At 71.6% G+C, this 114,921-nt stretch carries 101 protein-coding genes and 1 riboswitch (2 of these 102 only partly in view); of the genes, 61 read left to right on the top strand and 40 right to left on the bottom strand.

Going from position 1 to position 114,921, the window contains the following annotated elements; all coding sequences use genetic code 11:
• Both ACK1X7_RS13765 and ACK1X7_RS13760 read left to right on the top strand, forming a co-directional pair.
• Positions 1-1,435: the 3' portion of a TerD family protein gene (locus ACK1X7_RS13765; protein WP_390792975.1), read on the top strand. It extends 575 nt beyond the left edge of the window; 1,435 of the gene's 2,010 nt are visible here — the last part of the coding sequence; the start codon falls outside the window, past its left edge; its stop codon occupies positions 1,433-1,435.
• 222 nt (positions 1,436-1,657) lie between these two features.
• Positions 1,658-2,662, top strand: coding sequence for a TerC family protein (locus ACK1X7_RS13760; RefSeq protein ID WP_385142420.1), 1,005 nt, complete (start codon positions 1,658-1,660; stop codon positions 2,660-2,662).
• A 90-nt stretch (positions 2,663-2,752) separates the two neighbouring features.
• On the opposite strand, the gene ACK1X7_RS13755 is transcribed toward ACK1X7_RS13760, so the two are convergent.
• The 3 genes from ACK1X7_RS13755 to ACK1X7_RS13745 form a co-directional block, all read right to left on the bottom strand.
• Positions 2,753-4,063, bottom strand: a complete 1,311-nt coding sequence (locus ACK1X7_RS13755) for an MFS transporter (RefSeq protein ID WP_385142454.1) — start codon at positions 4,061-4,063, stop codon at positions 2,753-2,755.
• 112 nt (positions 4,064-4,175) lie between these two features.
• The gene (locus tag ACK1X7_RS13750; RefSeq protein WP_385142423.1) at positions 4,176-4,832 is read right to left on the bottom strand and encodes an MBL fold metallo-hydrolase; all 657 of its coding nucleotides are present in this window, start codon (positions 4,830-4,832) and stop codon (positions 4,176-4,178) included.
• A 4-nt stretch (positions 4,833-4,836) separates the two neighbouring features.
• Positions 4,837-5,568 carry a maleylpyruvate isomerase family mycothiol-dependent enzyme gene (locus ACK1X7_RS13745; protein WP_385142426.1) on the bottom strand — a complete coding sequence of 244 codons (732 nt, stop codon included), beginning with the start codon at positions 5,566-5,568 and terminating at the stop codon, positions 4,837-4,839.
• 230 nt (positions 5,569-5,798) lie between these two features.
• Here ACK1X7_RS13745 and uvrA point away from each other — a divergent pair, with 230 nt between their 5' ends.
• Positions 5,799-8,813, top strand: a complete 3,015-nt coding sequence (gene uvrA, locus ACK1X7_RS13740; RefSeq protein WP_390792977.1) for an excinuclease ABC subunit UvrA — start codon at positions 5,799-5,801, stop codon at positions 8,811-8,813.
• A gap of 82 nt (positions 8,814-8,895) precedes the next feature.
• Here uvrA and ACK1X7_RS13735 read toward each other — a convergent pair whose 3' ends face one another.
• Positions 8,896-9,846, bottom strand: a complete 951-nt coding sequence (locus ACK1X7_RS13735; RefSeq protein ID WP_413115128.1) for a carbohydrate kinase family protein — start codon at positions 9,844-9,846, stop codon at positions 8,896-8,898.
• Positions 9,843-10,937: a LacI family DNA-binding transcriptional regulator gene (locus tag ACK1X7_RS13730; protein WP_390792979.1), complete on the bottom strand. Its 1,095-nt coding sequence runs from the start codon at positions 10,935-10,937 to the stop codon at positions 9,843-9,845. The genes ACK1X7_RS13735 and ACK1X7_RS13730 overlap by 4 nt, the downstream gene beginning before the upstream one ends.
• A gap of 218 nt (positions 10,938-11,155) precedes the next feature.
• Between ACK1X7_RS13730 and ACK1X7_RS13725 the strand changes: the two genes are divergently transcribed.
• The 13 genes from ACK1X7_RS13725 (at position 11,156) to pgi (ending at position 27,209) form a co-directional block, all read left to right on the top strand.
• The gene (locus tag ACK1X7_RS13725; protein WP_385115790.1) at positions 11,156-11,581 is read left to right on the top strand and encodes a ubiquinol-cytochrome c reductase iron-sulfur subunit; all 426 of its coding nucleotides are present in this window, start codon (positions 11,156-11,158) and stop codon (positions 11,579-11,581) included.
• Between the two features lie 185 nt (positions 11,582-11,766).
• Positions 11,767-13,872: an excinuclease ABC subunit UvrC gene (uvrC, locus tag ACK1X7_RS13720; RefSeq protein ID WP_390792980.1), complete on the top strand. Its 2,106-nt coding sequence runs from the start codon at positions 11,767-11,769 to the stop codon at positions 13,870-13,872.
• Positions 13,869-14,804 (top strand): RNase adapter RapZ, encoded by a 936-nt coding sequence (rapZ, locus tag ACK1X7_RS13715; RefSeq protein WP_216340873.1) that lies wholly within the window; start codon positions 13,869-13,871, stop codon positions 14,802-14,804. The genes uvrC and rapZ overlap by 4 nt, the downstream gene beginning before the upstream one ends.
• Positions 14,801-15,820 carry a gluconeogenesis factor YvcK family protein gene (locus ACK1X7_RS13710; RefSeq protein ID WP_216340874.1) on the top strand — a complete coding sequence of 340 codons (1,020 nt, stop codon included), beginning with the start codon at positions 14,801-14,803 and terminating at the stop codon, positions 15,818-15,820. The genes rapZ and ACK1X7_RS13710 overlap by 4 nt, the downstream gene beginning before the upstream one ends.
• Positions 15,811-16,800 (top strand): DNA-binding protein WhiA, encoded by a 990-nt coding sequence (gene whiA, locus ACK1X7_RS13705; RefSeq protein WP_059144929.1) that lies wholly within the window; start codon positions 15,811-15,813, stop codon positions 16,798-16,800. The genes ACK1X7_RS13710 and whiA overlap by 10 nt, the downstream gene beginning before the upstream one ends.
• 206 nt (positions 16,801-17,006) lie before the next feature.
• Positions 17,007-19,973: a M14 family metallopeptidase gene (locus ACK1X7_RS13700; protein WP_398159300.1), complete on the top strand. Its 2,967-nt coding sequence runs from the start codon at positions 17,007-17,009 to the stop codon at positions 19,971-19,973.
• A 176-nt stretch (positions 19,974-20,149) separates the two neighbouring features.
• On the top strand, positions 20,150-21,154 hold the full coding sequence (gap, locus tag ACK1X7_RS13695) for a type I glyceraldehyde-3-phosphate dehydrogenase (protein ID WP_361507420.1): 1,005 nt from the start codon (positions 20,150-20,152) through the stop codon (positions 21,152-21,154).
• Positions 21,155-21,236: 82 nt separating this feature from the next.
• Positions 21,237-22,439, top strand: a complete 1,203-nt coding sequence (locus ACK1X7_RS13690) for a phosphoglycerate kinase (RefSeq protein ID WP_413115127.1) — start codon at positions 21,237-21,239, stop codon at positions 22,437-22,439.
• A 5-nt stretch (positions 22,440-22,444) separates the two neighbouring features.
• Positions 22,445-23,221 (top strand): triose-phosphate isomerase, encoded by a 777-nt coding sequence (gene tpiA, locus ACK1X7_RS13685; RefSeq protein WP_390792983.1) that lies wholly within the window; start codon positions 22,445-22,447, stop codon positions 23,219-23,221.
• Between the two features lie 113 nt (positions 23,222-23,334).
• Positions 23,335-23,562: a preprotein translocase subunit SecG gene (gene secG / locus ACK1X7_RS13680; RefSeq protein WP_014059875.1), complete on the top strand. Its 228-nt coding sequence runs from the start codon at positions 23,335-23,337 to the stop codon at positions 23,560-23,562.
• Between the two features lie 216 nt (positions 23,563-23,778).
• Positions 23,779-24,114, top strand: a complete 336-nt coding sequence (locus ACK1X7_RS13675; RefSeq protein ID WP_009718803.1) for an RNA polymerase-binding protein RbpA — start codon at positions 23,779-23,781, stop codon at positions 24,112-24,114.
• 152 nt (positions 24,115-24,266) lie between these two features.
• Positions 24,267-25,505 carry an MFS transporter gene (locus ACK1X7_RS13670; RefSeq protein ID WP_385148624.1) on the top strand — a complete coding sequence of 413 codons (1,239 nt, stop codon included), beginning with the start codon at positions 24,267-24,269 and terminating at the stop codon, positions 25,503-25,505.
• Between the two features lie 51 nt (positions 25,506-25,556).
• A complete protein-coding gene (pgi, locus tag ACK1X7_RS13665; protein WP_413116875.1) occupies positions 25,557-27,209 on the top strand; it encodes a glucose-6-phosphate isomerase in 1,653 nt (550 codons plus the stop codon).
• A 77-nt stretch (positions 27,210-27,286) separates the two neighbouring features.
• Here pgi and pgl read toward each other — a convergent pair whose 3' ends face one another.
• The 5 genes from pgl to tkt are packed head-to-tail and all read right to left on the bottom strand — an operon-like array spanning position 27,287 to position 33,984.
• Entirely contained in the window at positions 27,287-28,069 is a 783-nt protein-coding gene (pgl, locus tag ACK1X7_RS13660) for a 6-phosphogluconolactonase (RefSeq protein ID WP_413115126.1), read from the bottom strand.
• Positions 28,066-29,217, bottom strand: a complete 1,152-nt coding sequence (opcA, locus tag ACK1X7_RS13655; protein WP_216340881.1) for a glucose-6-phosphate dehydrogenase assembly protein OpcA — start codon at positions 29,215-29,217, stop codon at positions 28,066-28,068. Before opcA ends, pgl begins: the two co-directional genes overlap by 4 nt.
• Positions 29,214-30,737, bottom strand: a complete 1,524-nt coding sequence (gene zwf, locus ACK1X7_RS13650; protein ID WP_385148619.1) for a glucose-6-phosphate dehydrogenase — start codon at positions 30,735-30,737, stop codon at positions 29,214-29,216. The genes opcA and zwf overlap by 4 nt, the downstream gene beginning before the upstream one ends.
• Before the next feature lie 4 nt (positions 30,738-30,741).
• A complete protein-coding gene (gene tal / locus ACK1X7_RS13645; RefSeq protein WP_385148616.1) occupies positions 30,742-31,860 on the bottom strand; it encodes a transaldolase in 1,119 nt (372 codons plus the stop codon).
• A gap of 45 nt (positions 31,861-31,905) precedes the next feature.
• Entirely contained in the window at positions 31,906-33,984 is a 2,079-nt protein-coding gene (tkt, locus tag ACK1X7_RS13640) for a transketolase (RefSeq protein ID WP_385148613.1), read from the bottom strand.
• 383 nt (positions 33,985-34,367) lie between these two features.
• Between tkt and ACK1X7_RS13635 the strand changes: the two genes are divergently transcribed.
• From ACK1X7_RS13635 to ACK1X7_RS13625, 3 genes are all read left to right on the top strand, one after another.
• Positions 34,368-35,318, top strand: a complete 951-nt coding sequence (locus tag ACK1X7_RS13635) for a heme o synthase (RefSeq protein WP_385148610.1) — start codon at positions 34,368-34,370, stop codon at positions 35,316-35,318.
• A gap of 24 nt (positions 35,319-35,342) precedes the next feature.
• Positions 35,343-35,771 carry a hypothetical protein gene (locus ACK1X7_RS13630; RefSeq protein WP_413115125.1) on the top strand — a complete coding sequence of 143 codons (429 nt, stop codon included), beginning with the start codon at positions 35,343-35,345 and terminating at the stop codon, positions 35,769-35,771.
• 84 nt (positions 35,772-35,855) lie between these two features.
• On the top strand, positions 35,856-36,992 hold the full coding sequence (locus ACK1X7_RS13625; RefSeq protein WP_390792986.1) for an amidohydrolase: 1,137 nt from the start codon (positions 35,856-35,858) through the stop codon (positions 36,990-36,992).
• Here ACK1X7_RS13625 and ACK1X7_RS13620 read toward each other — a convergent pair.
• From ACK1X7_RS13620 to ACK1X7_RS13610, 3 genes are all read right to left on the bottom strand, one after another.
• Positions 36,962-37,954, bottom strand: a complete 993-nt coding sequence (locus ACK1X7_RS13620; protein WP_385148602.1) for a COX15/CtaA family protein — start codon at positions 37,952-37,954, stop codon at positions 36,962-36,964. The genes ACK1X7_RS13625 and ACK1X7_RS13620 overlap by 31 nt on opposite strands.
• Before the next feature lie 163 nt (positions 37,955-38,117).
• On the bottom strand, positions 38,118-38,891 hold the full coding sequence (locus ACK1X7_RS13615) for an ABC transporter permease (protein WP_385148599.1): 774 nt from the start codon (positions 38,889-38,891) through the stop codon (positions 38,118-38,120).
• Entirely contained in the window at positions 38,888-39,814 is a 927-nt protein-coding gene (locus ACK1X7_RS13610; protein WP_413115124.1) for an ABC transporter ATP-binding protein, read from the bottom strand. The genes ACK1X7_RS13615 and ACK1X7_RS13610 overlap by 4 nt, the downstream gene beginning before the upstream one ends.
• Positions 39,815-40,064: 250 nt before the next feature.
• On the opposite strand from ACK1X7_RS13610, the gene ACK1X7_RS13605 reads away from it, so the two are divergent.
• The 11 genes from ACK1X7_RS13605 to dapD all read left to right on the top strand — a co-directional run bounded on the left by ACK1X7_RS13605 (position 40,065) and on the right by dapD (position 48,771).
• Positions 40,065-40,865, top strand: a complete 801-nt coding sequence (locus ACK1X7_RS13605; protein ID WP_385148593.1) for a helix-turn-helix transcriptional regulator — start codon at positions 40,065-40,067, stop codon at positions 40,863-40,865.
• Entirely contained in the window at positions 40,862-42,283 is a 1,422-nt protein-coding gene (sufB, locus tag ACK1X7_RS13600; RefSeq protein WP_078640802.1) for a Fe-S cluster assembly protein SufB, read from the top strand. The genes ACK1X7_RS13605 and sufB overlap by 4 nt, the downstream gene beginning before the upstream one ends.
• Positions 42,284-42,375: 92 nt before the next feature.
• Positions 42,376-43,545, top strand: coding sequence for a Fe-S cluster assembly protein SufD (sufD, locus tag ACK1X7_RS13595; RefSeq protein ID WP_385148590.1), 1,170 nt, complete (start codon positions 42,376-42,378; stop codon positions 43,543-43,545).
• A complete protein-coding gene (locus tag ACK1X7_RS13590; protein ID WP_078640800.1) occupies positions 43,542-43,865 on the top strand; it encodes a bifunctional 3-phenylpropionate/cinnamic acid dioxygenase ferredoxin subunit in 324 nt (107 codons plus the stop codon). The genes sufD and ACK1X7_RS13590 overlap by 4 nt, the downstream gene beginning before the upstream one ends.
• A 7-nt stretch (positions 43,866-43,872) precedes the next feature.
• Positions 43,873-44,637 carry a Fe-S cluster assembly ATPase SufC gene (gene sufC / locus ACK1X7_RS13585; RefSeq protein WP_361498030.1) on the top strand — a complete coding sequence of 255 codons (765 nt, stop codon included), beginning with the start codon at positions 43,873-43,875 and terminating at the stop codon, positions 44,635-44,637.
• Positions 44,634-45,890 (top strand): cysteine desulfurase, encoded by a 1,257-nt coding sequence (locus tag ACK1X7_RS13580; RefSeq protein WP_385148587.1) that lies wholly within the window; start codon positions 44,634-44,636, stop codon positions 45,888-45,890. Before sufC ends, ACK1X7_RS13580 begins: the two co-directional genes overlap by 4 nt.
• A gap of 11 nt (positions 45,891-45,901) precedes the next feature.
• Entirely contained in the window at positions 45,902-46,366 is a 465-nt protein-coding gene (gene sufU / locus ACK1X7_RS13575) for a Fe-S cluster assembly sulfur transfer protein SufU (RefSeq protein ID WP_078640797.1), read from the top strand.
• Positions 46,363-46,698 carry a metal-sulfur cluster assembly factor gene (locus ACK1X7_RS13570; RefSeq protein ID WP_059144908.1) on the top strand — a complete coding sequence of 112 codons (336 nt, stop codon included), beginning with the start codon at positions 46,363-46,365 and terminating at the stop codon, positions 46,696-46,698. The genes sufU and ACK1X7_RS13570 overlap by 4 nt, the downstream gene beginning before the upstream one ends.
• 112 nt (positions 46,699-46,810) lie before the next feature.
• Positions 46,811-47,131, top strand: a complete 321-nt coding sequence (locus ACK1X7_RS13565) for a DMT family transporter (protein ID WP_014059853.1) — start codon at positions 46,811-46,813, stop codon at positions 47,129-47,131.
• Positions 47,131-47,700, top strand: a complete 570-nt coding sequence (locus tag ACK1X7_RS13560; protein WP_385148584.1) for a TetR/AcrR family transcriptional regulator — start codon at positions 47,131-47,133, stop codon at positions 47,698-47,700. The genes ACK1X7_RS13565 and ACK1X7_RS13560 overlap by 1 nt, the downstream gene beginning before the upstream one ends.
• 81 nt (positions 47,701-47,781) lie before the next feature.
• Positions 47,782-48,771: a 2,3,4,5-tetrahydropyridine-2,6-dicarboxylate N-succinyltransferase gene (gene dapD / locus ACK1X7_RS13555; RefSeq protein WP_361513250.1), complete on the top strand. Its 990-nt coding sequence runs from the start codon at positions 47,782-47,784 to the stop codon at positions 48,769-48,771.
• Positions 48,772-48,941: 170 nt separating this feature from the next.
• On the opposite strand, the gene ACK1X7_RS13550 is transcribed toward dapD, so the two are convergent.
• The gene (locus ACK1X7_RS13550; protein ID WP_385157919.1) at positions 48,942-50,768 is read right to left on the bottom strand and encodes an endonuclease/exonuclease/phosphatase family protein; all 1,827 of its coding nucleotides are present in this window, start codon (positions 50,766-50,768) and stop codon (positions 48,942-48,944) included.
• Positions 50,769-51,224: 456 nt separating this feature from the next.
• Between ACK1X7_RS13550 and ACK1X7_RS13545 the strand changes: the two genes are divergently transcribed.
• The 3 genes from ACK1X7_RS13545 to ACK1X7_RS13535 all read left to right on the top strand — a co-directional run bounded on the left by ACK1X7_RS13545 (position 51,225) and on the right by ACK1X7_RS13535 (position 56,355).
• Positions 51,225-52,757, top strand: coding sequence for a hypothetical protein (locus ACK1X7_RS13545; protein WP_390792988.1), 1,533 nt, complete (start codon positions 51,225-51,227; stop codon positions 52,755-52,757).
• 975 nt (positions 52,758-53,732) lie between these two features.
• Positions 53,733-55,190, top strand: a complete 1,458-nt coding sequence (locus tag ACK1X7_RS13540) for an alkaline phosphatase PhoX (protein ID WP_385158139.1) — start codon at positions 53,733-53,735, stop codon at positions 55,188-55,190.
• A gap of 64 nt (positions 55,191-55,254) precedes the next feature.
• Positions 55,255-56,355, top strand: coding sequence for an LLM class flavin-dependent oxidoreductase (locus ACK1X7_RS13535; protein ID WP_385158143.1), 1,101 nt, complete (start codon positions 55,255-55,257; stop codon positions 56,353-56,355).
• On the opposite strand, the gene ACK1X7_RS13530 is transcribed toward ACK1X7_RS13535, so the two are convergent.
• The gene (locus ACK1X7_RS13530; RefSeq protein ID WP_398159381.1) at positions 56,308-57,525 is read right to left on the bottom strand and encodes a TerD family protein; all 1,218 of its coding nucleotides are present in this window, start codon (positions 57,523-57,525) and stop codon (positions 56,308-56,310) included. The two genes, ACK1X7_RS13535 and ACK1X7_RS13530, sit on opposite strands and share 48 nt — an antisense overlap.
• Before the next feature lie 237 nt (positions 57,526-57,762).
• Here ACK1X7_RS13530 and ACK1X7_RS13525 point away from each other — a divergent pair, with 237 nt between their 5' ends.
• A complete protein-coding gene (locus tag ACK1X7_RS13525; protein ID WP_385158273.1) occupies positions 57,763-58,674 on the top strand; it encodes an NAD-dependent epimerase/dehydratase family protein in 912 nt (303 codons plus the stop codon).
• On the opposite strand, the gene ACK1X7_RS13520 is transcribed toward ACK1X7_RS13525, so the two are convergent.
• On the bottom strand, positions 58,612-59,550 hold the full coding sequence (locus ACK1X7_RS13520; RefSeq protein WP_413115123.1) for a DMT family transporter: 939 nt from the start codon (positions 59,548-59,550) through the stop codon (positions 58,612-58,614). The genes ACK1X7_RS13525 and ACK1X7_RS13520 overlap by 63 nt on opposite strands.
• Before the next feature lie 117 nt (positions 59,551-59,667).
• Between ACK1X7_RS13520 and ACK1X7_RS13515 the strand changes: the two genes are divergently transcribed.
• From ACK1X7_RS13515 to ACK1X7_RS13500, 4 genes are all read left to right on the top strand, one after another.
• The gene (locus ACK1X7_RS13515; protein ID WP_390792991.1) at positions 59,668-60,243 is read left to right on the top strand and encodes a TetR/AcrR family transcriptional regulator; all 576 of its coding nucleotides are present in this window, start codon (positions 59,668-59,670) and stop codon (positions 60,241-60,243) included.
• An 87-nt stretch (positions 60,244-60,330) separates the two neighbouring features.
• The gene (locus tag ACK1X7_RS13510) at positions 60,331-60,780 is read left to right on the top strand and encodes a MarR family winged helix-turn-helix transcriptional regulator (protein ID WP_385148140.1); all 450 of its coding nucleotides are present in this window, start codon (positions 60,331-60,333) and stop codon (positions 60,778-60,780) included.
• Entirely contained in the window at positions 60,777-62,207 is a 1,431-nt protein-coding gene (locus tag ACK1X7_RS13505) for an MFS transporter (RefSeq protein ID WP_385148143.1), read from the top strand. Before ACK1X7_RS13510 ends, ACK1X7_RS13505 begins: the two co-directional genes overlap by 4 nt.
• Positions 62,208-62,212: 5 nt before the next feature.
• Positions 62,213-62,764 carry a cysteine hydrolase family protein gene (locus ACK1X7_RS13500; protein WP_390792992.1) on the top strand — a complete coding sequence of 184 codons (552 nt, stop codon included), beginning with the start codon at positions 62,213-62,215 and terminating at the stop codon, positions 62,762-62,764.
• Between the two features lie 54 nt (positions 62,765-62,818).
• Here the strand turns inward: ACK1X7_RS13500 and ACK1X7_RS13495 are convergent, their stop codons facing one another.
• On the bottom strand, positions 62,819-63,961 hold the full coding sequence (locus ACK1X7_RS13495; protein WP_390792993.1) for an FAD-dependent oxidoreductase: 1,143 nt from the start codon (positions 63,959-63,961) through the stop codon (positions 62,819-62,821).
• Between the two features lie 133 nt (positions 63,962-64,094).
• Here ACK1X7_RS13495 and ACK1X7_RS13490 point away from each other — a divergent pair, with 133 nt between their 5' ends.
• Entirely contained in the window at positions 64,095-64,832 is a 738-nt protein-coding gene (locus ACK1X7_RS13490) for a TetR/AcrR family transcriptional regulator (protein WP_385148152.1), read from the top strand.
• Between the two features lie 68 nt (positions 64,833-64,900).
• Here ACK1X7_RS13490 and ACK1X7_RS13485 read toward each other — a convergent pair whose 3' ends face one another.
• Positions 64,901-65,710: an NAD-dependent epimerase/dehydratase family protein gene (locus tag ACK1X7_RS13485; protein ID WP_385148155.1), complete on the bottom strand. Its 810-nt coding sequence runs from the start codon at positions 65,708-65,710 to the stop codon at positions 64,901-64,903.
• A 292-nt stretch (positions 65,711-66,002) separates the two neighbouring features.
• On the opposite strand from ACK1X7_RS13485, the gene ACK1X7_RS13480 reads away from it, so the two are divergent.
• A complete protein-coding gene (locus ACK1X7_RS13480) occupies positions 66,003-66,956 on the top strand; it encodes a 5-dehydro-4-deoxyglucarate dehydratase (RefSeq protein ID WP_385148158.1) in 954 nt (317 codons plus the stop codon).
• On the top strand, positions 66,953-68,152 hold the full coding sequence (locus ACK1X7_RS13475) for a hypothetical protein (RefSeq protein ID WP_398159290.1): 1,200 nt from the start codon (positions 66,953-66,955) through the stop codon (positions 68,150-68,152). Before ACK1X7_RS13480 ends, ACK1X7_RS13475 begins: the two co-directional genes overlap by 4 nt.
• Positions 68,153-68,263: 111 nt before the next feature.
• Here ACK1X7_RS13475 and ACK1X7_RS13470 read toward each other — a convergent pair whose 3' ends face one another.
• The gene (locus tag ACK1X7_RS13470; protein WP_413115122.1) at positions 68,264-68,878 is read right to left on the bottom strand and encodes a kinase; all 615 of its coding nucleotides are present in this window, start codon (positions 68,876-68,878) and stop codon (positions 68,264-68,266) included.
• A 172-nt stretch (positions 68,879-69,050) separates the two neighbouring features.
• Here ACK1X7_RS13470 and ACK1X7_RS13465 point away from each other — a divergent pair, with 172 nt between their 5' ends.
• The 10 genes from ACK1X7_RS13465 to ACK1X7_RS13420 all read left to right on the top strand — a co-directional run bounded on the left by ACK1X7_RS13465 (position 69,051) and on the right by ACK1X7_RS13420 (position 80,429).
• Entirely contained in the window at positions 69,051-69,734 is a 684-nt protein-coding gene (locus ACK1X7_RS13465; protein WP_385148165.1) for a GntR family transcriptional regulator, read from the top strand.
• 79 nt (positions 69,735-69,813) lie between these two features.
• Complete coding sequence (locus tag ACK1X7_RS13460; RefSeq protein ID WP_385148169.1) at positions 69,814-70,716, top strand: dihydrodipicolinate synthase family protein; 903 nt, start codon at positions 69,814-69,816, stop codon at positions 70,714-70,716.
• A complete protein-coding gene (gene araD / locus ACK1X7_RS13455; RefSeq protein ID WP_390792996.1) occupies positions 70,713-72,452 on the top strand; it encodes an L-arabinonate dehydratase in 1,740 nt (579 codons plus the stop codon). The genes ACK1X7_RS13460 and araD overlap by 4 nt, the downstream gene beginning before the upstream one ends.
• Before the next feature lie 118 nt (positions 72,453-72,570).
• Entirely contained in the window at positions 72,571-73,497 is a 927-nt protein-coding gene (locus tag ACK1X7_RS13450; protein ID WP_385148175.1) for a carbohydrate ABC transporter permease, read from the top strand.
• Positions 73,494-74,393, top strand: coding sequence for a carbohydrate ABC transporter permease (locus ACK1X7_RS13445; protein WP_390792997.1), 900 nt, complete (start codon positions 73,494-73,496; stop codon positions 74,391-74,393). Before ACK1X7_RS13450 ends, ACK1X7_RS13445 begins: the two co-directional genes overlap by 4 nt.
• A 46-nt stretch (positions 74,394-74,439) precedes the next feature.
• The gene (locus ACK1X7_RS13440) at positions 74,440-75,654 is read left to right on the top strand and encodes a Gfo/Idh/MocA family protein (protein WP_385148181.1); all 1,215 of its coding nucleotides are present in this window, start codon (positions 74,440-74,442) and stop codon (positions 75,652-75,654) included.
• The gene (locus tag ACK1X7_RS13435) at positions 75,651-76,505 is read left to right on the top strand and encodes a PmoA family protein (protein ID WP_398159288.1); all 855 of its coding nucleotides are present in this window, start codon (positions 75,651-75,653) and stop codon (positions 76,503-76,505) included. Before ACK1X7_RS13440 ends, ACK1X7_RS13435 begins: the two co-directional genes overlap by 4 nt.
• Positions 76,506-76,672: 167 nt before the next feature.
• Positions 76,673-78,007, top strand: a complete 1,335-nt coding sequence (locus ACK1X7_RS13430; RefSeq protein ID WP_390793000.1) for an ABC transporter substrate-binding protein — start codon at positions 76,673-76,675, stop codon at positions 78,005-78,007.
• Positions 78,008-78,187: 180 nt separating this feature from the next.
• Positions 78,188-78,997, top strand: coding sequence for a polysaccharide deacetylase family protein (locus ACK1X7_RS13425; RefSeq protein WP_385148190.1), 810 nt, complete (start codon positions 78,188-78,190; stop codon positions 78,995-78,997).
• A gap of 211 nt (positions 78,998-79,208) precedes the next feature.
• Positions 79,209-80,429 carry a right-handed parallel beta-helix repeat-containing protein gene (locus tag ACK1X7_RS13420; RefSeq protein WP_385148193.1) on the top strand — a complete coding sequence of 407 codons (1,221 nt, stop codon included), beginning with the start codon at positions 79,209-79,211 and terminating at the stop codon, positions 80,427-80,429.
• 46 nt (positions 80,430-80,475) lie between these two features.
• Here the strand turns inward: ACK1X7_RS13420 and ACK1X7_RS13415 are convergent, their stop codons facing one another.
• The 4 genes from ACK1X7_RS13415 to ACK1X7_RS13400 all read right to left on the bottom strand — a co-directional run bounded on the left by ACK1X7_RS13415 (position 80,476) and on the right by ACK1X7_RS13400 (position 84,532).
• Complete coding sequence (locus tag ACK1X7_RS13415; RefSeq protein ID WP_385148196.1) at positions 80,476-81,456, bottom strand: aldo/keto reductase; 981 nt, start codon at positions 81,454-81,456, stop codon at positions 80,476-80,478.
• A 70-nt stretch (positions 81,457-81,526) separates the two neighbouring features.
• On the bottom strand, positions 81,527-82,228 hold the full coding sequence (locus tag ACK1X7_RS13410) for a response regulator transcription factor (RefSeq protein ID WP_385148199.1): 702 nt from the start codon (positions 82,226-82,228) through the stop codon (positions 81,527-81,529).
• On the bottom strand, positions 82,225-83,484 hold the full coding sequence (locus ACK1X7_RS13405; protein ID WP_385148202.1) for a sensor histidine kinase: 1,260 nt from the start codon (positions 83,482-83,484) through the stop codon (positions 82,225-82,227). The genes ACK1X7_RS13410 and ACK1X7_RS13405 overlap by 4 nt, the downstream gene beginning before the upstream one ends.
• A gap of 277 nt (positions 83,485-83,761) precedes the next feature.
• Complete coding sequence (locus ACK1X7_RS13400) at positions 83,762-84,532, bottom strand: IclR family transcriptional regulator (protein WP_014059811.1); 771 nt, start codon at positions 84,530-84,532, stop codon at positions 83,762-83,764.
• Between the two features lie 134 nt (positions 84,533-84,666).
• On the opposite strand from ACK1X7_RS13400, the gene ACK1X7_RS13395 reads away from it, so the two are divergent.
• Together ACK1X7_RS13395 and ACK1X7_RS13390 are read left to right on the top strand one after the other, a co-directional pair.
• The gene (locus ACK1X7_RS13395) at positions 84,667-86,202 is read left to right on the top strand and encodes an aldehyde dehydrogenase (NADP(+)) (protein ID WP_398159286.1); all 1,536 of its coding nucleotides are present in this window, start codon (positions 84,667-84,669) and stop codon (positions 86,200-86,202) included.
• Positions 86,203-86,438: 236 nt separating this feature from the next.
• Positions 86,439-87,485, top strand: coding sequence for an aminotransferase class V-fold PLP-dependent enzyme (locus ACK1X7_RS13390; RefSeq protein WP_390793037.1), 1,047 nt, complete (start codon positions 86,439-86,441; stop codon positions 87,483-87,485).
• Positions 87,486-87,610: 125 nt separating this feature from the next.
• Here ACK1X7_RS13390 and thpD read toward each other — a convergent pair whose 3' ends face one another.
• The 6 genes from thpD to ACK1X7_RS13360 form a co-directional block, all read right to left on the bottom strand.
• Positions 87,611-88,498, bottom strand: coding sequence for an ectoine hydroxylase (gene thpD / locus ACK1X7_RS13385; RefSeq protein WP_137965247.1), 888 nt, complete (start codon positions 88,496-88,498; stop codon positions 87,611-87,613).
• 4 nt (positions 88,499-88,502) lie between these two features.
• A complete protein-coding gene (locus ACK1X7_RS13380) occupies positions 88,503-88,907 on the bottom strand; it encodes an ectoine synthase (protein WP_361505265.1) in 405 nt (134 codons plus the stop codon).
• Positions 88,908-88,947: 40 nt separating this feature from the next.
• Positions 88,948-90,210, bottom strand: a complete 1,263-nt coding sequence (ectB, locus tag ACK1X7_RS13375; protein WP_385146176.1) for a diaminobutyrate--2-oxoglutarate transaminase — start codon at positions 90,208-90,210, stop codon at positions 88,948-88,950.
• Between the two features lie 65 nt (positions 90,211-90,275).
• Positions 90,276-90,836: a diaminobutyrate acetyltransferase gene (gene ectA, locus ACK1X7_RS13370; RefSeq protein WP_093460852.1), complete on the bottom strand. Its 561-nt coding sequence runs from the start codon at positions 90,834-90,836 to the stop codon at positions 90,276-90,278.
• 319 nt (positions 90,837-91,155) lie between these two features.
• On the bottom strand, positions 91,156-91,983 hold the full coding sequence (locus ACK1X7_RS13365; RefSeq protein WP_385146178.1) for a hypothetical protein: 828 nt from the start codon (positions 91,981-91,983) through the stop codon (positions 91,156-91,158).
• A complete protein-coding gene (locus ACK1X7_RS13360; protein ID WP_398159285.1) occupies positions 91,983-92,753 on the bottom strand; it encodes a SigE family RNA polymerase sigma factor in 771 nt (256 codons plus the stop codon). Before ACK1X7_RS13360 ends, ACK1X7_RS13365 begins: the two co-directional genes overlap by 1 nt.
• Before the next feature lie 136 nt (positions 92,754-92,889).
• Between ACK1X7_RS13360 and ACK1X7_RS13355 the strand changes: the two genes are divergently transcribed.
• Together ACK1X7_RS13355 and ACK1X7_RS13350 are read left to right on the top strand one after the other, a co-directional pair.
• Entirely contained in the window at positions 92,890-93,999 is a 1,110-nt protein-coding gene (locus ACK1X7_RS13355) for an amidohydrolase family protein (RefSeq protein ID WP_385146182.1), read from the top strand.
• 272 nt (positions 94,000-94,271) lie between these two features.
• Entirely contained in the window at positions 94,272-95,168 is an 897-nt protein-coding gene (locus tag ACK1X7_RS13350; RefSeq protein WP_385116360.1) for an SCO1860 family LAETG-anchored protein, read from the top strand.
• Positions 95,169-95,360: 192 nt separating this feature from the next.
• Here ACK1X7_RS13350 and cobC read toward each other — a convergent pair whose 3' ends face one another.
• The 10 genes from cobC to ACK1X7_RS13300 all read right to left on the bottom strand — a co-directional run bounded on the left by cobC (position 95,361) and on the right by ACK1X7_RS13300 (position 106,813).
• Positions 95,361-96,476, bottom strand: coding sequence for an Rv2231c family pyridoxal phosphate-dependent protein CobC (gene cobC / locus ACK1X7_RS13345; protein ID WP_390793006.1), 1,116 nt, complete (start codon positions 96,474-96,476; stop codon positions 95,361-95,363).
• Positions 96,466-97,302 carry a sirohydrochlorin chelatase gene (locus ACK1X7_RS13340; protein WP_385146186.1) on the bottom strand — a complete coding sequence of 279 codons (837 nt, stop codon included), beginning with the start codon at positions 97,300-97,302 and terminating at the stop codon, positions 96,466-96,468. Before ACK1X7_RS13340 ends, cobC begins: the two co-directional genes overlap by 11 nt.
• A 72-nt stretch (positions 97,303-97,374) precedes the next feature.
• Positions 97,375-97,797: a cobalamin biosynthesis protein gene (locus ACK1X7_RS13335; protein ID WP_385146188.1), complete on the bottom strand. Its 423-nt coding sequence runs from the start codon at positions 97,795-97,797 to the stop codon at positions 97,375-97,377.
• A gap of 97 nt (positions 97,798-97,894) precedes the next feature.
• Complete coding sequence (locus tag ACK1X7_RS13330; RefSeq protein ID WP_413115121.1) at positions 97,895-99,334, bottom strand: cobyrinate a,c-diamide synthase; 1,440 nt, start codon at positions 99,332-99,334, stop codon at positions 97,895-97,897.
• The gene (gene cobO, locus ACK1X7_RS13325) at positions 99,328-99,924 is read right to left on the bottom strand and encodes a cob(I)yrinic acid a,c-diamide adenosyltransferase (protein WP_014059794.1); all 597 of its coding nucleotides are present in this window, start codon (positions 99,922-99,924) and stop codon (positions 99,328-99,330) included. The genes ACK1X7_RS13330 and cobO overlap by 7 nt, the downstream gene beginning before the upstream one ends.
• Positions 99,924-102,056, bottom strand: coding sequence for a putative cobaltochelatase (locus ACK1X7_RS13320; protein WP_390793009.1), 2,133 nt, complete (start codon positions 102,054-102,056; stop codon positions 99,924-99,926). Before ACK1X7_RS13320 ends, cobO begins: the two co-directional genes overlap by 1 nt.
• A gap of 64 nt (positions 102,057-102,120) precedes the next feature.
• Positions 102,121-103,749: a cobyric acid synthase gene (locus ACK1X7_RS13315; RefSeq protein ID WP_390793010.1), complete on the bottom strand. Its 1,629-nt coding sequence runs from the start codon at positions 103,747-103,749 to the stop codon at positions 102,121-102,123.
• Positions 103,746-104,729 carry a cobalamin biosynthesis protein gene (locus tag ACK1X7_RS13310; RefSeq protein ID WP_385146196.1) on the bottom strand — a complete coding sequence of 328 codons (984 nt, stop codon included), beginning with the start codon at positions 104,727-104,729 and terminating at the stop codon, positions 103,746-103,748. The genes ACK1X7_RS13315 and ACK1X7_RS13310 overlap by 4 nt, the downstream gene beginning before the upstream one ends.
• Positions 104,730-104,893: 164 nt before the next feature.
• Positions 104,894-105,111, bottom strand: a riboswitch (cobalamin riboswitch).
• A gap of 138 nt (positions 105,112-105,249) precedes the next feature.
• Entirely contained in the window at positions 105,250-105,519 is a 270-nt protein-coding gene (locus tag ACK1X7_RS13305; protein ID WP_361512913.1) for a hypothetical protein, read from the bottom strand.
• 13 nt (positions 105,520-105,532) lie between these two features.
• Positions 105,533-106,813 (bottom strand): inorganic phosphate transporter, encoded by a 1,281-nt coding sequence (locus ACK1X7_RS13300; protein WP_385146198.1) that lies wholly within the window; start codon positions 106,811-106,813, stop codon positions 105,533-105,535.
• A gap of 360 nt (positions 106,814-107,173) precedes the next feature.
• Between ACK1X7_RS13300 and ACK1X7_RS13295 the strand changes: the two genes are divergently transcribed.
• The 6 genes from ACK1X7_RS13295 to ACK1X7_RS13270 all read left to right on the top strand — a co-directional run bounded on the left by ACK1X7_RS13295 (position 107,174) and on the right by ACK1X7_RS13270 (position 114,182).
• On the top strand, positions 107,174-107,860 hold the full coding sequence (locus tag ACK1X7_RS13295) for a class II aldolase/adducin family protein (RefSeq protein WP_385146200.1): 687 nt from the start codon (positions 107,174-107,176) through the stop codon (positions 107,858-107,860).
• A 186-nt stretch (positions 107,861-108,046) separates the two neighbouring features.
• Positions 108,047-109,174 carry an alpha/beta hydrolase gene (locus tag ACK1X7_RS13290; protein WP_413115120.1) on the top strand — a complete coding sequence of 376 codons (1,128 nt, stop codon included), beginning with the start codon at positions 108,047-108,049 and terminating at the stop codon, positions 109,172-109,174.
• A gap of 156 nt (positions 109,175-109,330) precedes the next feature.
• Positions 109,331-110,809: a hypothetical protein gene (locus tag ACK1X7_RS13285; protein ID WP_385146204.1), complete on the top strand. Its 1,479-nt coding sequence runs from the start codon at positions 109,331-109,333 to the stop codon at positions 110,807-110,809.
• Between the two features lie 232 nt (positions 110,810-111,041).
• Positions 111,042-112,640, top strand: coding sequence for an ABC-F family ATP-binding cassette domain-containing protein (locus tag ACK1X7_RS13280; protein ID WP_385146206.1), 1,599 nt, complete (start codon positions 111,042-111,044; stop codon positions 112,638-112,640).
• Positions 112,641-113,055: 415 nt separating this feature from the next.
• Positions 113,056-113,277, top strand: a complete 222-nt coding sequence (locus tag ACK1X7_RS13275) for a helix-turn-helix domain-containing protein (RefSeq protein WP_014059784.1) — start codon at positions 113,056-113,058, stop codon at positions 113,275-113,277.
• Positions 113,278-113,402: 125 nt separating this feature from the next.
• Positions 113,403-114,182 carry an enoyl-CoA hydratase/isomerase family protein gene (locus ACK1X7_RS13270; RefSeq protein WP_216341919.1) on the top strand — a complete coding sequence of 260 codons (780 nt, stop codon included), beginning with the start codon at positions 113,403-113,405 and terminating at the stop codon, positions 114,180-114,182.
• A 72-nt stretch (positions 114,183-114,254) separates the two neighbouring features.
• Here ACK1X7_RS13270 and ACK1X7_RS13265 read toward each other — a convergent pair whose 3' ends face one another.
• A protein-coding gene (locus ACK1X7_RS13265) for a SpoIIE family protein phosphatase (protein WP_385146208.1) crosses the window boundary here: on the bottom strand, positions 114,255-114,921 show its end. The gene runs 1,205 nt beyond the window's last position; only the last 667 of its 1,872 coding nucleotides appear in the window; the start codon falls outside the window, past its right edge; its stop codon occupies positions 114,255-114,257.

The following is a 114,921-nucleotide window of genomic DNA, read 5'->3' as shown; positions in this document are numbered from 1 at the left end:
GCCCCGCGCCGAGGGCGACGGCCGGGTGCGCACGGCCGCCGCGGGTGGCGCCGACCCGGCCCCGGTGGGCGCCGACCCGGCCCCTGCGAGCGGCGGCGCCGACCCGGCCCCCATGGCCGCCGACCCGGCCCCCGCCCAGTCGCAGACCCCGCCGCAGCAGCCACAGGGCACGCCCGCCGCCGGAGGGCCGGTCAACTACGAGCACCCGGGCCGCCGTAAGGCCGCGCCGCCCACGCCCGCCCCCACCGCGCCGCCCGCCGCCCCCGGACAGCCCGCCCAGCCGGTCGCGGGCGACGCCTCCGGCTGGACCATGGACGAGCGGCTCTACAACCAGGTCTGGGGGATGTTCGAGGACCTGGCCCGGACGGCCGCGGCCTACCGCAGCGCCGTGGACTTCGCCGAGTCCCGGATGGAGCAGGAGCTGGACCGGGTGCTCTCCGACCCGCGCACCCGGGTGGGCCCGGCCGCCGACTCCGCCCGTGCCGCGGCGCGCGCCAAGCACACCGACCTCGTCGAGCAGGCCCGCGCCGCCCTCGACCGCGATCTGGCGCAGCTCACCGCCGAGGCCGAGGTGGTGGAGCCCGCGCTGCCGCCCGCCTACGCGCGCTGGGACAGCCCGGTGTGGCAGGCGTACCAGGTGCCGATGGAGGTCCCGATGGCCCTGCGGGTGGGCGATCTGCACCTTCCGGAGCGCACCGACTTGCGCATCCCCATGCTGGTGCGGCTGCCGCTGGAGCGGGGGCTGTGGATCGACGCGGGGCGTTCGGGCGGGTTCGACGAGGGGCCGGCCGACTCCGGTGAGCTGCGCAGGCTGGCCGCGGTCGCGGCGGTCGCGATCGCCGCGCGGCTGCTGGCCGTCTATCCGGCGGGGGAGATCGCGGTGCATGTGATCGACCCGGCGGGTTCGGCCGCGGGCTCGTTCGCCCCGCTGGTGGGGTCGGGTGCGCTGGCCGAGCCGCCGGCCGCCGGGGCCCAGGGGGTCTCCACGGTGCTGGCCGCCCTGACCCGGCGCGTCGACCTGGTGCAGATGGCGGTCCGCAGCGGTGCCACGGACGCGCTGCCGCCCGATCTGGACACCGCCGAGCAGTTGCTGATCGTCCACGACTTCCCGCACGGCTTCGACGACCGGGCCGTCACCCAGTTGCGCTATCTGGCGGACGAGGGGCCCGCCGTGGGCGTGCATCTGATGATGGTCGCCGACCGTGAGGACGCGCGGGCCTACGGTCCGGTGCTGGACCCGCTGTGGCGGTCGTTGCTGCGGCTCACCCCGGTCGCCGACGACCACCTCGCCGACCCCTGGGTGGGCCATGCGTGGACGTACGAGCCGTCGATGGTGCCGCGGGGCAGCCGGGTGCTGGAGCAGGTGCTGGGGGAGGCGGGCCGGGCCGCGAAGGCTCTGAAGGCCGCCAGGGCCCGCCCGTCATATGGCAACTGACCTGGGCTTTTGTCCATCTCTTTACTCTTCCATGGGAATTCCTGTACTCTCGGATACGCGGAGGGGAGTACTCCTGTAGCGGTGTTCCCGTCACCACGGATTCCGTCCGGCCCCAGGAGGCCGGACGGAATCCCGGGGCGCCGGTCCGTGGCACGGTCCATGGGCGGAAGAGACCTCCGGCAGCGACGACGCTGAGACTGCCGTACGAATGCCGGAGGAACTGTGGACGTTTCCGTGACCATGTGGGGGCTGACGATCGTCGGCCTCTGCGCCCTCATCGCCGCCGACTTCTTCATAGGCGGCCGCAAGCCGCATGAGGTCTCCATCAAGGAGGCCGGGATCTGGACGGCCGTCTGGGTCGCCCTCGCCGCGCTCTTCGGGCTCGGGCTGCTGGTCTTCGCCGGCGGTCAGCCCTCCGGTGAGTTCTTCGCGGGCTTCATCACCGAGAAGTCGCTGAGCGTCGACAACCTCTTCGTCTTCGTCCTGATCATGGCGAAGTTCTCCGTGCCGACGATCTACCAGCAGCGTGTGCTCATGGTGGGCGTGCTCATCGCCCTTGTGCTGCGCGCGGTCTTCATCGCCGCCGGTGCCGCGATCGTCTCGACCTTCTCCTGGGTCTTCTTCATCTTCGGCGCCTTCCTCATCTGGACGGCCTGGAAGCTCGTCCAGGAGGCCCGGGCCGGTGAGGAGGAAGAGGAGTTCGAGGAGAACCGGCTGCTCAAGGCGGTCGAGAAGCGATTCCCGTCCACCGACCAGTACCACGGCACCAAGCTGTTCATCATGGAGAACGGCAAGCGGCTGATGACCCCGATGCTGATCGTCATGCTGGCGATCGGCACCACGGACGTCCTGTTCGCGCTGGACTCGATACCCGCGATCTTCGGCCTCACCCAGGACCCGTACATCGTCTTCACCGCCAACGCCTTCGCGCTGATGGGTCTGCGCCAGCTCTACTTCCTCATCGGCGGCCTGCTGAAGAAGCTGGTCCACCTCTCGTACGGGCTGTCGATCATCCTCGGCTTCATCGGCGTCAAGCTGGTGCTGCACGCGCTGCACGAGGCCGGGGTGCATGTCCCGGAGATCAGCATCCCGGTCTCGCTCGGGGTCATCTGCGCGGTGCTCGCCGTCACGACGGTCACCAGTCTCTACGCCTCGAAGAAACAGGCCCTGGCGGAGGCGGGGAGCGGGGAGGGTCGGGCCCGGGACAAGGACAGCGTCGACGTCTGACGGCGTCTTCCGCGGCGTCACCGCCCTGACACGCCCGACGGCGTCAGAAGGCGTACGGCGACTGTCCGCGTCCCGGATCCGGGAGACGGCTCACACGGCCGCCTCCCCGGCCTCCAGAGGCCGTACGGCCGATCGTCCACCATCCGGACGGTCGGCCGTCGGCCGTGTCTCCGGCAGCACGGCGAAGCAGCCCAGGCTCAGCAGCGCGGCGGCGGTCAGATACGCGGCGACGCCCCAGGGCGGCCCGTCACCGTGGGACATCGCCGTCGCCACGATCGGCGTGAGCGCCCCGCCCAGGACGCCCGCGAGGTTGTAGCCGAGCGCCGCTCCCGTGCAGCGCACCCGCGCCTCGAACAGCTCGGGCAGATAGGCCGAGGTCACGGCGAACATGCTGATGAACGCGAGCAGCGCGCCCAGGATGCCGAGGAACATCAGCGGCGGCTCACCGGTGCGCAACAGCGCGACCAGCGGAAACATCCACACCATGGTGGCCACGCAGCCCACCAGGCACAGCGGCCGCCGCCCGAAGCGGTCGCCGAGATGGGCCGCCAGCGGCGTCAGGGCGCCCATGACCGCCACGGCCGCCATGATGCAGCCCAGCAGGGTGGTGCGGGCGACACCGAGCCGCTCGGTGCCGTACGCCAGGGACCAGGTCGTGACCGCGTAGAAGACGGCATAGCCCACCGCGAGCCCGCCCGCGGTCAGCAGGACCAGCCGCCAGTGGCCGCGCACCACCTCGGCCAGCGGCGCGGCGGCCCGGTCGCCCTGCTCGGCCAGCTCCTGGAACCGCGGGGACTCGGTCAACTGGGCCCGCAGCAGCAGCCCGGCCGCCGCCAGCAGCCCCGCGCCCCAGAACGGCACCCGCCACCCCCAGGACCGGAACTCGGCGTCGGTCAGCGTGGCGGACAGGGCCAGCATCGTGCCGTTGGCCAGCAGAAAGCCGACGGCCGGGCCGACCTGCGGAAAGCCCGACCACAGCCCGCGCCGCTCCGGGGGCGCGTGCTCGGCGGTCAGCAGCACCGCGCCGCCCCATTCGCCGCCGAGCCCCAGCCCCTGGAGAAAGCGCAGCACGAGCAGCAGGGCGGGGGCGGCGATGCCGATCGAGTCATAGGTCGGGACGAAGCCCACGGCGACGGTCGCGACGCCGGTGAGCAGCAGGGAGGCGATGAGCACCGGCCGGCGCCCGTGGCGGTCGCCGATGGGCCCGAAGAGCATCGAACCCAGGGGCCGGGAGACGAAGCCGACGGCGAAGGTGCCGAAGGCGGCGAGGGTGCCGGCCAGCGGCGAGAAGGTGGGGAAGAACAGCGGGCCGAGGACGAGGGCCGCGGCCGTGCCGTAGACGAAGAAGTCGTAGAACTCGATCGCGGTGCCGGCCAGGGACGCGGCGGCGAGGCGGGCCATGGACGGAGAGCGGTCATGGTGCATGACGCGACAACCGCCCTGGCCCGCCAGGGGTCACGGGGCGTACGGAGGCGCGCGGCGCTCTGGGGCCGTGCGCGCGCCACCGGCGCCGCTACCAGCCGCGCTCGCGCCACTCCGCGAGATGCGGGCGCTCGGCGCCGAGCGTGGTGTCGTCGCCGTGGCCGGGGTAGACCCAGGTCTCGTCCGGAAGCCGGTCGAAGAGCTTGGTCTCGACGTCGTTGATCAGGCTCTCGAACGCCTTGGGGTCCTTCCAGGTGTTGCCGACGCCGCCCGGGAAGAGGCAGTCGCCGGTGAACACATGCGGATGGCCGTGCGGGTCGTTGTACACCAGGGCGATACTGCCGGGCGTATGGCCGACCAGATGGCGCGCGGTCAGCTCGACCCGGCCGACCCGCACCGTGTCGCCGTCCGCGACCGGCACATCGGTGGGCACCGGGATGCCCTCGGCGTCGTACTGGCCCGCGTAGGTGCGGGCGCCGGTGGCGTCCACCACCTCGCGCAGCGCGCTCCAGTGGTCCTGGTGGCGGTGGGTGGTGACGACGGAGGCGATGCCGCTCTCGCCGATCAGGGAGAGCAGGGTGTGCGGCTCGGCGGCGGCGTCGATCAGGAGCTGCTCGTCGGTGGCCCGGCAGCGCAGCAGATACGCGTTGTTGTTCATGGGGCCGACCGCGACCTTCGAGATCATCAGATCGGGCAGTTCGTGCACATCCGCCGGTCCACCGACCGTCACTACTCCGCTGTAGGTCATGGCCTCAGCCTAGTGCGGGGAGGACGGGCAAGGAGCCGTTCGGGCAGGAGAGGCCGGAGCCGTCCGTACGGCCGGTGAGCCAGCCCAGCAGGGCGGCGGGCGAGCCGGTGACGGTGACCGGGGACTCCCCGGGGGCGGCGGGGCGGCCGGTGTGCCGGACGTCCCCGTCACCGGGCCCGGTGGCCAGCCGCAGCGGGGGAATATCCGGGCGCCCGGCGAACCTTGTACGGATGAGCAAGGTGAGCTGGCTCTCGACGAAGGTGGCGGGCAGATCCGCCACGGAGTAGCCGATACCGAGATCGACATGGTGCAGCTCGACCTCGGCGAGGCGGCGCAGTGGCAGCCTGGCCGCCGGCTCCCGGACCCCGCCGCGCAGGGTCACCTCGTACGGCAGGCACTCCGGGGGCAGCGCGGTGGCCGCCGCGTCGAAGCGGGTCGCGCTGGTGCGCAGGTCGTCCAGGTGGACGGCGAGCGGCCGGGCGGCGTCGCGCCGGATCTCGGCGTCGCGCGCCCGGGCGTCGGCGTACATCGGGGTCTCCTGGCCGGTCCGGGCCCAGGTGAGCAGGTTCACCAGGGCGTCGGCGTTGCGGGCCAGGTGGGCCAGGACATGGCCGCGGGTCCAGCCGGGGAGCTCCGAGGGGCTCGCGAGGGACGCGTCGTCGAGAGCGGCGACGGCGGTCAGCAGCCGATCCGTCGCCTCCTGTACGGCGAGGGCGTCCCTGACGTAGTCGGTCATGACCCGACCGTAGTCCGCACCACACGATCGGGTGAAGTCGGCTCCCGTCGCCAGCAAATCGAATGTGCGTGCTATAGGCTCGGTGTGCTGCATCCTTAAGACATCGTCGTCGTGCCCCCATACCCTGGGTTGGGGGTTTCGCTCCGCTCCGCCTCTGCTCCGTCCGGCAGGGCCGCCCCGGCGAGCGGGCTCGGCGCACCCCGTCTCTCTCAAGAAAGGTGCCGACCGGCGTGGCCGACCGTCTCATCGTTCGTGGCGCTCGCGAGCACAACCTCAAGAACGTCTCACTCGACCTTCCTCGCGACTCGCTCATCGTCTTCACCGGGCTGTCCGGGTCGGGCAAGTCGTCCCTCGCGTTCGACACGATCTTCGCCGAGGGGCAGCGCCGCTACGTCGAGTCGCTCTCCTCCTACGCCCGCCAGTTCCTGGGGCAGATGGACAAGCCCGATGTGGATTTCATCGAGGGCCTGTCCCCCGCGGTGTCGATCGACCAGAAGTCGACCTCGCGCAATCCGCGCTCGACCGTCGGCACCATCACCGAGGTCTATGACTACCTCCGGCTGCTGTTCGCCCGCATCGGCAAGCCGCACTGCCCCGAGTGCGGCCGTCCGATCGCCCGCCAGTCGCCGCAGGCGATCGTGGACCGGGTGCTGGAGCTCCCCGAGGGCAGCCGTTTCCAGGTGCTCTCCCCGCTGGTGCGCGAGCGCAAGGGGGAGTTCGTCGACCTCTTCTCCGATCTCCAGACCAAGGGCTACAGCCGCGCCCGGGTGGACGGCGCCACGATCCAGCTCTCCGACCCGCCGAAGCTGAAGAAGCAGGAGAAGCACACCATCGAGGTGGTCATCGACCGCCTCACCGTCAAGGACAGCGCCAAGCGCCGGTTGACCGACTCGGTGGAGACCGCGCTCGGCCTCTCCGGCGGCATGGTGATCCTCGACTTCGTGGACCTCGACGAGGACGACCCGCAGCGGGAGCGGATGTTCTCCGAGCATCTGTACTGCCCGTACGACGACCTGTCCTTCGAGGAGCTGGAGCCGCGCACCTTCTCCTTCAACTCGCCCTTCGGCGCCTGCCCGGACTGCACCGGCATCGGCACCCGGATGGAGGTCGACCCCGAGCTGATCATCCCGGACGAGGAGAAGTCGCTCGACGAGGGCGCCATCCACCCCTGGTCCCACGGCCACACCAAGGACTACTTCGGGCGGCTGGTCGGCGCGCTCGCCGACGCCCTCGGCTTCCGTACGGACATCCCCTGGGCCGGGCTGCCGCAGCGCGCCAAGAAGGCGCTGCTCAACGGCCACCGGACCCAGATCGAGGTCCGCTACCGCAATCGCTACGGCCGCCAGCGGGCGTACACCACGGCCTTCGAGGGCGCGGTGCCCTATGTGAAGCGGCGCCACTCGGAGGCGGAGAGCGACGCCAGCCGGGAGCGGTTCGAGGGCTATATGCGCGAGGTGCCCTGCCCCACCTGTGAGGGCACCCGCCTCAAGCCGATCGTTCTCGCGGTCACCGTGCAGGACAAGTCCATCGCGGATGTCTCGGCGATGTCGATCAGCGAATGCGCCGAGTTCCTGCGCGCCATGGAGCTGAGCCCGCGCGAGAAGACCATCGCCGAGCGCGTCCTCAAGGAGGTCAACGAGCGGCTGAGGTTCCTGGTCGATGTCGGCCTGGACTACCTCTCGCTCAACCGCGCCGCGGGCACCCTCTCCGGCGGCGAGGCCCAGCGCATCCGGCTGGCCACCCAGATCGGCTCCGGTCTGGTCGGGGTGCTCTATGTGCTGGACGAGCCCTCCATCGGCCTGCACCAGCGCGACAACCACCGGCTGATCGAGACGCTGGTGCGGCTGCGCGACCTCGGCAACACCCTGATCGTCGTGGAGCACGACGAGGACACCATCAAGACCTCGGACTGGGTGGTGGACATCGGCCCGGGCGCGGGTGAGCACGGTGGCAAGGTGGTGCACAGCGGGCCGCTGAGCGAGCTGCTGGTCAACGAGGACTCGGTGACCGGGCACTATCTGTCCGGCAAGAAGGCCATCCCGCTGCCGTCGGTGCGCCGGGCCGTGGACCCCAAGCGGCATCTGACGGTCCACGGCGCCCGGGAGAACAACCTCCAGGACATCGACGTGTCCTTCCCGTTGGGGGTGCTCACCGCCGTCACCGGTGTCTCCGGATCGGGTAAGTCCACGCTGGTCAACGACATCCTCTACACCCATCTGGCCCGCGAGCTGAACGGGGCGCGGGCGGTTCCGGGGCGGCACACCCGGGTCGCCGGTGACGATCTGGTCGACAAGGTGGTCCATGTCGACCAGTCGCCCATCGGCCGCACCCCGCGCTCCAACCCGGCGACGTACACCGGCGTCTTCGACCATGTGCGCAAGCTGTTCGCGGAGACGATGGAGGCCAAGGTCCGCGGGTACCAGCCCGGGCGGTTCTCCTTCAACGTCAAGGGCGGCCGCTGCGAGAACTGCTCCGGTGACGGCACCATCAAGATCGAGATGAACTTCCTGCCGGATGTGTATGTGCCGTGCGAGGTCTGCCATGGCGCGCGCTACAACCGGGAGACCCTGGAGGTGCACTACAAGGGCAAGTCCATCGCCGAGGTGCTGGACATGCCCATCGAGGAGGCCCTGGACTTCTTCGAGGCGGTGCCCACCATCGCCCGCCATCTGCGCACGCTCAACGAGGTCGGGCTGGGCTATGTCCGGCTCGGGCAGCCCGCGCCGACCCTGTCCGGCGGTGAGGCCCAGCGCGTCAAGCTGGCGAGCGAGCTCCAGAAGCGGTCCACCGGCCGCACGGTGTACGTCCTGGACGAGCCGACCACCGGTCTGCACTTCGAGGACATCAGCAAGCTGATCACCGTGCTCTCCGGCCTGGTCGACAAGGGCAACACCGTGATCGTCATCGAGCACAACCTCGATGTGATCAAGACGGCCGACTGGGTCGTGGACATGGGCCCCGAGGGCGGCAGCGGCGGTGGTCTGGTGATCGCCGAGGGCACCCCGGAGGAAGTGGCCTCCGTCCCGGCCAGCCACACCGGGAAGTTCCTGCGCGACATGCTGGGCGACTGGGTGAGCGACGCGACGGTGCCCGCCGCGCGCAACGGCGGAGCGGCCGCCAAGAAGGCGCCCGCCAAGAAGGCCGCCAAGAGCACGGCGGCCAAGAAGACCGCGGCGAAGAAGACCACGGCCAAGAAGGCGGCGGCCAAGTCCACGGTGGCCGCCAAGCGGACGGCCGCGAAGTAGCCCCCGGCCCCTGCGATCGCCCTACGCCACGCCACGCCGCGCCCGGATCGACCGGGCGCGGCGTACGCGTGCGCGGAGCGGGTCAGGCCAGCTCGGAGGCGTAGGGCGGCTCCGCGCCCGCCCGGGAGCAGGTGATCGCGGCGGCGCGGGCGGCGAAGTCCAGCACATCGAGCCAGGCCGCTTCGTCCAGCTTGGCCAGTGCGGGGGCCGACAGCGCCTGGTGCCCCGCCAGCCGGTGCAGCAGCGCGGCGTTCACGGTGTCGCCCGCTCCGATGGTGTCCACGATGTCCACCCGCTCGCCCGGCACCGAGAGCACCGAGCCGTCCTGGCGCCGTACGCTCAGCCCCTCCCCGCCATGGGTGAGCACCACGGCCGCCGGGCCCGCCGCCAGCCACTCGCCCACGGCCGTCTCCACATCCTCCGCGTCCTGCGAGTCGGCCAGCCATCGGGCGTCCTCTATGGACAGCTTCAGCAGGCCGATATGGGGCAGCCAGCCCTGGAAGCGCGCCCGGTAGGCGTCGGCGTCGGGGATCAGGCCGGTGCGGACATTGGGGTCCAGCGTGGTGAAGACACCGCGCGCGGCCTCCCGTCGCAGCAGCTCCTCATACGCGCTCGCGCCCGGCTCCAGCACCAGCGAGCAGGTGCCCAGCGACAGCGCGCTCACCCCCTCGGGAAGGGACGGCGGCAGGGTGAAGAGCCGGTCCGCGGTGCCCTGCACATAGAACCCGTATCCGGCCGAGCCATCGGCCCCGATAGAGGCGACGGCGAGGGTTGTGGGCTCCTGGCCGCGCTGCACCAGCGCGGTGTCCACGCCGTCCTTCCGCAGCCCCTCCAGCAGCGCCTCCCCGAAGCCGTCCGTGGAGACCCGCGAGCAGAACGCGGTGGGCGAGCCGAGCCGCCCCAGCGCCAGCGCGGTGTTGTACGGGCCGCCGCCGCGCGCCGGACGCAGCGCGGGCAGCCGGTCGCCCGCCGCGGCGCTCGACGTGCGCTCGGGCACGAGGTCGATCAGGGCTTCTCCGGCGACGACGATCACGAGACGGGGTCCTTTCCGGGGCGCCCGGGGGTTCCGGGGAGCGGTCGGTCGAGCGGTTGGTCGAGCCGTTGGTCGAGCGGTCGGCCGGGGGTTTCGGCCACACAGCCGCAGGAGGTGCGGTGGACGAAGGCGCAGGGCAGCCGGACGGTGCGCGGCGGCCGCCCCGGGTTCTCCAGCCGGTCGAGCAGCAGCCGGACGGCGGTGGCGCCGACCTCCCGGCTGGGCTGGGAGATCGCGGTGAGCCCGGGGGAGAAGACATCGGCCCAGGAGAAGTCGTCGAAGCAGACGAGCGCGAGATCGTCCGGCACGCTCAGGCCCGCCGTCCGCAGGGCGCGCAGCGCGCCGATGGTCATCGCGTTGTTCGCGGTGATGATCGCGGTGGGCGGCTCGGAGGAGGCCAGCAGCCGGTGGACGGCGTCCTCCGCGCCCCGTGCCTCGGAGTGGCCCTCGGCCAGCAGCCCGGGGCGGAACGGCAGCCCGTACCGCTCCAGCCCGGCCCGGTAGCCCGCGATCCGCTCGGTGGTGGTGCTCAGCCCCGGCAGCCCCGCGACCAGTCCGATACGGATGTGGCCGAGGCCGGCGAGATGGTGGACCAGTTGTTCGACGGGGCGGGAGTTCTCGGCGCACACCTGGTCATGGGCGTCGCCGACCAGCCGGTCGAGGAAGACGGCGGGGATCTTACGGCGGGCCAGATACTCCAGCAGTCCGGCGGGCTCGGCCGAGGGGGCGACGATCACGCCGTCCACCCGCCGCTCATGGAGCAGCCGGACGACCTTGCGCTCATGCTCGGGATCGTCATGCGGATCGGCGATCAGCAGCCCGTACCCCTGCTCCAGGGCGCTGGACTCGACGCCCTGGAGGATCTCGGTGAAGTACGGATTGCTGATCGCCGAGACGGCCAGCCCGATCGAGCGAGTGCGCGCGGTCACCAGGGAGCGCGCCAGCGTATTGGGGATGTAGCCGAGGTCCTCGATGGCGTCCAGCACGGCCTTACGGGTGTCCGGGCGGACCGGCCGGGTCTCGTTGAGCACATGCGAGACGGTGGCCACGGACACCCCGGCACGCCGGGCGACGTCGACCATGGTTGCCATCCGCTGTGGTCCTCCGCGTCGAGGGTCGTCGGGTTGTCGGGTCGTCGGGGCCACCGGATGCATGAGGCCACCGGGCCCTGGGGGCACGTAACGTATCGCATCCACGGTCGGACGTAAACGTTTGCGCAAGCGCTTACGCCCTCCCTGGGAGGCGGCGACGAGTGGACGGATCTGTGCCGGTATGGTCGGAGGGCCCCCTCACACCCCTCAGGAGCCGTATGTCCAGCCAGCCCGCTTCCCGCCGAACCCTGCTGTGCTGCGCCGCGCTGGCCGGAGCCGCCGGGCTCGGGGCGGCGGCCTGCTCCCCGGACGGTTCGGGCCGGAAGGCGTCCTCGACGCCCACCGCCCCCGTCGAGCTCGGCTCGGCCGATGTCGTCCCCGTCGGCGGCGCCAAGATCTACCGGGAGCAGCGGGTGGTGGTCGCCCAGCCCGCCAAGGGCGAGTTCACGGCGTTCAGCGCGGTGTGCACCCACGCCGGATGCGTTGTCGACAGTGTCGAGGACGACAAGATCAACTGCCCATGCCACGGCAGTCAGTTCGACGCCCGCACCGGCAAGGTCCTCCAGGGGCCCGCGGAGAAGCCGCTGCCGTCGATCCCGGTCACCGCGAAGGGCGGACGACTTGTGGCGGGTCCCGACGCCTGAGCGAAGCCGGACGCCTGGACGGGCCCCGACGCCTGAGCGGGCGCCCGTGCCTGGACGGCTCCCGACGCCTGAGCGGGCGCCCGGCGCGCGCCCGAGCGGCCGCGGAATCCCCAAATCCACTGGACCTCGGCAGACCCCCTCCCGAGAGCCCGGATGTGTCACTCCCCGCAAGTAGGGTGGTGACCATGGCCGACCCGAGCAGCTACCGCCCCAAGCCGGGACAGATCCCCGAGTCGCCGGGGGTCTACAAGTTCCGTGATGAGCACGGCCGGGTTATCTACGTGGGAAAGGCGAAGAGCCTGCGCCCGCGGCTCTCGTCGTACTTCCAGGACCTGGCGAACCTCCACCCGCGCACCCGCACCATGGTCACCACGGCCGCCGCCGTGGAGTGGACCGTGGTCTCCACCGAGGTCGAGGCCCTACAGCTCGAGTACTCCTGGATCAAGGAGTTCGACCCCCGGTTCAACGTCAAATACCGCGACGACAAGAGCTACCCCTCCCTCGCCGTGACCCTGAACGAGGAGTTCCCCCGGGTCCAGGTGATGCGCGGCGCCAAGAAGAAGGGCGTGCGCTACTTCGGCCCTTACGGCCACGCCTGGGCCATCCGCGAGACCGTCGATCTGATGCTGCGGGTGTTCCCCGTCCGGACCTGCTCCGCCGGGGTGTTCAAGCGCTCCGCCCAGATCGGCCGCCCCTGTCTGCTCGGCTATATCGGCAAATGCTCGGCCCCCTGCGTCGGCCGTGTCACCGCCGAGGAGCACCGCGAACTCGCCGAAGAGTTCTGCGACTTCATGGCCGGCCGCACCGGCACCTATCTGCGCCGCCTGGAGCAGCGGATGCACGAGGCCGCCGAGGACATGGAGTACGAGAAGGCGGCCCGGCTCCGCGACGACATAGGGGCGCTCAAGCGCGCCATGGAGAAGAACGCGGTGGTTCTCGCCGACGCCACCGACGCCGATCTGATAGCGGTCGCCGAGGACGAGCTGGAGGCCGCCGTCCAGATCTTCCATGTGCGCGGCGGCCGGGTGCGCGGTCAGCGCGGCTGGGTCACCGACAAGGTCGAGGCCGTCGACACCGCCGGGCTGGTCGAGCACGCCCTCCAGCAGCTCTACGGGGAGGAGCGCGGCGACGCCGTCCCCAAGGAGGTCCTGGTGCCCGCCGTGCCGGACCCGGCCGAGCCGGTCACCCAGTGGCTCACCGAGCGCCGGGGCTCCCTGGTCGATCTGCGCATCCCGCAGCGCGGCGACAAGAAGGACCTGATGCAGACCGTCCAGCGCAACGCCCAGCAGGCGCTCGCGCTGCACAAGACCAAGCGCGCCTCCGACCTCACCACGCGCTCCCGGGCCCTGGAGGAGATCGCCGAGGCCCTGGGGCTGGACTCCGCCCCGCTGCGCGTCGAGTGCTTCGACATCTCCCATCTCCAGGGAGATGACGTGGTGGCCTCCATGGTGGTCTTCGAGGACGGGCTCCCCCGTAAGAGTGAGTACCGCCGCTTCCAGATCAAGAGCTTCGCCGGGCAGGACGATGTCCGCTCCATGCATGAGGTCGTCAGCCGCCGCTTCCGCCGCTATCTGCTGGAGAAGCAGAAGACCGGGGAGTGGGAGGAGCAGGCCACCGGGGCCATGGAAAATACGCCGACGGAAGATACGCCGACGCAAGATACAGAGACCACCGGGCAGCCCCTCGACGGCCCCTCCGACGGCCTCTCCGAGGGCCCCTCCGGCCCGATCGACGAGGAGGGCAGGCCGAAGCGGTTCGCCTACCCGCCCCAGCTCGTCGTGGTCGACGGTGGAAAGCCGCAGGTGGCCGCCGCCCAACGGGCCCTGGACGAGCTCGGCGTCGACGATGTCGCCGTCTGCGGCCTCGCCAAGCGGCTCGAGGAGGTGTGGCTGCCGGACGAGGAGGACCCGGTGGTGCTGCCCCGCAGCAGCGAGGGGCTCTACCTCCTCCAGCGGGTCCGCGACGAGGCCCACCGCTTCGCCATCACCTATCAGCGCAGCAAGCGCGCCAAGTCGATGAAGGCCGGGCCGCTGGACACCGTTCCGGGCCTCGGTGACAGCCGTAAGCAGGCCCTGCTGAAGCATTTCGGCTCGGTCAAGCGGCTGCGCGCCGCCACGGTCGAGCAGATCTGCGAGGTGCCGGGCGTCGGCCGTAAGACGGCCGAGACGGTCGCCGCGGCGCTCGCCGGGTCCGCCCCGGCCGCGCCCGCCGTGAACACCGCCACAGGAGAGATCATTGAGGACGAGGCCGCCGGTGCGGCGTCCTCGTCGAACGGGGGGACCAGACCATGACCGAGCACGAGAACCATGGAGACGGAGCGCAGGTGAATACGGGCACGTCGGGCGAGCCCGCCGAGGTGGCGGCCATCCCCGAGCTGGTGATCATCTCTGGAATGTCGGGCGCGGGCCGCAGCACCGCGGCCAAGTGTCTGGAGGACCTCGGCTGGTTCGTCGTGGACAACCTGCCGCCCGCGCTGATCCCCACCATGGTCGACCTGGGCGCCCGCTCCCAGGGCAATGTGGCCCGGATCGCCGTGGTGGTGGACGTCCGCGGCCGCCGCTTCTTCGACAACCTCCGCGAGTCCCTCGCCGACCTCGCCGCCAAGAGCGTCAAGCGGCGCGTGCTGTTCCTGGAGGCGTCCGACGAGGCCCTGGTGCGCCGCTTCGAATCCGTGCGCCGCCCGCACCCCCTCCAGGGCGACGGCCGGATCGTGGACGGCATCGCCGCCGAGCGCGATCTGCTGCGCGAGCTGCGCGGCGACGCCGACCTGGTGATCGACACCTCCAGCCTCAACGTGCATGAGCTGCGCGCCAAGATGGACCCGCAGTTCGCGGGCGAGGAGGAGCCCGAGCTGCGGGCCACCGTGATGTCGTTCGGCTACAAGTACGGGCTGCCGGTCGACGCCGATCTCGTGGTGGACTGCCGCTTCCTGCCCAATCCGCACTGGGTCCCCGAGCTGCGCCCCTTCACCGGGCTCAACGAGGAGGTCTCCAGCTATGTGTTCAACCAGCCCGGCGCCAAGGAGTTCCTCGACCGCTACGCGGAGCTGCTCCAGCTCATCGCCGCGGGCTACCGCCGCGAGGGCAAGCGCTATGTGACCATCGCCATCGGCTGCACCGGCGGCAAGCACCGCAGTGTGGCGATGTCCGAGCGGCTCGCCCCACGGCTGGCCGCCGAGGGAGTGGAGACCGTCATCGTCCACCGGGACATGGGGCGCGAGTGACCATTCGTACCAAGCGGCTGCGACGGCTGGTCGGAGCACGGACCAGCCGGAGCGCGCAGCCCAAGGTCGTCGCACTCGGCGGCGGCATGGGCCTGTCCGCGTCGCTCGCCGCACTGCGCCGGATCACCGGCGACCTCACCGCCGTCGTCACCGTGGCCGACGACGGCGGCTCCAGCGGGCGGCTCCGCGACGAGCTGGGCGTGCTGCCGCCCGGCGACCTGCGCAAGGCCCTGGCCGCGCTGTGCGGCGACGACGACTGGGGCCAGACGTGGGCGCGGGTCATCCAGCACCGCTTCATCAGCGAGGGCGAGCTGCACGGCCACGCGGTCGGCAATGTGCTGATCGTCGCCCTGTGGGAGCAGCTCGGCGACCATGTGAAGGCGCTCGACCTGGTCGGCAAGCTGCTGGGCGCCCATGGCCGGGTGCTGCCCATGTCGGCCGTCCCCCTGGAGCTCCAGGCGTACGTGCGGGGCCATGACCCGGCGCACCCGGACGAGGTGTCCACCGTCGCCGGGCAGGCCACCGTGGCGCTGACCCGCGGCGAGGTGCAGTCGGTCCATCTGGTGCCGCACGACCCGCCGGCCGTCCCCGAGGCCGTCGAGGCGGTCATGGACGCCGACTGGGTGGTGCTGGGGCCCGGCTCCTGGTTCTCCTCCGTGATCCCGCATCTGCTGGTCCCCGATCTGCTCCAGGCACTCACCGAGACCAAGGCCCGGCGGGTGCTGTCACTGAACCTCGCCCCTCAGCCGGGAGAAACCGATGGCTTCTCTCCGCAGCGTCATTTGGAGGTTTTGGCCCGACACGCCCCTAAACTCGCCTTCGACGTGGTGCTGGCCGATGAGGCCGCCGTCCCCGACCAGAGCAGTCTGTGCGACGCGGCCAAGCGGCTGGGCGGCACGGTCGAGCTGGCGCCGGTGGCCGCGACCGACGGTGCCCCGAAGCACGACCCGGAGCTTCTGGCGGCCGCGTACGACCGTATTTTTCGGATGCATGGAAGGATCGGCCCATGGCGATGACGGCAGCGGTGAAGGACGAAATCTCCCGGCTCCCCGTCACCCGGACCTGCTGCCGGAAAGCGGAGGTCTCGGCGATCCTGCGGTTCGCGGGCGGGCTGCACCTGGTCAGCGGGCGCATCGTGATCGAGGCGGAGCTGGACACCGGGATCGCGGCCCGCAGGGTGCGCAAGGACATCCTGGAGATCTTCGGCCACTCCTCGGATCTGGTGGTGATGGCCCCCGGAGGGCTGCGCCGCGGCAGCAGGTACGTGGTGCGGGTGGTGGCGGGCGGTGACCAGCTCGCGCGGCAGACCGGCCTGGTCGACGGCCGCGGCCGGCCGATCCGCGGACTGCCGCCGCAGGTCGTCTCCGGCGCCACCTGCGACGCCGAGGCCGCCTGGCGCGGGGCCTTCCTCGCCCATGGCTCGCTCACCGAGCCCGGCCGCTCGTCCTCCCTGGAGGTGACCTGCCCCGGCCCGGAGGCCGCGCTCGCACTGGTCGGCGCCGCCCGCCGGCTCCAGATCGCCGCCAAGGCGCGCGAGGTGCGCGGGGTGGACCGGGTGGTCGTCCGGGACGGTGACGCCATCGGCGCGCTGTTGACGCGGCTGGGGGCCCATGAGTCGGTCCTCGCCTGGGAGGAGCGGCGGATGCGGCGCGAGGTGCGGGCGACCGCCAACCGCCTCGCCAACTTCGACGACGCCAATCTGCGCCGCTCGGCCCGCGCCGCCGTCGCCGCCGGGGCCCGGGTGCAGCGCGCCCTGGAGATCCTGGCCGACGAGGTGCCCGAGCACCTCGCGGCGGCCGGCCGGCTGCGCATGGAGCACAAGCAGGCGTCCCTGGAGGAGCTGGGCGCCCTCGCCGACCCGCCGCTGACCAAGGACGCCGTCGCGGGCCGCATCCGCAGGCTGCTGGCCATGGCCGACAAGCGCGCGCAGGACCTGGGCATCCCCGGCACGGAGTCCAGTCTCACCGAGGAGATGGCCGAGGGCATGGTCGGCTGACCGCGCTCCCAGAGCTGCCGCCCCCAGACCGGCACCGAAGCCTCCCCCCGCCCCGCCCCTGGATCACGCGAGCGATCCGGGGGCGTTCGCGTCCCCAGGGCCATGTACGGACCGGTCCGCGCGCCGCTGTTGACATGACCATGTGTCCTGACAAGTCTGGTGCGCCTGCGCACCCGCGGGTCTTCACACGACAGCCAGGGGGGCTGATGAAGCTCAGACGCACGGTGAGATCGAGCGGCGCGGTGGTGGCACTTGCCGCGCTGCTCCTGGGGGGACTGGCCGCGACACCCGCGGCCCCCGCACAACCTCCGGCGAACCCCGCCGGCGACGGGCTGTCCGTATGGACCGCCCAGGTCACCAAGGGCCAGATTCCGCTGCTGCTGCGCGCCGGAGCGGACGGCACCGAACTGGGGCGGCAGGTGCCGGAGAAGGGCACCGGCCCGGTCGAGCTCTACCTCACCGGGAAGCAGGCCGCCGCACTGCGCGGCAAAGGCGTGCGGCTCACCGAGAAGAAGATCTCCGCACCGACCCGCAACCGCCTGAAGGCCGCGGGCGACGGCGTCTTCCGCCCCTACAGCGGCCAGGGCGGGCTCCAGCAGGAGATCGTCGAGACCGGCCGGGCCCACCCCGGCCTCACCAAGGTCGTCAGCATCGGCAAGACCGGCCGCGGCAAGGACATCCTCGCCCTCAAGCTGAGCAAGGGCGCCGGGAAGACCCGCGACGGCAGCAAGCCGTCGGTGCTGTACATGTCCAATCAGCACGCCCGTGAGTGGATCACGCCGGAGATGACCCGCCGGCTGATGCACTACTACCTCGACAACTACGGCAAGGACGACCGCGTCACCAAGATCGTGGACCGTACCGAACTGTGGTTCGTCCTGTCCGCCAACCCGGACGGCTACGACTACACGCATCAGAGCCCGGACAACCGCCAGTGGCGCAAGAACCTGCGCGACAACGACGGTGACGGCAAGATCACCGCGGGCGACGGCGTCGACCTCAACCGCAACTTCGGCTACAAGTGGGGCTACGACAACGAGGGTTCGTCCGCCCATCCGGCCGACGAGACCTACCGGGGACCCGCCCCCGCCTCCGAACCGGAGACCAAGGCGCTGGACGCCTTCGAGAAGCGCATCGGCTTCACCTACGGCATCAACTACCACTCGGCCGCCGAACTGCTGCTCTACGGCGTCGGCTGGCAGGTCGCCACCCCGACCCCGGACGACGTTCTCTACAAGTCCCTCGCCGGCACCCCGGAGCACTCCGCGATCCCCGGGTACCACCCGCAGGTCTCCTCCGAGCTGTACACCACCAACGGCGAGGCCGACGGCCACGCCGCGAACGTCAACGGGATGATGATGTTCACCCCGGAGATGTCGACGTGTCAGACCGCCTCCGGCGTCGACCCGAACGACGCCTGGCAGCCGCGTGACTGCGCGTCCGTCTTCACCTTCCCCGACGACGAGAAGCTGATCGCGCAGGAGTTCACCAAGAACATTCCCTTCGCGCTCTCCGTCGCCGAGACCGCAGAGCACCCCGACCGGCCGTCCTCGTCCGTCGGTCTGACCGCGCCCGACTTCACCCCGGACACCTTCAGCACGTCCTACGCCCGCGGCGGCGACCAGGACGTCGCCGTCACCGTCCGCAAGAGTGTTCGCGACAAGCGGCTCAACTACCGCGTGGACGGCGGCCGTACCCGCACCGCCTCGCTGAAGGCGTGGCAGGGCGGCGAGACCTACGGCGGCGAGGACAACGTCCTCTTCGACCAGTACCGCGCCGCCGTCAAGGGCGCGGACCCCGGACAGCGGGTCAAGGTCTGGTTCACCGGCCGTACGAAGAGCGGCAAGCGGACCGCCAGTGAGCCGTTCACCTACACCGTGGCCAAGCGGGCCCGCGCCGACACCCTGGTGATCGCCGAGGAGGGCGGCAGCTCCCCGGCCCGGCACACCGCCGCGTACACCCGGGCGTTGGCCGACAACGGCCGTAAGGCCGCCGTCTGGGACGTGGCCACCCAGGGGGCGCCGTCCGCGCTCGGGGTGCTGAACCACTTCAGGACCGTGCTCTGGTACACCGGCGCCGAACGGCCCGGCGGCCCGACCCTGCTCGCGGTGCGGGACTTCCTCAACGAGGGCGGCAAGCTGATCACCACCGGTGAGCGGGCGGGCGGCAGCTCCGAGGTGGGACCGGCCGACACCGACGACTTCAGCCAGTACTACCTGGGCGCCGACAGCCGGCTCACCCTGAAGTCGCCCACCGCCTTCGAGGGCGCCGGCGCGCTCGCGGGCACCGGCGCGAACCTCGGCGACGCCCCCGGCAACCCCCTGGACGCCGCGGGCGCCTATACGGTCACCTCCGATGTGCTGCCGCCGAAGGACTTCCCCCAGTTCCGCAGCGCGGGCGCGGGCGCGTACCCCGGCGCGCGCACCCCGTACCAGCCCTATGAGGGTGACTGGATGGCGGCCGCGGGCCACCGTGACAACTCCTGGATGCGGCTGTCCCGTACGGTCGATCTGACCGGTGTGGCCGCCGCCGACAAACCGGCCCTGGCCTTCCGGCTCAGCTATGACACCGAGCCCGGCTACGACCATGTGGTCATCGAGGCGCACACCGCGGGCCAGGACGACTGGACCACCCTGCCCGACGCGAACGGCGGTTCCTCCACCGAGGTGCCCGCCGAGTGCGAGGCGGGCTTCCTGCTCAATCTGCACCCGTTCCTGAAGCACTACCTGACCCCCGGCGACGACGGCTGCGGCGCGCGGGGCAGCACCGGAGCCTGGAACAGCCTGACGGGCTCCTCCGAGGGGTGGCGGCCGGTCTCCGTGGACCTGAGCGGCTACGCGGGCAAGAAGGTCGAGCTGGCGCTCTCGTACGTCACCGACCCGGGCACCGGCGGCCGGGGCGCCTTCGTGGACAGCACCGAGTTCACCGTCGGCGGCACCGCCAAGGACTCCGAGGGCTTCGAGACCGCGCTCGGCCCATGGGCGGTCTCGGGGGCGCCGGAGGGCAGCCCGGCGAACTCGGCGGACTGGTCCCGTTCCCGGGAGCTCTTCCACACCGCCGCGGGCGTCACCACCCGGGACACCGTGCTGCTCGGCTTCGGCCTGGAGCATGTCCCGGACGCCGCCCAGCGGGCCCGGCTGGTGGCCGACGCGCTACGTGCGCTGCGTCGTTGACAGCGCGTGACAAATCGTGACTGAATCGGCGGCCCGTACCACTTTCCGGTGGTCATGGGCCGCCGATTGCCAATGTCACGTACGTCCCGTGATAGCGGTAGGGTCGGAGGCGGTCGGGGACATCCCATATACGTTCGCCGGCGTCCAGACCGGCACACCAACGAGGAGATCGGTTCGTGACGATCCGCGTAGGCATCAACGGCTTTGGCCGCATCGGTCGCAACTACTTCCGCGCGCTCCTTGAGCAGGGTGCGGACATCGAGATCGTCGGTGTCAACGACCTGACCGATAACGCCACCCTGGTGCACCTGCTGAAGTACGACACCATCCTCGGCCGGCTGAAGCACGAGGTCAGCCACACTGAGGACACCATCACGGTGGGCAACCAGACCTTCAAGACGATGGCCGAGCGCGACCCGGCGGCCCTTCCGTGGGGCGAGCTCGGCGCCGACATCGTGGTGGAGTCCACCGGCATCTTCACCAAGCGCGAGGACGCCGCCAAGCACCTCGCCGCCGGCGCCAAGAAGGTCCTGATCTCCGCGCCCGCCAAGGACGAGGACATCACGATCGTGATGGGCGTCAACAACGAGAAGTACGACCCGGCGAACCAGCACGTCATCTCCAACGCCTCCTGCACCACCAACTGTGTGGCGCCGATGGCCAAGGTCCTCGACGAGAACTTCGGCATCGTCAAGGGCATGATGACGACGGTCCACGCGTACACCAACGACCAGCGCATCCTGGACTTCCCGCACAAGGACCTGCGTCGCGCCCGCGCGGCGGCGGAGAACATCATTCCGACCTCCACCGGTGCCGCCAAGGCCACCGCGCTGGTCCTGCCGCAGCTCAAGGGCAAGCTGGACGGCATCGCGATGCGCGTCCCGGTCCCGACCGGCTCGGTCACCGACCTGGTCCTGGAGCTCGACCGCGAGGTCACCAAGGACGAGATCAACACGGCCTTCCAGAAGGCCGCCGAGGGTCAGCTCAAGGGCATCCTGGAGTACACCGAGGACCCGATCGTCTCCTCGGACATCGTCAACTGGCCCGCGTCCTGCACCTTCGACTCCTCCCTGACCATGGTCCAGGGCAAGCAGGTCAAGGTCGTCGGCTGGTACGACAACGAGTGGGGCTACTCCAACCGCCTCGTCGACCTGACCGTCTTCGTCGGCGAGCGGCTCTGACCGCTGTCCCGATGAGCCAGGAATGGGGCCCGCTACGACGGCGTCGTAGCGGGCCCCGATCCATGATCAAGGAGTCATCCCTGTGAAGACGATTGACGATCTTCAGGTCGCCGGGCAGCGGGTCTTCGTCCGCGCCGATCTGAACGTCCCGCTCGACGGCGAGACGATCACCGACGACGGCCGGATCCGCGCCGCCGTCCCGACGATCAACAAGCTCCTGGACCGGGGCGCCAGGGTGATCGTCGCCTCGCATCTGGGCCGCCCCAAGGGCGCCCCGGACCCCCAGTACTCGCTCGCCCCCGTCGCCCGGCGGCTCGGCGAACTCCTCGGCAAGCAGGTCGCCTTCGCGACCGACACCGTGGACGAGACCGCTCAGGCCACCGTGGCGGGGCTCGGCGACGGCGAGGTCGCGCTGCTGGAGAACCTGCGTTTCAACGCCGGTGAGACCAGTAAGGACGACGCCGAGCGCGGCGCCTTCGCCGACCGGCTCGCCACCCTCGCCGACCGCTACGTGGGCGACGGCTTCGGCGCGGTCCACCGTAAGCACGCCTCCGTGTACGACCTCCCGGCCCGGCTGCCGCACGCCGCGGGCGAGCTGATCGCCGCCGAGCTGTCGGTCCTGAAGAAGCTCACCGAGGACGTCAAGCGGCCCTACGCGGTCGTCCTCGGCGGCGCCAAGGTCTCCGACAAGCTCGGCGTCATCGACCACCTGCTGGAGAAGGCCGACCGCATCCTGATCGGCGGCGGCATGGCCTACACCTTCCTCAAGGCCCAGGGCCATGAGGTCGGCGGCTCGCTGCTTCAGGAGGACCAGGTCCCGGCGGTCCAGGACTATCTGCGCCGGGCCAAGGAGCGCGGGGTGGAGTTCGTGCTCCCGGTCGATGTCACGGCCGCGTCCGAATTCCCGGACCTGAAGACCAAGGCCCCGGCGAACCCGCAGGTCATCGCCGCGGACGCGATCCCGGCCGATCTTCAGGGGCTGGACATCGGCCCGGAGACCCGCAAGCTGTACGCCTCGAAGCTGGCCGACGCGGCCACCGTCTTCTGGAACGGCCCGATGGGCGTCTTCGAGCACCCCGACTTCGCCGAGGGCACCCGGGCCGTGGCCCAGGCGCTCCTGGACAGCCCGGCCTTCACCGTGGTCGGCGGCGGCGACTCCGCCGCGGCCGTACGGATCCTGGGCTTCGACGAGAACGCTTTCGGCCACATCTCGACCGGCGGTGGAGCGAGCCTCGAATACCTCGAGGGCAAGACGCTCCCCGGCCTCGCCGCACTGGAGGACTGAACACTGTGAGTGACCGTACGCCGCTGATGGCGGGCAACTGGAAGATGAACCTCAACCACCTCGAGGCCATCGCCCACGTCCAGAAGCTCGCCTTCGCACTCGCCGACAAGGACTACGAGGCCGTGGAGGTCGCGGTGCTGCCGCCCTTCACCGATCTGCGGTCGGTGCAGACCCTGGTCGACGGCGACAAGTTGAAGATCAAGTACGGCGCCCAGGACATCTCCGCGCACGACTCCGGCGCCTACACCGGCGAGATCTCCGGCTCGATGCTGTCCAAGCTCAAGTGCACCTTCGCCGTCGTCGGGCACTCGGAGCGGCGCCAGTACCACGGCGAGTCCGACGAGCTGTGCAACGCCAAGGTCAAGGCGGCCTTCCGCCATGACCTCACCCCGATCCTGTGCGTCGGCGAGGGCCTGGAGGTCCGTAAGGCGGGCAACCAGGTCGCCCACACCCTCGCGCAGGTCGACGGCGGTCTCAAGGACATCCCCGCCGAGCAGGCCGAGACCATCGTGATCGCCTACGAGCCGGTCTGGGCGATCGGCACCGGCGAGGTGGCGACCCCCGAGGACGCCCAGGAGGTCTGCGGGGCCATCCGTGGCCGGCTCGCCGAGCTGTACGGCCAGGAGGTCGCCGACAAGGTCAGGATCCAGTACGGCGGCTCGGTGAAGTCCGGGAACGTCGCGGCGATCATGGCCCAGCCGGATGTGGACGGCGCCCTGATCGGCGGCGCGGCGCTGGACGCGGACGAATTCGTCAAGATCGTTCGTTTCCGCGACCAGTGAGTAGGCCCTAGCGCGCGCGTCGTCGTACCCTGTCGGGGGTCGAGGCGGTGGGAATCGCACCGTCCGGCCCCCGACGTCCGTACAAGCCCGAGAAGGTTGGTCCAACTGTGATCATGGGGTTTTCGATCGCCCTCATCATCTTCAGCCTGCTGCTGATGATGTTGGTGCTCATGCACAAGGGGAAGGGCGGCGGCCTGTCCGACATGTTCGGCGGCGGCATGCAGTCCTCGGTGGGCGGCTCCTCGGTCGCCGAGCGCAACCTGGACCGCATCACCGTGGTGGTCGGGCTGCTGTGGTTCGTCTGCATCGTCGTGCTCGGGCTGCTGATGAAGCTCGACTGAGGCTCCGGCGGGGCCCGCCGAGGGCCCGGCCGACGCCCGATAACTGACGTACCGTCGTCAGCGGGGCCCATATGCGGCCTATGATGGCAAGGCGTCCTCGGGGACGGGTGTAACTCCTCTCACTGGACGCGCGTTGGGCCTTACGTAGACTGGGGCGCCGGGCGGCGAAGCTGCCAATCGAGGCTTCGCGGCACCATCACGCAGGGAGTTACGACCGTGGCAAGTGGCAACGCGATCCGTGGAAGCCGGGTCGGAGCGGGGCCGATGGGAGAGGCCGAGCGAGGCGAATCGGCGCCGCGCCTGCGCATCTCCTTCTGGTGCTCGAACGGGCATGAGACCGTGCCGAGCTTCGCCAGCGACGCGCAGATCCCTGACACGTGGGACTGCCCCCGCTGCGGCTTCCCGGCCGGCAAGGACCGGGACAACCCGCCGGACCCGCCGCGCACCGAGCCGTACAAGACGCATCTGGCGTACGTACGGGAGCGGCGCAGCGACGCCGACGGCGAGGCGATTCTCGCCGAGGCACTCGCCAAGCTCCGGGGCGAGATCTAGACACAGCACGCGGTACGACGGCCCGGCCGGGCACCTCCTGTGAGGGGTGCGCGGCCGGGCCGTTGTCAGTGGTGCGGGCTACGGTCGTGGGGTGCTGAATCCCCGGGGGGAGCCGTCCCGCCGGGCGGGGGCGGACGCATGGGGGGATCGTGATGGCCGCGGTGGACGCCGGTGAGCTGGGCGCCGGAGAACCGGTGGTGCCCGCGTGGCGCGGGGGGTTCGGGCGGCTGTGGGCGGCCGCGGTCGTCTCCCGGTTCGGGGACGCCCTGCGGGGTGCGGCGCTGCCGCTGCTGGCCGTCTCGCTGACCGATTCGCCGGTGCTGGTCTCGCTCGTGACCGCCTGCGGCTTTCTGCCCTGGCTGCTGTTCGGGCTGATCGGCGGGGCGATCGCCGACCGGGTGGACCAGCGGCGGGCGATGTGGGCGGTGGACGGCGCGCGGGCCGTCCTGATGGCGGGGTTCGCCGTCGCCGTCTGGCTGGACCGGGCCACCATCGGGCTGCTGCTCGTCCTCGCGTTCGCCCTGACCACGCTCCAGACCCTGTTCGACAACGCCGCCACGGCGCTCCTGCCCTCGGTGGTCGGGCAGCAGGCGCTGGGCAGGGCCAACGCCCGGCTGATGACCGGGCAGGAGGTCATGGGCCGGTTCGTGGGCGCCCCGCTGGTGCCGGTGCTGCTGGGGCTCGGCGCCGCGATGCCGTTCGCGGCGGACGCGGTCACCTATCTCGCCGCCGCCGTGCTGGTGGCCTCGCTGGGGGTGACACCCCCTCAGCGGGCCCCGCGCCCGCCGGGCGGATCGCTGCGGCGCGATATCGCCGAGGGCCTGGCCGTGCTGTGGCGGGACCGGACGCTGCGGGCGCTGTGCGCCTCCACCACGCTGTGCAATATCGGCATCGGCGCGCTCATCGCCACCCTGGTGCTGCACATCACCGGCTGGCTGGGCGCCGGGAACACCGGCTATGCGGCCGTCATCACCGTGTACGGCATCGGGAGTGTGATCGGGGGGCTGGTGGCCGCCCGGCTCACCGAGAAGCTGGGGCGCGCCCGTGCCCTCGTGGTGTGCGGCACCGCGCAGATCGGCGCCCTGGTCGTCCTCGGGGCGATACGGAGCCTGCCGGTCGCGGTCGCCGCCATGGGCCTCTTCGGCTTCGCGGGGATCGTCTGGAACGTGACCGAGGTGACGATGGTGCAGCAGCGCAGCCCCGACGGGGCACTGGGCCGGGTGAGTTCGGCCTTCCGCACCCTGTCGACCGCGGGCGCCCCGCTCGGCGCGCTGCTGGGCGGGGTGATGGCCGCGGCGTGGGGGCTCAACACCCCCGCGCTGGGGGCGGCGGCGCTCTTCGTCTGCGGGGTGGCGGCCCTCGTTCCGGGAATGCGGTCCGTCATCAATTAGGTTGGTGGCCACGGGGGCCAGGCACCGACGAGAAGTGGGCTGATGTCCGAGATGACCATGGAAGGCCGCACCAGGCTGGACGAGCTGCCGGAGTGGCATGCGCTGGCCGCACACCGCAAGGATCTGGGCGATGCGCATCTGCGCGACCTGTTCGAGGGCGACCCGGAGCGCGGGCGCCGCCTCACCCTTCAGGTCGGCGATCTCCACGTCGACTACTCCAAGCACCTGGTGACCGACGAGACGCTGCGGCTGCTGCGCGAGCTGGCGCGGGCCACCAAGGTGGCCGAGCTGCGGGACGCCATGTTCCGCGGCCAGCGGATCAACACCACCGAGGACCGCGCGGTGCTGCATATCGCGCTGCGTGCACCGCACTCCGCGGAGATCAAGCTGGGCGGCGAGGACGTCGTCGGCGAAGTGCACGCCGTGCTCGCCAAGATGGCCGTCTTCGCCGACCGGATCAGGTCCGGCGACTGGACCGGCCACACCGACAAGCGGATCAAGAACGTCGTCAACATCGGTATCGGCGGCTCCGATCTGGGCCCGAAGATGGCGTACGAGGCGCTGCGCGGCTATTCCGACCGCTCGATGACCTTCCGGTTCGTCTCCAATGTGGACGGCGCGGATATGCATGAGGCGGTGCGCGACCTGGATCCGGCCGAGACGCTGTTCATCGTCGCCTCCAAGACCTTCACCACCGTCGAGACCATTACCAACGCCCTCTCCGCCCGCGACTGGCTGCTGACCGGGCTGCGGGCCGGTGAGGAGGCCGTCGCCAAGCACTTCGTGGCGGTGTCGACCAATGCCGAGAAGGTCGCCGAGTTCGGTATCGACACCGACAACATGTTCGGGTTCTGGGACTGGGTCGGGGGGCGCTATTCCTATGACTCGGCCATCGGCCTTTCCTTGATGGTCGCCATCGGCCCGGACTGCTTCCGCGAGATGCTGGCCGGCTTCCATCTGGTCGACGAGCACTTCGCCACCGCCCCGCCGGAGGAGAACGTCCCTCTGCTGATGGGCCTGTTGGGCATCTGGTACGACAACTTCCACGATGCCCAGGCGCATGCCGTACTGCCGTACTGCCACTATCTGTCGAGGTTCACCGATTATCTTCAGCAGTTGGACATGGAGTCCAACGGCAAGTCCGTGGACCGGGACGGCCATCGCGTCGGCTGGCAGACCGGCCCGATCGTCTGGGGCACCCCCGGCACCAATGGCCAGCACGCCTACTACCAACTGCTCCACCAGGGCACCAAGCTGGTCCCGGCCGATCTGATCGGCTTCGCCCGGCCGGTGAAGGGCATGCCGCCCGGTCTGGAGTCCCACCACGACCTGCTGATGGCCAACCTCTTCGCCCAGGGCCAGGCGCTGGCCTTCGGCAAGACCTCCGAGGAGGTCGCCGCCGAGGGGGTGGCCGAGGAGCTGGTGCCGCACAAGACCTTCGCGGGCAACCGCCCCACCACCACCATCCTCGCTTCCGAGCTGACCCCGTCGGTGCTGGGCCAGTTGGTCGCCCTCTATGAGCACAAGGTCTTCGTCCAGGGCGCCGTCTGGAACATCGACTCGTTCGACCAGTGGGGAGTGGAGCTCGGCAAGGTGCTCGCCAAGCGCGTCGAGCCGGCCCTGACCGAGGGCGCCGAGGTGCCGGGTCTGGACACCTCCACCGAGCATCTGGTGGCCACCTACCGCTCGCTGCGCGGCCGCTGAGGTCCTTTGCGGCGCATATGACCGATCCCCCGGGCGCCTGATAGCGCGCGGGGGATCGTCCGCGATACGAGGGGGGATTACGGCGACGCCGGGGGATACAGCTCCCGCGGCAGACCGGCCGCCGCGGCCCGGTCCAGCAGCCACAGCGTGCGCGCGCGGCCGTACGCACCCGCCGCCGGAGCCTGGAGCTCCCCGGCCCCCGACAGGGCTATCGTGACCGCCCTCGCCTTGTCCTCACCGGCCGCCAGCAGCCACACCTCCCGTGCCGCGCGAATCGCGGGCAGGGTCAGCGAGATCCGTATGGGCGGTGGTTTGGGCGCGCCGCGCACCCCCACCACCATCCGCTCGGTCTCCCGGACGGCGGGCAGCTCGGGGAAGAGCGAGGCCACATGGGTGTCCGGGCCGACGCCCAGCAGCAGCACATCGAACGACGGCACCGCGCCGTGGTTCTCCGGCCGCGCGGCCCGGGCCAGCTCGGCGGCGTACGCCTCGGCCGCGGCGTCCACGTCACCGCCGTTCGCCCCGTCCGACGCGGGCATCGCGTGCACCCGCGCCGGGTCCAGCTCCACCGCGTCCAGCAGCGCCTCGCGGGCCTGGGTGACATTGCGGTCGGCGTGGCCCTCCGGCAGGAATCGCTCATCGCCCCACCACAGGTCAAGCCGCGACCAGTCGACCGCGTCGCGCGCCGGGGAGGCGGCGAGCGCGGCCAGCAGGCCATTGCCGTTGCGCCCGCCGGTCAGGACGACCGAGGCGGAGCCACGGGCGGCCTGGGCGTCCACGATCTTCGTGATCAGCCGGGCCGCCGCGGCCTGGGCCATCAGCTCCTTGTCGCGGTGGACGACCACCTGTGGCGCGGTCACTTGTCCGCCTTCCCGTCCGCCTTCCGCTCCGGGGCCTTCGCCGGGGGGTGCGGCTTGGGAGCCGGTGGCTGTGCCGGTGCCTGCGGCGGGTTCTTCGGCGAGCCGGGCGCATGCTCCGGCGGCGCCTCCGGGTCCCGGGTCGGCAGCGGCGGCCGGTCCGGCTCCGGTGTCACCTGGGTCGCCGGGGCGGCCTTGGCGTCCCGCTCCAGCACGCCCACGCCGCCCTGGCCCAGCTTGTTCACGCCGAACTTCACCGACGACGCGTAGATCTCGTCGGGGTCCAGCCGGCGCAGCTCCTCGGCGATCAGCTCCGAGACCTCACGCCGCTGGAGCGCCACATGCCGGTCGGGCTGGCCCGGCATCGCCAGCTCGGCCAGCGAGCCGTTCGCCCGGTCCAGGCAGATCACGCCGTCGGCCGTCTCCAGCCGCACCGCGGTGAGCCCGGGGCCCTCCGAGACCTGCCGGTCCACCGGCACCCCCAGCCGCTCGGCGAGCCACAGCGCGAGCAGCTCGCTGCTCGGGTTGTACGCCTCGCCCTCGACGACCGCGGAGGTGATCGGGGAGTGCCGCTGGTCCAGCGCGGCGGCCAGGACGCTGCGCCACGGGGTGATCCGGGTCCAGGCCAGATCGGTGTCGCCCGGGGTGTAGGTCGCGGCCCGCAGCCCGAGGGCCGCGACCGGGTCCTCGGTGGCCTGGGCGTCGGTGATCCGGCGCTGGGCCAACTGCCCGAGCAGGTCCTCGCTGGGGTGCTCGGGGGCGTCCTCCGGCCACCACACCACCACCGGGGCGTCCGGCAGCAGCAGCGGCAGGACCACCGAGTAGGCGTGGTTGGCGAGTTCGCCGTGCAGCCGCAGCAGCACCGTCTCGCCGGTACCGGTCTCGCCGCCGACCCGCACCTCGGCGTCCATCCGGGCGATCTTGCGGTCGCGCGGTGACCGGCCCGGCCGCTTGATGACGACCAGGATGCGCGAGGGGTGTTCCTTGGAGGCGTCGCTCGCCGCCCGCAGCGCGTCGTAGTGATTGCCCTCGTCGGTGACGATGACGAGGGTCAGCACCATGCCCACGGCCGGGGTGCCGGTGGACCGGCGCGCCTGGATCAGGGCGGAGTTGATCCGGCTGGACGTGGTGTCCGTGAGATCGATGTTCATGGCCGCCGCCAGCTCCGTCCGTCTCGTGCGAGCATCTCGTCCGCGGCTTTCGGCCCCCAGGTCCCGGACGTGTACTGCTCGGGCCTGCCGTGCTTGTCCCAGTACTCCTCGATCGGGTCGAGGATCCGCCAGGACTGCTCGACCTCCTCATGGCGGGGGAAGAGATTCGCCTCGCCCAGCAGCACATCGAGCAGCAGCCGCTCGTACGCCTCGGGGCTGGACTCGGTGAAGGACTCGCCGTACTGGAAGTCCATCGTCACGTCCCGGATCTCCATGGAGGTGCCGGGCACCTTGGAGCCGAACCGGATGGTGACGCCCTCGTCCGGCTGCACCCGGATGACCAGGGCGTTCTGCCCGAGCTCCTGGGTGTCGGTGGCGTCGAAGGGGGAGTGCGGGGCGCGCTGGAAGACCACCGCGATCTCGGTGACCCGCCGCCCCAGCCGCTTCCCGGCGCGCAGATAGAAGGGGACGCCCGCCCAGCGGCGGTTGTCGATCTCCAGCTTGATCGCGGCGTAGGTGTCGGTCTTCGAGTGGGGGTCGATGCCCTCCTCCTCGAGATAGCCGTGCACCTCCTGGCCGCCCTGCCAGCCGGCGGCGTACTGCCCGCGCACCGTGTGCTTGCCCAGCTCCTTGGGCAGCTTGACCGCCCGGAGCGCCTTGAGCTTCTCGGTGACCAGGGAGGACGCCCCGAAGGAGGCGGGCTCCTCCATGGCGGTCAGCGCGAGCAACTGGAGCAGGTGGTTCTGGATGACGTCACGGGCCGCGCCGATGCCGTCGTAGTAGCCCGCGCGCCCGCCGATGCCGATGTCCTCGGCCATGGTGATCTGCACATGGTCGACGTACGACCGGTTCCAGATCGGCTCGAACATCGTGTTGGCGAAGCGCAGCGCCATGATGTTCTGGACCGTTTCCTTGCCCAGGTAGTGGTCGATCCGGAAGACATCACCGGGCCGGAAGACCTCGTGGACGACCTGGTTGAGCTCCTGGGCGCTCTTCAGGTCGTGGCCGAACGGCTTCTCGATGACCGCGCGCCGCCAGGAGTCGCCCTGGCCCTGCGACAGCCCGTGCTTCTTGAGCTGCTGGACGACGGTGGGGAAGAACTTCGGCGGGACCGACAGATAGAAGGCGAAGTTCCCGCCGGTGCCGCGCGCCTTGTCGAGCTCCTCTATGGTCGCCCGCAGGGTCGTGAACGCCTCGTCGTCGGAGAACGCGCCGGGGACGAAGCGGAACCCCTCGGCGAGCTGCTGCCAGACCTCCTCGCGGAACGGGGTCCGCGCGTACTCCTTGACCGCGTCGTGCACGACCTGGGAGAAGTCCTCGTCCTCCCAGTCGCGGCGGGCGAAGCCGACCAGCGAGAAGCCCGGCGGCAGCAGCCCGCGGTTGGCCAGGTCGTAGATGGCGGGCATCAGCTTCTTACGGGACAGATCGCCCGTGACACCGAAGATCACGAGGCCGGACGGCCCCGCGATGCGCGGGAGCCGTCGGTCTCGTGGGTCACGCAGCGGATTGCTGCTGGTCACGGTCTCACGCCTCCGAGGGTGCGAGGCGCTCGAGCTCCGCCTCGGTGGACTTCAGCAGGTCGTTCCAGGAGGACTCGAACTTCTCGACGCCCTCGTCCTCCAGGACCTGGACGACGTCGTCGTAGGAGATCCCGATCCCGGCCAGCGCGTCGATGTCGGCCTTGGCCTGCTCGTAGGTGCCGCGCACCGTGTCGCCGCTGATCTCGCCGTGGTCGGCGACCGCCTCCAGCGTGGCCTCCGGCATGGTGTTGACGGTGCCGGGGGCGACCAGGTCCACGACGTACATGGTGTCCTTGTACGCCGGGTCCTTGACGCCGGTCGAGGCCCACAGCGGACGCTGCTTGTTGGCGTTCGCCCGGTCCAGGGCGGCCCAGCGGTCGGAGCTGAAGACCTCCTCGTACGCCTGGTACGCGAGGCGGGCGTTGGCGACGGCGGCCTTGCCGCGCAGCGCCTTGGCCTCGTCGGTGCCGAGCTTGTCGATGCGCTTGTCGATCTCGGTGTCCACGCGGGAGACGAAGAAGGACGCCACCGAGTGGATCTTCTGGAGGTCCAGGCCCGCGGCCTTGGCCTTCTCCAGACCGGCCAGGAAGGCGTCCATGACCGCGCGGTACCGCTCCAGGGAGAAGATCAGCGTGACATTGACGCTGATGCCCAGGCCGATCACCTCGGTGATCGCGGGCAGCCCCGCCTTGGTCGCCGGGATCTTGATGAAGGTGTTGGGCCGGTCCACCAGCCAGGCCAACTGCTTGGCCTCGGCGATGGTGGCGGCCGTGTTGTGGGCCAGGCGCGGGTCGACCTCGATGGAGACCCGGCCGTCCTGGCCGCCCGTCGCGTCGTAGACCGGCCGGAGGATGTCGGCCGCGTCGCGGACGTCCGCCGTGGTGATCATGCGGACGGCTTCCTCGACGGTGAGCTTGCGGACCGCGAGGTCGGCCACTTGCTGCTGGTAGCCCTCGCCGCCGGAGATCGCCTTCTGGAAGATCGACGGGTTGGTGGTGACGCCTACGACATGCTGCTGGTCGATCAGCTCGGCCAGGTTGCCGGAGGTGATCCTCTTGCGGGAGAGGTCGTCGAGCCAGATCGCGACGCCTTCGTCGGCCAGCCGCTTGAGTGCGTCTGTCATGGGGTGTGTTCTCCTACTCGTCGCTACTAAGTCGTCTGCGGGCTGTCAGCGCCCGGCGGCGTCGAGAGACTCGCGGGCGGCGGTCACCACGGCCTCGGCGGTGAGGCCGAACTCCCGGAAGAGCACCTTGTAGTCGGCGGAGGCGCCGAAGTGCTCCAGCGAGACGATGCGGCCGGCCTCGCCGACGTAGCGGTGCCAGGTCAGGCCGATACCCGCCTCGACGGCCACGCGGGCCTTGACGGACGGCGGCAGCACTGTCTCCCGGTACCCCCTGTCCTGCTCCTCGAACCACTCGACCGAGGGCATTGACACGACGCGGGTCGGAACCCCGGCGGCCTGGAGCTGCTCACGCGCCTCCACGGCGAGCTGCACCTCGGAGCCGGTGCCGATGAGGATGACCTGCGGCCGGCCGCCCTCGGCCTCGAAGAGGACGTAACCGCCCTTGGCGGCGTCCTCGCTGGCCTCGTAGGTCGGCACGTTCTGCCGGGTCAGCGCGAGGCCGTGTGGAGCCGGGTTCGCGCTGTGGCGGCGGGTGATCTCGCGCCAGGCGATGGCCGTCTCGTTGGCGTCGGCCGGGCGGACGACGTTCAGGCCCGGGATGGCGCGCAGTACCGAGAGGTGCTCCACCGGCTGGTGGGTCGGGCCGTCCTCGCCGAGGCCGATGGAGTCATGCGTCCATACGTAGGTGACCGGCAGCTTCATCAGCGCGGCGAGCCGGACGGCCGGGCGCATGTAGTCGGAGAAGACCAGGAAGGTGCCGCCGTAGACCCGGGTGTTGCCGTGCAGCGCGATGCCGTTCATGGTCGAGCCCATGGCGTGCTCGCGGATGCCGAAGTGCACGGTGCGGCCGTACGGGTCGGCCTCCGGCAGCGGGTTGCCCTTCGGGAGGAAGGACGAGGACGCGTCGATCGTGGTGTTGTTCGAGCCCGCGAGGTCGGCGGAGCCGCCCCACAGCTCGGGCAGCACCCCGCCGAGCGCCTTGAGCACCTGGCCGGACGCCTTACGGGTGGCGACATCCTTGCCCGGCTCGAAGACCGGCAGCGCGGACTCCCAGCCCTCGGGCAGCTCGCCCGCGGTGATCCGGTCGAACAGGGCGGCCCGCTCGGGGTTGGCGTTCCGCCACTCCTGGACCTTCTTGTCCCAGGCGGCGTGGGCCTCGCGGCCGCGGTCGACCAGGGCGCGGGTGTGGTTGATGACGTCCGTCTCGACCGCGAAGTGCTGCTCGGGGTCGAAGCCGAGGACGCGCTTGGTGGCGGCGACCTCGTCGGCGCCGAGCGCCGAGCCGTGCGACGCCTCGGTGTTCTGCGCGTTCGGCGCGGGCCAGGCGATGATCGTGCGGGCCGCGATGATCGAGGGGCGCTCGGTCTCGGCCTGCGCCGCCTTGAGCGCCGCGTACAGCGCGTGGATGTCGAAGTCGCCGCTCTCGGCCTGCTCGATGCGCTGGACGTGCCAGCCGTACGCCTCGTAGCGCTTGAGCACGTCCTCGGAGAGCGCGGTCGCGGTGTCGCCCTCGATCGAGATGTGGTTGTCGTCGTACAGGGCGACGATGTTGCCCAGCTTCTGGTGGCCGGCCAGCGAGGACGCCTCGGCGGAGATGCCCTCCTCCAGGTCGCCGTCGGAGACGATCGCCCAGATGGTGTGGTCGAACGGAGAGGCGCCCTCGGGCGCCTCCGGGTCGAACAGGCCACGCTCGTAGCGTGCCGCCATCGCCATGCCCACCGCGTTGGCGATGCCCTGGCCCAGTGGGCCGGTGGTGGTCTCGACACCGGTGGTGTGGCCGTACTCCGGGTGGCCCGGGGTCTTGCTGCCCCAGGTGCGGAACGACCGCAGATCCTCGAGCTCCAGTCCGAAGCCCGCCAGGTAGAGCTGGACGTAGAGTGTCAGGCTGGTGTGCCCCGGAGACAGCACGAAGCGGTCGCGGCCCGTCCAGTCCGCGTCGGAGGGGTCGTGCCGCATCAGCTTCTGGAAGAGCAGGTACGCGGCGGGCGCGAGACTCATGGCCGTGCCAGGGTGGCCGTTACCGACCTTCTGTACGGAGTCCATGGCCAGGACCCGGGCCGTGTCGACGGCCTGCCGGTCCAGATCGGTCCACTCGAGGTCTGTGGTAGTCGGCTTGGTGCTCACCCTGAGTCAGGGCTCCTCTCCACAATGTCGAAATCCGGTGACCGTATGTGCACCGGCGATGTCGAGCCTACCCCTGGAACAACGGTCGTCTTTTCGAGTTCCACTCAACGGGATAAGGAACGAATTCCGAGGTGGCCGCATTCCCTCCGGGGCCCGTCCGGATGGCGTCCCGGACCCTGCGGAAGGCGCCGTTCCGGGCCTTGCCCGGCCCGTCGTCCGCCGGGCGTGGCCGTCTTACGGGCGCCTCGCGGTGCCCTTTCAACACGGGGGACCCCGGCGGCGGGCGGCGTATCCGCTACGTCTAGAGTGGCGTGGTACGCGCAAGTCTTTACCGGCTCTTCATGTCCGGTGCTTGCTGGTTCTTGCTTCCACCAGGGGTGTGCGTGACGGCCGTCGAATCCCGTCCTGCGGGGGTGCTCGAGACGAGCGAAACGAGCTCCGGTCACCGGCCGTTCGGGGCCCGTGTCATGGCGTTCGTGGCGCTGACCAAGCCGCGGATCATCGAGCTGTTGCTGATGACGACGGTGCCGGTCATGTTCCTGGCCGCCCAGGGCGTCCCGGACCTGTGGCTGGTGGTCAAGACCTGCGTCGGCGGATATCTGTCGGCCGGTGGCGCGGCCGCCTTCAATATGTATTACGACCGGGACATCGACGCGCTGATGGAGCGCACCGCGCAGCGCCCGCTCGTGACCGGCATGGTCTCGCCGCGCGAATGCCTCGTCTTCGCCTTCGCGCTCGCCGCGGTCTCGACGGCCTGGTTCTGGGCGCTGGTCAACCCGCTGTCCGCGATGCTGTCGCTCGGTGCGCTGGCCTTCTACGTCGTCGTCTACACGATGTGGCTCAAGCGGCGCACCTCGCAGAACATCGTGTGGGGCGGCATCGCGGGCTGCATGCCCGTCTTCATCGGCTGGTCGTCGGTGACCAACTCGGTCTCCTGGGCCGCGCTGATCCTCTTCCTCGTCATGTTCTTCTGGACGCCGCCGCACTACTGGCCGCTGTCGATGAAGGTCAAGGAGGACTACGAGCGGGCCAGTGTGCCGATGCTGCCGGTCATCGCGGGCAACAAGGTGGTCGCCAAGCAGATCGTCCTCTATAGCTGGGCGATGGTCATCGTCTCCCTGCTGCTGTGGCCGCTCGGCTACACCGGATGGTTCTACCCGGTGGTCGCGGCCGTGCTGGGCGGGCTGTGGCTGAAGGAGGCGCACGCCCTCCAGGGGCGCGCCAAGGCCGAGATCACGGGCGCGAAGCTCAAGGAGATGCGGCTGTTCCACTGGTCGATCACCTATGTGTCGCTGCTGTTCGTGGCCGTGGCCGTGGACCCCTTCCTGCGGTGATTACCGGCGGGTAGCATCGGCGGTATGGCAGACACCACCCAGCCGGAGACACCCGAGAGCGGCGAGTCGGCCGCCCAGCCCTCCGTGCCGGAAGCACCGGCCGAGTCGGCCGAGCCGCCCAAGCCTTCGAAGGACGAGAAGCGGGCCGAGCGGCTCGCCCGCCAGATCACGGCCTTCGCCACCGGCCACGGCGGTAGCGCCGAGGGGCAGATCGCCCACATCGGGCGCGGCTCCGTCCGGATCGCCCTCGTCGGCGCCGATGGCGAATGGGGCGTTCTCGTCGCCCCCTCGCAGGAGAGCGCGCGGCGCGCGGCCGAGATCGCCGGGCTGACCCTCCAGGACGCCTTCGACGGCGAGCTCGCCGCCAAGGTCCGCACCGGTCCGTACGAGTGGGCGCGGATGGCGGGCATCCAGCTCGGCGGACCCGGCAACCCTCCGGCACCCGCCTCGTAGAACGCCTGAGAACGGGTCCGGCGACACCTCGCACCCCTTCCGTCCGTTAAGCCCGTCGATGCCGGAGGGCGAGAGGCGGCGGCGATGCACGAGGCGACGGACTCCCCGAACACCCTGGGCCCGCCGACCGGTCCGGTCCCCCGGGACGGACCGGACCCGGTGGCGGGACCGATCACGCTGCCGCCGCTGGTCGACCAGCACAGCCACGGCACGGTCGACGGCGAGCTGGGCGTCGGCTCGTTCGAGACCCATCTGGCGGCTGCCGCAGGGTCGGGCGCGGCCCCGGCCGGCACCACCTTCTTCGACAGTTGGACCGGTCTGGCCGTGCGCCGCTGGTGCCCTCCGCTGCTGGGCATGGAGCCCTACTGCGCGCCCGTCAGCTATCTCGCCCGCCGCCGTGAGCTGGGCGCCTACCGGGCCGCGCGGCTGCTGCTGCGCGGCGCCGGTATCGGCACCTTCCTGCTGGAGTCCGGCGCCCGGGACGGGCTCAGCACCGCCGGGGAGCTGGCCGCGACCGCCGACGGCGCGGTCCATGAGGTGGTCCGCCTGGAGCCGCTGGCCGAGCAGGTCGCCGACACCTCCGGCACGGTCGACGCCTTCATCGGCAACACCGCCGAGGCGCTGTACGCGGCGGCCCAGCATGCGACCGCCTTCGCCATGGGGATCGCCTTCTGCGACGAGCTGCCGCCCGATCCGCGCGAGGTCCGGCGCGCCGCCGCCCGCTGGCTCGCGCTCACCGTACGCCCGGCCCCAGGCCGCGCCCCCGACCCCGCGCTCGCCCAGCACCTGCTGTGGAGCGCCGTCGCGACGGGCCTTCCGGTGCAGTTGCACTGCGCCGATCCGCAGTCGCTCGTCGGCTTCCTGCGGGCCACGGCGGGCTTCGGCACCGATCTGGTGCTGCTGCCCGACCGGCCGCACCACCGGCGGGCGGCACAGCTCGCCGCGGCCTTCCCGCATGTCTACGCGGACGCCGGGCCGAGGCCCGGGGAGACCCTGGGCGAGGCGCCGTTCGGCAAGCTGCTGTTCTCGACGGGCGCGCGGGGGCTGCCCGAGCTGTATGTCACCGCGTCCCGGCTGTTCGGCCGGGCCATGGCCAGGCTCGTGGACGAGTGGGTCGGCGAGGAGATCTGCACCCGGGCCGAGGCCCAGCGGATCGCCGGGCTGGTCGCGGCCGGGACCGCGCGCCGGGTCTACCGGCTGGACGCGGCCGGCTCGGGCTGAACGGTCTCGTGGTCGCCGGTGGGGGCGGGGACGGCCGCCGGAAGCGCGGGGCGCTCGCGCTGGGCGAGCAGCACCCGCAGGACCGCGATCCACACCAGGCAGGAGCCGAGCATATGGATGCCGACGACGACCTCGGGCAGGTGGGTGAAGTACTGCACGTACCCGACCACGCCCTGAAGGAGCAGGACGACGAGCAGCTCCAGGACCATGCGGCGCTGGGCGGCGGGGGCCTTCACGGCCCGCAGCGTGAACCACAGGGCGACGGTGAGGCCCAGCACGATGTAGACGAAGTCCACATGGAGCTGGGTGATCTCCTGCCAGTTCAGCGGGATGCGGTGCACCTTACGGGCGTCACCGGCGTGCGGACCCGCGCCGGTGACCACGGTGCCGATGACGATGAGCGCGCCAGTGGCGACGGTCAGCAGCCGGGTGAGCTGGCGCACCGGAACGGCCACGAGATCGCGCGGCTCGGCGTCGCCCTCGCGCGCCCGCCACCAGGTCGCCACGGCGACCGTGAGCAGCACGGAGGAGAGCAGGAAGTGCGAGCTGACGATGTACGGGTTGAGCCCGGTGAGCACCGTGATGCCGCCGACCACGGCGTTGCCCATGACGATCCAGAACTGGGCCCAGCCGAGCCGGGTCAGCGAGGTGCGCACGGGCGTACGGGCCCGGGCGGCGATGATCAACAGCCCCACGACCACGCAGAGGACGTACGTCAGCATGCGATTGCTGAACTCGATGACGCCGTTGATCCCCATTTCAGCGGTCGGCGTCAGGCTGCCGGAGGTGCACTTGGGCCAGGTGTCACAGCCCAGCCCGGACTGGGTGAGCCGGACCGCGCCACCGGTCACGACGATGACCACGGCCATCACCACGGTGGCCAGCGCGGCCCGCCGCACAAAGCGCGCGGAGGGCTGCCAGCGTCGGGCGATCAGCTCGAACGGATTCAGCGAATTCGGCACGGGAACATCGTAGGCCGCCGCTTGTGCAGCTTTTCACGAGGGGTAGTGCTTCGGTAAAGCCGCAGCTCGCAGAGGTGTTCGGGCCACTCCCGGCGAAAGCTGCTCCCAGCGGTAGCCACGCCCGGTGAAAGCTGCTCCCAGCGGAAGCCACGCCCGGCGAAAGCTACTCCCAGCGGAAGAAGCGCGCCGCCGCGCCCAGCCCCAGCACCGCCCAGACCGCCAGGATGCCCAGATCCCGCCACGGCATCCCGGCCCCGTCCTGGAGGACGTCCCGCAGCCCGCCCGAGAGCGCCGAGATCGGCAGCAGCTCCAGTGCGCCGCGCACCGCGCCCGGGAACTTGTCCAGCGAGACGATCACCCCGCCGGCCACGAGCAGCAGCAGGAAGACCAGGTTGGCGGCGGCCAGGGTCGCCTCGGCCTTCAGGGTGCCCGCCATCAGCAGCCCGAGGCCGGAGAAGGCCGCCGTGCCGAGGATCAGCAGCAGCGTCACCGAGAGCGGATCGCCGTGCGGCGACCAGCCCAGCGCCAGCGCGATCGCGGTCAGCAGCACGATCTGGAGGACCTCGGTGACCAGCACCGCGAGGGTCTTGGCGGTCATCAGTCCCCACCGGGGCAGGGGTGAGACGGCGAGCCGCTTGAGCACGCCGTAGCGCCGCTCGAAGCCGGTGGCGATGGCCTGTCCGGTGAACGCCGTGGACAGCACGGCGAGCGCCAGCACGCCGGGCGCGAGGAAGTCCACCGTGCTGCCGTCGGCGCCCGTGTCGACGATGTCGACGGTGCTGAAGAGCACCAGCAGCAGGGACGGGATGACGACGGTCAGCAGCAGTTGCTCGCCGTTGCGCAGCAGCATCCGGGTCTCCAGCGCGGCCTGCGCCCGGATCATCCTCATCAGCGGGGCCGCCCCCGGCTTGGGAAGAAAAGTGCCCGTGGCGGTCACGCTCGCAGCTCCTTACCGGTGAGCTCCAGGAAGACGTCCTCGAGGGTGTGCCGCTCGACCGAGATCCGGTCCGGCAGCACCCCGTTCTGTGCGCACCAGGAGGTGACGGTGGCCAGCATCTGGGGGTTGACCTTGCCGGTCACGCGGTACGAGCCGGGGGTCAGCTCGGCGGCCGTGGAGTCGGCGGGCAGCGCCTTGAGGAGCGAGGCCAGGTCGAGTGCGGGTCGGCCGCCGAAGCGCAGGGTGTTCTCGGCGCCGCCCCGGCACAGCTCCTCGGGGGTGCCCCGGGCGATCACCTTGCCGCCGTCGATGATCGCCACGTCGTCGGCGAGCTGCTCGGCCTCGTCCATGTAGTGGGTGGTCAGCAGCACGGTGACCCCGTCGTCGCGCAGATCGCGGATGAGGTCCCAGGTGGCGCGGCGGGCCTGTGGGTCGAGTCCGGCGGTCGGCTCGTCGAGGAAGACCAGCTCGGGGCGGCCGACGACGGCCATGGCGAGCGCGAGCCGCTGCTGCTGGCCCCCGGAGAGCCGCCGGTAGGTGGTCCGGCCGCAGGAGGCGAGGCCGAGCCGGTCGATCAGCAGGTCGACGTCGACCGGATGCGCGTGCAGGGAGGCGGTGTGGCGCAGCATCTCTTCTGCCCGCGCGCCGGAATAAACGCCTCCGGACTGGAGCATCACCCCGACCCGGGGGCGCAGTGCGGGGGCGTCCGCGACCGGGTCGAGCCCGAATATCCGGACCGTGCCGGCGTCGGGCCGGCGGTACCCCTCGCAGGTCTCGACGGTGGTGGTCTTGCCGGCTCCGTTGGGGCCGAGAACGGCGGTCACGGCGCCCCGGTCCACCGACAGGTCGAGCCCGTCGACCGCGGGCTTCGGGCCGTACCGCTTGACCAGGCCGACGATGTCGACCGCGGGCTCTTCTCGCATGTCCGGCAGTCTACGAATCGCCGGGCCCTCCGTGGGCGGCAGGGCCGGAAGCCGCGGTGCCCGCCGCCCGGCCGTTAGGGCCCTTCTGACGGATCTCCGCGGCGTCGCGACGCCCGGCACGCCCTCTCGTCGCAGGTGGAACCGGGGTCCGGGACCCTCTCGGACTTAGGTACCCCTAAGTGACGTACCCCACCGGACCTGGAGATCTCCCCGCTTGTGTCATGCCGGGGAATTACGCAACAATGGCGTTGTGAAATACGCGAGCGAGGCTCCGAACGAACGCGCGGCCGAACTGGCCGCGCGGTCCGGCACGCCCGCGTCCGCACCCGAAGAGCAGCACGGCACCCGCAACCGGGTCGCGCGTTCCATCCTCGACCATGGTCCCTCCACCGCGGCGGAGCTCGCCCAGCGGCTGGAGCTGACCCAGGCGGCCGTCCGCCGCCACCTGGACACCCTCGTCGCCGACGGCGTCGTCGAGCCCCGCGAGAAGAGGGTGTACGGGGCGCGGGGGCGCGGCCGCCCGGCCAAGGTCTTCGCGCTCACCGACTGCGGCCGCGACGCCTTCGACCAGGCGTACGACAAGCTCGCGGTCGACGCCCTGCGCTGGATCGAGCAGGGCGCCGGAGGCGGCGAGGCGGGCCGCGCCGCGGTCGCCGCGTTCGCCCGCGCCAGGCTCGCCGCCCAGGCGGAGGGGTACCGCGGCTCCGTCGAGGCCGCCGCCCCCGGCCGTCGCACCGAAGCCCTCGCCGACGCGCTCTCCGCGGACGGGTACGCTGCTACGGCGCGCAGCGCGCCGGTCGGCGAACAGCTCTGCCAGCACCACTGCCCGGTCGCCCACGCAGCCGAGCGATATCCGCAACTGTGTGAGGCGGAGACCGAGGTCTTCTCCCAGTTGCTCGGGACTCATGTGCAGCGTCTGGCCACCATCGCCCATGGCGACGGAGTGTGCACGACGTTCATTCCGAAGACCGGCAAGGTCGAGAAGACCGACACCAGTACCACCAAGACCACCACCGCATCTGCCAGCACGGCCGGGAGGAACCCCGAATGACTCTCCCCACGGAGACCGCTCACCCCGAGCTCGAGGGCCTGGGCAACTACGAGTACGGCTGGGCCGACTCCGACGTGGCCGGCGCCTCGGCCAAGCGTGGCCTCTCCGAGGAGGTCGTGCGCGACATCTCGGGGAAGAAGTCCGAGCCGGAGTGGATGCTCAAGCTCCGCCTCAAGGGCCTGAAGCTCTTCGGCAAGAAGCCCATGCCCACCTGGGGCTCGGACCTGTCGGGCATCGACTTCGACAACATCAAGTACTTCGTCCGCTCCACCGAGCAGCAGGCCGCCTCCTGGGACGATCTGCCCGAGGACATCAAGAACACGTACGACAAGCTGGGCATCCCGGAGGCCGAGAAGCAGCGCCTCGTCGCGGGTGTCGCGGCCCAGTACGAGTCCGAGGTCGTCTACCACCAGATCCGTGAGGACCTGGAGGAGCAGGGCGTCATCTTCCTGGACACCGACACCGCGCTCAAGGAGCACCCGGAGCTGTTCCAGGAGTACTTCGGCACCGTGATCCCGGCCGGCGACAACAAGTTCGCCTCGCTGAACACGGCGGTCTGGTCCGGCGGCTCGTTCATCTACGTGCCGAAGGGCGTGCACGTGGAGATCCCGCTCCAGGCGTACTTCCGGATCAACACCGAGAACATGGGCCAGTTCGAGCGGACGCTGATCATCGTCGACGAGGACGCCTACGTCCACTACGTCGAGGGCTGCACCGCGCCGATCTACAAGTCGGACTCGCTGCACTCCGCGGTCGTCGAGATCATCGTCAAGAAGGGCGCCCGCTGCCGCTACACGACCATCCAGAACTGGTCGAACAACGTCTACAACCTGGTCACCAAGCGCGCCGTGGCCTACGAGGGCGCGACCATGGAGTGGGTCGACGGCAACATCGGCTCCAAGGTGACCATGAAGTACCCCGCCGTCTACCTGATGGGTGAGCACGCCAAGGGCGAGACCCTGTCCATCGCCTTCGCGGGCGAGGGCCAGCACCAGGACGCGGGCGCCAAGATGGTCCACATGGCCCCCCGCACCTCGTCGAACATCGTCTCCAAGTCGGTGGCGCGCGGCGGCGGCCGCACCTCCTACCGCGGTCTGATCGAGATCGGTGAGGGCGCCGAGGGCTCCAAGTCCAATGTGCTGTGCGACGCCCTGCTCGTCGACACGATCTCCCGCTCGGACACCTACCCCTATGTGGACGTCCGCGAGGACGACGTGTCCATGGGCCATGAGGCGACCGTCTCCAAGGTCAGCGACGACCAGCTCTTCTACCTGATGAGCCGCGGTCTGTCCGAGGACGAGGCCATGGCGATGATCGTGCGCGGCTTCGTCGAGCCGATCGCGCGCGAGCTGCCCATGGAGTACGCGCTGGAGCTCAACCGGCTGATCGAGCTGCAAATGGAGGGCGCGGTCGGCTGACGCCACCCCCTTCCGGCCCCGGCGGGGGCACCGTCCCCCGCCCGGGCATCCCGTTCAGGCCCATCAGGCAGAAAGAGAGCAGTACGACAGCCATGGCTGAAACCATCCCGGCCGGATCCACCACGGACGGCGTCATCCAGGTGGGCCAGCCCACCGATGCCCGGGTGAGCGCGCCCGCGTCGTACGACGTGGCCGACTTCCCGGTGCCCCATGGCCGCGAGGAGGACTGGCGGTTCACCCCCCTGGAGCGGCTGCGCGGTCTCCACGACGGCACGGCTGTCGCCGACGGCGGCGTCAAGGTCGAGGTGACCGCCCCCGAGGGCGTCACGGTCGAGACCGTGGGCCGTGACGACGCCCGCCTGGGGAAGGCCGGCAAGCCGGTGGACCGGGTGGCGGCCCAGGCGTACAGCTCCTTCGAGAAGGCGTCGGTCGTCTCGGTGCCCAAGGAGACGGTGCTCACCGAGCCGGTGCGGATCGCCGTGCACGGCGAGGGCGGCACCGCCTTTGGCCACCAGGTGGTCGAGGTCGGCGCCTTCGCCGAGGCGGTCGTGGTCATCGACCACACCGGTGACGCCACGCTCGCCGCCAATGTGGAGTACCTGATCGGCGACGGCGCCAAGCTCACCGTGGTCTCGATCCAGGACTGGGACGACACCGCGGTCCACGCCGGTCAGCACACCGCGCTGGTCGGCCGGGACGCCAGCTTCAAGTCCGTGGTCGTCACCTTCGGCGGCGATCTGGTGCGGCTCCACCCGCGCGTCGTCTACGGCGCCCCGGGCGGTGAGGCCGAGCTGTACGGCGTGTACTTCACCGACAACGGCCAGCACCAGGAGCACCGGCTCTTCATCGACCACGACACCCCGCACTGCCGGAGCAACGTGGCCTACAAGGGCGCGCTCCAGGGCAAGGAGGCGCACGCGGTGTGGATCGGCGATGTGCTGATCCGGGCCGCCGCCGAGGGCACCGACACCTATGAGCTCAACCGGAACCTGGTCCTCACCGACGGTGCCCGGGTCGACTCGGTGCCGAACCTGGAGATCGAGACCGGTGAGATCGTCGGCGCCGGTCACGCGAGCGCGACCGGCCGCTTCGAGGACGAGCAGCTCTTCTATCTGATGGCGCGCGGCATCCCGGCCGACGAGGCCCGCCGTCTGGTGGTCCGCGGCTTCTTCGCCGAGCTGGTCCAGCAGATCGGGATCCCCGACCTGGAGGAGCGGCTCATCGCCAAGATCGAGGCCGAGCTGGAGGCGTCCGTAGGATGACCAACACCTTCGTACGCGCCTGCGCGCTGGACGAACTCGAGGACGACACCCCCAAGCGGGTCGAGCTCGAGGGCGTGCCCGTGGCACTGGTGCGCACCGAGGGCGAGGTGTTCGCGGTCAACGACATCTGCTCGCATGCGAACGTCTCGCTGTCCGAGGGCGAGGTGGAGGACTGCCAGATCGAGTGCTGGCTGCACGGCTCCAGCTTCGACCTGCGCACCGGCAAGCCGTCCGGCCTTCCCGCCACGCGCCCCGTCCCCGTATACCCCGTAAAGATCGAAGGGGACGATGTGCTCGTCTCCGTCACCCAGGAGTCCTGAGGCACCCATGGCCACGCTTGAGATCCACGACCTGCACGTTTCCGTCGACGCCGAGGGCGGCCCCCGCGAGATCCTGCGCGGTGTCGACCTGACCGTGAAGCAGGGCGAGACGCACGCCATCATGGGCCCCAACGGCTCCGGCAAGTCCACCCTCGCCTACTCGCTCGCCGGGCACCCGAAGTACACGATCACCGGCGGCACCGTGACGCTGGACGGCGAGGACGTGCTCGCGATGTCCGTCGACGAGCGCGCCCGCGCCGGTGTCTTCCTCGCCATGCAGTACCCGGTCGAGGTGCCCGGCGTCTCCGTCTCCAACTTCCTGCGCACCTCCGCGACCGCGATCCGCGGCGAGGCGCCCAAGCTGCGCACCTGGGTGAAGGAGGTCAAGGAGGCCATGGAGCGCCTCCACATCGACCCGTCCTTCGCCGAGCGGAATGTGAACGAGGGCTTTTCCGGCGGTGAGAAGAAGCGCCACGAGATCCTCCAGCTCGAGCTGCTGAAGCCGGCCATCGCGATCCTCGACGAGACCGACTCCGGCCTCGACGTGGACGCACTGCGGGTGGTCTCCGAGGGCGTCAACCGGGTCCGTGAGTCGGGCCAGGTCGGCACCCTGCTGATCACCCACTACACCCGCATCCTGCGGTACATCAAGCCCGACCACGTCCACGTCTTCGCGGCGGGCCGGATCGCCGAGTCCGGCGGCCCGGAGCTGGCCGACAAGCTGGAAGAAGAGGGCTACGAGGCGTATGTGAAGGGAGGCGCGTCCGAGTGACACAGTTGCCGGGCCTCCTCGACACCGAGGCGATCCGCAAGGACTTCCCGATCCTGGACCGTGTCGTCCATGACGGCAAGAAGCTCGTCTACCTGGACAACGCGGCGACATCGCAGAAGCCGCGCCAGGTGCTGGACGTGCTCAACGACTACTACGAGCGCTCCAACGCCAATGTGCACCGCGGCGTCCATGTGCTCGCCGAGGAGGCCACGGAGCTGTACGAGGGCGCCCGCGACAAGGTCGCCGCCTTCATCAACGCTCCCAGCCGCGACGAGGTGATCTTCACCAAGAACGCGTCGGAGTCGTTGAACCTGGTCGCCAACATGCTCGGCTGGGCGGATGAGCCCTACCGGGTGGACCAGGACACCGAGATCGTCATCACCGAGATGGAGCACCACTCCAACATCGTTCCGTGGCAACTGCTCTCGCAGCGCACCGGTGCGAAGCTGAAGTGGTTCGGCCTCACCGAGGACGGCCGGCTCGATCTGTCGGAGATAGAGCAGGTCATCACCGAGAAGACCAAGGTCGTCTCGTTCGTGCTGGTCTCCAACATCCTCGGCACGGTCAACCCGGTCGAGGCGATCGTCCGCCGCGCCCAGGACGTCGGCGCCCTCGTGGTGATCGACGCCTCCCAGGCCGCCCCGCACATGCTGCTGGACGTGCAGGCGCTCCAGGCCGACTTCGTGGCCTTCACCGGCCACAAGATGTGCGGCCCGACCGGAATCGGTGTGCTGTGGGGCCGCCAGGAGCTGCTGGAGGATCTGCCTCCGTTCCTCGGCGGCGGCGAGATGATCGAGACCGTCTCGATGCACTCGTCCACCTACGCCCCGGCGCCGCACAAGTTCGAGGCCGGTACGCCCCCGATCGCCCAGGCCGTCGGCCTCGGCGCGGCCGTGGACTACCTCACCGCGATCGGCATGGACAACATCACCCGCCATGAGCACGCCCTCACGCACTATGCGGTCGGCAGGCTCCTGGAGGTGCCGGACCTGCGCATCATCGGCCCCACCACGGCCGAGGAGCGCGGCGCCACGATCTCCTTCACGCTCGGCGACATCCACCCCCACGATGTGGGCCAGGTGCTCGACGAGCAGGGAATCGCGGTCCGGGTCGGCCATCACTGCGCCCGCCCCGTATGCCTGCGCTATGGAATTCCGGCGACCACCCGAGCGTCGTTCTATCTGTACTCCACTCCGGCCGAGGTCGACGCCTTGGTGGAGGGCCTGGAGCACGTACGGAACTTCTTCGGGTAGGGGCGTGCCGCGTGAAGCTGGATTCGATGTACCAGGACGTGATCCTGGACCACTACAAGAACCCCCATGGACGGGGCCTGAGGGACGGCGACGCAGAGGTACACCATGTCAATCCGACCTGCGGTGACGAGATCACGCTGCGGGTCCGGCTTGACGGCGACACCATCGAGGACGTGAGCTACGAGGGCCAGGGCTGTTCCATCAGCCAGGCCAGCGCCTCCGTGCTCAATGAGCTGCTGGTGGGCAAGGAGCTGGCCGAGGCCCGCAGGATCCAGGAGACCTTCCTGCACCTGATGCAGTCCAAGGGCAAGGCCGAGCCGGACGACGCCATGGAGGAGGTGCTGGAGGACGCGATCGCGTTCGCCGGCGTCTCCAAGTACCCGGCCCGGGTGAAATGCGCCCTCCTGAGCTGGATGGCGTGGAAGGACGCCACGGCACAGGCACTGGGTGAGACCGCCGGAGGGAAGACCGCATGAGTGACAACGTGACCACCACCAAGCCCGCAAGCGAGGAAGAGGTCCGCGAGGCCCTGTACGACGTCGTGGACCCCGAGCTGGGCATCGATGTGGTCAACCTCGGGCTGATCTACGGCATTCACATCGACGACGCCAACATCGCGACGATCGACATGACGCTGACCTCTGCGGCCTGTCCGCTGACCGATGTCATCGAGGACCAGGCCAAGTCCGCGACCGACGGCATCGTCAACGAGCTCCGGATCAACTGGGTCTGGATGCCGCCGTGGGGCCCGGACAAGATCACCGACGATGGACGTGAGCAGTTGCGCGCCCTCGGCTTCAACGTCTGACGTCTCGCCTCCTGGGCTCTGTGAGCGGCCCCCGCGCTTCGGCGCGGGGGCCGTTTCGTATGTCGTGGATCGTTGCGTACGCCCGTACGCATCGTTGTGTACACTTGTACGCATGGGATATGTGACGCTCTCCGGGGCCATCCTGGCCGAGATCCTGGCGACCACCTCGATGAAGTACAGCGAAGGCTTCAGCAGGCTCTGGCCCTCGCTGGCCACCGGCGCGGGCTATCTGCTGTCCTTCGTGCTCCTCGCGCACACGCTCAAGACCATCTCCGTCAGCACCGCCTACGCCATATGGGCCGGGGCCGGGACCGCCGTCATCGCCGCGATCGGCATGCTCTTCCTGGGGGAGGCGATGACCGCCGCCAAGGTGCTCGGTGTGCTGCTGGTCATCGCCGGGGTGGTGGTGCTCAATCTGAACGGCGCCCACTGATGGGCCGCCGCTACGACCCCGAGCGGCGGCAGCGGATCATCGACGCCGCGGCCGCCGTGGTCCGCGAGAGCGGCATCGGGGGGCTCGGCCACCGGGCCGTGGCCGCTGCGGCCGATGTGCCGCTGGGCTCCACGACCTACCACTTCGCGACCCTCGACGACCTGCTGATCGCGGCGCTTCGCCAGATCAACGCGGAGTGGCTGGCGGAGGTGAGGCACTGGGTGGAGGGAGTCGATCCGGCCGCACCGCCCGCGGACGCGCTGGCCCGGTGGCTGGGGGAGCAGCTCACGGGCGACCGGGCGCGGATGGAGCTGGAGTACGAGCTGTACTTCGCCGCGCTGCGCCATGAGGGACTGCGGCCGCTCGCCGCCGAGTGCCTGGACGAGATGGCCCGGATGCTGACGCGACTGGTGCCCGACGCGACCACGGCGCGCGCGGTGGTGGCTCTCATCGACGGACTGACCTTGCAGGTGCTGCTGGCGGACCGCCCGTACGACCGGGAGGGCACGAGCGCGGCGCTGGCGCGGATCATGGGCGTGGACGGCGACAACGGGCCGCCCGCCGGTTGAGACCGCAGACGACCGGCCGCCCGGGACCGCTCGCTGAGACCGGTTCGCCTCCCGGCCCCGCCTCCGGTTAGCGTTCTGACCATGACCGATGCATCCACCACCGCCCCCACCGGCGCCGTCGCCGCCGGTCTCGCCACCCTCACCGAGGACGGCACCGTTCTCGACACCTGGTTCCCGGCCCCCGAACTGGCCGCCACACCCGGCCCGGCCGGGACCGAGCGGCTCGACGCCGAGCGGACCGCGCAGCTTCTGGGCGAGGCCGCTCTCAAGGCGGTCGGACCGGACCCCCGGCGCGGCGTCGAGGTCGTCGCCGTCCGCACGGTCATCGCCTCGCTGGACGAGAAGCCGCTGGACGCGCACGACGTCTATCTGCGGCTGCATCTGCTCAGCCACCGGCTGGTCAAGCCGCACGGCCTGAGCCTGGACGGTCAGTTCGGCCTGCTCGCCAACGTCGCCTGGACCTCGCTCGGCCCCGTCGCCGCCGACCAGGTGGAGCGGGCCCGGCTCGCCGCCCGCGCCGAGGGGCTGCACCTGGCGGTGACCAGTGTCGACAAGTTCCCCCGGATGACCGACTACGTCGTCCCCGCCGGCGTCCGCATCGGCGACGCCGACCGGGTCCGCCTGGGCGCGCATCTCGCCCCCGGGACCACGGTCATGCACGAGGGCTTCGTCAACTTCAACGCGGGCACGCTGGGCACCTCCATGGTCGAGGGCCGGATCAGCGCGGGCGTCGTGGTCGGCGACGGCTCCGACATCGGCGGCGGCGCCTCGATCATGGGCACCCTCTCCGGCGGCGGCAAGCAGACGATCACCATCGGCGAGCGCTGCCTGCTCGGCGCCGAGGCGGGCCTGGGCATCCCGCTCGGCGACGACTGCATCGTCGAGGCGGGGCTGTATGTGACGGCGGGCACCCGGGTCACCCTCCCGGACGGCAAGATCGCCAAGGCGCTGGAGCTGTCCGGCGCCGACAACCTCCTCTTCCGCCGCAACTCCATCACCGGCGCGGTCGAGGCGCTGCCCCGCACCGGTTCCTGGGGCGGGCTGAACGAGGCGCTGCACAGCCACAACTGAGTCTGGGCGCGGGTTTCGTCGCCGATGCGGGCCGGTGGGTGGCGTTGTGCCCACCCGTCCCGCCCGGGGGCACCTCCCAGCGGTAGCTGGGGGAAGGACGATTGCCCACAACGGTGCCGACTGGTCCGGGGTGCGGGGGCAGTGCCCCCGCACCCCGGAAAGCCCCCGTCTCAGGGGCGTACCCGCACCACCTGCGGGTCGTGGTCGCTGGACTGGTCCGCGAACTCGGCGTTGATGTGCACGATGTCGTAGTCGGCACGGCGCAGCGCGCTGCTGGTCAGGATGTGGTCCAGCACCTGCGAATTGCCGTTGTAGACATAGCCGTAGCGCTCGTCCTTCGGCAGCCGGGTGACCAGGTCGGTCAGCACTCCGCCCTTGGTGAGATCGGCCAGCGCGGGCGAGAACTGGTAGTCGTTGAGGTCGCCCGCGACGACCACGGCCGCCTTCGGGTCGGCGTTCAGCAGCGCCTTGACGAAGGTGTTGACGGTCTTGGCCTGGCCGGTGCGCTGGGTCTCCGAGGAGCGGGCCGGGGGCTGGAAGCGGCTGTCCAGGCCCTGGTCGCCGCCCTTGGAGTTGAAGTGGTTGGCGACCACGAACACCGGGCGGCCCCGGAAGGAGAACTGCCCGACCAGCGGCTTGCGGCTGTCCTTCCAGACGCCGTTCGCCGGGTCGATACGGCCGGGGGAGGCCGACAGCGTGGCCTTGCCGCCCTTCTTCTCGACCGTCACCGGGGTGGTGGAGTCGCCGCCGGGGATGTCGGTGAAGGAGACCCGCTCCGGGTTGTAGAGGAACGCCACGCGGATGTTGCCGCCCGGCTGGCCGCCGTCCTGGTCGTCAACCGGGTTGATCTGGCGCCACTCGTACGAGGGGCCGCCCGCCGCCTTGATCGCGTCGGTGAGCTTCGTCAGCGTGGCGTCGGCGCCCACCACCGAGTCGTTCGTGGCGCCGTTGTCGTCCTGGACCTCCTCCAGCGCGACGATGTCCGGCGAGGCGAGGTGCTCCACCAGCCCGGTGGCCAGCCGGTCGAACTTCGACTGGGCGGTCTTGGGGGAGAGGTTCTCCACGTTGTAGGTGGCGATGGAGAGTTCGTCCGCCTTCTGCTTGCGGGTGCTCTCGCGCTTCGGGCCGTGGTCGGCCAGGTCGCCCATGGTGGTGGCGGCGAGCGTGTATCCGCCGAAGTTGTCGTAGTCCAGCGGCCCGGCCGTGGTGCCGGTCAGCGCGTCGCCGACGTCCGCGACGGGGAAGGGGTGCTCGGCGTAGGGGAGGAGGGAGACCACCTTCACCCGGCCCGCGTTGGGGTCGCGGTACGAGCTGTAGAGGGCGCCGCCGCGCTCGGTCCGCTGGTGGCGGGGCTCGGCGGTGACCCACAGCTCCTTGTAGGTGTTGGTCGCGCCGACCACGGGGGCGTTCTCGACCGAGACCCGCATGCCCTCCAGGGACTCGTAGCGGTCCAGGGCGTACGAGCCCGGGCGCAGCGTCAGCCCCTCGATGGAGTCGCCGCCCGCGTCCGGGGCGTAGCGGTCGGGGATCGTGGCGGGGTCGAGCCGGTACGCGGCGGGCAGCGCGTTGCCGGAGGACTTGACCGTCCAGGTCGCCTTGGAGATCTCGGTGAGCGACTGGAGACCGGCGTCCTTGCCGCCCGGGTAGTACTCGGACACCGTCCCGGAGACCAGTACCGAGTCGCCCACGGCGACGGAGGGCGTGGTGGATCCGGTGAAGACGAAGATCGCCTCGCTGGTGGCCGCGTCCCGGTCGGGCTCGGAGTCCTGGATCCAGAAGCCGCGCGACGAGCCGAAGGCACGTATCGCGGTGACCGTGCCGGGGACCTCGGTCACCTGCTGTCCGGCGAGCGGGGATATCCGGGTGCTGCCCTGGATGTCATGGATGCGGATCTCGGCGGCGGAGGCCGACGAGGGTACGGCGAGCAGCCCGGCCGCGAGGGCGGAGGCGGCGACGGCGGTGACGGCGACGGGTCCGCGCGGTGCGCGAAGGGACATGGTGGTGGCCTCCGGAAGGAGTGAACGGCGAGGGAATCGCCTCTACGCGCGTCAATCTCTTTCGTGGGCGGCGAAGTTGTCAAGACAGGACGGGTGGCTTGCGGATGGCGGGAGCGGGGCGCGGACATGAACCGGGCGGCACCGCGCGCCCCCTCGCCCCGGCCGGTTTCCGGAGCCCCCTGGCCGAATTCACCGCTTGCCGCGGTGCGGGATCGGGCGCGGGACCACATCGGGACGAAGTGCCGTCCCGTTCCGTCTACGCTGGGGTCCGGGCCGTGCCGTGGCGCCCGTGCCCGTACACCCGCATATCCGTACCCCATGGCTCCACAGCGGGGTCCTGGGACCCGTAGCCTCATAGCTCCATGGCTCCATAGCCCCCGCACAGCCCCATAGCCCCACAGCCCTATAGCCCCACAGCCCCCGCGACTTCCGCGCCCCGAGGAGTGACGTCCGCCCATGCCAGAAGAGCGCCCCACCATGCCGCCCGTGCGGCTTCGCACCGACGCGGAACTCGCGCGGGACGCACTCGCCGCGCCGCTCCTCGCTCGCGCGGTCCGGCTCGCCCGCTGGGCCGAGCCGGGGAAGCCGGTGGCGTCGGGCGGGGTGCTGCCGGAGGGCGAGCTGCGGGCGGCGATCGAGCTGCTGGGGCTCGCGGGGGACGAGGACGGGCCCGAGCACACGGCACAGGCGTGGCAGCTCGCTGTCGACACCGGGCTGGTCGAGATCGACGAGTCCGAGGAGGCGTCGGGCGCCGAGGCGGCTACGGGAGCCGATGGCGAGGGCGACCGCGCGGACGGCGAGGCGCCGCTCGGGGACGAGTTCTCGGCCCTCGCGATCAGCGGCGAGGAGCTGCGGCTGATCACCGAGGGCGGCCCCCGCGACATCCTGGACATCTGGCTCGACGGCTTCGAGACCGTGCTGGCCGACGCCGCCGCACCCGACCTGGGCGATATCGCCGCCCAGATCAGCGAGGGCGGTGAACTCGACCTCGACGCGATCGACTGGAACCCGGAGGAGGAGGCCGAGTTCCTCGACGGGGTGCTGGGCAACCTCTATCTGCTCACCGCCCTGGACGAGGAGGCCGCCGCGGCCTCCGTACCGCTGCCCGCGCTGGCCGCCTCCATGATCGTCCCCGAGGACATGGACGAGCCCACCGACGACATCCTCGAAGAGGTCTCCGAGGCGATGGTGCGGCTGGACGACCAGTTCCGGCTGCTCGCCCCGACCGGCCTGATCGACTACCAGCCGGTGGACGAGGCGCTGATCCAGGAGGTCGACGGCGAGGGCCGGATCCAGGAGCCCGAGACGGCCGAGGACCTGGAGGACGAGGATGTTTCCCGCTACGGCATGGTGCGGCTCACCCCGCTCGGCGTCTACGCCGTACGCGCCCGCATGATCGAGGCGGGCATCGACGCCCCGGCCGTCGGCGACCTGGCCGACAAGGGCGCCGACATCCTGCTGGACGCCCTCCCCGGCCACCCCGAGCCCGCCGCCCAGGCCGAGGCCGAGCAGTGGCTGGCCCGCCGTACGCCCGAGGAGGCCGCCCGCGAACTGCTGGCCGCCGCCCGCGGCGACGACGAGGGCGCACCGCTGCGCCGCCTCACCTGCCAGCAGACCCTCTCCCTGGTCGGAACCGAGGCCGAGCCCGCGCTCCGCGAGGTGCTCGACGACCGCCACCTGGGCGGACTGGCCCGGGTCTGGCTGGCCGAGCACGGGGTGGCGGGCGTCCCGGAGCCGTCGGAGGCGATGGTCTTCTGGCTGACCGTCGACACCCTCGCCGCCCAGCTCGCCACCGAGGGCGACTCGGCGGAGCTGCGAGATCTGGTACGCGGCCTGGTCGACCAGTCCGGGAGCTTCTTCGACTCGGCCTGGCGAGTGGACCACCCGGCGACCGCGGAGGTCCTGGAGGCGATGGGCCGCCTCCACCCGGACAAGCAGGCCGCCAAGGAGGCCCGAAAGGCGGCCTTCAAGGCCCGCTCAAGGGCATAGCCGCGCGGGGTCGCACCGCGGCCGTGGCCGACCCGCGACGCGGGTCGCGGTGCGGCCCGGGGCGGCCCCACGGGCGTGCCGCCGGACCTCGCACTTCCCCCGCCGCGCGGGAGGCCCCGCTGGGGGCGCCCGCCGGATCTTGTCGCCTACGGCGGGCTGTTCCCCTCCCGCCCCTTCCCGCGGCATCGATATGCGGCTCCGCCGCGTGGTGGGGCTCCACCCCAGACCCCGGGGTCCGGGGCGAGGGCGAGGGAAAGATCGGCTGGACACCCTGTAGGACGGGTCCCGGGCCTGGTGTGGCGTCGGCGCGTTGCGGTGCGGGTCGGGCGTCGGCTCCACTGGAAGTGGGCGGACGCCTGCGGCAGGCCGCTCCCGCCCCACGCAGCATTGGTATGCGGCTCCGCCGTGTGGTGGGCTCTGCCCCGGGTCCCGGGGTTCGGGGCGGAGCCCTGGTGGCGGGTGCGGTCGGGCAGGCTGCTCCCATCCCCGCGCCTTCCCGCGGCATTGGTATGCGGCTCCGCCGCATGGTGGGGCTCCGCCCCGGGCTCCGGGGTCCAGGGGCGGAGCCCCTGGTATCGGGAAGGGGCGGGGAGGGGAAAGGCCCGCCGGGCGCCCCCCGACGCGGGCGTGGGCGTGGGCGTGGTCGGCCCCGTCCCGGGGCCGTCGTGGCGCTTGCGCGTCGTGGTTCGGCTCGGGCCTCCGTCCGGTCCGTCCGGTGGACGGGCGTGCCGCCGGGCGGCACGCCGCCTCCGCCGCGCCGGAGGCTCCTCGCAGGGCGCCGGGCCCGCGAGGGGCCCGCCCCCGCCGCGCGGCCGGAAAGTTGGGCGCTGCCCAGAGCCGTATCGGCCTACGCTCCGTATAAGGGGGCGGCGGGCATTCGTCCCTTGATGTCGCGCTCCGTTCAACTGGTGTTCGGGCTGGGACGGGAACGTATGGCCGCAGTCGGAGGACACCATCCTGCGTTCGGGAGAAGACATGTCGCTCAGCCGAAGAGACTTCGCGAAGCGTTCCGCGTACACCGGGGCCGGGGTTGCCCTGGTCGGAAGCGCGGGGGTGCTCGCCACCGCCCCCGGCGCGCTCGCCGCTGAGGCGACCGACGCGGGCGCCGCGGGCGTCGCGGGCCACGATGGCCACGGCGGCGCGTCGCTCGGCTACGGTCCGCTCGTCGAGGACCCCAAGGGCATCCTCGCGCTGCCCAAGGGGTTCCGCTACAAGATCATCACCCGCACCGGTGAGACGAAGCTGGAGTCCGGCGAGTCCACCCCGTCCAACCACGACGGCACCGCCACCTTCGAGGGCTCGCGCGGTGCGACGCTGCTGGTCAACAATCACGAGCTGGCCGGTCCCCGCAGCGGCTGGCCGCACCCGGTCCCGCTGATCGAGGGGCTGGTCTACGACCCGGCGGCCTCCGGCGGCTGCACCGTCGTCGAGGTCTCCAAGCACGGCGACCATGTCACCGAGTGGGTCGGCATCGCGGGCACCGCGACCAACTGCGCCGGTGGCCGCACCCCCTGGGGCACCTGGCTGACCTGCGAGGAGACCGAGGACAAGGCCGGCCAGAACGGCATGACCAAGGACCACGGCTACGTCTTCGAGGTCGACCCGCACGACCGTAAGGCCAACCGCGACCCGAAGCCGATCAAGGCCCTGGGCCGGTACGCCCACGAGGCCGTCGTCGTGGACCCCAAGCGCGGCCACCTCTACCTCACCGAGGACGCCTCCGGCCCGAACGGGCTCCTCTACCGCTGGGTGCCGCCGCACGGCTTCGAGCACGGCCGCGGCAAGCTCGACCAGCTCAAGGACGACGCGGGCGTGCTCCAGGCGCCCAAGTGCTACGACTCGGGCGGCAACTTCGTGGACGACCTGTCCCGCGCCACCAAGACCGGCACGGTCTACGGCGTGGACTGGGAGACGGTGCCGGACCGCGACGCGAAGTCCGTGTCGGTGCGGAAGCAGTTCAAGGACGGCGAGATCACCCGGGCGCGCAAGCTCGAGGGCATGTGGTGGGCCGACGGCGGCGCGTACATCGTCTCCTCGTTCGCCCGTAAGGAGAGCCCGGTCCAGCACGACGGCCAGGTCTGGTTCTACGACCCCAAGCGCCGCACCCTCACCCTCAAGGTGCTGCTCGGCGTCAACCCCGACCCGTCGAAGGACGGCGCCTTCGACGGCCCGGACAACATCACCGTCTCGCCGTACGGCGGTCTGGTCATCGCCGAGGACGGCGAGGGCATCCAGCACCTCTTCGGCGCCACCGAGGACGGCCGGACGTACCCGATCGCGCGCAACGACCTGAACATCGGCACGGCGGAGGAGCCGGAGTTCAGCGAGTTCACCGGCGTGGTCTTCTCGCCCGACGGATCGACGCTGTTCGCCAACATCCAGGTGCCGGGCATCATGCTCGCGATCACCGGCCCCTGGCGCCGCCAGCGCTGACGTACGTACGTCGAGTCGAAAGGCCGGGGGAATCCTCCCGGCCGGGGAACGCGTTGACCTGAAGGTGACCTCACGCCTGCGCACCACCCCCTTCTCCATCCTGGACCGCTCCCGCACCCGCCAGGGCCGGGAGCGGTCGCAGGCGCTGCGCGACACCGTACGGTTCGCCCAGCAGGCCGAGGCCCTCGGCTACCACCGCTTCTGGGTCTCCGAGCACCACAGCGTGCCCGGCGTCGCCGGTTCGGCGCCCACGGTGCTGGCGTCCGCCGTCGCGGCGGCGACGGTCCGCATCCGGGTGGGCACGGGCGGCGTGATGCTGCCGAACCACCGCCCACTGGTCGTGGCGGAGCAGTTCGGGGTGCTCGAATCCCTCTTCCCGGGCCGGATCGACATGGGCCTGGGCCGCTCCGTCGGCTTCACCGACGGCATCCGCCGCGCCCTGGGCACCGAGAAGGACGCCGCGCAGGACTTCGGCGCCCAACTGGACGAGCTGCTCGGCTGGTTCACCGGCGAGCAGGACGCCTACCCCCAGGTCCACGCCCATCCGGCGGAGGGGCTGCGGCCGCCCGTCTTCGTCCTGGCCACCGGTGCGGGCGCGGATCTGGCGGCGCGGGCCGGGCTGTCCCTGGTGATCGGCGATCTGCGGGGCCGGGACGAGATGCTGCGCGCGATCGACCGCTACCGCGCGGGCTTCCGCCCCTCGGCGTGGTCCGCCGCCCCCTACGTCGTCGTCTCGGGCAATGTCGCGGTCGCCGGCACGGCGGAGGAGGCCCGCCGGCTGCTGCTCTCCGAGGCATGGGCGATGGCCTACTCCCGCACCCACGGCGTCTTCCCGCCGCTGGCCCCGGCTTCGGAGATCGAGGCCCGGGAGATGACCGAGAAGGAGCGCGGCTTCTACGAGCGGGGCCTGCGCGGCCAGTTGTACGGCACCGAGGACGAGGTCGCCGCCGCGCTCGACGAGCTGATCGAGCGCAGCGACGCCGACGAGGTCCTGGTCACGACGAGCACCTACGACCGCGAGGCCCTGCTGGACTCCTACCGCCGCCTGGCCCGCGCGGCGGGACTGTCGGGCGACCTCGACCCCGGTTCTGTCCCCGGCTCCGGCCCGGGCCGGGTGTCAGAGGGCCTTGCCGGCGGGCTTGGCCATGCCGCGCACGGTGCGTGAGTCCACGTACTCACCCATCGCGGTCATCTCCCACTCGCCCGAGAACTGCTTGATCAGCTTGGCCATCATCACGCCCGTGCGCGGCTCGGCGTGGGTGAGGTCGAAGCGGACCAGCTCCTCGCCGGACTGGGCGTCGAGCAGGCGGCAGTATGCCTTGGCCACATCGGTGAACTTCTGGCCGGAGAAGGAGTTGACCGTGAAGACCAGGCCGGTGACCTCGGGCGGGAGGCCGCCGAGGTGGACGGTGATGGACTCGTCGTCGCCTCCGCCCTCACCGGTGAGGTTGTCGCCGGAGTGCTGAATGGCGCCGTTGAGGATGGCCAGCTTGCCGAAGAAGCAGGCGTCGATCTTCTTACGGTCGACACCGAAGGCGATCACGGACGCGTCCAGGTCGATGTCCTTGCCGCGGAAGGCGGGCTCCCAGCCGAGGCCCATCTTCACGGAGCTGAGCAACGGGCGGCCACCCTTGACCAGCGACACCGTCTGGTTCTTCTGAAGGCTGACGCGGCCCTTGTCCAGGTTGATCTTCCCGGTGGCCGGGGCCGGTGCGGCGGCGGGCGGCGCGGCCGGGGCGGCGGCCGGCGGGGCGGTCGGCATGGGCGGCGGGGGCTGGAAACCGGCGGGCGGGCCGCTCGGCGGGGCCGGCGCCTGGGCGGCGGGGGCGGCCGGTGCGACGGGCTCCTCGACCGACACCCCGAAGTCGGTGGCGATGCCCGCCAGACCGTTGGCATACCCCTGCCCGACCGCGCGCACCTTCCACGCCCCATTGCGCCGGTAGACCTCCACGATCACCAGCGCGGTCTCGCTGCCGAGCCGCGGCGGGGTGAAGGAGGCGATCACCGCGCCGTCGTCGGCGCCGCGCACGGTGGCGGTCGGCTCGGTGCCCGCGAACGTCGCCCCGGGCGCGTCCAGACTCGCGGTCACCACGATCTTCTCGATGTCGGCGGGGACGGCGGCGGTGTCCACGGTGATGGTGTCGCCCGCGCCCGCCGCCCCGGCGCGATGGGTCACCCCGGGTCCGGCGGGCTGGTTGTAGAAGACGAAGTCGTCGTCGGAGCGCACCTTGCCGTTGGCGGTGAGCAGCAGGCCCGATACGTCGAGCCGCACCGGAGCGGTGACGTCAACCGCCACGCGCGCGACGGGGAGGGGGAGGTTCGAGCCGGGTGTCATAGCGGTCATGCCCGGGGTAACGAACGTCCCCGCTTTACGGTTCCTTGACCTGCGTCCGACTTCCGTCAAGACCTGCCCCGCCGCGGTCCGCCCGACGGACTGGCCCGGCCGCCCGAGGGCGGTGCTGCTGACGGCTTTTGCCGCCCCGGCAAACCCCGTTGGGGATCCTTCGGGTGCCGATCGATTCTGCGGGCTGATCCCGTCAGGGAGGCCGACCCGTCAGAAAGGCACCCACCCATGCATGTCTTCGTCACCGGCGCGAGCGGCTACATCGGCGGCACCGTCGCCGTCCGCCTGCTCCGAGCAGGCCACCACGTCAGTGGGCTGACCCGCGACCCGGCCAAGGCCGGGCAGCTCGCCCGGCTGGGCGTCGAGCCGGTGGTGGGTTCGCTCGACGACGCGGACCTCCTCGCGGCGCGGGCCCGCCGCGCCGACGCCGTGGTCAACGCGGCCGACAGCGACCACCGCGCGGCCGTGGAGACGCTCATCGCCGCCCTGGCCGGATCGGGTAAGGCGCTGATCCACACCAGCGGCTCCAGCACGGTCGGCACCGGCACGGAGGGCGAGGCGTCGGAGGCGATCCACGGCGAGGACGTCCTGGACCCGGGATCGCGCTGGGAGCCCGACCACCCCATCCGCGCGGCCCGGGTCGCCATTGACCGCCTGGTGCTCGGCGCGGCCGAGCGGGGGGTGCGGTCGGCGGTGCTGTGCGACAGCCTGATCTACGGGCACGGGCGGGGCCCGGGCCGGGACAGCGTCCTGATCGCCGCACTGATCCGGCAGGCCCGCGCCGGGGGCGTGGTCCGCCATGTCGGCCCCGGCCGCAACATCTGGTCAACCGTCCATGTCGACGACGTCGCCGACCTCTACCTCCTCGCGCTGGAGAAGACGCCTCCGGGCGCCTTCTACTTCGTGGAGAACGGAGAGGAGTCCTTCGGCGCGATCGCCGAGGCCATCGCCCGCTCCCTCGGACTGCCCGGCCCCCGCCCCTGGGACCCCGACGCGCCGGACAACGTCTGGGACCCCCAGTTCGCCCGGCACGCTCTGGGCTCCAACAGCCGCGTACGGGCGGGCCGCGCCCGCGCGCTACTCGGTTGGGACCCGCGACACCGCTCGATCACGGACTGGATCCTCCGCGAGCTGCACTGACCGATCGGGACGGCGGCGCACGGTGGCCGCCGTCACGCCGATCACGCACACCGCCATGCCCGCGAGGGCGGTCCACCCGGGCGCGTCCCCGAACATCGCGTAGGCCCACACCAGCGTGGTCGGGGGCGTGAGATAGATCAGCGCGCTGGTGCCGGTGACGCCGTTGCGGCGCAGGCTCAGCCAGTAGAAGCCGTAGCCGCCGACCGTGGAGAGCAGCACCGTCCACGCCACCGCGGCCCAGAAGCCCCCGCCCGCCGGGGGTGCGGCATGGCCTCCGACGAGGGCGACCCCGGTGAACAGCACGGCGCTGACCAGGCAGTGGAGCGGTATGGCGTCCACGGGGGCGAGCGGCGCCCGCGCCCTGCGTTCGAGGAAGCTCGCGGCCAGCAGTGCCGCCATGGCGGCGAAGGGCAGTCCGTACGCCCAGGTCGGCGCTGCGGTCGGGCCCGCGGACAGATCGCCCTGGACGACGAGCGCGACCCCGCCGAGCCCGATGGCCAGCCCCGCCCACTGGCGCGGGCTGACCGTCTCCCCGAGCAGCCGCCCGGCCAGCGCGCCCGCCGCGAGCGGCTGCAACGCGGCGATCAGCGCGGCGGTGCCGGACGGCACGCCGAGTCCGACCGCCCAGACGATCCCGCCGAGATAGCCGCCCTGCGAGAGCGCCCCGATCGCGGCCTGCTCGGTCAGGGCGCGCGGGCGCAGCCTGCGGCGTCTGAACAGCGCCCAGGCGCCCCCCAAGATCGCCGCCGCGGCGAGGAAGCGCCACATCAGCAGGGTGTCGGCGGGGGCCTCCCGGGTGCCGAGCTCCGCTCCGATGAAGCCGGAGCTCCACATCACGACGAGGCCGATGGCGGTGACTGCGGCGCTGACGGGCATGGGACGTCCTCGTTCTGGTTGGGGTCTGCTCCGGGTATACCGATCTGTTTACTCCCTCATCCACTAGACTAAACAGATCGGTATACAGGTCAACCCCGACCCGGAGGTGATCACGGCATGGAAGCGCCTACGGCAGTGCTCACCCCCGCCGCGCGCCGCATCCTCGACGCCGCGGCCGAGCTGTTCTACGGGCAGGGGATCAACGCGGTCGGCGTGGATCTGATCGCCAAGCGCTCCGGCGTCACCAAGAAGACGCTGTACGACCGCTTCGGCTCCAAGGAGGCCCTGGTCGCCGCGTATCTGCGGGAGCGCGATGAGCGGTGGCGGACGTGGCTCACCGCCGAGGTCGAGAAGTCGCCCCCGGCGGACCGCGCCCTGGCCACGTTCGACGCGCTCGCGCTATGGGTGGCCCGCGAGAACCCCCGTGGCTGCGGTTTCGTGAACGCGGCGGCCGAACTGCCGGACGCCGCCCATCCGGCCCGCCAGGTGATCGCCGACCAGAAGCGATGGCTGCGCGGATATCTGCGGCAACTGTGCGAGGAGGCGGGCGTGCCGGCCCCCGACGAGCTGGCGGACGAACTGCTGCTGCTCCACGAGGGCGCGACCGTGCTGAACGGGCTCTCGGTGGTCGCCGACGCGGTCGGCATCGCGCGGCGGCTGGCCGTGCAAGCGCTGGAGCGGGCCCGGCTCTGACCCGGGTCTGTGAAGCGCCTAGTCGAACAGTCCAGCCTGTTCAGTTTGGACTGGACAGGCTGGACTGAAGAAATTACCGTGAGGGGCATGGCAGAGACCCCTCGCGGCATGTCCGCGTCCGCCGTGCGCGCCGCGCATGAGATCCGTGTGGTGATCGGCCGACTGCGGCGGCGGTTCAGGGAGACGTACGACAACGAGGGGCTCACCCCCTCGCAGACGTCCGTGCTCAGCAGGCTCAGCAAGGAGGGCCCCGCCTCGACCAGCGCCCTGGCGGCGGCCGAGCGCGTACGGCCGCAGTCGATGGCGGCCACGCTCGCCGTGCTGGAGGAGCGCGGGCTGATCCAGCGGCGCCCCGATCCCCATGACGGGCGGCGGCAGTTGGTCTCGACGAGCGACACCGGCAGCGCGTATTTGGACGACAAGCGGCGGGCCGGCGAGGAATGGCTCGCGCAGGCCCTGGAGACCGGCTATACGGAAGCGGAACGGGAGACCATCCTCGAGGCGCTGGCCCTGCTGGACCAGCTCAGCCGCGCATGATCGAGCGGCTCACCCGACGCAGGACCAGAACCACCGCGCGGGGCTCCTTCGACCGTAAGCTCCTCGCGCCGATGATGCTGGGTTCGATCTTGAACCCGGTCAACTCCTCCATCATCTCCGTGTCGTTGGTGCCGATCGGCGCCGCGTTCGGGGCGCCGCCGGCGCAGACGGCCTGGCTGGTCTCCGCGCTCTATCTGGCCACCGCGATAGGGCAGCCGGTCGTGGGCCGGCTGATCGATCTCTACGGGCCGCGCCGCCTCTTCCTCGCCGGGGCGACGCTGACCGGGATCGCCGGGCTGATCGGTCTGCTGGCCCCGAACATGGGGGCGCTGATCGTCTCGCGGGTGGTGCTCGGGTTCGGCACCTGCGCGGGCTATCCGGCGGCGATGTCCCTCATCCGCAGCGAGGCCCGGCGGACCGGCCAGGACAGCCCCGCCGGGATCCTCGCCACGCTCGCGGTCGCGAGCCAGACCGTCGCGGTCATCGGACCACCCCTGGGCGGAGTGCTGATCGGGCTGGGCGGCTGGCGCAGCACGTTCGCCGTCAACATCCCCCTCGCGGCGGCCGGTCTGCTCCTCGGCGTCCGGCGGCTGCCCAAGGCGCCCCGGGAGGCGCGGGCGGCGAAGGAGATCCGGCTGGATCTGCCGGGTATGGCGCTGTTCGCCGCGATGCTCGTCTCGCTGCTGCTCTTCCTGATGCAGCCCCGGGCCGACCGCTGGTATCTGCCCGTGCTGATGGTGGTGGCGGCGGCCGGGTTCGCGGTGCGGGAGCTGCGGGTGGCGGAGCCGTTCATCGATCTGCGGGTGTTCGGCGGCAACACACCCCTGCTGCTCACCTACGCCCGCGCCCTCCTCGTCTCCGTCGTCTCGTACGTCTTCCTGTACGGCTACACCCAGTGGCTCCAGGACGGCCGGGGGCTGACGGCCTCCCAGGCGGGCCTCGCCCAACTGCCGATGTTCCTCACCGGGATCGCGGTGTCCACCCTCACCGGCCGCCGCACCGCCGTACGCGGCAAGCTGCTCGTGGGCGCCGTGGCGCAGATCGCCGGCTGCTCCCTGCTGCTTCTGCTCCAGCCGCACAGCGCGACAGGGCTGCTGATCACCGTCGCGCTCGTCTTCGGCGTACCGCAGGGGCTGATCAACCTCGCCCTCCAGAACGCGGTGTACCACCAGGCCGATCCGGAGCGGATGGGCGCCTCGGCGGGGCTGCTCCGTACCTTCCTCTACCTCGGCGCGATGGTCGCCTCCAGCGCCAACGGCGCCTTCTTCGGCGCCCGCGCCGACACCGGCGGGCTGCACGGCCTGGCCTGGTTCATGCTCGCCGTCACCGGCCTGTTCCTCGCGCTGACGGCCGTGGACCGCTCGCTGGGCCGTATCGGATCCGACGCTTCCTCTTCCGCTCGACAACCGCAGCAGCGAAAGGCTTGATGAACGTGAACAACACGGCTCTGCTCGTGATGGACGTCCAAGAGGGCATCGTGGCCCGGGTCCAGGACCCCGACTATGTGCCGCGTGTGAGCCGGGCGATCGACGCCGCCCGCAGTGCCGGAATCCCCGTCGTGTACGTCGTCATCGGCTTCCGGTCCGGCCGTCCCGAGGCGTCGGCCCGCAACAAGGTGTTCACCACCCTGCCGCCGGGTCTCTACACCGAGGACGACCCCAAGATCGCCATCCACGAGGGTGTCACGCCCCGGCCGGACGAGGTCGTGGTCACCAAGCGGCGGGTCAGCGCCTTTACCGGCAGTGACCTGGATGTGGTGCTGCGGTCCGGGGACATCACCCACCTCGTCCTGACCGGTGTCGCGACCAGCGGCGTCGTCCTGTCCACGCTGCGGCAGGCCGCCGACCTCGACTTCCGGCTCACGGTGCTGTCCGACGCCTGCTACGACCCGGACCCGGAGATCCACCGGCTGCTCATCGAGAAGGTGTTCCCGTCGCAGGCCGAGATCACGACGGTGCGGGAGTGGGCCGGGGCGGTGGGCTGAGCGACGGGGGGCCGAGCGGTTCGGCCCGGTGCGGCGCCGTCTCGCGCCAGTGGCTCATGAGGTCGGTTCGTCTCCGGTCAACATGGCGAGCAGGGGGTGGGGTGCGTTCTCGCCGGACATGAGGTCGTGGAGGCGGTCGGCTTCGGTGGCTTCCCCGGCGCCGCGGGGGAACATGGCCTGCTCGTATGCGGTGAGCGCGGCCTCGATGTCGTCGGGGTACGCGGCGAGGGCCGTGCCGAGTTCGGCGCCGTCCTGCATGGCCAGGTTGGCGCCTTCGCCGTTCGGGGCCGCGAGGTGGGCGGCGTCGCCGACCAGGGTCACCCCCGGCACCCGGTCCCAGCGGTGCCCGACCGGCAGCGTGTGGTGGGGGCGCAGGACCGGCGCGGTGTCGCTGTCGGTGATCAGCGCGGTGAGTTCCGGCGCCCAGCCGTCCAACTCCCGCGCTATCCGCGCGGTTGCCGCGGCGGGGTCGGTGAAGTCGATGGCGGCGAACCAGTCCAGCGGCACGGGCAGCACCAGGTAGGTGTGGAGGGTCTCGCCGCTCTCCCGGTGAGCCCCGATCCACTTTCCGTTCCCGCCCGGTTCGATCGCGAACATCGATCCGCCGCCGACCGCCTTCGCGGCGGCCGGGTGCCGGGTTTCGGCGTCGAACAGGTAGGTCTCGACGAACGACCGGCCGACGTATTCGGGTGTGGCGTCGGAGAGCAGCGGCCGGACCCGTGACCATGCGCCGTCCGCGCCGACCAGCAGGCTGGTGGCGATGGTGCGGCCGTCGGCGAAGGTCACCTCGTGGCGGCCCTCGCCGAGGGCGCGGGTGCCGCTGACCTTGTGGCCCCACCGGACGGTCCCGGCCGGGAGGGAGTCGAGCAGGATCTGCCGCAGTTCGCCGCGCTGCACTTCGGGGCGTCCGCCCGTGCCGTCGTCGGCCTTGTCGAGCAGGACGGTCCCGTCCCGGTCGAGGACCCGCATGGCCTGGCGGCCCTCCAGGACGATGGCGTGGAACTCGTCCATCAGGCCGGCCGCCCGCAGGGCCAGTTGGCCGTTGTAGTCGTGGATGTCGAGCATCCCGCCCTGTGCGCGAGCCATCGGCGAGGGCTCCGCCTCGTAGACGGTGGCCGGGATGCCGTGGACGTGCAGGACGCGGGCCAGGGTGAGGCCGCCGAGTCCGGCGCCGATGATCGTGACGGGAGTGCGCATCGTGACTCCTTCGGGATCGAGGCCGCCTCCGCCCGGTGAGGGAGCCCTCGGGCAGACCTCTCTGGTACGCCGTTCCAAGTTGGTATGGCGTTCCAATGTTGGAACAACGCTCCAGGCATGTCAAAATCGCGGCATGGCAACGCGGACGCGCCGGTCACAGCGGCGCACAGAGGCGCTATCCCGGGAGCGCATCGTCGAGGCCGCCGTCGAGCTGCTCGACGCGGCCGGTGAGGGCGGGCTGACGTTCCGGGCGCTGACCGAGCGCCTCGCCACGGGGCCCGGGGCGATCTATTGGCATGTGGCGAACAAGAGCGAGCTGCTCGACGCCGTGACCGACGCCGTCGTCGCCGCCGCTCTGGCCATTGAGCCCGCCGCGTCCGCCGCGTCCGTTGAGTCCGCCGAGCCTGCCAAGTCTCCGGACTCGCCGCAGGAGAAGATCCGCGCTGTCGCGCTCGGCCTGTTCGACGCGATCGACGAACACCCTTGGCTCGCCGCACAGCTCACCGCGCAGCTCTCCCGCAGCCCCTGGGGGCCGGTGACGCCGCGGATCCTCGAAAGTGTCGGCCGGCAGGTCAGTGCGCTGGGCGTGCCCGAGGGCAGCCAGTTCACGGCGGCCTCCGCGTTGGTGCACTACATCCTCGGCGCGGCCGGCCAGAACGCCGCGAACGGCCGCGATCTCGCGCCCGACGTGGACCGTGGCGAGTTCCTCGGCGCCGCGTCGAGGGCGTGGCAAGAGCTCGACCCCGACGACTATCCGTTCACCCGGGCCGTCGCGGAGCAGATGCGCGAGCACGACGACCGCGAGCAGTTCCTCGCCGGGATCGATCTCGTCCTTACCGGCATCACCGCACTCCACCTGTCCAGGGGGTAGGCGGGCACCTCACCCGTGAGCCGAGCGGGGTGAGGTGGCTCTGGGTCCGGGGTGGCCGGGCGGCGGCGTCAGCGGGGCCAGATCGGCGGGTTGGTGCAGAACGCGCCGCCGAGGTTCTCGTGGTCGGGGTTGCCCGGTTCCAGCTCGCCCTGTTCGGCGATCAGCTTCGCGGCGTACGGCTCGGAGTCGTCCCGGGGCTCGTAGCCCAGGGCGCGGGCCGGGGAGAGGTCCCACCACAGGCGGGTGTTGGCCGAGCTGCCGTAAACCGCGGTGTAGCCCACGTTCTCCGCCGTAAGGGCGGCGTGGAGCAGCCGGGCGCCGTCCGCCGGGCTCATCCAGATCGACAGCATGCGGACGTTCGTCGGCTCGGGGAAGCAGGAGCCGATGCGGATCGCGACCGTTTCGATGCCGTACTTGTCCCAGTAGAACGAGGCCAGGTCCTCGCCGAACGACTTCGACAGCCCGTAGAAGGTGTCGGGGCGGCGCGGGGTGTCGAGCGGGATGAGCGGATCGTCCCCGACCGGACGCGGGGTGAAGCCCACGGCGTGGTTGCTGGAGGCGAAGACGACGCGGCGGACGCCCGCCTCGCGGGCCGCCTCGTACATGTTGTACGTGCCCTCGATATTGGCCCGCAGGATCTTCTCGAATGGGGCTTCCAGGGAGATGCCCGCGAGATGGATGATCGCGTCGACGCCCCGCGCGGCCTCGCGCAGGGCGTCCCGGTCGGACAGATCCGCGGTGATCGCGTCCGGCTCGCCCTCGATGGGGAGCTGGTCGAGCAGCCGCAACTGGTATCCGTACGGCGGCAGCAGCTCGCGCATCAACGTGCCCATGCCGCCTGCGGCGCCGGTGAGGAGGACGGTGCGGGGAGCGGGCATGGGCGGATCTCCTCCGTGGGGGAATCACATATGGGGTTTTTATATGTGGTTTTTATTCATGTATGCGATTCGGATTCATGGCCACCGTAAGGATCGGCGCGTGGGCCGTCAAGGGTGGCGCGGTGCCGCGGAATTCACCGCCGGGTGAGGGGTGTCACCCCGTTGGCACCCTTGACCGGTGACCGATGGCTGCCTTACGGTGAGCGTGTTCACGAATGTAGATGACGATCAGAAACGTGCACACTGCGTCGGTGGGTGACGGCGGGTCGGTGTACACGACAGGGAGAAGCCCGTGACCTCAGCTTCACTCGCCGAGCGCCTTGACGGACTGCTGTTCTTCCCCGTGACCGCCTACGGTCCCGATGGCGCCCTGGACCTGGAGATCTACCGCGCGCATGTCCGCGCCGGGATCGAAGCGGGGGCGGGCGCCGTCTTCGCGTGCTGCGGCACGGGCGAGTTCCACGCCCTGACGCCCGAGGAGTTCCACGACTGCGTGGTGGCCGCCGTGGAGGAGTCCGCCGGGCGGGTCCCGGTGGTCGCGGGCGCCGGGTACGGGACCGCGCTGGCGATCCAGTACGCCAAGCTGGCCGAGCGGGCCGGTGCGGACGGACTGCTCGCCATGCCGCCGTATCTGGTCGTGGCCGATCAGGAGGGGCTGATCCGCCACTACAGCGCCCTCGCGGGCGCGACCGACCTCGACATCATCGTCTATCAGCGGGACAACGCCGTCCTGGCCCCGGAGTCGGTGGCCCGGCTCGCCAAGGTGCCCGGCATCATCGGCCTCAAGGACGGCCTCGGCGACCTCGACCTGATGCAGCGCATCGTCAGCGCGGTGCGGGCGGGCGCCCCCGACGAGGACTTCCGCTACTTCAACGGGCTGCCGACGGCCGAGCTGACCGGCCTCGCCTACCGCGGCATCGGCGTGACGCTCTACTCCTCCGCCGTCTTCTGCTTCGTTCCCGAGATCGCCCTCGCCTTCCACAAGGCGCTCATGACGGGCGACGACGAAACCGTCAACAAGCTGCTCGACGGCTTCTACCGGCCGCTGGTCGAGCTGCGCAACCAGGGCCGCGGCTATGCTGTGTCGCTGGTCAAGGCGGGCGTGCGGCTGCGCGGGCTGGACGTCGGCGAGGTGCGGCCGCCGCTGAGCGAGCCCAGCCCCGCCCATGTCAAGGAGCTGGCCGAGCTGATCGAGCGCGGTATGGCCCTGGTCGGGGACGGAGACGGGGACGGGGAGGCGCGGTGAGAGCCTCCGCCTTCCTCTACCCCTGGGACGTCGTCGGAGACCCGGACGCCGCGCGCCGCATCGCCGATCTCGGCGTCCAGCAGGTGACGCTGGCCTCCGCCTACCACTCCACCCGGGCCCTGACCCCGCGTCACCCCGGCCACCGCATCGTCACCGCCCGCCACGCGGCCGTGCTCTACCCGCCGGACGCCGAGCGCTGGCAGGGGCGCGAGCTGCGCCCGTACGAGCAGTCGTGGGTGCCCGGCGACGACCCGTACGGTGAGGCGGCGGCCGCCCTGGCCGACGCGGGTCTCGAGGTCCACGCCTGGGTGGTGCTCGCGCACAACACCCGGCTGGGCGAGGAGCATCCGCGGATCTCCGTGCGCAACGCCTATGGCGACCGCTACCCGTGGGCGCCGTGCATCGCCCGCCCCGAGGTGCGCGCCTATCTGGTGGACCTGGCCGCCGAGGCGGCCGTACGGCCCGGCACCCGCGGCACCGAGCTGGAGTCCTGCGGCTGGTACGGGCTCGCCCATCTGCACGCCCACGACAAGATCGGCGGGGTGCCGCTGGGCGGCGCCGGCCAGTATCTGATGTCGCTGTGCTTCTGCGAGAGCTGCGGCGCGGGCTATGCGGAACTCGGGGCCGACGCCGAGGAGCTGCGCCAGGCGGTCGTGCGCGCCCTGCGGCCGGTGTGGACGGGTGAGACGACCGCGGACGGCGGTGACCGCGCGGGGGAGTGGGCCGAGGTCGAGAAGCTGCTCGGCGCCGACCACGCCGCGCTCTTCGCGACCTGGCGCGACCGGGTCGCCGGCAGTCTGCGGGGTGAGGTCGTGGCCGCCGTAAGGAGCGCGGCGGAAGCGGACTTCCGGGTTCTGCTGCACGCCGACCCGGCCCCGCACCGGCTCGGCGCCAACGTCGGCGTGGACCCGGCCGATGTGCTGGCCCAGGCCGACGGGGTCGTGCTGCCCTGCACAGGGGGCGAGGCAGCGCGCTCCGCGGTCCTGCCGCCGTTCGTCCCGCACCGGACCGAACGGACCGTGCTCGCCGCCAACTTCACGGTGGTGACGGGGATGGGCGGCAGCCCGGCGACGCTGGCCGAGGACGCGGCCCACGCGGTGGAGCTGGGCGCGGACGAACTCCGCCTGTACCACGCGGGTCTGGCCTCGGACCAGGATCTCGCGGCCGTCCGCACGGTCCTGGCCGAACTGGGCTGAGCCTGGGCCTGGGCGGAGCTGAGCTGAGCCTGAGCTGAGCTGGGGCCCCGGGCCGGGCTGAGCCTGGGCCGAGCTCGGCCCAGGCCGGGCGGACACGCCTGCGCACCGCCCTCACCGCCCACCCCCACCCGGCGGAAGCCGAGGCGCCCGAGCGCAGGGCGTAGGGGCGGCGGACCGTCCGTGGGTCTTGGCGCCGTCGGTCCCGGGCGGCGGCGCCCACCCCGCGTCCCGCATCACCCGTTCCACCGTCTCCGCCAGCGCGCTCGCCGCCGGGATCACCGTCTCGCCCCCGCCCGGCAGCAGGTCCAGCGGCCGGTACCAGTCGCGCATCTCCGGCTTGCCGTACTCGTCCGCCTGCGGCTTCATGGCGTGCCGCCGCAGCGTCTCGGCGAACGGGACATCGAGGTAGTAGGCGTGGCTGCGGCCCAGGTGGTCGCGGCACAGGGCGTCCAGCATCGGGCCGTAGTGCGCGGCGTGGAGGATGCCCTCGACGACGACGTGGAAGCCGTGGTCGAGGGCGTAGCGGGCCACGGTGTCGATGAGGCCGATGTTCGCCGCGTCCGGGGTGTCCCGCTCCCGCAGCACGACCCGGCGCAAATTGTCCTGGCCCACCAGCGCGAGGCCGCGTCCGTAGCGGGCGCGCAGCCCGGCGGCGACGGAGGACTTGCCGGACGCGGAGTTGCCGCGCAGCACGATCAGCCGCGTCGTCGCGGAACCCACCCTCATCCGGGCCACGCTAGCGGCGTCGGGGGCGAGTCGCGGGGCGTGTGCGGGCGATTGCCCGCCGTGCGCGAATTTCGCCGGAACCGTTGACGAACCCCCGGGGCCGCCCTAACTTCATCGCGTCGTACTTCATACGTCATATATGAGACGCGATATGTGAGATCTGAGAGCAGCCATGGACATCGCCCCGAGCCCGATCCCCTCCCGCACCCAGTACGTGCTGGAGGCGGTCAAGCACGCGATCCTCACCGGGCGGCTGCGCCCCGGGCAGGCACTGGTGGAGGCCGAGTTGGCCGCGCAGTTCGGGGTGTCCAAGACGCCCGTACGGGAGGCGCTCAAGACTCTCGCGGGGCGGGGGCTCGTGGTGATGAGCGAGTACAAGGGGGCCACCGTCCGGACCGTGGACACCGCGATGGCGCACGCCGTCTACGATGTGCGGCTGCTCCTGGAGCCCGAGGCGCTGCGCCGGACCGTCGCCGCGCGGGCCGGGCTGGAGGCCGCCGGGGCCGCGCTGGAGCGGTCGGACGCGGCCGACGACCCCGCCGGGCGGTCGCTGGCCAACCGCGACTTCCACCGGGCGCTCTATCTGCCCTGCGGCAACCCCCTGCTGACCCGGATGCTCGACGAACTGCGGGACCAGGCCGCGCTGGTGTCCGCCGTCGCCTGGCAGGCGGTGCCCTCCTGGGAACAGGAGGCCGTTGAGCACCGGGAGATCCTGGCCCGCGCGCTCGACGGCGACGCCGACGGGGCGGGCCGCGCCCTGCACGACCACATCGCCTCCTTCGTCCGGCGCGCCTTCCCGGACCGGGAGCGTCCGGAAGGGGATTCCCAGGCCGGGGAGTTCCCGGACCGGGAGTAGCACCCGGCGGTTCCGGTCGCCGACCCCAGCACCATCCGAACAGCCCGCCCGATGCCGAACATCGAGAGAAAGGGTTCGTATGGACTACTCACCGCTGAGGACGGCGCTCGCGGATGTCGTGGCGATCCCGGTGACTCCGTACGACGCCGACGGCGGCGTGGACCGCACCGCCTACCGCGCCCTGCTGCGCCGGCTCCTCGACGGCGGGGTCAAGGCCGTCACCCCGAACGGCAACACCGGTGAGTTCTACGCCCTCACCCTCGAAGAGCGTCGGCTGGTCACCGAGTTGACCGTCGAGGAGGCCGCCGGGCGGGCCGCCGTCCTCGTCGGCGTCGGCCATGACGCGGCCACCGCCGTCGAGGCGGCCCGCCACGCCCGCGCGGCCGGGGCCGACATGGTGATGGTCCATCAGCCGGTGCATCCCTACGTCGCCCAGGACGGCTGGATCGACTACCACCGCACCATCGCCGAGGCCGTCCCCGAGCTGGGCGTGGTGCCGTATCTGCGCAATCCGCTGATCGAGGGCGCGGCGATCGCCCGGCTCGGCGAGGACTGCCCGCAGGTCATCGGGGTCAAGTACGCGGTCCACGACGCCACCCGCTTCGCGGCCGTGGCGCGCGACGCCGGGCTGGACCGGTTCGTCTGGGTGGCCGGGCTCGCCGAGCTGTACGCGCCCTCGTACTGGGCGGTCGGCGCCACCGGCTTCACCTCGGGCCTGGTCAATGTGGCCCCCAATGTCTCGCTCAACATGCTGGGCGCGCTGCGCGCGGGGGACTATCCGGGCGCGATGAAGGTGTGGGAACAGATCCGGCGCTTCGAGGACCTCAGGGCCGAGCGGCAGTCCGCCAACAACGTCACGGTCGTCAAGGAAGCGCTTGCCGCGATGGGGCTGTGCCGCCGCGATGTGCGCGCCCCGAGCAAGCCGCTGCCCGAGCCGAGGCGCGCGGAAGTCGCCGCGATCGTCGAGGGGTGGTCGGTGTGAGTACGCGACGGAGCACCCGCAAGCGCCCCGAGGAACTGCGCAGCCACCAGTGGTACGGCACCGAGGGCTTGCGTTCCTTCAGCCACCGGGCCCGCACCCGCCAGCTCGGCTATCTCCCCGAGGAGCACCTGGGCAAGCCGGTCATCGCGATCCTCAACACCTGGAGCGACATCAACCCGTGCCACGTCCACTTGCGCGACCGCGCCCAGGCGGTCAAGCGCGGAGTCTGGCAGGCGGGCGGCTTCCCCCTGGAGTTCCCGGTCTCCACGCTCTCCGAGACCTTCCAGAAGCCCACCCCCATGCTCTACCGCAACCTCCTCGCCATGGAGACCGAGGAGCTCTGCCGCTCCTATCCGGTCGACGGCGCCGTGCTGCTGGGCGGCTGCGACAAGTCCACCCCGGCGCTGCTGATGGGCGCGGCCAGTGCCGACCTTCCGGCGGTCTTCGTCCCGGCCGGGCCGATGCTGCCGGGGCATTGGCGCGATGAGGTGCTGGGCTCGGGCACCGATATGTGGAAGTACTGGGACGACAAGCGGGCCGGGCTGATCGGCGACTGCGAGATGTCCGAGCTGGAGCGGGGGCTGGCCCGTTCGCCCGGCCACTGCATGACGATGGGCACCGCCTCCACGCTGACGGCCGCCGCCGAGGCGCTGGGTGTGACCGTCCCCGGCGCCTCGTCCATCCCGGCCGTGGACTCCGGGCACGACCGGATGGCCGCCGCCTCCGGACTGCGCGTGGTCGAGCTGGTGCGGCAGGACCTCAGGCTCTCGGAGATCCTCACCCGGGAGGCGTACGAGGACGCGGTCGCGACCGTGCTCGCCCTCGGCGGCTCCACCAACGCGGTGATCCATCTGATCGCGATGGCGGGCCGGTCCGGGGTGCGGCTGACCCTCGACGACTTCGACCGCATCGCTCGTACGGTCCCCGTGCTGGCCGATCTGCGGCCCGGCGGCCGGTATCTGATGGAGGACTTCCACTTCGCCGGCGGGCTCCCGGGCTTTCTCTCCCGCCTTACGGACGTGCTGCACCTGGACCGCCCCACCGTCGCCCACCCCACGCTGCGCGAACAGCTCGACGGCGCCCTGGTGCACAACCCCGAGGTGATCCGGCCCCGCGACCATCCGCTGGCCGAGGAGGGCGGAGTGGCCGTGCTGCGCGGCAATCTGTGCCCCGACGGAGCGGTCATCAAGCACATCGCGGCCGAGCCCCGGCTGCTGAAACACACCGGCCCCGCCGTGGTCTTCGACGACTACAGGACGATGCAGGCCACCATCGACGACCCCGGTCTCGGCATCACCGAGGACAGTGTGCTGGTGCTGCGCAACGCCGGTCCGCTCGGCGGCCCCGGAATGCCGGAGTACGGGATGCTGCCGATCCCCGACCATCTGCTCAAGCAGGGGGTGCGGGACATGGTGCGGATCTCCGACGCCCGGATGAGCGGCACCAGTTACGGGGCCTGTGTGCTGCATATCGCGCCCGAGTCGTATGTGGGCGGCCCGCTCGCCCTCGTCCGCGACGGCGATCGGATCACCCTGGACGTGGCGGCGCGGGTGCTGCGGCTGGAGGTGGACGACGCCGAGCTGGCGCGGCGCCGGGCGGTGTGGACGGCCCCGCCGCCCCGTTACGAGCGCGGCTACGGCGCGCTCTACCAGGAGCAGATGACCCAGGCGGACACCGGCTGCGACTTCCGCTTCCTGGCCCGCCCCGGGGCGGTGCCCGAACCCTACGCGGGCTGACGCCTCCTCTTCGGCGCCAAATTTTTTTGTACGAGATACCGAACGACATTCGGTAAGCGCTTCACGGAAGCGCTTCACCGTCCCGTACACCGTCGACTCCGAGAACGGAGAAGCAGTCATGGCCGACGCCGTGGCGAAACCGCCCCGGGTCACCCGGCGCCGTACCGGAGGACCGGCCCGCCGCCTCCCGTATCTGCTGATCGCCCCCGCCGGGCTGCTGATGCTGGGCTTCATCGCCTATCCGATGCTCAGCGTCCTCTACTACAGCCTGCGGAACTACAACGTCACCAAGCCCTGGCGGAACGGCTACGCGGGCTTCGGCAACTTCACCCGGATCCTCACCGACGACCCGCAGTTCTGGGACACGCTCGTCTTCAGCGGCAAATGGGTCGTCACCGAGGTGCTGTTGCAGCTCCTGCTCGGCCTCGCGCTCGCCCTGCTGGTCCACCAGACCTTCCTCGGCCGCGGCCTCGCCCGCGCCCTGGTCTTCTCGCCCTGGGCCGTGTCCGGAGTGCTGACCACCACCATCTGGATGCTGCTCTACAACCCCTCGACCGGCATCAGCCGCTATCTCGCGGACGCCGGGATCGGCACGTACGGCACCTCGGTGCTCTCCGACACCGGAACCGTCTTCTGGGCCGCCGTCGTCGCCGAACTCTGGCGCGGCGTCCCGTTCTTCGCGATCCTCATCCTCGCCGACCTCCAGTCCATCCCCCAGGACCTCTACGAGGCGGCCTCGGTCGACGGCGCGGGCCGGGCGCGGCGGTTCCTCCACATCACCCTGCCGCATCTGAAGGACGCGATCATCCTGGCCACGCTGCTGCGCGGCGTCTGGGAGTTCAACAACGTCGATCTGCTCTACACCCTCACCGGCGGCGGACCGGCCGGGGAGACCACCACCCTTCCGCTGTACGTCGCCAACACCGGGATCAACGGCCATGACTTCGGCTACGCCTCCGCGCTGACCACCGTCGCCTTCGTGATCCTCCTCTTCTGCTCGATCCTCTATCTGCGCCTGAGCAAGTTCGGAGGCGAGACCAAGTGACCGCCGCACTCGCCGAGCAGGGCACCCGGCCCGCCCCCGCGGCCACCCCGCCGCCCACCGCCCGGGGGAGGCGCCGGCGCGGGCTCGACCAGGGCGTACCGCGCTGGCAGATCTATCTGCCGCTGTGCCTGTATCTGCTGTTCACCCTCGTCCCCTTCTACTGGATGCTGCTGTTCGCACTGCGCCCCGCGGGCTCGAACGCGCTGGTGCCCTGGCCGATCACCGGTGAGCACTTCCAGAAGGTGTGGAACGAGCGCAGCTTCGGGATCTTCTTCCAGAACAGCATGATCGTCGGCATCGCCTCGCTGGTGATGACGACGGCGGTCGCGCTGGCCGGCGGCTACGCCCTCGCCCGCTTCGACTTCCGTGCCAAAAAGGGCTTCATGCTGGCGCTGCTGGCCTCGCAGTTCATCCCGGGCGCGCTGATGCTGGTGCCGCTCTTCGAGATCTTCAAGAACCTCCAGATGATCAACTCGCTGGGGAGCGTGGTCATCGCGGAGACCGTCTTCCAGCTCCCCCTGTCGATCATCCTCATCAGCGGCTTCATCAAGAACGTGCCGGTGTCGCTCGAGGAACAGGCGTGGGTCGACGGCTGCGGCCGCTTCCGGGCCTTCTGCGCGGTGGTGCTGCCGCTGCTGCGCCCCGGGCTGATCGCGGTCGGCTCCTTCGCCTTCGTCCACAACTGGAACCACTTCCTGTTCGCGCTGATGTTTCTCAGCTCCCAGGACAAACAGACCATCCCGGTCGGCCTCAACACCCTCATCGGCGCCGACAGCGTCGACCTGGGCGCGCTCGCGGCGGGCGGGGTGATCGCCGCGGTGCCGGTCGTCATCGTCTTCGCCTTCATCCAGAAATGGCTGATCACCGGCCTCAGCGCGGGGGCGGTCAAGGGCTGACCGAAACGGTCGGCGGCACAACGTATGCGGACAAGGAGGTCCGAGCATGGGCATGGCGCACCCCCCGGGACGAGGGGAAGCCCCGGCCGAGGAACCGATACCCGTCGTCCTCGCGGGCGCCCGCGGCCACGGCCGCTGGCATCTGGACAACATCCGGCGGCTGACCGCCGGGGGAAAGGTCCGGCTCGCCGGGGTGTGCGAACTTCGGCCGCTCACCCGTGAGGAGCTGGGCGACGGGCTCGGCGAGCCCGAGCAATCCGCCGACCTGGCCGGACTCGTGGCCCGGACCGGCGCCCGGATCGCCGTCATCTGCACCCCGATCCACACCCACGCCGACCTCGCCCTCACCGCCGCCGAACGCGGTGCCCACCTTCTGCTGGAGAAGCCGCCCACACCCTCGTACGCCGAATTCGCCCGGATGAGCGAAGGACTGCGCCGCTACGGAACCGTCTGCCAGATCGGCTTCCAGTCGCACGGCTCCCACGCCCTGCCCGCCATCCGGAACCTCGTCGCCGACGGCCGCATAGGGGCGATCCGCGGCATCGGTGCCGCCGGGGCATGGGCCCGTGACGAGGACTACTACGCCCGCGCCCCCTGGGCCGGACACCGCACCCTCGACGGCCGCGACGTCGTCGACGGCGTCCTCACCAACCCCCTCGCCCACGCCGTCGCCACCGCCCTGCACCTCGGCGGCGCCGACCGGGCCGAGGACGTGGCCGGTATCGAGCTGGAGCTGTACCGGGCCAACGCCATCGAGGCCGACGACACCTCCTGCGTACGCGTCCGCACCAGCCGCGGCATCACCGTCGCCGCCGCCGTCACCCTCTGCGCGGAGGAGCCCGGCGAGCCGTATGTCGTCATCCACGGCGACCGGGGCCGGATCACCTTCTGGTACAAGCTGGACCGGGTCCGCGTCGAACGCGACGGAGCGTCGCCCGAGACCACCGACCACGCGCGCACCGATCTGCTGGACAACCTCGTCGCCCATCTGCGCCACGGCACCGAACTGCTCGTCCCACCGGACCGCACCGGCGCGTTCATGCGCGTCGTCGAGGCGGTCCGCACCGCCCCCGCACCGGTCCCGCTGCCCGCCGACGCCTGGCGCACCGAGCCCGGTGCGGGCGTCACCCCGCGAGCCGCCAACCGGCGCGTGGTGACCGGCATCGACCGACTGGTCACCGCCGGCGCCGAGCGCCTCGCCCTGTACTCGGAACTGCGCGCCCCCTGGGCCGCACGCCCCGCGGAGGTCCCGCACCCATGACACCCCTGACCCCCTCCAACCCGCTGACCCCCTCCCTCACCCGCCGTCCCCCCTGCACCGTGCTGCGCCATGAGAACCGGGTCGTCGGGTCGTATGCGCACCGTCCCCGACTGCCCGGCATGCGCGCGCCGCGCCCGTATCTGCACCCCGTACGCACCCTCGGCGGCGTCACCGTCACCGGGCTGCGGCCCACCGAGGACCCGGCCCACCTGGGTGTGTCCATGGCGATCCCGGAGGTGGCGGGACACGACTTCGGGGGCGGCCAGGGCCGCCTGGACCACCAGGGGAGCCAGCGTCATCTGAGCTGGCTGCTGCGCGACCCCGATGGCTTCGTGGAGGAGCTGTCATGGGCGGTCGGCGGGCGGCAACTGCTGCTGGAGCGGCGCACGGTGGCCGTACGGGCCCTGGGAACGGCGTGCTGGGCGCTGGACTTCACCTCCGCCCTCACCAATGTGACGGGCCAGGAGCTGGCCCTCGGCGGGACGGGCCACGGAGGCGGCTTCTTCTGGCGCGTCCCGCGCGGCCCCGAGCCCGCACAGGTCTTCAGCGCCGACGGCGAGGGCGCGGCGGCGGTGCACGGACGGCCCGCGGACTGGCTGGCGCTGGCCACCGACGCGTGGACGCTGGTCTTCGCGGGCGCGACCGGCGACACCCGGGCCGACCCGTGGTGTGTGCGCACCGGGGAACACCCGGGCGTCGGCTCGGCCCTCGCCTCGGACCGCCCACTGCCCCTGGCCCCCGCGGACACGGTCACCCGACGCGTAGTCACCGCGATAACCGACGGCCGCCTGACCCGCCCGGAGGCAGCCCGCATAGCGAGCCACCTCTCGGACAAGGGCGCGGCCGTATGAGCGGGGTTGTGGGCAATCGTGACTCCCCCAGCTACCGCTGGGAGGTGCCCCCGGCGGAACGGGTGGGCACAACCCGACCCGCACAGGGCCACCGCCCTCAGCCACGACGGCGCACCCCTCAACGACCAGCAACCGCCAGCGACGCCACAAGGAGACGGACGCACACCATGACCCCACGCACCCGCAGAGCACCCCACACCGCAACCGCCCTGGCGGCATTGCTCACCCTGACGGCCACCGCTTGCGGCGACAACGGCTCGACCACCGGCGAGGAGGGCTCCGGTAAGGGCACCATCACCTTCTGGGACAACAACGGCGGCCCCCGCACCAAGGTCTGGAAGCGGATCATCACCAAGTTCGAGGACAAGTACCCCGACATCACGGTCAAGTACGTCCCGATCCCGATCACCAATGTGCAGTCGAAGTACGACACCGCCATCCAGAGCGGCGGCGACAGCCTGCCCGACGTCGGCGGCGTGGGCACCGCGTATCTGGCCAATCTGGTCGCCCAGGGCGCCCTCGACCCCGTGACCGACCGCATCGACGACAGCGGCCTCAAGGGCAAGCTGATCAAGAACATGGTCGACAGCGTCCGCGCGGCCGGCGGGGAGGGCAAGGAGCTGTACTCCGTCCCGACCTCCGCCAACCAGGGCACCCTCTGGTACCGCACCGACCTCTTCAAGGCGGCGAAGCTGCCGGCGCCGGACAGTTGGGAGAGGTTCTACAAGGCCGCCGACGAGCTGACCGACCAGGGCGGGAACAAGTTCGGCTTCACCCTGCGCGGCGGCGCGGGCTCGATCGCCCAGGCGCTGGACATGATGTACGCCCAGTCCGGCATCGCGTCCTTCTGGGACGGCGACAGGACCACCCTCAACGACCCCAGGAACGTCGCGGCGCTGGAGAAGTACATCGCCCTCTTCAAGAAGGTCACGCCCGCCGCGGACCTCAACAACGACTTCGCCAAGATGGTCGCCCAGTTCGACCAGGGCGACATCGGGATGCTTCAGCACAACCTGGGCAGCTATGTCGACCACGTACGGCTGCTCGGCAAGGAGAAGATCGCGGGCATACCGCTGCCGCCCTCCCGGGCCGGGGTACCGCGCACCATCGTCTCCAACCCGGTCGACGGCCTCGGGCTGTTCAAGGCGAGCAGGAACAAGGCGGCGGCCTGGAAGTTCATCGAGTTCGCGGCCTCGCCGGAGATGAACAGCCTCTGGAACGAGGACGTCGGCGCGATCCCCGCCAACGTCGGCGCCGCGGACGACGACTGGATTGCCGAGGCCCCGCCGACCAAGGCCGCGCTGGAGTCGCTCAACGATCCGCGGACCAAGGTCGTCCAGTTGCCGTACTACCTCCCGGACTGGAACGACATCAGCAAGGCCGACAACGAGCCCGGCTTCCAGAAGGTGCTGCTCGGCCGGATGACCGCCAAGGCGTTCTGCGACAAGGTCGCGGACGAGCTCAACGCGGCACAGGCGGACTGGAAGAAGCACCAGGGTTAGCCGCGCCCGATCACCACATCGCTCCACGGGCCCTCGGCCCTCGGGCCCGGGGGCCCTATGAACCCCGTGTATACCTCAGGTGTATAGTGCTCGCAGTTTATGCGGCCAACAGTACCCATTTCCATGCCTGTTGGCCGCATTGCGATCACTCATGGCAACAAAAGGACTGCGGGGATATCAATGGGGCGAAAAGGTCGAATATCCGGACTGCTCGTGAGTGCCGTCTGTCTGACACTGGGCATCACCGGCTGTGGCGCGTCCTACGACACCACCTCGCCGCGCAGCGCCCGGGAGCACGCGGTGAAGGACGCCGGGCACGCGACACCGGCCGCCTCGAAGCCGGACGTGCTGAAGAAGGGCGACGGGACGAACGGCTCGGTCGACTGCTCCCGCGCCAAATGCGTCGCCCTCACCTTCGACGCGGGCCCCAGCGAGAACACGCCCCGGCTGCTGAAGATCCTCAAGCGGGAGAAGGCCCATGCGACCTTCTTCATGCTCGGCAAGAAGCACATCGAGAAACACCCCGACCTGGTGCGCCGCATCGCGGACGAGGGGCATGAGCTGGCCAACCACACCTGGTCGCACAAGATCCTGACCAAGACCGACGACGACGGGGTCCGTTCGGAGATCAACCGGGTCCAGAGCGCCGTCAAGAAGCTCACCGGCCGTACGCCGCTGCTGATGCGGCCGCCGCAGGGGCGTACCGACGAGCGGGTCTCCAAGATCTGCAAGAAGCTGGGCGTGGCGCAGGTGCTGTGGAGCGTGACGGCGAAGGACTATCAGACGACCGACTCCGCGCTGATCGAGAAGCGGGTGATGGAGCAGACGAAGCGCGACGGGATCATCCTGCTGCACGACATCTACAAGGGCACGGTGCCGGCGGTGCCGGGGATCCTGGCGAAGCTGAAGAAGGATGGCTATACGGTGGTGACGGTCTCCCAGCTCCTGGCCCCGGCCACCCCGGAACCGGGCAAGGTCTATCGCCCATGAGCCAACAGACCAACAGGACCTTCCGTTTCCGAACATCCTCGGCCACAAAACGATCAAGACTTGTCGCAAGCTATCGCGAGGCGATCGGAATTTCGTAATCTAAGAATCCTCGGGTGCCCGGCAACCTAATCTGGACTGGCGGCAACTACGACATGGGACAGGCCGGTCCGGATCCTCCGGCCCGTTCTCTCGACGCGGAACAGGAGTTGCCATGGGGCTGAGGCGTAAGCGGGGCCGCCACCGTCGCCGCAAGGACCGCACGCTGCCGTTGGGCAGCGCGGTGATCGTGGCGTCGGCCGTGGCCGGGGTGTATCTGACGGCTTCGCCGGACGGCGCGAGCGCCGTGCCCACCACCGTGTATGTGGCCACCAATGGCAGCGACGGCGACAGCGGCACCCTCAAGTCCCCCTACCGAAGCCTCGAGAAGGCGATATCGGCCGCCAAGGCGGGCACCACCATCGAGGTGCGCGGGGGCACGTACTACCCCGCCAGGACGCTGCGCAGCTCCGTCAGCGGCACCCCCCGCGAGCGCGTCCAACTGCGGTCCTACGGGGCGGAGAAGGTCCGGCTCGACGGCTCCCGGCTCGGCGAGGGCTCCTCCCTGGTCTCCCTCAGCGCCGACTACTGGACGGTCTCCGGGATCGAGCTGCGCAACGCCCCGGGCGGCGGCCTGGTCTGCACCTCCTGTGCGCGAAACGTCTTCCAGAACCTCAGCACCCACGGCAACGGCGACACCGGACTCACCCTCCGCGGCGATGACACCAACGGCAATGTCATCCGGAACCTGGACTCCTACGGCAACCACGACGACGCCACCGGCGGCCAGAGAGCCGACGGCATGGCCCTCACCCACGGCTCCGGCACCGGCAACGTGGTCACCGGATCCCGGCTGTTCCGCAACAGCGACGACGGCCTCGACCTGTGGATGTGGGGGAGCCCCGTCACCATCGAGCACTCCTGGGCCTTCGAGAACGGCCGGAACCGCTGGCACATCCCCTACTTCAAGGGCGACGGCAGCGGCTTCCAGCTCGGCGCCAGCCGCCGCGGTGCCCCCTCGCCCGCCCATGTCGTACGGACCTCCGCCGCCTGGGCCAACACCAAGAGCGGCTTCGAGGCGGGCGGCAACACCGGAGCCCTCCGCCTCCAGCGCACCACCGCCTTCGACAACTGGGACAAGGGCTACTCCTTCGCCGGCTCCCGCGCCCTCCTGACCCGCAACCTCGCGGTCTCCAACGGCCGCGGCAGCGCCGACACCGGAGTCCTCGCCGCCTCCCGGGACAACAACTGGACGCCGGGCGGCCCGGCCACCCCGCCGCTGGTCACCACCGACCCCACCACGGCCCTCGGCCCCCGGCGGCAGGACGGCTCCCTCCCGGTCACCAGCTTCCTCGTCGTCATGGACCGCACCGAGATCGGCTCGACGATGAACTGAAACCCCGGGAGACCCGGGGCTCCCCCGGGGAAGCCGTCCCGCCCGGTCAGCTATGGCCCATGATGGCGCGCGGGCGGTAGGGGTCCTCCAGACGGGCCACCTCCGCCTCGTCGAGCGTCAGCCCGACCGCCGCGACCGCGTCCTCCAGATGCCCGATCTTCGTGGCCCCCACGATCGGCGCGGTGACCGCGGGCCTGCCGAGCAGCCACGCCAGCGCGACCCGGGCGGGGGAGACCCCGCGCTTCTCGGCGACCGCGCGGGTGGCGTCGAGTATGGAGAACTCCGCGTCCGCGTACCACTTCTCCACCAGCGGATCGTTGCCCGCCCGGACCGTGGTCCCGGTACGGTCCCGGTCGCGGGTGCCCGCCAGCAGCCCGCGCGCCAGCGGGCTCCAGGGGATGACACCGACGCCCTGGTCCAGGCAGAGCGGGTTCATCTCCCGCTCCTCCTCCCGGTAGAGCAGGTTGTAGTGGTTCTGCATGGAGACGAACCGGGTCCAGCCGTGCGCCTCGGCCGTGTGCTGCGCCTTGGCGAACTGCCAGGCGAACATGGAGGAGGCGCCGATGTACCGGACCTTTCCGGCCCGCACCACATCGTGCAGCGCCTCCATCGTCTCCTCGATGGGCGTCCCGGGGTCGAAGCGATGGATCTGGTAGAGATCCACATGGTCGGTGCCCAGCCGCCGCAGCGAGGCGTCGATGCCCGCCAGGATGTGCTTACGGGACAGCCCGCGGTCATTGGGGCCCTCGCCCATCGGGGAGTAGACCTTCGTGGCGAGGACATAGTCGTCGCGGCCGGGGAACAGCTCCCGCAGCAGCTCGCCGGTGATCTCCTCGCTCCGGCCCATCGAGTACATGTCGGCGGTGTCGAAGAAGGTCACCCCCTCCTCGACCGCGCGCCGCACGATCGGCCGCGCGTCGTCGATGTCCAACTGCCAGGGCCGGTGTTCGGGGTTGCCGTAGCTCATCATGCCGAGGCAGATCCGCGACACCTTGATGCCCGACGCGCCCAGCCGTGCGTACTCCATGCGTCCGCTCCTCCCGCCCATCCGTCCGTTCGGCCGATCCGTCACAGCAGACCACCCCGGCCGCCGGATGTCAGCCCGGTGTGACGAAACCGCTTTCGTACGCGGCGATCACCGCCTGGGTGCGGTCCCGCACCCCCAACTTGGTGAGCACCGCCCCCACATGCGTCTTGACCGTGGCCGGTCCCACCGCCATCCGGGCCGCGATCTCGGAGTTGGACAGCCCGTCGGTCATCAGCCGCAGCACCACCGCCTCCCGCTCGGAGAGCCGCTCGCCCAGCGCCCGCGCGCTCGCCTCGCGGTCCGGGCCGCGGGCGGCGGCGTGCTCGGCGGCCAGCGCCCGCACCGCGGCCGGGAACAGCAGCGAATCGCTGCGCGCCACCAGCCGCACCGCCTGCACCAGGTCCTCCGCACGGGCCCGCTTGAGCAGAAAGCCGCTGGCCCCGGCGCGCAGCGCGTCATACACATAGCTGTCGTTCTCGAACGTCGTCACCACGATGACGCGCGGCGGGTCCGCCATGGTGCCCAGGATCCGCTCGGTGGCGCGGATGCCGTCGACATCGGGCATCCGGACGTCCATCAGCACGACGTCCGGGCGCAGTTCACGGACCACCGGTACGGCCTCGGCGCCGCTTCCGGCCTCGCCGACGACCTCCAGGTCCGGTTCGCTGGAGAGGATCGCGCGCAACGCGGTGCGCACCATCCGCTCGTCGTCGACCAGCACGATGCGCAGCGGGGACGACGGTTCGCCCACCGGGGACGGCGGGGTGCTCATCGGGACGCCTCCAGCGGGAGCCGGACCGTCAGCCGCCAGACGCCGTCCACGGTGTCCCAGGCACAGGTGCCGCGCAGCAGGGTGGCTCGCTCGGCGATGCCGCGCAGCCCGCGGCCGCCGGTGGGCCGTGCCCGGGTGGCTCCGTTCACCGGGTTCTCCATCGTGATCTCCACCTTCTTCGGGTCCTCGGCGATCCGGAGCCGCACCGGCACCCGGCCCGCGTGGCGCAGCGCGTTGCTGAGCCCCTCCTGGACGATGCGGTACGCCTCGCGGGAGACGACGGGCGGCAGCCGGTCCAGTGCGCCCGGGGCCGTCAGCTCGACGGCGACGCCCGCGGCCCGGGTGCGGGCCAGCAGCCCGTCCAGATCCATGAGGGAGGGGGCGGGGGCGGGGGCCGGACGGTCCTCCCCTTCGCGTAACAGGCCCAGCACGCTGTCGAGTTCGCCGACCGCGTTCCGGGTGGTCTCCTCGATGGCCGCCAGGGCCTCCCGGGCGAAGTCCGGATCGGTATCGAGGACCTTACGGGCCGCGCTCGCCTGGAGGGTCACCGCGCTCAGCGCATGGCCGACCGAGTCGTGCAGTTCGCGGGCGAGCCGGTTGCGGGCGGCCAGCCGGGTGGCCCGCTGCTCGGCGGCGGCGAGCCGCTCGGCGGGGGCCGGGCCGAGCAGCGCGGGCGCACAGCGGGCCAGCAGCGCCCCGGCGGCCGCGGCGATCCCCATGATCACGCCCAGCAGCAGCACCCCGGCCAAGGGCGCCAGCGCGGAGGGGGCCGAGGCGAAGGCGTGCGGCCAGCCCTCGTCGACGTACGAACCGTCGGTGAACGGCAGGGCGATCAGCATCGCCGAGGCGGGCAGCAGGGACAGGGTGAGCCCGCTGACCAGCCCGCCGATGGCCAGATGCAGCCCGTACCAGAGCAGGGTGCGGGCGCGCGCGTCCCATGACCCGGCGGGCCCGGCCGCGAGTTCCGCGGACTCCGGAAGCCCGCACAGCGAGCGCGCGGCGGTGGCCTCCAGGGGGCGTACGAGCGGGAGCAGCGCGGTCGGCACGGCCAGCGGCAGGGCCAGGCCGAAGGTGCCCAGTTGCCACACCAGGGAGGTGAAGGGAACGGCGTCCCGCAGGAGCATCGCGAAGACGACGCCGGTCAGCAGGTAATACGGCATCAACAGGGCGCCGCCGAGCACCAGATGGACCCAGCGCAACTGGGCCCGGCGGCCGGCCACCGCACGGACCGCCCGCCGCCACCACGCCCCGGTCACGGGGCCCGGTGCGCTGCCGCGCCCCCGGCGGGGCCGCACTCGCGGAAGAGGCGCCCGCCGCCGGTGAGGACGGGTGATCCGAGGGTCATCCGCACAGCGTAGGTCAGCTTCATCGGCGCGGTCGGCTCCTTGGCGGGCGGGCGGGTGCCGGACGCGTCCGTCCGCCGGGAAGGGTGTAGGTCACGGGGACCAGCCTCGCGGCGCGGCGGGCGCCGCGCCTCACCCTGTCCGACGATCCGCCTCCGCCGCGTGGCGGAGCGGGCCGTCCTCCCATGGGTCAAAGACGGCGCGTCGCGAGGGTGAGCCGGTCCCGGGCGTCGAACAGCGCGTCCTTGATCATCTGCTCATGGGTGGGGGTGAGCCGGGCCACCGGCACCGAGCAACTGATGGCGTCGCGCGAGGGGGTGCGGTACGGGATGGCGATGCCGAAGCAGCGCAGCCCCAGCGTGTTCTCCTCGCGGTCCACCGCGTACCCCTGCTCCCGGATCAGGTGCAGCTCCTCGATCAGCTTCTCGCGGTCGGTGATGGTGTGCTCGGTGAGCTGCCCCAGGGTCTCCGGCAGCAGCTTGCGCACCTGCTCGTCGGAGTACGTGGCCAGCAGCGCCTTGCCCAGCGAGGTGGAGTGGGCGGGCAGCCGGCGGCCGACGCGGGTGAAGGGGCGCAGATAGTGCTGCGACTGCCGGGTGGCGAGATAGACGACGTTGGTGCCGTCGAGGCGGGCGAGGTGGATGGTCTCGGTGGTGTCGTCCGAGAGCCGGTCCAGGGTGGGGCGGGCGGCGGCCACGACCTCGTCGCCGTCGATATAGGAGGTGCCGACGAGCAGGGCGCGCACCCCGATGCCGTAGCGGGTGCCGGTGGCGTCCGTCTCCACCCAGCCGAGCTCCACCAGGGTGCGCAGCAGCATATAGAGGCTCGACTTGGGATAGCCCACGGCCTCCTGGACCGCGGCGAGGCTGTGCATTCCGGGCCGGCCGGCGAAGAACTCCAGCAGTTCGACCGTGCGGACAGCCGATTTGACCTGGGCCCCGCCCGTCTCGGTAGCTGACATCGCCTTGACCCCTCTGTTCGACCAGCCATAGAGTCCCGAGGGAAATTCATCACCCGGGACAGCGTTCAGCATATCGAACACCGTCGATGTGTGGGACGCAAGCAGCGGTAACACCACAGCAGGAGGAATCCGCGGTGTCAGCACCAGTGTGGAGCGTCGACCCCCGAACCGGAAAGCAGCGGGAGCAGGTAGCGGTCGAAGCCACGGCGGAGGAGGTCGATCGCGTGGTGCGCGCGGCCCACGCCGCCCGCGGCTCCCTGGCCGACCGTACGGTGCGCGCCGCCCTGCTGCGCACCGCCGCCGACCTCCTCGACGAGGCCCGCGACCAGTTGGTCGAGGCCGCCGACGCGGAGACCGCGCTCGGCCCCGCCCGGCTCACCGGCGAACTCGCCCGCACCACCTACCAACTGCGGGCTTTTGCGACCATCGTGGACGAGGGCGCCTTCCTCGACGTCCGTATCGACCACGCCGACGCCACCCAGACCCCGCCCTGGCCCGATCTGCGCCGCTACAAGCTGCCGCTCGGCGTCGTCGCCGTCTACGCCGCCAGCAACTTCCCGCTCGCCTTCTCCGTGCCCGGCGGCGACACCGCGAGCGCCCTGGCCGCCGGCTGCCCGGTCGTCGTCAAGGCCCACCCCGACCACCCCGCCACCTCCGAGGTCGCCGCCGCCGCGCTGCGCCGCGCGGCCGAGCGGGTCGGGGTGCCCGCCGATGTGATCGCGGTGGTGCACGGTTTCGAGGCGGGCATCGAGCTGGTCGGGCATCCGCTGATCGCCGCCGCCGGCTTCACCGGATCGGTGCGCGGCGGCCGCGCCCTGCACGACGCGGCGGCCTCCCGGCCGGTGCCGATCCCCTTCCACGGCGAGCTGGGCAGCCTCAACCCGGTCGTGGTCACCGAGGCCGCGGCCGCCGAGCGCGGCGACCAGATCGGCGCGGGGCTCGCGGGCTCCATGACGCTGGGCGTGGGCCAGTTCTGCACCAAGCCCGGCTTTGTGCTGGCCCCGGCGGGACCGGCGGGCGACGGCCTGGTGAAGTCCCTCACCGAGGCGGTCAGCAACACCGACGCGGGCGTTCTGCTCGACCACCGGATGCGGGACAACTTCGTCGCCGGGGTCAAGGAGCGCGCCGAGCTGGCGGACGTGGAGGCCCCGGTCACCCCCGGCTCCGGCGGCGAGCACACGGTCAGCGCGGGCTTCCTGACCGTCCCGGCGCGGCGGCTCACCGAGGACGGCCCGCACGATGTGCTGCTGGAGGAGTGCTTCGGCCCGGTGACGGTCGTGGCGCGCTACGAGAGCGACGACGAGATCAGCGCGGTGCTCGGCCGGCTCCCGGGCAACCTCACCGCCACCGTCCAGATCTCCGCCGCCGAGGGCGAGGGCACCGAGGGCCGGGCCGGTGCGCTGATCGCCGAGCTCACCCCGCTGGCCGGACGGGTCCTGGTCAACGGCTGGCCGACCGGTGTCGCCGTCGCCCCGGCCCAGCACCACGGCGGCCCCTACCCGGCCACCACCTCCACCTCCACCTCGGTCGGCGGCACCGCCATCGAGCGCTGGCTGCGGCCGGTGGCCTATCAGGACACCCCGGCCGCCCTGCTGCCGCCGGAGCTGCGGGACGAGAACCCGCTGGAGCTGCCCCGGCGGATCAACGGCATCCGGGAGCAGCGCGGCTGAAGCCCCGGAACGACCTCCGGGAGCAGCGCCGCTGAAGCCCGGACCGACGGCGCGGCCGCCGGAACCGCGGACCTGACCCGCGGTTCCGGCGGCCGATTCACCGGTGCGGTCACCCGGGCGCCCCGCCCGGCATGGGCATCGCCGCAGGTCGGCGGGGATCCATAAGGTTCCCTTGAAGGCACCCGACAGGGAATCGCGATGGACGCCGGGGTGAGCCCGTTCCATAGTTGATGGATATGGAGAGCCTGGCGGGCGCCGAATTCGCGCCACACACGACGTATCTCACCACCGCGTCCAGCGGTCTGATCCCCGCACGCTCCGCGGCCGCCGTGAAGGCGGTCCTCGACGACTCGGCCGCCGGACGGCCCGTCGTCGACGTGGCCTTCGAGGCGGTCGAGGAGAGCCGGGCCGTCTACGCCCGGCTCGTCGGCGTACCGGCGCGGCGGGTCGCGGCGGGCAGCTCGGTCGCCGTCTACGCGGGGATGATCGCCACCTCGCTGCCGCCCGGGGCCGAAGTCATCGTCGCCGACGGCGACTTCAGCTCCCTGGTCAACCCCTTCGCCGTCCGCGGCGACCTCAAGCTGCGCATCGTGCCGCTGGAGGAGATCGCGGAGGCGGTACGGCCCGGTACGGCGCTGGTGGCCGTGTCCGCGGTCCAGTCCGCGGACGGGCGGATCGCCGATCTCGCCGCCATCGGGGAGGCGGCCCGGACCCACGGGGCCCGCACCCTGGTGGACACCAGCCAGGCGGCCGGCTGGTTCCCGGTGAACGCCGACGAGGCCGACTACACGGTCTGCGTGGCCTACAAGTGGCTGATGTGCCCGCGCGGGGCCGCGTTCCTGACCGTCCCCGAGGACCTCGGCGAGCTCACCCCCGTCTTCGCGGGCTGGGTCGCGGGCGAGAAGCCCTGGGAGAGCTGCTACGGACCGGTGGCCGAACTCGCCCACTCCGCCCGCCGCTTCGACGAGAGCCCGAGCGTGTACTCCTACGTGGCGGCCCGGCACTCCCTCGCGCTGATCGAGGAGCTGGGCACCGAGACCATCGCCGCCCATGACCGCGCGCTCGCCGACCGCTTCCGGGCCGGGGTCACCGGGCTCGGCCACCAGCCCGTCGCCGCCCCCGGCTCGGCCATCGTCTCCGTACCGGGGCTGGGGGACGCCGCGTCCCGGCTGGCGGAGGCGGAGGTGCATGTCTCGGCGCGGGCCGGCAACCTCCGCGCCTCCTTCCACCTGTACAACACGGCGGCCGATGTGGACCGGCTGCTGGAGGAGTTGTCCCGCTGAGGCGGTCTCCCGGGACCGGAACGGGGATAGAGCGGGGATAGAGCGGGGCTGGAAAAAATCTGAGGGAAGCCGGGGCACTCCGGCTTCCCTCAGATCACGGACGTCAGCTCAGCGCACGGCGGTGATCACCGTACGGGCGTGAAGTCCCTTGCCCCGATGAATTCCGGCCGGGGGACCGGTGCCGCGAACGGCTCCACCGCGGTGTTCTCCACGCTGTTGAACACGATGAAGACGTTGCTGCGCGAGTAGGGCGTGATGTTGTCGCCCGAGCCGTGCATGCAGTTGCAGTCGAACCACGTCGCCGAACCGGCCTTGCCGGTGAACAACTTGATGCCGTGCTTGTCGGCGAAACCGGTGAGCGCCTCGTCGGACGGGGTGCCCGCGTCCTGCATCTGGAGCGACTTCTTGTAGTTGTCCTTCGGCGTCTCGCCCGAGCAGCCGAGGAACGTACGGTGCGACCCCGGCATGATCATGAGGCCACCGTTGGTGTCGTAGTTCTCGGTCAGCGCGATCGAGACCGACACGGTCCGCATGTTCGGCAGCCCGTCCTCGGCGTGCCAGGTCTCGAAGTCCGAGTGCCAGTAGAAGCCCGAGGCGCCGAATCCGGGTTTGACGTTGATCCGGCTCTGGTGGACGTAGACGTCCGAGCCGAGGATCTGCCGTGCGCGACCCACCACTCGCGGGTCGCGCACCAGGTTCGCGAACACCTCGCTGATCCGGTGCACCTCGAACACCGACCGTACGTCCTGCGACTTCGGCTCGATGATCGAGCGTTCGTCGGCGCGCACGTCCGGGTCGGCGACCAGCCGGTCCAGCTCGGCGCGGTAGACCGCGACCTCGTCCGGAGTGATCAGCTCGTCGATTGCCAGGAAGCCGTCGCGATCGAAATCGCTGAGCTCGGACGGTTGCAGCGGCCCGGGGGCGCCGGGGTCGGACCACACCACGGGGTCCACGCGCGGCGTAGCGACCTCCATGGCCCCACGGGTCGGGTACAGGTCAGTGACCGCGGTCATCGGATCATGCCTCCTCGGTCTCGGTGATCAGCGGGTATACGCCGTTCTCATCATGGTCCTCCCGTCCCGTGATCGGCGGGTTGAATACACAGACGCACCGGAAGTCCGTTTTGGGGCGCATTGTGTGCTTCTCGTGCCCGTTCAGCAGATACATGGTGCCGGGCGTGATCCAGTGCTTCTCACCGGTCTCGTCGTTGGTGAGCTCGGCCTCACCCTCGACGCACAGCACCGCCTCGATGTGGTTCGCGTACCACATCGAGGTCTCGGTGCCCGCGTACAGGGTGGTCTCGTGCAACGAGAAGCCGACGCCTTCACGGGCGAGCACGATGCGCTTGCTCTCCCAGGTGCCGGTCTTGGCCTTCACATGCCTCTCGGTGCCCTCGATGTCCTTGAAGGATCGGACGATCACGGTGAGTTCTTGCCTTTCTCTTCTCTGCGGTACGGGAGGGTTATGCGGTCTCGCGGACCGCGCGGGCGAGGGTCCGCAGCCCCTCGTCCAGGTCATCGGGGGAGATGGTCAGCGCGGGCAGCAGCTTGACGACCTCGCTCTCGGGGCCGGAGGTCTCCACCAGCAGCCCCAGCTCGAAGGCGCGCTTGCAAACGGCCGAGGCGCGCGGCTTGTCCTCGAACTCCAGGCCCCACACCAGGCCACGGCCGCGGAAGTGGGTGCCGGACTGCTCCTCGCAGATGGCGCGCAGGGCCTGCTCGACCTGCTCGCCGCGGGCCAGGGTCTGCTTCTCCATCTGGCCGTCGGCCCAGTAGGTGTCCAGGGTCGCGGCGGCGGTGACGAAGGCGGGGTTGTTGCCCCGGAAGGTGCCGTTGTGCTCGCCGGGCTCCCAGATGTCCAGCTCGGGCTTGAAGAGTGCGAGCGACATCGGCATGCCGTAGCCGCTGATGGACTTCGACACGGTCACGATGTCCGGGGTGATGCCCGCCTCCTCGAAGGAGAAGAAGGCGCCGGTGCGGCCGCAGCCCATCTGGATGTCGTCGACGATCAGCAGCATGTCCTGGCGCTCGCACAGCTCGGCCAGGGCGCGCAGCCACTCGGGCCGGGCCACGTTGATACCGCCCTCGCCCTGCACGGTCTCGACGATCACGGCGGCGGGCTGGTTGAGGCCGGAACCCTGGTCCTCCAGCAGCCGCTCGAACCACAGGAAGTCCGGGACCGTGCCGTCGAAGTAGTTGTCGAACGGCATCGGGGTGCCGTGGACCAGCGGGATGCCCGCACCGGCGCGCTTGAAGGCGTTGCCGGTCACGGCCAGCGAGCCCAGCGACATGCCGTGGAAGGCGTTGGTGAACGAGACGATGGACTCGCGGCCCTTGACCTTACGGGCCAGCTTCAGCGCGGCCTCGACGGCGTTGGTGCCGGTCGGGCCCGGGAACATGACCTTGTAGGGCAGATCGCGCGGGCGCAGGATGTTGTTCTGGAACGACTCCAGGAACGCGCGCTTGGCCGTGGTGGACATGTCCAGGCCATGGGTGACGCCGTCACGCTCGATGTAGTCGATCAGCGCCCGTTTCAGCACCGGGTTGTTGTGGCCGTAGTTGAGCGACCCGGCTCCGGCGAAGAAGTCGAGGTAGGTGTGGCCGTCCTCGTCGAACATGTGGCTGCCCTGCGCACGGTCGAAGACGGCGGGCCAGCCACGGCAGTAGCTGCGCACCTCCGACTCCAGGGCCTCGAAGACGCTCAGGGCGGGCGGGGTGATGGTCACAGCGTTCTCCTGGGAGAGGGGTGTGAGGGGGGTGAGGAGGGAGGATCGGGGTGATCGGGGTGTGATCAGGTCCGGTCCGCGCGCGGCCCGAGCGGGCCGAGCGGACCGATGCGGTAGAGCACCTCGGGCTCGTGCCCACCGTCGGGGAAGAGGCCGCCGTGGAAGAGCACCTCGCGCTCGAGCGGCGCTTCGTGCCGTTCGGCGAACGAGGTGAACAGCCGGTTCGAGGCGGTGTTGTCAGGGGTGATCGTCGTCTCGATGCCGCGGACGCCCGCCGTGGCGACCCGCGCGACCAGCCCGTCCAGCAGGGTGGCGGCCAGTTTGCGGCCACGCCAGGCGTGGTCGACGGCGACCTGCCAGACGACGAGGGTCTCGGGGCGCTCGGGCCGGACGTAACCGGTGATGAAGCCGACCGGTCCGCCGTCGGCGTCGCGCGCCACAACGGATGTGGCGGCGAAGTCGCGGCACCACAGGAGGTAGCTGTAGGAGGAGTTGAGGTCCAGGGTTTTGGAGTCGCGAGCGATTCGCCAGATCGCGGCTCCGTCCTCGACGCGCGGTGTGTCGAGGGTGAGGCCCTCCGGCAAATCCAATTCGCTACGGACTAGGTCTGCTTGTGCGGCGGTCATGCAAATTCAATTTACCCAGCAGAATCAGAAAATGCATCGTGGTGGGGGGTTACGTGGAGGGGGGTCGATGTGTTATCACGCGGGAGCGCGCGTGCGCGCGGCCGTTGGCCGAAAGGCGGTAATTTGTAGGGGAGTTACTTGGGCAAAGCGGATCGCCTGTGTGGTCCGTCACATATATGTAACCGGCCGATGACCGTCTTGAATTACGGGACCAGGAACCCGTGAAAAATTTTTTGTTTAGGAATCGCAATGGCGGGCAGACGAATGTGGAAGCAGTAGCGGAAAAACGCGGAGAATTTCTGGCCACGCCGCCATGAATTCAATCCCCCACAGTGAACCGAGGGAAGTCGCCGCGGACCGCGAAGGCCCCGGAGGCGCCGTTGCCCGAGGCCGAGTACGCGTCCCGGCCGGTGTCCCGGTCCCCCTCGGAGTGGTTGTACTGCCCCGCGAAGACATACCGGCCCGCGCGTACGGTCGCGCCCTTCCGGAGCGTCCAGCGATAGACCAGCACGCCGTCCTCGATGCGGGTGGCGGTGGCCATATCGCCGGTCGGCAGCGAACTCCAGGACCCGGTGGACACCACATCCCCGGTGTCCGCGACCCGCAGCTCCACCGTCAGCGAGGTCAGCGGCCTACCGATGGTGAGCGTGATGTCACTCTGCGCCCAGTACGGATTGGAATGGGCGTTGATGGCGCCCCTGGAGCGAACGGTCGGCTCGGCGAGATGGTTTGGACCGGCCGCGGTGGGAAAGGCGCTCGGCGTGTGCCGCTCAGCATCGCTCTGCGACCCGGCGCCCGGCTCCTCCCCGGGCCGCTTGTCCGCGCCCGCGCCCGCACCGGCCGGAGGCGCGGGAGGCTCGCTCGAGGTGCGCACCGTCTGCGGCCGCTCGGCACCGTCCATGGCCACCACCGCGATCCCCGTCGCCACGACCGCCGCGGCCAGCCCGGCGACCGGGCCCACCAGCCGGGTCGGCCAGGTCCGGCGCGGGCTCGTCCGCGCGCTCCGGCCGCGGCCCCGGTCGTCGGCCGCTATGCCCGCCGTGACCCGGGCCAGCATCCGGATCCGGTCCGGCTCATGGGAGGCGGCGGCCGTACGCAGCTCGGCGACGACACCGCGGCCCTCGGGGCGCTCGCGATGCTCGATCATCAACCGCCCCCTCCCGCATGCCCGGCGTGGCCCATATGACCCGAGTGGCGAGCGGGTCCTGGGTGGCCTGTGCGGCCCTTGTTCCCGGAGCGGAGCGTTCGTACCGTCTGCTCGGCCTCCGTCGCCCCGGGCAGCTCGCCCTCGCCGTCCGCAGGGCCGAGCAGCCGCTCCAGCTCGGCGATTCCACGGGAGGTCTGGCTCTTGACCGTGCCCACCGAAATGCCCAGCGTACGGGCCGTCTCCCGCTCGGAGAGGTCGAAGGCGTGCCGCAGCACCACACATGCGCGCTTGCGGAACGGCAGCCGGACCAGCGCGGCCTGCACATCCACCACGGCGGACACATCCGGATCGTCCACATGGTCGGAGCGCTGCGAGGAGAAGAGCGCCACCCGCCGCCGCTCGCGCACCAGACTGCGGATCCGGGAGCGGGCCAGGTTGGCGACCACGCCCCGGGCGTACGCGGCGGGGTGGTCGGCGGCCCGCACCCGGTCCCACTGGTGCCAGACCGCCACCAGCGCGTCGGCCGCCAGGTCGTCCGCCCCGTCGGAGCTGCCGAGCAACAGATGGGCGAGGCGGGCCAGTTCGGCGTGGTGCCGCTCGAAGAAGTCCCGGAATTCGGCCTGTGGGTCGGTGGGGTGCCGCGGGTTGGGCTGTGGGTCGGTGTGCGCGTCGGCCGATAATGCGTCGGCCGATAAGCCGTCGGGGTCCTCCGGTGCGTGGGGCGCTCGCGCGGTGCCCGCGGCGGCCGCGTCATCGGCGGGAGCGTTCACGAGGACCTCCTCACTGCCCCTCCTCCGGTGGGTTGCGTGAGCGTAGCAGCGCTGCGCATGTTGTTCGAGTGGCGCCGTTCCAGCTCCTGGGAATTGGCCGGTCAACGCCCTGTCCCGGTCTCGTACAGTGCCTTGTATGAGGGATAGCGCGGTGCTCCACATCAAGGGCCGGGTCCTGGTCGGACCGGACACCGGCGACGCTGCCGGGGACGTCCGGGACGAGCTGTGGGTGGTCGACGGCAGGATCACGTTCGAGCGGCCGGCCGGGGCCAGGGACATCCGGCTGGTCGAGGGCTGGGTGCTGCCCGGCCTGGTCGACGCCCACTGCCATGTCGGGCTCGACGCCCATGGGGCGGTGGACGATTCGACGAGCGAGAAACAGGCCCTGACCGACCGCGACGCCGGGGCGCTGCTGCTGCGGGACGCCGGATCACCGGCCGACACCCGCTGGATCGACGACCGCGAGGATCTGCCCCGCATCATCCGGGCCGGCCGCCATATCGCCCGCACCAAGCGCTACATCCGCAACTACGCGCATGAGATCGAGCCGGAGGACCTGGTCGCCTATGTGGCCGCGGAGGCGCGGCGCGGCGACGGCTGGGTCAAGCTGGTCGGCGACTGGATCGACCGGGAGACCGGCGACCTGGGCGCCTGCTGGCCGCGTGGCGCGGTCGAGGAGGCCATCGCGGAGGCGCACCGGCTGGGCGCGCGGGTCACGGCGCACTGTTTCGCCGAGGAGAGCCTCGCGCCGCTGGTCGAGGCGGGGATCGACTGCGTCGAGCACGCCACCGGGCTCACCGAGGAGACCATCCCGCTGTTCGCCGAGCGGGGCGTGGCGATCGTCCCGACCCTGGTCAACATCGCCACCTTCCCCCGGCTGGCGCTGGGCGGCGAGGTCAGGTTCCCGCGCTGGGCCGACCATATGCGGCGGCTGCACGCGCGCCGGTACGAGACGGTGCGGGCGGCCTACGACGCGGGCATCCCGATCTACACCGGCACCGACGCGGGCGGCGGCCTGGCCCATGGACTGGTCGGGCAGGAGGTGGCCGAGCTGGTGAAGGCGGGCATCCCGGCGCGGGACGCGCTCTCGGCGGCGACGTGGGGGGCGCGGACCTGGCTGGGACGGCCGGGGCTCACCGAGGGGGCCTCCGCCGATCTCGTCGTCTACGACGCGGATCCGCGCGCCGATGTGCGGGTGCTGACGACGCCGCGGCGGGTGGTGCTGCGAGGCCGCGTGGTCGGCTGACCGGGCGCGGGGGCGGGCCGATCGGGCGCGGGGACGTGTGGGGCAGGGGGTCCTGAGGGGGCTCCTGATGGGAACGTGGCTCGAACGCGGCGGCGAACCACACCCATTGGGATGAACGGACATCATGTGTCTGCCTGTTTACCCTCAGTGCGCAAATATGGCGTGGTCGAGGCCGTCGGCGCCCGTGGAGTCCCCCGCGGCAGGCGCCGGCGGCTCCATGTCTCCTGTGGGGGTCAACTCACGTGTCCTGTTCAAGTAACACCTCCTTCGGCATGCCCACCCGCCGTCTGGCGGCCGCCACTGCCGCTGCCGCGGTCTCCGTCCTGGGCCTGCTGCCCGCGGCGACCGCGCAGGCCGACACCGGTGCGACCACCGGTAAGGCGGGTGCGGTCGTGCTCCGCACCGATCTCGATGTCTCCCTGCTCAACAAGACCGTCACGGCTCCGCTCTCGGTCGTGCTCAACGAGGTGCACGCACCCGCGACGGCCAGCAAGACGGCGCTCACCGCGACCCTGGACGGCGTGGACGGGGGCCGGCCGTTCAGTGTGCTGCGGGCCGATGTGGCCACCGCCCGGGCCGCCACGGACAAGCAGCGCTCCGAGGGGTACTCCAACCTCGTCAACGCCAAGGTCCATGTGCCCGGTCTGGCCGGGGTGCCGCTGATCTCGGTCGAGCAGGTGACCTCGAAGGCGGTATGCGCCGCCGGGAAGCGGCCGACCGCCCAGTCCAACCTGCTCGGCAGCGTCAGCGTGCTCGGCAGGAAGGTCACCCTGGCCACGAGCGGCACCACCACGGTGGATGTGCCGGCGCTCGGCCAGGTCCGGCTCGATCTGTCACGGACGGCCACCACCTCGCGCACGGCGGCGGCCACGGCCCTCAACCTGAAGGTCTCGGTGAACCCGCTCAAGCTCAATGTCTCCGAGGTCGAGGGTCAGGTCACCCTCGCCCGGGCAACCTGCGAGGCGCCTGTCGCCGCGGCGGTTCAGCCCAGCCCGAGCGTGGCCCCGCAGACCACGCCCGAGCCGAAGCCGGAGCACCTGGCCGAGACCGGTGGCAGCTCGGCCACGCCGTATCTGGTGGGCGGCGCCGTACTGCTGCTCGCCGCGGGCGGCGGAGCCGTCGTCCTGGCCCGCCGCCGGCGCGCCGGCGCCGGCGGCGACGCGGGCTGACGGCTGACGCCTGACGGATGACCTGGCCTGGCCCATTGGGTCCGGTGCCCGTGCCGTACCCAACGGCTCGGGCGCCGGACCTGGGGACGGGCGCCCGGGGTGCCGTAGTGGGCCCCGGGCTCGGGCAAGCTGTAGGTGACCGCGCGCCACTCCGCGCGGTACGCGGTCAGGCGGGGCGGTGGGACCGCGTAGTCAGGCGGCCGATTCGGCGATGGCCTTCGCCAGGGCGATGACGAAGCGGTCCGTCGTGGCGCGGTCGCGGACGGCGATGCGGAGCCAGTTCGGGCCCAGGCCCGGGAACGTGTCACCGCGGCGGACCGCGAAGCCCAGCTCGCGCAGCCGGGTGCGGATCGCCGCCGCGCCCGGCAGATGGATCAGCAGAAAGGGTCCGGCCGCCGGGCCGCACACCCGCACCTCCGCCAACTCGGCCAGCCGGTCGGCCAGATGGGCCCGGTCGGCGGCCGTACGGTCGGCGGCCCGCGCGGCCTCGGCGAGGGCGGGCGGGGCGCAGCATGCCTCGGCCGCCGTCAGGGCCGGGCTGGACACCGGCCACAGCGGCTGGACCCGCTCCAGCGCCGTGATGGTGTCCGGCTCCGCCAGCACATAGCCGATCCGCAGCCCCGCGAGCCCCCAGGTCTTGGTGAGGCTGCGCAGCACCACGAGCCCGGGCACATCGGTGCGGGCCGCCAGCGACTCGCGCTCGTCCGGGACGGCGTCCATGAACGCCTCGTCCACCACCAGGGTCCGTCCCGGCCGGGCGAGACCGGCCAGGGCATCGGCCGGGTGGAGCACGGATGTGGGGTTGGTGGGGTTGCCGATCACCACCAGATCGGCGTCCTCCGGCACCGCGTCCGGGGCCAGTTGGAAGCCGTTCCGCGCATCGAGGAGCACACGCTCCACGGTGTGCCCGGCGTCCCGCAGCGCCGCCTCCGGTTCGGTGAACTGCGGATGCACCACCACCGGCCGCCGGGCCGCGATGGCGCGGGCGAGCAGGACGAACGCCTCCGCCGCGCCCGCCGTCAACAGCACCCGGCCGACCGGAAGCCCATGGCACGCGGCGACCGCCTCCCGCGCCGCCCGCCCGTCCGGATAGGCGGCCAGCCCCTCGAGGGAGGCGGCGATACGGGCCTTGAGCCAGTCCGGAGGCGTACCGGCCCGGACATTGACCGCGAGGTCCGTCAGGTCGGCATCGGCGCCCCGCACCTCCGCGTCCCCGTGATGCCGCAGATCGAACCCGGCGCAGGCGCCATCGGCGGCCGGGGCGGCGGACCCGCTCGTGGGCAGGCCCGCCGATGGGTCAGTGGACATCGGCGTGGGTATCGGGATGCGCGAAGGCATGGGCCTCATCGCCGAACCCGGCACGCCCGGCGGTGTCGGCCACCTCCTCATAGCGCTCCAGGACGAGGTCGGCCAACTCCTTTGCCGGGCCGATGACATCGGCGGAGACCACCTCCACCTCGGGGTGGGCGAGCCCCCAGCCCTCCGCCTGCTGCCGCACCCGCTCCAGGGTGTCACCGGCGAACAGGAAGTACGGCAGCACCACGACCCGACTGGCCCCCAGCCTGGCGCAGCGGTCCAGGCCCGAGGCCACATCCGGTGCGGCGAGCGAGGAGAAGGCCACCTCGACGCCCGCGAAGCCACGGCCCTCCCACAGCAGCCGGGCGGCGCGGTGCACCTCGGCGTTGGCCTCGGGGAGCGGCGAACCGTCGCCCACCAGCAGCACGGTGGTCTCCGCGCGGTCCGAGGGCAGCCGGGGCCGGCTGCCCAGCGCCTCGTCGAGCCGCCGCTCCAGCACGCTCAGCAGCGTGCGGTGCGGGCCGAGCGGCCGGGCGGAGGCGAACGAGGCGTCGGCATGGCGCTCCGCCTCCTGGGCCAGTGCGGCCGCGATGCCGTCTCTTGGGGGAGCGGCCGGGATCAGCGTCAGCGGGACGACCGCGAAGCGGCTCACTCCCTCGCCGACGAGCCGGGTGACCGCACCGGACAGCGGGTGGCTGCCCGGTCCGGTGAGGCCACCCGCCACGGGCAGATCCGGGTGGCGTTCGGCCAACTCCCTTACGAATGCGTGAAAGGCGGTGGCATGCCTTTCGTCTCGCGTGCCGATGCCTGCGAGGAGCAGGGCGGGCGGGGTCGTCACGAGGTCTCCTTGGTGCAGGTGGTGCGGGTGTCACGGTCAGCAGGGGGCGGCGGGCTGTTCCGCCCTGAGACGTTACTGACCTGCGTCGGGATGGTCGACGGCAGGTCTTCGCTGCCCGTCCTGCCCGGATTTGACCGCCGCCGGGCGGCGAGCGACGGCGCAGGTGGCCATACCGGGGCGGCCGTGCGGCGCGGACTTCCGCTTGGCGACGAGCAGTTCGGCGCCAGGACCGGCGGCCAGCAGCGCGGCGGCCTCGGCGACGGCGGCCGTGCCCATGGCCGCGAGGGCGGCCGCGGACGGGTTCGGCACCTCCACCGCGGCCAGCGCCGCCGCCGGATATCCGCGCAGGGGCACCCCCAGCCGCTCGGCCGCCATCAGCAGTCCGGCCTCCCCGGCCTTGGCCTCCACGGTCGCCAACTCGGCCACGCCGCCTGGTGAAAGGCCCGCCTCCGTCAGGACCGTCTCGACCAGCCCGATCACCTCGTCGACGGACACACCCCGGCCGGCCCCGACCCCGACGACAAGCGGTGCCCCGGGCAGAGGACACTCCCTGCCCCGGCCGATGACCTCCACGTCAGCCCACCGCCTCGGCTCAACCGGCAGGCGACACACATCTGTCGGCGAACCGGGCCGCCGCCCCTGGGACCGAGGCCCAGTGCACATGCAGATACGAGGCATGCACATTTCCCTGTGCGAACCCTTCGGTACGACGCTCCGGGTGGACGAGCCCCCAGGCGGGCTCCGCCCCCGCTCCGGGCACGATGGTCGTGCGGTGGAACTCATGGCCGCGCACCCGCGTCCCCGCGGCGGCGAGGGCGGTGTCGGAGATGGCCACGGCCTCACGGTAGCCCAGCGTCAGACGTTCCGACATCTGTGCCTCGGCGGCCAGCACCCCGCACATCGGCTCCCCGTCCAGCGAACGCGCCAGATACAGCAGGCCGGCACATTCCGCGGCGATGGGCGCGCCGGAGGCGGCGAGCCTCGCGACGGCTGCCCGGAGCGGCTCGTTCGCGGACAGCTCGGGGGCGTAGACCTCCGGGAACCCGCCGCCGATCACCAGACCGCCGGTGCCTTCCGGGAGGCGCTCGTCCCGCAGCGGATCGAAGGGCACGACCCGCGCCCCGGCCGCCGTGAGCAACTCGGTGTGCTCCGCGTACGAGAAGGTGAACGCGGCCCCGCCCGCCACGGCGACCACCGGCCGCGCCGCGCGCCCTCCCCGGCCCCCGGCACCGGGGGCGGCCGCCCCCGCCCGGCGCATCTCCTCCTCCGGATCCCAGACCGGCTCGGACAGGGGCGGTGCGCTGCGCGCAAGCGCCAGCAGCCCGTCGAGATCGCAGCCCTCCCGCACCCGCGCCGCCAGCGCGGCCGCCGAATCGACCGCCTCCGCCCGGCGCTCGGCCACCGGCACCAGACCCAGATGGCGGCTCGGTGCCCGCACCTCCCGCATCCGGCGCAGCGCGCCGAACACCGGCACTCCGCACCCCTCCAGCGCCTCCCGCAGCATCACCTCGTGACGGTCCGAACCGACCTTGTTGAGAATCACCCCCGCGACCCGCACCTCTGGGTCCCAGGACGCGAAGCCATGCACCAGCGCGGCCACCGAACGCGACTGCGACGACGCGTCCACCACCAGCACCACCGGCGCCCGCAGCAGCTTGGCCACATGCGCCGTCGAGGCCAGCTCGCCCTGCCCGGCCGCCCCGTCGAACAGCCCCATCACCCCTTCGACCAGGGCCAGATCGCAGCCCGCCGCCCCATGCAGGAACAGCGGGGCGATCCGCTGCGGACCGCACAGATAGGCGTCCAGATTCCGGCCCGGGCGCGCGCCCCCGGCCCGGGACCGCCCGGCCGAGGAGGCGGCCGAGGAGATCGCGAGCGCGTGATAGCCAGGGTCGATGTAGTCCGGGCCGACCTTGTGCGGGGACACGTCCAGACCGCGCTCCGCGAAGGCGGCCATGAGCCCCGCGGTGACCGTCGTCTTCCCGCTGCCGGAGGCGGGAGCCGCGATCACCAGACGCGGGATACTCACCACTCGATGCCTCGCTGGCCCTTCTGACCGGTGTCCATCGGATGCTTGACCTTGGACATGTCGGTGACCAGGTCGGCGAAGTCCACCAACTGCGCCGGTGCGTTACGCCCCGTGATGACGACGTGCTGCGTCCCGGGCCGGTCCCGCAGCACCGACACCACCTCGTCGGGGTCCACCCAGCCCCAGTGCATCGGATACGCGAACTCGTCCAGCACATAGAGCCGGTATGTCTCCGCCGCGAGATCGCGCTTGACCTGCTCCCAGCCCTCGCGTGCGGCCTCCTCGCTGGAAGCCATGTCGCGCTGGACCCACGACCAGCCCTCGCCCATCTTGTGCCATGCGACGGTCCCCCCTTCGCCCGAGTCGCCGAGGACGCGCAGCGCACGCTCCTCACCGACCCGCCATTTCGCGGACTTTACAAACTGGAATACACCGACCGGCCAGTTTTGGTTCCATGCCCGCAGCGCCAGCCCGAACGCCGCGGTCGACTTGCCCTTGCCCTGACCTGTGTGGACGAACACCAGCGGACGGTTGCGGCGCTGGCGGGTGGTCAGCCCGTCGTCCGGGACGACGGTCGGTTGTCCTTGCGGCATCAGGCGGCCCTCCGAGGGTTCGATACGGTTCGTACATCGCGCACCAGCGCGGTCACGCTGTCCGCGCGCAGCTCGTCCAGCGTCACCGGCGTGGCCCGCAGTTCACGGGCGAGCGCGCCCGCCAGCCCCAGCCGCACCGGCCCCGACTCGCAGTCCACCACCACCGAGGCGACCCCGTCGCCCGCGAGCATCCGCGCCGCGCGCCCGGCCCGCTCGACCGGCGTGGGCCCGCCGGACCGCTTCGCCTCCGTGGCCCGCCCGTCGGTCACCACGACCAGCAGCGGACGGCGTGCGGGATCCCGCAGCCGCTCCACCCGCAGCACCTCCCGCGCCTTCAACAGCCCGGCCGCCAGCGGCGTACGGCCGCCCGTCGGCAGCCGCTCCAGCCGCACGGCCGCCGCGTCCACCGACGAGGTGGGCGGCAGCGCCAGCTCGGCGTCCGAGCCCCGGAAGGTGATCAGCCCGACCTTGTCCCGCCGCTGGTAGGCGTCGAGCAGCAGCGACAGCACCGCGCCCTTGATCGCGCTCATCCGCGTCCGCGCGGCCATCGAGCCCGACGCGTCCACCACGAACAGCACGAGATTGCCCTCCCGGCCCTCGCGCACCGCCTCGCGCAGATCGTCCCGGCGCACCAGGAGCCCGGGACCGCGCCGTCCGCGCGCCCGCTGATGCGGGGCGGCCGCCCGGACCGTCGCCGTCAGATGCAGCGCGGAGAGCGTCCCCCGGGGGCGGCGCGCCCCGGTGGTGCGGCCGTGGGCGCTGCGGGCCCGCGACCGGCGCCCGGCCGCGCCCTCGCCCAGACCGGGGACGTCGAGCCGCCGGGTCCGGAACGGCTCGGCGGCGCCCACGGCCGCCCGCTCACCGCCGCCTCCGCCAGGACCTTCGTCCGCCCCGTCGTCGCCATCGGCCCGGGCGGAATCGGTCTCGCGATCGGCCGTCTCGTGCTCACCCGTGCGCTGGTCGGGAACGGACGGCTCGGGTGCGGCGGGCGGCGCCTGCTCCCCGGCCCCGTCGCCCGCGTCCTCCTGGGGACCGCCGCCGGGGCCGTCGGGGCCGCCCGGGCCGTCGTCCGGGCTGTCGGGGCCCTCCGGGCCCGGGTCGGGATCCGGCTCCGGCTCGTCCTCCTCGAACTGCCGCAGGATCTCGTCGAGTTTGTCCTCGTCGAGCCCCGGCGCGTCGAACGGAGCCCGCCGCCGGCGGTGGGGGAGCGACAGCAGCGCCGCCCCCCGTACGTCCTCGGTCCGCACATCGGTGCGTCCGGCCCAGGCGGCCAGCGCGGTCGCCGTACGGGCCGTCACGATGTCCGCGCGCATCCCGTCCACCTCGAACCCGGCGCACACCGCCGCGATCTGCCGCAGCGCGCGGTCGCCCAGCCGCACCCGCGGCAGCAGGGCGCGCGCCGCCGCTATGCGCTCCCGCAGGGCCTCCTCGTCCGCCGCCCAGCGCGCCGCGAACCCCTCGGGGTCCTCGTCGTAGGCCAGCCGCCGCCGCACCACCTCGACCCGCTCATCGGTGTCCCGGGACGCCGCGACCTCCACTGTGAGACCGAAGCGGTCCAGCAACTGCGGCCGCAGCTCGCCCTCTTCCGGGTTCATGGTGCCCACCAGCAGGAAGCGCGCCGCATGCCGTACGGACACCCCCTCGCGCTCCACGTAGGAGGCGCCCATGGCGGCCGCGTCGAGCAGCAGGTCGATCAGATGGTCGTGGAGCAGGTTGACCTCGTCGACGTAGAGCACCCCGCGGTGGGCGTCGGCGAGCAGTCCGGGCTCGAACGCCTTCACCCCCTCCGACAGCGCCCGCTCGATGTCGAGGGCGCCGACCAGGCGGTCCTCGGAGGCGCCCACGGGCAGTTCGACCATCCGCGCGGGGCGCGCCTCGCCGGTGTCCGGCTCATGGGGCCCGTCCGGGCAGGACGGGTCGGGCGCGGCCGGATCGCAGGAGAACCGGCACCCGGCCACCACGTCGACCGCGGGCAGCAGCGCCGCGATCGCTCTTACGGCGGTGCTCTTGGCCGTGCCCTTCTCCCCGCGCACCAGGACGCCGCCCACGGCGGGTGAGACGGCGTTGAGGAGCAGGCCGAGCCGCAGACCGTCCATGCCGACGATCGCGCTGAAGGGGTAGGTGGTGGTCACGCGGCGGTACCTCCTGGTGTGCGTGGGTGTCCCGGTCCGGTGTCGCTGTGGATGTCGGGGTGGGTCACGACGTCCCCCCTGGCGCCCCCGGAGGGACGAACGGCAGCCCCTCCGGGACGCCCTTCTCGATGAGCCGCAGCAGTGCGTCGGTGTCGGCGTGCTCCTCGATCAGGTCGCCGAGCCGGTCGAGCTGCTCCTCGCGCAGCTCGCCGAAGCGGGTGTCCGGGGCCGGTACGAACGCCCGGCCCGCGGCGGCGGCCACCCGGCGCAGGAACGCCCGCCGGAAGCCGTCGCTCTCCAGTGAGCCGTGCCAGTGGGTGCCCCACACCGAGCCCACCCGGCAGCCGTCCAGGAAGGGCTCCTCGGCCCCGTCGAGCAGCTCGGCGACCCCGTGGTGGATCTCGTAGCCCGCCACCCGCTCACCGAGCGCCTCGCCCACCGGCCGGGCCAGGGTCTTCTCCGCCGCGAACCGCACCCGCACCGGCAGCAGCCCGAGCCCGGCGACCGTCCCGGCCTTCGACTCGACCTCGTCCTCGATGCGCTCCCCGAGCACCTGGAAGCCACCGCAGACGCCCAGCACCGGACGGCCCTCGGCGGCCCGCCGGGCGATCGCGTCGGCGAGCCCGCGCTCGCGCAGCCACTCCAGCGCCCTTACGGTGCCCCGGGTGCCCGGCAGCACCACCAGATCGGCGTCGGCCAGCTCCTCGGGACGGTCCACGAACCGCACGATCACGCCCGGTTCGGCCGCCAGCGCGTCCACGTCCGTGAAGTTGGACATCAGCGGCACGGCGGCCACCGCGATCCGCAGGACGTCCGCGCCGTAAGGGGGCGCCACGACGCTCTCCCGCACCGCCCCGCGCAGCGACACCCGCAGCCCGTCCTCCTCGTCGATCCCCAGCCCGTGGGCGAACGGGAGCACACCGACGGTCGGGCGCCCGGTGAGGTCGCGCAGCATCTCCAGACCGGGCTCCAGAAGGCTCACATCGCCGCGGAACTTGTTCACCAGATAGCCGGCCACATGCCGTTGGTCCGCCGCCGACAGCAGCGCGGTGGTGCCGAAGAAGGACGCGAAGACGCCACCGCGGTCGATGTCCCCGACCACCACGACCGGAAGCCCGGCGGCGCGCGCCAGCCCCATGTTGACGATGTCGGTACGGCGCAGATTGATCTCGGCCGGGCTGCCCGCGCCCTCGCAGATCACCGCGTCATGGGTGCGCCGCAGCTCCTCCAGGCACTCCGTGACGGTCCCCAGCAGGGCCTCCCGCCCCGAGGGCCGCGGCTGCCCGGGGGAGGCCACGCCCGACGGCGGGTTCGCCGCCGGCTCCGAGCGCCCGAAGTACCCGCGCGCGCTCAGCTCGCCCACCGGCTTGCCCAGCAGCACCACTTGGCTGCTGCGGTCGCTGCCCGGCTTCAGCAGGACCGGGTTCATCAGCGCGCTCGGCTCGACGCGCGCGGCGGCGGCCTGCATGGCCTGCGCCCGCCCGATCTCCGCCCCCTCCCGGGTGACGAAGGAGTTGAGCGACATGTTCTGCGCCTTGAAGGGGGCCACGGTGACGCCCTTACGGGCGAGCCACCGGCAGATCCCGGCCGTCACGACGCTCTTGCCCGCGTCGGAGGTGGTGCCCGCGACGAGCAGCCCCCCGCCGCGCGCCCCGGAACCTTCCGTGCCGCCCTTACCGCGTATCCCGCTCATCCGCCGCCCCTTCCCAAGGCCCGGGGCCGCCCCGTCAACGCCCTCAGCACCGGCCGGGCCGCCATGGACACCCCGAGCGCCAGGACGCCGACGCGCCGCGACAGCCGTATCGCCCGCTCGATGTCGGCCGGTTCCACCGGCCGCCCGCCGGAGTTGAGCACCGGCCGGTGCTCGACCCGGCCGCCGTAGGTGAGGGTGCCGCCCAGCCGTACGCCGAGCGCGCCCGCGAACGACGCCTCCACGGGGCCCGCGTTGGGGCTCGGATGGCGCCGGCCGTCGCGCCGCCAGGCGCGCCGCGCACCGCGCGGATCGGGGCCGGTGAGGGTCGCCAGGACCGCCGTAAGGCGCGCACCGGGCCAGCCGGCCACATCGTCCAGCCGGGCCGCCGCCCAGCCGAACCGCCGGTAGCGCGGCGACTTGTGGCCCACCATGGCGTCCAGGGTGTTGACGGCGCGGAAGCCGATGAGCCCCGGCACGCCGCCCAGGGCCCCCCACACCAGCGCGCCCACGACGGCGTCGGAGGTGTTCTCGGCGACCGATTCGACGACCGCGCGGGCGATCTGCGGCCCGTCCAGCGCCTGCGGATCGCGCCCGCACAGATGCGGCAGCCGCTCCCGGGCGATCTCCAGGTCCCCCGCGGCCAGGGCCCCGCCGACGGCCCGTGCCTCACGGCCCAGCGTCGTGCCGCCCAGCACGGCCCAGGTGGCGGCGGCGGTCAGCGCGATCTCCGCGCCACCGCGCCCGCCCAGGGCCCGTACGGCGCGGGTCAGCAGCGCGGCACCGGCGGCCGCGCCGCCCGCGCACAACGCGGTGTGCAGGGCCCCGTAGCCGCGGTGGTCACGCCACAGCCGGCGCTCGGCGGCCGCGGCGGCGCGCCCGAACGCGGCGACCGGATGGCCGCGGCGCGGATCGCCCGTGGCGAGATCACCGAGGAAGCCGAGGGCCGCACCGCACGCGAACGAGGCGTGATCGGCACGCATCCGTCAGGCCGCCGTCACGCCTCGGCGCGACCATGCATGACCAAAGGGGCCGAAGGGGCCAGGGGAACCGAAGGGGCCGGAGGAGCCAGCGGGGACAGAGGAGGCTGGCGGCGTGGAGGTGCCGGGCATGGCGGTATGTCCTCACTCAGGGTCCGCGCCCTGGTTCGACGTGACCGGCGGTGAAAGTCTCCTGGCTCCCGGATCCGCGCCCCTCCCGGTCTTCCAGCCCCGCGTACGAAAGGAACCGTACGGTCGAGCCGTGACCCCATACAGGCGATGGGAGAGTGCTCCCCGGTGACAGTGGCGGGACCGCGCCGGATTCTCACCGGCTTCCTCTCCTGCCGCCGTTTGGCTCGGGAAGTCCACCATGGGCCGCGAATGGCCGTCAACTCGCATATGACCCTTGACGCCCGAGTGTGCCGAGCCCCACAGACACTGGCGGACATAAGGCGGCCGCCGGACGGTCGGCGCTGGTCAGCGCCACCATCCGGCGGCCGGTGGGTCGATGAGGACGCGAGCCTCAGGCGACGATCAGATAGATGCCGTACGCCACGGCCGCGGCGCACAGCGCGAAGCAGGCGTACGCCCCGGTGCGGGCGAGCGCGGAGGCGCCGACCCCGCCACCGGACACGGCGGCCGCGCCACCGGAGACGGCAGCCGCGCCGCCCTGCTCCGGCGCCGCCTTACGGGACGTCCCGAGGATGCCCAGGGTGAAGACGCCCACCATGCCGACCGTCACCACGAGGCTGACGCCGAAGACCTGGCCGAGGGCCGCCCAGTCGATGCTCATGTTCCATGGCTCCTTAGCGGGTGGTGCTGCTCGCGGCGGCGGGGGTGGGGGTCTGCTCGGGTGTGTGCTCGGCGATGCCGCTCTCGGGGGCGGCCTCGGCCGCGCTCTCGGGGGCGGCGGGCTTCGCACCCGCGGGCGGCGGGGCCACGGACCGCAGGGCGGCCGTGACGGCGCCCACCGGCTCCTGTGCGCCGACCTCGTTGACGTTGGTGTGGTCCACGGGCTTGCGGCGCGACAGCGCCCAGATCGCCCCGCAGGCCAGGACGGCGAGCACGGCCACCGCCGTGATCCCCGCGTTCCCCTGGTCGGCCAGCAGCGCGGCGCCGCCCGCCACCAGGCCCGCGGCCGGGAGGGTGAGCACCCAGGCGGCCACCATGCGGCCGGCGGTCGACCAGCGCACCACCGCGCCCTTACGGCCGACACCCGCACCCATCACGGCACCGGAGCAGACCTGGGTGGTGGACAGCGCGAAGCCGATGTGGGAGGAGGCGAGGATGACGGTCGCGGCGCCGGTCTGGGCGGCGAAGCCCTGCGGCGGCTGGATGTCGGTGATGCCCTTGCCCATGGTGCGGATGATGCGCCAGCCGCCCAGGTAGGTGCCGAGCGCGATGGCCAGGCCCGCCGAGACGATGACCCACAGCGGCGGGTCGGAGTCGGGTGCCACCACGCCCCCGGTGACCAGCGCCAGGGTGATCACGCCCATCGTCTTCTGGGCGTCGTTGGTGCCGTGGGCCAGCGAGACCAGGGCGGCCGAGGCGATCTGCCCCGCGCGGTAGCCCTTCGCGGTCTCCTCCGAAGAGCGGCCGCGGCCGAGCCGGTAGGTGAGCCGGGTGGCGGCCACCGTGGCGATGCCGGCCACGACCGGCGCGGCGACGGCGGGGATCAGGACCTTCATGACGATCGCGTCCCCGTTGACCCCGTCCAGGCCGACGGAGACCACGGTGGCGCCGATCAGGCCGCCGAACAGGGCGTGCGAGGAGCTGGAGGGGAGTCCGGCGAGCCAGGTCACCAGATTCCACAGGATCGCCCCGACCAGTCCCGCGAAGATCACTTCTGGTCGGATACCGGAGTCCTCGTCGACGATCCCGCCGGAGATGGTCTTGGCCACCTCCACGGACAGGAACGCGCCGACGAGATTGAGGACGGCCGACATCGCCACCGCCACCCTGGGACCGAGTGCTCCCGTGGAGATGGTGGTGGCCATGGCGTTAGCCGTGTCGTGGAAGCCGTTCGTGAAGTCGAACACCAAGGCCGTGACGATCACGATCCCGATGAGAAGCGTGATGTGTTCCATACACCCGGTCAATCAGTTCGAAGGTCGTTAGTGGCACGGTGAACGTAAGGAAACAGGGTGAACGGAAGATGAACTGAGTGGGGCATCAGGGTGACGTGGTTGCGGGAGTGCTAAAGCCTGATGAATTCAGGCCGACTTTCCCATGTCGTAGGGGAGTTGAGCCTCGATCGAGGACCGCCGGAGGAGGCCCCTGGACCGGCCCCGCGGGCGCCCGTCGTTCACCCTCGTTCACCCGCACGGGTGCGGGTGCCCACGAGGCGCGGTCGTAGTCGGTCGTGGACAAGCGCCGCGCCCCTTCCGGTCCCGCCATCGCCCCGCCGCCGGACGCCTGGGAGGATCGGGCCTCGGAGGTGAGGGCAGGTGACCCAGTCGCGATCCACGCGGCAGCCGCAGTCGCGGCTGACCCATCCCCTGCGGCAGGCATGGACGCAGGTGGTGCGAACGGCCCGCAGAACCACCGCTGACGGCCTGGTCGTCGGCACCTCGGGCAATGTCTCGGCCCGGGTCGGCGACACCGTCCTGGTGACCCCGAGCGGCGTCCCCTACGACCGGCTCGGCCCACGGGACGCCGTCGCCGTCGACCTCGACGGACAGCAGGTCCTCGGCACGCTGAAGCCCACCAGCGAGCTGCCCATGCACCTGGCCGTCTACCGGGAGACCGACGCCGAGGCCGTGGTCCATACCCACGCCGTCCACGCCACGGCCGTCTCCACGCTCGTCGACGAGCTCCCCGCGATCCACTACATGACCGCGGCCCTCGGCGGGCCGATCCGCGTCGCGCCCTACGCGCTCTACGGAACCGACGAACTGGCCGACGCCATGATCGAGGCACTGCGCGGCCGCAGCGGCTGTCTGCTGCGCAACCACGGCACCGTCGTCCACGGCGCCACCCTGGACCAGGCGTACGACCGCACCGCCCAGCTCGAATGGATGTGCCAGGTCTGGCTCACCGCGGTCTCCGTCCCCGGCCGCACCCCCACCCTGATCCCACCGGACGAGTTGCGGCGCGCCGCGGACAAGCTCGGCGGCTACGGCCAGCCGAGCTGAGCCCGCCGGGCCCCCGCCCGGCCGGGCACATGCCCGGGCCTGCCCCGCACGCGCCCGGCCCCGCACGCGCCCGGCCCCGCACGCGCCCGGCCCCGCACGCGCCCGGCCCCGGGCCCGGGCCGGAACGGTCACCCGGCCGGGCACGCCCGCTGGCCGGGGGCCGCCTCCCCGCCCACACTGGGAGGGATGCGCCTGCGGACAACGGCGGTCGCGGCCGCCACCACCTTGCTGGGTGCCGGCGTGGCCGCGGTGGCGGCCGGACGGTACGCCACCGACGCTGCGCTGAAACCGGCCCCCGACCGTCCGCTGCCCAACGAGCCCCCGCTCACCGTGCACGCGACCGCGGCCGGCCAGATCACCCTGACCCGCTCGCTCGCCTCGCTGCGCCCCGGCGTCTACGGCCTCACCGGCCGCTCCTGCCACGCCGTCGTCGGCCCCGTCATCGAGGACGCCCCGCACCCCGCCGACTGCGTGGTGCGTCGCCTGGAGCGGGTCACCCACGGCGACCTCCCCCCCGGCACCCGGGTGCGGCTGACCCCCCAGGTGTACATCGGCGATCCGCGGGACGCGCTCGGCATCGACCACGCCGACGTCGACGTGCCCGGCGAACTCGGCCCGCTGCCCGCCTGGTTCATCCCCGGCGAACGCTCCACATGGGTGATCACCACCCATGGCCTCGGCACCACCCGTGAGCACCCTATGGTCGTCATGCCCTTCCTACGGCAGTTGCGGGTGCCGGTGCTCGACCTCGCCTACCGCGGGGACCCCGGCGCCCCCCGGCCCGAGGACGGCATATCCCACCTCGGCGACACCGAATGGCGCGACCTGGACGCGGCCCTGCGCTACGCGGTGGCGTACGGGGCGACCGGGATCGTGCTGCACGGCTGGTCCATCGGCGCCTCGATGGCCCTCCACGCCGCCGCGAACTCCGCGCTGCGCCACCGCGTCCGCGGCCTCGTCCTGGACTCCCCGGTGCTCGACTGGCAGGCCACCCTGCGCGCCCTGGCCGCGGCCCGCGGCATCCCCGCGCCGCTGCTCCCGCTCGCCCTGCGGGCAGCCGAGGGGCGCACCGGGCTCCACGACAGCGTGCTTCCGGAGGTGGCCGATCCCGAGCGGTTGTCCGTGCCCACGCTCGTCGCCCACGGCCCCGACGACACCCTCGCGCCCTGGCATGCCTCGCGCCAATTCGCCGACCGCAGACGCGATCTGGTCACCCTTCACACGGTGCGGCGGGCCCCCCACGCGGCCATGTGGAACGCGGATCCCAAGGGGTACGAGGAGGCTCTGCGGCGCTTTCTGATACCGCTCTTGTAGCGCCCGTAAGACGATCGCGGAAGCGCGTGCGAGACGGCGCGGGAAGCGTTCGCGGGGCGGCGGCGCAGGCGTCCGTAAGATGGCGCGAACCGTTCGCGGCGACCGCCGGACGGGTGCCGATTGGGCTTTCGGGCCGTCAGCGGCGAGACTGCTTCCGTGACGTCCCGTACTCCGCGCGACTCCCGGCTCCGACTCGTCCGCAACCGGCCGATGGCCACCGCCCGCCGGCCCGCGGTGAACCGCGGCTCAAGACCGGCGCCCCGCCCGCCGGAGGGCACTCCGCCCCCGGCGGAGCTGGCCCGGCGGGCCAGGGCGGGGCTCACCGGGGCCGTGGCGATCGCCCACTGGGCCGCGGCCGAGCACGGCGCTCCCGGCGCGCTGTCCGACGAGGCCGCCGCCCGCGCCGCCGCCGCGCTCGGGCTGAGCGAGCCGGAGGTGCGCGGCGACTGGGACCGCGCCCGCCTCATCGGCCTCATCGAGCACCATGCGGGCACCACCCGCCCCGGCTGGCGGTTGCAGGCGTGGGACCGGGACGACAGCGCCGTGCTGCGCGGCTGGGTCGCGCTCCTCGACGCGTGGTCCCTGGCCTGCCCCGCCCCGGCGGCGGCCGAGCCGACGGCGGTCGCGGAGGTCGTCGAGGCCGTACCGCAACTGCTCTCGCTGCTTCAGCTCTCGGCCGGCCCCATGCAGATCTCCGCCCTGCTGGACATGCTCCGGCAGCGGGTCGCCGAGCTGCGCACCGAGCGCTGCGAGGTCCCCCAGGACGCCACGGAGCTCCAGGACGCCACGGAGCCGCAGAAGCCCGCCGAGGCCGCCACGAGCCCCGACGACGCCGAGGACACCGCCACGCTGGAGGGGCTGCTCGACTGGGTCCTGGACGCCCTGTCGTCCGTCGGGGCGCTCACCGTACGGGAGGAGCCGCGGGACGGACCGGCGGGACCGGAGGGCGCCGGGAGCGCGGCCGACGACGCCAAGGGCGACAGCCGGGAGGCCGAGCTGTCCGCGCTCGGCAACTGGGCGGTGTGGGTCAAGCTGGAGCAGATCTGCGTGGCTGCCCAGAGCCCGGCCGGGAACATCGAGCAGCCCGCCCCCGACATGCTGCGCGGCTGTGCGGGCCTGACTCCGGGCCCCGCCCGCGCCGAGTACCGCGCCTGGCTGGCCGCCCGCCCCGTCGGCAGCGCCGTCACCGAGCTGATCGAGGCGGCGCGCGGCGACGACGCGCTGCTGCGCGGGCTCGCCTTCGAGGCGCTGCGCGTCGTCGGGGCGCCCGCCGAGCCCGCCGTACGGGCCGTCGCCGACGAATCGTGTCTGCGGCCGTACGCGCTGCTGTGGCTGGCCGAGCACGAGGGCGCCGACCCGGACGAGGCGCTGGACGCGCTCACCCGCGAGGAGGCCACCTGGCTGTGGGTGGACACCGCCGCGGCCATCTCCGACCACGGCGAGAGCCCGCTGCTCGTCCGCCACCTGGAGTCCGCCGTCCAGGGCACCGTGCCCGCGCTGCTGGAGGAGGTACGGGCCGTGGGGCACCCCCGCACCGTGCAGGTCCTGGTGGCGCTGGCCGCCGCCCACCCCGATCCGGCCCTGGCCAAGGCGGTGCGCCGGGCGGCCTTCCAGGTGCACACGGGCGGGGCTTGACGGGTTCGCACGGGCCTGGCCCGAGGGGGAGCGGCCGCGGGGGAGAGGAGAGCGGCCGCCGCGGGTGACCATGGGGAAGGCCGTAAGGTCGCGGCGAGGGCCGTAAGGCCGGGGGAAAACGACTTGCCCGCACCGCTAAACTAGCCGCATGGCAATTCTCCTCGTGCATTAGACGGCGTCGGCCGCTCTCGTCCGTCCCGTCCGCTGTCCACCCTGCCCAGGAGTAATTCCCGTGATCACCGCCTCCGGCGTCGAGCTGCGTGCCGGCGCTCGCGTCCTCATCGAGTCCGCTTCCTTCCGTATCGCCAAGGGCGACCGCGTCGGCCTGGTCGGCCGTAACGGCGCGGGCAAGACCACGCTCACCAAGTGCCTGGCCGGTGAGGGCATCCCGACCGCCGGCACCATCACCCGCTCCGGTCAGGTCGGCTACCTCCCGCAGGACCCGCGCACCGGCGATCTCGACGTCCTCGCCCGCGACCGCATCCTCTCGGCCCGTGACCTCGACTCCGTGCTCCGCAAGATGCGCGAGAACGAGGACCGGATGGCCAACGGCAAGGGCGCCACCCGCGAGCGCGCGATGAAGAAGTACGAGCGCCTGGAGACCGAGTTCCTCACCAAGGGCGGTTACGCGGCCGAGGCGGAGGCCGCGACCTTCGCCGCCAGCCTGGGCCTGCCCGACCGGGTGCTCGGCCAGCCGCTCCATACGCTCTCCGGCGGTCAGCGGCGCCGGGTCGAGCTGGCCCGGATCCTCTTCTCGGACTCCGACATCATGCTGCTGGACGAGCCCACCAACCACCTCGACGCCGACTCGATCACCTGGCTGCGGGACTACCTCAAGACCTACAGCGGCGGCTTCATCGTGATCTCCCACGATGTCGACCTCGTGGAGACGGTCGTCAACAAGGTCTTCTACCTGGACGCCAACCGCTCGGTGATCGACATCTACAACATGGGCTGGAAGCTCTACCAGGCCCAGCGCGAGGCGGATGAGAAGCGCCGCAAGCGCGAGCGTGCCAACGCCGAGAAGAAGGCCGCGGCGCTCAACTCGCAGGCCGACAAGATGCGAGCCAAGGCGACCAAGACCGTGGCCGCGCAGAACATGGCCCGCCGCGCCGAGCGGCTGCTGGCCGGACTGGACGAGGTCCGGCAGAGCGACAAGGTCGCCAAGCTCCGCTTCCCCGACCCGGCGCCGTGCGGCAAGACCCCGCTGACCGCCGAGGGGCTGTCGAAGTCATACGGCTCGCTGGAGATCTTCACCGATGTGAACCTGGCCGTCGACAAGGGCTCCCGGGTCGTCATCCTGGGGCTCAACGGCGCGGGTAAGACGACCCTGCTGCGGCTGCTGGCCGGGGTCGAGAAGCCGGACACCGGCGAGGTGACCCCCGGCCACGGGCTGAAGCTGGGCTACTACGCGCAGGAGCACGAGACGCTCGACCCGGACCGCACCGTCCTGGAGAACATGCGCTCCGCCGCCCCGGATCTGGACCTGGTCGACATCCGTAAGACGCTCGGCTCGTTCCTGTTCTCCGGCGACGACGTGGACAAGCCGGCCGGAGTGCTCTCCGGCGGTGAGAAGACCCGGCTCGCGCTGGCCACCCTGGTGGTCTCCTCGGCCAATGTGCTGCTCCTGGACGAGCCCACCAACAACCTCGACCCGGCCAGCCGCGAGGAGATCCTCGGCGCGCTGCGCACCTTCGCCGGTGCGGTGGTGCTGGTGACCCACGACGAGGGCGCCGTCGACGCGCTCCAGCCGGAGCGGATCATTCTGCTTCCGGACGGTGTCGAGGATCTGTGGGGCGAGGCGTACGCGGACCTCGTCGCGCTCGCCTGACGAGGGCCGATAGCGGCGCCGATGGCGGCGCCGGGGGCGGGGTTCCGGCCGCCGCCCCAAGAGTCCGGTTCCTCCGCTCCGACGCCCTTCTCATAGATCATTCGGCCTAGGCGTGATCCATCATCTGAGTGAGAGCGGCTGGTATCGCGGCGCGTCGCGGGCCACCGGCGCACGCGACGTGCCGTGCGCCGGTCCGGACCTCTGCGACCTTGCTCACGTATGCCCTGACCTGCCTCTTCGTCGATGAACACGAAAGAGTGTCAGGTTGAACACCGCCGGAATCCTTGATTCCGAAGGCCGTCGCGCCGCGATCTCCGGCAATCCTTCATCCACAGACCTTGCCGAATGGGTGGCCAGGAAGCTCTGTAGGGGTGATCATGAGAGTCCAGAGCGCACTTCCCATGAGGAGGCACGGGTGGCCGAGACTCTGAAGAAGGGCAGCCGGGTGACCGGCGCCGCGCGCGAAAAGCTCGCGGCAGACCTGAAGAAGAAGTACGACTCCGGGGCGAGCATCCGGGCGCTGGCCGAGGAGACCGGCCGTTCCTATGGATTCGTTCACCGGATGCTCAGTGAATCCGGAGTTTCCCTACGGGGACGCGGCGGCGCGACGCGAGGCAAGAAGGCCGCCACGGCCTGATAGCACGCGCTGTGCTCCGTCATCATCAGCAGGTATGGACAGGGATGCCACCCGGCTGATCGTCGGTTCGGCCGGGTGGTTACTGTGCAGTCACTTGTACTGACCGCACTCGACCGGAGGCCCCTGTGACCCTGCTCGACAAGGACGGCGTTCAGCTCACCGTCGATGACACGGTCGCCACGGTGACCCTGACCAACCCGGCGAAGCGCAACGCCCAGTCGCCCGCCCTGTGGCGGGCGCTGGCCGAGGCGGGGAAGCTGGTGCCGGGCACCGTGCGCATCGTGGTGCTGCGCGCCGAGGGCAAGTCCTTCTCGGCGGGCTTGGACCGCCAGGCGTTCACGCCCGAGGGGTTCGACGGCGAGCCGTCGTTCCTCGAGCTGGGGCGCGGCTCCGACAGCGAACTGGACGCCGCCATCGCCGAGTACCAGGAGGCGTTCACCTGGTGGCGGCGGAACGACATCGTGTCGATCGCCGCCGTCCAGGGTCATGCCATCGGGGCCGGTTTCCAGCTCGCGCTCGCCTGTGATCTGCGGGTCTGCGCGGAGGACGCACAGTTCGCCATGCGCGAGACCAGCCTCGGGCTGGTGCCGGACCTCACCGGCACCCATCCGCTGGTCGGCCTCGTGGGATATGCCCGGGCGCTGGAGATCTGCGCGACCGGGCGCTTCGTCCATGCCGAGGAGGCCGTGCGGACCGGGCTCGCCAATCTCGTGGTGCCCGCCGCCGAGCTGGACGGCGCGGTCCAGGACCTGGCGGCGGCCCTTCTCGCCGCGCCCCGCGACGCCGTGATCGAGACCAAGGCGCTGCTGCGGGGGGCCGTGGAGCGCACCTACGAGGACCAGCGCGTCGCCGAGCGCGCCGCCCAGGCCCGTCGGCTGCGCGACCTGGCGGGGCTGACGGACTAGACGGCGCCGCCGCTTCCCGGTGCGGCCGCCCGTGCCGTCAACAGTGCCCGTGCCGTAAGGGCGTCCGCACTGTCACGGCGCCTGTGGCGGCTCCACCGTCGGCACCGCCTCCAGCACCAGCACCGCGAGGTCGTCGTCGATCGGCTCGGGGCTGAAGTCATATGTGGCGCGCCGCACCCGCTCCGCCACCGCCTTGGCCCCCAGTCCGACACAGCCCCGCAGGATGTCCGAGAGGCCGTCGTCGTCATCGAGCTGACGGACGCCGTTGCGCCGCTCGGTCACCCCGTCGGTGACGCACAGCAGCGTCTCGCCGGGCGCCAGGTCCAGCGTGTCGGCGTGGAAGTCCGGGTTCTCGTCGATACCGAGCAGCATCTGGGGGCTGGCGGCGGGCGCCACCGTGCCGTCGGTGGTCAGCCGCAGCGGCAGCGGATGGCCGGCGCTCGCCAGGGTGCAGCGGGCGCTGCCCCCTTCCGGGTCGGGTTCCAGCTCCCCGTAGAGCAGGCTCAGGAACCGCGGCCGGGACTGTTCGCCGTCGATCTCCGTCGCCTCCGCCTCCTCCTCCACCAGCGCCTGGTTCAGCCGGTTGAGCACCGACTCGACACCATGGCCCTCGCGGGCCAGCAGCCGGACCAGATGGCGGGCCAGCCCCGTGACCGACATCGCCTCCGGATCACTGCCCTGGACGTCGCCCAGCAGGAAGCACCAGCGGCGGTCGCCCATGGGGAACAGATCGTAGAAG

Origin of the sequence: Streptomyces sp. CY-1, assembly GCF_047218265.1 — a bacterium.
Taxonomy (GTDB): Bacteria; Actinomycetota; Actinomycetes; order Streptomycetales; family Streptomycetaceae; genus Streptomyces; species Streptomyces niphimycinicus.
The sequence above is the reverse complement of the archived record's forward strand: the minus strand, read 5'-3'. Positions and strand labels throughout refer to the sequence as shown.

What these genes read in the sequence shown, in the direction of transcription:
- whiA (WP_059144929.1), top strand. Translation starts at nt 15,811, where the DNA reads ATGGCGATGACGGCAGCGGTGAAGGACGAAATCTCCCGGCTCCCCGTC.
- ACK1X7_RS13300 (WP_385146198.1), bottom strand. Translation starts at nt 106,813, where the DNA reads ATGGAACACATCACGCTTCTCATCGGGATCGTGATCGTCACGGCCTTG.
- ACK1X7_RS13725 (WP_385115790.1), top strand. Translation starts at nt 11,156, where the DNA reads ATGTCCAGCCAGCCCGCTTCCCGCCGAACCCTGCTGTGCTGCGCCGCG.
- ACK1X7_RS13450 (WP_385148175.1), top strand. Translation starts at nt 72,571, where the DNA reads ATGGCCGACGCCGTGGCGAAACCGCCCCGGGTCACCCGGCGCCGTACC.
- ACK1X7_RS13755 (WP_385142454.1), bottom strand. Translation starts at nt 4,063, where the DNA reads ATGGCCCGCCTCGCCGCCGCGTCCCTGGCCGGCACCGCGATCGAGTTC.
- cobC (WP_390793006.1), bottom strand. Translation starts at nt 96,476, where the DNA reads ATGTCCACTGACCCATCGGCGGGCCTGCCCACGAGCGGGTCCGCCGCC.
- ACK1X7_RS13290 (WP_413115120.1), top strand. Translation starts at nt 108,047, where the DNA reads ATGCGCCTGCGGACAACGGCGGTCGCGGCCGCCACCACCTTGCTGGGT.
- dapD (WP_361513250.1), top strand. Translation starts at nt 47,782, where the DNA reads ATGACCGATGCATCCACCACCGCCCCCACCGGCGCCGTCGCCGCCGGT.
- ACK1X7_RS13390 (WP_390793037.1), top strand. Translation starts at nt 86,439, where the DNA reads ATGGAGAGCCTGGCGGGCGCCGAATTCGCGCCACACACGACGTATCTC.
- ACK1X7_RS13530 (WP_398159381.1), bottom strand. Translation starts at nt 57,525, where the DNA reads ATGACACCCGGCTCGAACCTCCCCCTCCCCGTCGCGCGCGTGGCGGTT.
- ACK1X7_RS13630 (WP_413115125.1), top strand. Translation starts at nt 35,343, where the DNA reads ATGGCAGACACCACCCAGCCGGAGACACCCGAGAGCGGCGAGTCGGCC.
- ACK1X7_RS13460 (WP_385148169.1), top strand. Translation starts at nt 69,814, where the DNA reads ATGGACTACTCACCGCTGAGGACGGCGCTCGCGGATGTCGTGGCGATC.
- pgi (WP_413116875.1), top strand. Translation starts at nt 25,557, where the DNA reads ATGACCATGGAAGGCCGCACCAGGCTGGACGAGCTGCCGGAGTGGCAT.
- ACK1X7_RS13515 (WP_390792991.1), top strand. Translation starts at nt 59,668, where the DNA reads ATGGAAGCGCCTACGGCAGTGCTCACCCCCGCCGCGCGCCGCATCCTC.
- secG (WP_014059875.1), top strand. Translation starts at nt 23,335, where the DNA reads ATGGGGTTTTCGATCGCCCTCATCATCTTCAGCCTGCTGCTGATGATG.
- ACK1X7_RS13310 (WP_385146196.1), bottom strand. Translation starts at nt 104,729, where the DNA reads ATGCGTGCCGATCACGCCTCGTTCGCGTGCGGTGCGGCCCTCGGCTTC.
- ACK1X7_RS13440 (WP_385148181.1), top strand. Translation starts at nt 74,440, where the DNA reads ATGGGCATGGCGCACCCCCCGGGACGAGGGGAAGCCCCGGCCGAGGAA.
- ACK1X7_RS13560 (WP_385148584.1), top strand. Translation starts at nt 47,131, where the DNA reads ATGGGCCGCCGCTACGACCCCGAGCGGCGGCAGCGGATCATCGACGCC.
- ACK1X7_RS13505 (WP_385148143.1), top strand. Translation starts at nt 60,777, where the DNA reads ATGATCGAGCGGCTCACCCGACGCAGGACCAGAACCACCGCGCGGGGC.
- ACK1X7_RS13750 (WP_385142423.1), bottom strand. Translation starts at nt 4,832, where the DNA reads ATGACCTACAGCGGAGTAGTGACGGTCGGTGGACCGGCGGATGTGCAC.
- ACK1X7_RS13355 (WP_385146182.1), top strand. Translation starts at nt 92,890, where the DNA reads ATGAGGGATAGCGCGGTGCTCCACATCAAGGGCCGGGTCCTGGTCGGA.
- sufB (WP_078640802.1), top strand. Translation starts at nt 40,862, where the DNA reads ATGACTCTCCCCACGGAGACCGCTCACCCCGAGCTCGAGGGCCTGGGC.
- ACK1X7_RS13610 (WP_413115124.1), bottom strand. Translation starts at nt 39,814, where the DNA reads ATGCGAGAAGAGCCCGCGGTCGACATCGTCGGCCTGGTCAAGCGGTAC.
- ACK1X7_RS13495 (WP_390792993.1), bottom strand. Translation starts at nt 63,961, where the DNA reads ATGCGCACTCCCGTCACGATCATCGGCGCCGGACTCGGCGGCCTCACC.
- ACK1X7_RS13670 (WP_385148624.1), top strand. Translation starts at nt 24,267, where the DNA reads ATGGCCGCGGTGGACGCCGGTGAGCTGGGCGCCGGAGAACCGGTGGTG.
- ACK1X7_RS13730 (WP_390792979.1), bottom strand. Translation starts at nt 10,937, where the DNA reads ATGGCAACCATGGTCGACGTCGCCCGGCGTGCCGGGGTGTCCGTGGCC.
- ACK1X7_RS13435 (WP_398159288.1), top strand. Translation starts at nt 75,651, where the DNA reads ATGACACCCCTGACCCCCTCCAACCCGCTGACCCCCTCCCTCACCCGC.
- sufD (WP_385148590.1), top strand. Translation starts at nt 42,376, where the DNA reads ATGGCTGAAACCATCCCGGCCGGATCCACCACGGACGGCGTCATCCAG.
- ACK1X7_RS13420 (WP_385148193.1), top strand. Translation starts at nt 79,209, where the DNA reads ATGGGGCTGAGGCGTAAGCGGGGCCGCCACCGTCGCCGCAAGGACCGC.
- ACK1X7_RS13465 (WP_385148165.1), top strand. Translation starts at nt 69,051, where the DNA reads ATGGACATCGCCCCGAGCCCGATCCCCTCCCGCACCCAGTACGTGCTG.
- ACK1X7_RS13350 (WP_385116360.1), top strand. Translation starts at nt 94,272, where the DNA reads ATGCCCACCCGCCGTCTGGCGGCCGCCACTGCCGCTGCCGCGGTCTCC.
- rapZ (WP_216340873.1), top strand. Translation starts at nt 13,869, where the DNA reads ATGACCGAGCACGAGAACCATGGAGACGGAGCGCAGGTGAATACGGGC.
- ACK1X7_RS13570 (WP_059144908.1), top strand. Translation starts at nt 46,363, where the DNA reads ATGAGTGACAACGTGACCACCACCAAGCCCGCAAGCGAGGAAGAGGTC.
- ACK1X7_RS13425 (WP_385148190.1), top strand. Translation starts at nt 78,188, where the DNA reads ATGGGGCGAAAAGGTCGAATATCCGGACTGCTCGTGAGTGCCGTCTGT.
- uvrC (WP_390792980.1), top strand. Translation starts at nt 11,767, where the DNA reads ATGGCCGACCCGAGCAGCTACCGCCCCAAGCCGGGACAGATCCCCGAG.
- opcA (WP_216340881.1), bottom strand. Translation starts at nt 29,217, where the DNA reads ATGAACATCGATCTCACGGACACCACGTCCAGCCGGATCAACTCCGCC.
- ACK1X7_RS13510 (WP_385148140.1), top strand. Translation starts at nt 60,331, where the DNA reads ATGGCAGAGACCCCTCGCGGCATGTCCGCGTCCGCCGTGCGCGCCGCG.
- ACK1X7_RS13565 (WP_014059853.1), top strand. Translation starts at nt 46,811, where the DNA reads ATGGGATATGTGACGCTCTCCGGGGCCATCCTGGCCGAGATCCTGGCG.
- ACK1X7_RS13305 (WP_361512913.1), bottom strand. Translation starts at nt 105,519, where the DNA reads ATGAGCATCGACTGGGCGGCCCTCGGCCAGGTCTTCGGCGTCAGCCTC.
- ACK1X7_RS13485 (WP_385148155.1), bottom strand. Translation starts at nt 65,710, where the DNA reads ATGCCCGCTCCCCGCACCGTCCTCCTCACCGGCGCCGCAGGCGGCATG.
- ACK1X7_RS13550 (WP_385157919.1), bottom strand. Translation starts at nt 50,768, where the DNA reads ATGTCCCTTCGCGCACCGCGCGGACCCGTCGCCGTCACCGCCGTCGCC.
- tal (WP_385148616.1), bottom strand. Translation starts at nt 31,860, where the DNA reads ATGACAGACGCACTCAAGCGGCTGGCCGACGAAGGCGTCGCGATCTGG.
- ACK1X7_RS13410 (WP_385148199.1), bottom strand. Translation starts at nt 82,228, where the DNA reads ATGAGCACCCCGCCGTCCCCGGTGGGCGAACCGTCGTCCCCGCTGCGC.
- ACK1X7_RS13415 (WP_385148196.1), bottom strand. Translation starts at nt 81,456, where the DNA reads ATGGAGTACGCACGGCTGGGCGCGTCGGGCATCAAGGTGTCGCGGATC.
- ACK1X7_RS13315 (WP_390793010.1), bottom strand. Translation starts at nt 103,749, where the DNA reads ATGAGCGGGATACGCGGTAAGGGCGGCACGGAAGGTTCCGGGGCGCGC.
- ACK1X7_RS13430 (WP_390793000.1), top strand. Translation starts at nt 76,673, where the DNA reads ATGACCCCACGCACCCGCAGAGCACCCCACACCGCAACCGCCCTGGCG.
- ACK1X7_RS13470 (WP_413115122.1), bottom strand. Translation starts at nt 68,878, where the DNA reads ATGAGGGTGGGTTCCGCGACGACGCGGCTGATCGTGCTGCGCGGCAAC.
- ACK1X7_RS13365 (WP_385146178.1), bottom strand. Translation starts at nt 91,983, where the DNA reads ATGATCGAGCATCGCGAGCGCCCCGAGGGCCGCGGTGTCGTCGCCGAG.
- ACK1X7_RS13525 (WP_385158273.1), top strand. Translation starts at nt 57,763, where the DNA reads ATGCATGTCTTCGTCACCGGCGCGAGCGGCTACATCGGCGGCACCGTC.
- ACK1X7_RS13590 (WP_078640800.1), top strand. Translation starts at nt 43,542, where the DNA reads ATGACCAACACCTTCGTACGCGCCTGCGCGCTGGACGAACTCGAGGAC.
- ACK1X7_RS13625 (WP_390792986.1), top strand. Translation starts at nt 35,856, where the DNA reads ATGCACGAGGCGACGGACTCCCCGAACACCCTGGGCCCGCCGACCGGT.
- ACK1X7_RS13490 (WP_385148152.1), top strand. Translation starts at nt 64,095, where the DNA reads ATGGCAACGCGGACGCGCCGGTCACAGCGGCGCACAGAGGCGCTATCC.
- cobO (WP_014059794.1), bottom strand. Translation starts at nt 99,924, where the DNA reads ATGCCGCAAGGACAACCGACCGTCGTCCCGGACGACGGGCTGACCACC.
- ACK1X7_RS13545 (WP_390792988.1), top strand. Translation starts at nt 51,225, where the DNA reads ATGCCAGAAGAGCGCCCCACCATGCCGCCCGTGCGGCTTCGCACCGAC.
- thpD (WP_137965247.1), bottom strand. Translation starts at nt 88,498, where the DNA reads ATGACCGCGGTCACTGACCTGTACCCGACCCGTGGGGCCATGGAGGTC.
- sufC (WP_361498030.1), top strand. Translation starts at nt 43,873, where the DNA reads ATGGCCACGCTTGAGATCCACGACCTGCACGTTTCCGTCGACGCCGAG.
- ACK1X7_RS13745 (WP_385142426.1), bottom strand. Translation starts at nt 5,568, where the DNA reads ATGACCGACTACGTCAGGGACGCCCTCGCCGTACAGGAGGCGACGGAT.
- ACK1X7_RS13520 (WP_413115123.1), bottom strand. Translation starts at nt 59,550, where the DNA reads ATGCCCGTCAGCGCCGCAGTCACCGCCATCGGCCTCGTCGTGATGTGG.
- ACK1X7_RS13700 (WP_398159300.1), top strand. Translation starts at nt 17,007, where the DNA reads ATGAAGCTCAGACGCACGGTGAGATCGAGCGGCGCGGTGGTGGCACTT.
- ACK1X7_RS13540 (WP_385158139.1), top strand. Translation starts at nt 53,733, where the DNA reads ATGTCGCTCAGCCGAAGAGACTTCGCGAAGCGTTCCGCGTACACCGGG.
- ectA (WP_093460852.1), bottom strand. Translation starts at nt 90,836, where the DNA reads ATGACCGCCGCACAAGCAGACCTAGTCCGTAGCGAATTGGATTTGCCG.
- ACK1X7_RS13400 (WP_014059811.1), bottom strand. Translation starts at nt 84,532, where the DNA reads ATGTCAGCTACCGAGACGGGCGGGGCCCAGGTCAAATCGGCTGTCCGC.